This window comes from Bradyrhizobium sp. AZCC 1693 (assembly GCF_036924745.1).
Classification (GTDB): Bacteria; Pseudomonadota; Alphaproteobacteria; order Rhizobiales; family Xanthobacteraceae; genus Bradyrhizobium.
Genome location: NZ_JAZHSD010000001.1, coordinates 2605285 through 2720627 on the forward strand (window position 1 = coordinate 2605285; position 115343 = coordinate 2720627).

Annotated in this window: 98 protein-coding genes and 1 pseudogene (2 of these 99 only partly in view); 38 read left to right on the forward strand and 61 right to left on the reverse strand. The window is 63.3% G+C overall.

All coding sequences use genetic code 11. The features are described 5' to 3' along the window. From V1293_RS12560 to V1293_RS12605, 10 genes are all read left to right on the forward strand, one after another. A protein-coding gene (locus tag V1293_RS12560; protein ID WP_334509874.1) for an ABC transporter permease crosses the window boundary here: on the forward strand, positions 1-80 show its 3' portion. The gene continues 892 nt to the left of window position 1, outside the view; the window shows 80 of its 972 coding nt (coding positions 893-972); its start codon lies beyond the left edge, outside the window; it ends in the stop codon at positions 78-80. Continuing rightward, positions 77-1072, forward strand: a complete 996-nt coding sequence (locus tag V1293_RS12565; RefSeq protein WP_334509876.1) for an ABC transporter ATP-binding protein — start codon at positions 77-79, stop codon at positions 1070-1072. The genes V1293_RS12560 and V1293_RS12565 overlap by 4 nt, the downstream gene beginning before the upstream one ends. Continuing rightward, on the forward strand, positions 1069-2067 hold the full coding sequence (locus V1293_RS12570) for an ABC transporter ATP-binding protein (RefSeq protein ID WP_334509879.1): 999 nt from the start codon (positions 1069-1071) through the stop codon (positions 2065-2067). The genes V1293_RS12565 and V1293_RS12570 overlap by 4 nt, the downstream gene beginning before the upstream one ends. Positions 2068-2170: 103 nt before the next feature. Beyond that, positions 2171-3976 carry a gamma-glutamyltransferase family protein gene (locus tag V1293_RS12575; RefSeq protein WP_334509881.1) on the forward strand — a complete coding sequence of 602 codons (1806 nt, stop codon included), beginning with the start codon at positions 2171-2173 and terminating at the stop codon, positions 3974-3976. 233 nt (positions 3977-4209) lie between these two features. Then, entirely contained in the window at positions 4210-4920 is a 711-nt protein-coding gene (locus V1293_RS12580; RefSeq protein WP_334509883.1) for a DUF1028 domain-containing protein, read from the forward strand. Next, the gene (locus tag V1293_RS12585) at positions 4917-5906 is read left to right on the forward strand and encodes an ABC transporter ATP-binding protein (RefSeq protein WP_334509885.1); all 990 of its coding nucleotides are present in this window, start codon (positions 4917-4919) and stop codon (positions 5904-5906) included. The genes V1293_RS12580 and V1293_RS12585 overlap by 4 nt, the downstream gene beginning before the upstream one ends. Then, a complete protein-coding gene (locus tag V1293_RS12590; RefSeq protein ID WP_334509887.1) occupies positions 5903-7012 on the forward strand; it encodes an ABC transporter ATP-binding protein in 1110 nt (369 codons plus the stop codon). Before V1293_RS12585 ends, V1293_RS12590 begins: the two co-directional genes overlap by 4 nt. Before the next feature lie 23 nt (positions 7013-7035). After that, positions 7036-8547: an ABC transporter substrate-binding protein gene (locus V1293_RS12595; RefSeq protein WP_334509889.1), complete on the forward strand. Its 1512-nt coding sequence runs from the start codon at positions 7036-7038 to the stop codon at positions 8545-8547. Positions 8548-8706: 159 nt separating this feature from the next. Then, entirely contained in the window at positions 8707-9648 is a 942-nt protein-coding gene (locus tag V1293_RS12600) for an ABC transporter permease (RefSeq protein WP_334509892.1), read from the forward strand. A gap of 3 nt (positions 9649-9651) precedes the next feature. After that, positions 9652-10539: an ABC transporter permease gene (locus V1293_RS12605; RefSeq protein WP_334509895.1), complete on the forward strand. Its 888-nt coding sequence runs from the start codon at positions 9652-9654 to the stop codon at positions 10537-10539. A gap of 187 nt (positions 10540-10726) precedes the next feature. Here the strand turns inward: V1293_RS12605 and cnbZ are convergent, their stop codons facing one another. The 4 genes from cnbZ to V1293_RS12625 form a co-directional block, all read right to left on the reverse strand. After that, entirely contained in the window at positions 10727-11470 is a 744-nt protein-coding gene (gene cnbZ, locus V1293_RS12610; RefSeq protein ID WP_334509897.1) for a 2-amino-5-chloromuconate deaminase CnbZ, read from the reverse strand. 131 nt (positions 11471-11601) lie between these two features. Next, positions 11602-14697 (reverse strand): MexW/MexI family multidrug efflux RND transporter permease subunit, encoded by a 3096-nt coding sequence (locus V1293_RS12615; protein ID WP_334509899.1) that lies wholly within the window; start codon positions 14695-14697, stop codon positions 11602-11604. Between the two features lie 98 nt (positions 14698-14795). Further along, positions 14796-15989 carry an efflux RND transporter periplasmic adaptor subunit gene (locus V1293_RS12620; protein WP_334509901.1) on the reverse strand — a complete coding sequence of 398 codons (1194 nt, stop codon included), beginning with the start codon at positions 15987-15989 and terminating at the stop codon, positions 14796-14798. 1 nt (position 15990) lies between these two features. Beyond that, entirely contained in the window at positions 15991-16692 is a 702-nt protein-coding gene (locus tag V1293_RS12625; protein WP_334509903.1) for a TetR/AcrR family transcriptional regulator, read from the reverse strand. Between the two features lie 304 nt (positions 16693-16996). On the opposite strand from V1293_RS12625, the gene V1293_RS12630 reads away from it, so the two are divergent. From V1293_RS12630 to V1293_RS12640, 3 genes are all read left to right on the forward strand, one after another. Beyond that, the gene (locus V1293_RS12630; protein WP_334509905.1) at positions 16997-18217 is read left to right on the forward strand and encodes a cytochrome P450; all 1221 of its coding nucleotides are present in this window, start codon (positions 16997-16999) and stop codon (positions 18215-18217) included. Between the two features lie 468 nt (positions 18218-18685). After that, positions 18686-20137, forward strand: a complete 1452-nt coding sequence (locus tag V1293_RS12635; protein ID WP_334509907.1) for a Spy/CpxP family protein refolding chaperone — start codon at positions 18686-18688, stop codon at positions 20135-20137. A gap of 149 nt (positions 20138-20286) precedes the next feature. Further along, complete coding sequence (locus V1293_RS12640) at positions 20287-20646, forward strand: c-type cytochrome (protein ID WP_334509909.1); 360 nt, start codon at positions 20287-20289, stop codon at positions 20644-20646. 52 nt (positions 20647-20698) lie between these two features. Here V1293_RS12640 and V1293_RS12645 read toward each other — a convergent pair whose 3' ends face one another. From V1293_RS12645 to V1293_RS12710, 14 genes are all read right to left on the reverse strand, one after another. Further along, on the reverse strand, positions 20699-21574 hold the full coding sequence (locus V1293_RS12645) for a hypothetical protein (protein ID WP_334509911.1): 876 nt from the start codon (positions 21572-21574) through the stop codon (positions 20699-20701). Positions 21575-21587: 13 nt separating this feature from the next. Continuing rightward, entirely contained in the window at positions 21588-22952 is a 1365-nt protein-coding gene (locus tag V1293_RS12650; protein WP_334509913.1) for an MBOAT family O-acyltransferase, read from the reverse strand. A gap of 114 nt (positions 22953-23066) precedes the next feature. Next, positions 23067-23447, reverse strand: coding sequence for a hypothetical protein (locus V1293_RS12655; RefSeq protein ID WP_334509914.1), 381 nt, complete (start codon positions 23445-23447; stop codon positions 23067-23069). Between the two features lie 195 nt (positions 23448-23642). Continuing rightward, on the reverse strand, positions 23643-23933 hold the full coding sequence (locus tag V1293_RS12660) for a hypothetical protein (RefSeq protein WP_334509916.1): 291 nt from the start codon (positions 23931-23933) through the stop codon (positions 23643-23645). A gap of 234 nt (positions 23934-24167) precedes the next feature. Next, entirely contained in the window at positions 24168-25031 is an 864-nt protein-coding gene (locus V1293_RS12665) for a sugar phosphate isomerase/epimerase family protein (RefSeq protein WP_334509918.1), read from the reverse strand. After that, a complete protein-coding gene (locus V1293_RS12670) occupies positions 25031-26224 on the reverse strand; it encodes a dihydrodipicolinate synthase family protein (RefSeq protein ID WP_334509920.1) in 1194 nt (397 codons plus the stop codon). Before V1293_RS12670 ends, V1293_RS12665 begins: the two co-directional genes overlap by 1 nt. 12 nt (positions 26225-26236) lie before the next feature. Beyond that, entirely contained in the window at positions 26237-27388 is a 1152-nt protein-coding gene (locus tag V1293_RS12675; protein ID WP_334509922.1) for a Gfo/Idh/MocA family protein, read from the reverse strand. Beyond that, positions 27385-28788, reverse strand: a complete 1404-nt coding sequence (locus V1293_RS12680; protein WP_334509924.1) for a hypothetical protein — start codon at positions 28786-28788, stop codon at positions 27385-27387. Before V1293_RS12680 ends, V1293_RS12675 begins: the two co-directional genes overlap by 4 nt. Positions 28789-28798: 10 nt before the next feature. Further along, positions 28799-29644, reverse strand: a complete 846-nt coding sequence (locus V1293_RS12685; RefSeq protein ID WP_334509926.1) for an ABC transporter ATP-binding protein — start codon at positions 29642-29644, stop codon at positions 28799-28801. A 159-nt stretch (positions 29645-29803) separates the two neighbouring features. Next, positions 29804-30802: an ABC transporter substrate-binding protein gene (locus V1293_RS12690; protein ID WP_334509928.1), complete on the reverse strand. Its 999-nt coding sequence runs from the start codon at positions 30800-30802 to the stop codon at positions 29804-29806. Between the two features lie 57 nt (positions 30803-30859). Further along, positions 30860-31669: an ABC transporter permease gene (locus V1293_RS12695; RefSeq protein WP_334509930.1), complete on the reverse strand. Its 810-nt coding sequence runs from the start codon at positions 31667-31669 to the stop codon at positions 30860-30862. A gap of 244 nt (positions 31670-31913) precedes the next feature. Beyond that, the gene (locus V1293_RS12700; protein ID WP_334509932.1) at positions 31914-32621 is read right to left on the reverse strand and encodes a TetR/AcrR family transcriptional regulator; all 708 of its coding nucleotides are present in this window, start codon (positions 32619-32621) and stop codon (positions 31914-31916) included. 226 nt (positions 32622-32847) lie between these two features. Then, positions 32848-33690 (reverse strand): VOC family protein, encoded by an 843-nt coding sequence (locus tag V1293_RS12705; protein WP_334509933.1) that lies wholly within the window; start codon positions 33688-33690, stop codon positions 32848-32850. Beyond that, positions 33687-34946, reverse strand: a complete 1260-nt coding sequence (locus tag V1293_RS12710) for a Glu/Leu/Phe/Val family dehydrogenase (protein ID WP_334509934.1) — start codon at positions 34944-34946, stop codon at positions 33687-33689. Before V1293_RS12710 ends, V1293_RS12705 begins: the two co-directional genes overlap by 4 nt. Positions 34947-35172: 226 nt before the next feature. Here V1293_RS12710 and V1293_RS12715 point away from each other — a divergent pair, with 226 nt between their 5' ends. Both V1293_RS12715 and V1293_RS12720 read left to right on the forward strand, forming a co-directional pair. Next, a complete protein-coding gene (locus V1293_RS12715; protein ID WP_334509935.1) occupies positions 35173-36084 on the forward strand; it encodes a sugar kinase in 912 nt (303 codons plus the stop codon). Positions 36085-36103: 19 nt separating this feature from the next. Continuing rightward, positions 36104-37024 (forward strand): ribokinase, encoded by a 921-nt coding sequence (locus V1293_RS12720; RefSeq protein ID WP_334516711.1) that lies wholly within the window; start codon positions 36104-36106, stop codon positions 37022-37024. Positions 37025-37155: 131 nt separating this feature from the next. Here the strand turns inward: V1293_RS12720 and V1293_RS12725 are convergent, their stop codons facing one another. After that, positions 37156-38376 carry an NAD(P)/FAD-dependent oxidoreductase gene (locus V1293_RS12725; protein WP_334509936.1) on the reverse strand — a complete coding sequence of 407 codons (1221 nt, stop codon included), beginning with the start codon at positions 38374-38376 and terminating at the stop codon, positions 37156-37158. A gap of 268 nt (positions 38377-38644) precedes the next feature. Here V1293_RS12725 and V1293_RS12730 point away from each other — a divergent pair, with 268 nt between their 5' ends. Continuing rightward, positions 38645-39442: an enoyl-CoA hydratase/isomerase family protein gene (locus V1293_RS12730; RefSeq protein WP_334509937.1), complete on the forward strand. Its 798-nt coding sequence runs from the start codon at positions 38645-38647 to the stop codon at positions 39440-39442. A 5-nt stretch (positions 39443-39447) separates the two neighbouring features. After that, the gene (locus V1293_RS12735; RefSeq protein ID WP_334509938.1) at positions 39448-40206 is read left to right on the forward strand and encodes a histidine phosphatase family protein; all 759 of its coding nucleotides are present in this window, start codon (positions 39448-39450) and stop codon (positions 40204-40206) included. Here the strand turns inward: V1293_RS12735 and V1293_RS12740 are convergent. From V1293_RS12740 to V1293_RS12755, 4 genes are all read right to left on the reverse strand, one after another. Then, positions 40166-41506 carry a TRAP transporter large permease gene (locus tag V1293_RS12740; RefSeq protein WP_334509939.1) on the reverse strand — a complete coding sequence of 447 codons (1341 nt, stop codon included), beginning with the start codon at positions 41504-41506 and terminating at the stop codon, positions 40166-40168. The two genes, V1293_RS12735 and V1293_RS12740, sit on opposite strands and share 41 nt — an antisense overlap. Then, a complete protein-coding gene (locus V1293_RS12745; protein ID WP_334509940.1) occupies positions 41503-42087 on the reverse strand; it encodes a TRAP transporter small permease in 585 nt (194 codons plus the stop codon). The genes V1293_RS12740 and V1293_RS12745 overlap by 4 nt, the downstream gene beginning before the upstream one ends. Before the next feature lie 155 nt (positions 42088-42242). Next, positions 42243-43244: a TRAP transporter substrate-binding protein gene (locus tag V1293_RS12750; protein ID WP_334509942.1), complete on the reverse strand. Its 1002-nt coding sequence runs from the start codon at positions 43242-43244 to the stop codon at positions 42243-42245. A 149-nt stretch (positions 43245-43393) separates the two neighbouring features. Then, a complete protein-coding gene (locus V1293_RS12755) occupies positions 43394-45100 on the reverse strand; it encodes an IlvD/Edd family dehydratase (protein ID WP_334509944.1) in 1707 nt (568 codons plus the stop codon). A gap of 167 nt (positions 45101-45267) precedes the next feature. Here V1293_RS12755 and V1293_RS12760 point away from each other — a divergent pair, with 167 nt between their 5' ends. Both V1293_RS12760 and V1293_RS12765 read left to right on the forward strand, forming a co-directional pair. Beyond that, on the forward strand, positions 45268-46275 hold the full coding sequence (locus tag V1293_RS12760; RefSeq protein ID WP_334509946.1) for a Gfo/Idh/MocA family protein: 1008 nt from the start codon (positions 45268-45270) through the stop codon (positions 46273-46275). Beyond that, complete coding sequence (locus V1293_RS12765; protein WP_334509948.1) at positions 46272-46964, forward strand: GntR family transcriptional regulator; 693 nt, start codon at positions 46272-46274, stop codon at positions 46962-46964. Before V1293_RS12760 ends, V1293_RS12765 begins: the two co-directional genes overlap by 4 nt. A gap of 80 nt (positions 46965-47044) precedes the next feature. Here the strand turns inward: V1293_RS12765 and V1293_RS12770 are convergent, their stop codons facing one another. Next, positions 47045-47866 (reverse strand): NAD-dependent epimerase/dehydratase family protein, encoded by an 822-nt coding sequence (locus V1293_RS12770; protein WP_334509950.1) that lies wholly within the window; start codon positions 47864-47866, stop codon positions 47045-47047. A gap of 94 nt (positions 47867-47960) precedes the next feature. Between V1293_RS12770 and V1293_RS12775 the strand changes: the two genes are divergently transcribed. Next, positions 47961-48929, forward strand: coding sequence for an SMP-30/gluconolactonase/LRE family protein (locus tag V1293_RS12775; protein ID WP_334509952.1), 969 nt, complete (start codon positions 47961-47963; stop codon positions 48927-48929). A gap of 23 nt (positions 48930-48952) precedes the next feature. On the opposite strand, the gene bla is transcribed toward V1293_RS12775, so the two are convergent. The 3 genes from bla to V1293_RS12790 all read right to left on the reverse strand — a co-directional run bounded on the left by bla (position 48953) and on the right by V1293_RS12790 (position 54101). Continuing rightward, a complete protein-coding gene (gene bla / locus V1293_RS12780; protein ID WP_334509953.1) occupies positions 48953-49843 on the reverse strand; it encodes a subclass B3 metallo-beta-lactamase in 891 nt (296 codons plus the stop codon). A 152-nt stretch (positions 49844-49995) separates the two neighbouring features. Further along, on the reverse strand, positions 49996-51426 hold the full coding sequence (locus tag V1293_RS12785; protein WP_334509954.1) for an aldehyde dehydrogenase family protein: 1431 nt from the start codon (positions 51424-51426) through the stop codon (positions 49996-49998). 308 nt (positions 51427-51734) lie between these two features. After that, on the reverse strand, positions 51735-54101 hold the full coding sequence (locus tag V1293_RS12790; RefSeq protein WP_334509955.1) for a transketolase: 2367 nt from the start codon (positions 54099-54101) through the stop codon (positions 51735-51737). 137 nt (positions 54102-54238) lie between these two features. Between V1293_RS12790 and V1293_RS12795 the strand changes: the two genes are divergently transcribed. After that, a complete protein-coding gene (locus V1293_RS12795) occupies positions 54239-54700 on the forward strand; it encodes an Lrp/AsnC family transcriptional regulator (protein WP_057859368.1) in 462 nt (153 codons plus the stop codon). Positions 54701-55508: 808 nt separating this feature from the next. Continuing rightward, positions 55509-56393 (forward strand): LysR family transcriptional regulator, encoded by an 885-nt coding sequence (locus V1293_RS12800; RefSeq protein WP_334509961.1) that lies wholly within the window; start codon positions 55509-55511, stop codon positions 56391-56393. 22 nt (positions 56394-56415) lie between these two features. Here V1293_RS12800 and V1293_RS12805 read toward each other — a convergent pair whose 3' ends face one another. Then, the gene (locus V1293_RS12805) at positions 56416-57855 is read right to left on the reverse strand and encodes an FAD-binding protein (RefSeq protein ID WP_334509963.1); all 1440 of its coding nucleotides are present in this window, start codon (positions 57853-57855) and stop codon (positions 56416-56418) included. Between the two features lie 301 nt (positions 57856-58156). Between V1293_RS12805 and V1293_RS12810 the strand changes: the two genes are divergently transcribed. Then, complete coding sequence (locus V1293_RS12810) at positions 58157-59308, forward strand: DJ-1/PfpI family protein (RefSeq protein ID WP_334509965.1); 1152 nt, start codon at positions 58157-58159, stop codon at positions 59306-59308. A 145-nt stretch (positions 59309-59453) separates the two neighbouring features. Here the strand turns inward: V1293_RS12810 and V1293_RS12815 are convergent, their stop codons facing one another. From V1293_RS12815 to V1293_RS12835, 5 genes are all read right to left on the reverse strand, one after another. Then, positions 59454-60536, reverse strand: coding sequence for a zinc-binding dehydrogenase (locus V1293_RS12815; RefSeq protein ID WP_334509967.1), 1083 nt, complete (start codon positions 60534-60536; stop codon positions 59454-59456). Between the two features lie 42 nt (positions 60537-60578). Continuing rightward, positions 60579-63371 (reverse strand): autotransporter outer membrane beta-barrel domain-containing protein, encoded by a 2793-nt coding sequence (locus V1293_RS12820; RefSeq protein ID WP_334509969.1) that lies wholly within the window; start codon positions 63369-63371, stop codon positions 60579-60581. A gap of 173 nt (positions 63372-63544) precedes the next feature. Further along, positions 63545-64534, reverse strand: coding sequence for a DMT family transporter (locus V1293_RS12825; protein ID WP_334509971.1), 990 nt, complete (start codon positions 64532-64534; stop codon positions 63545-63547). A 141-nt stretch (positions 64535-64675) separates the two neighbouring features. Continuing rightward, positions 64676-65518, reverse strand: a complete 843-nt coding sequence (locus V1293_RS12830) for an aldo/keto reductase (RefSeq protein WP_334509973.1) — start codon at positions 65516-65518, stop codon at positions 64676-64678. 7 nt (positions 65519-65525) lie between these two features. Then, positions 65526-66152 carry a LysR family transcriptional regulator gene (locus V1293_RS12835; protein ID WP_334516712.1) on the reverse strand — a complete coding sequence of 209 codons (627 nt, stop codon included), beginning with the start codon at positions 66150-66152 and terminating at the stop codon, positions 65526-65528. 129 nt (positions 66153-66281) lie between these two features. Here V1293_RS12835 and V1293_RS12840 point away from each other — a divergent pair, with 129 nt between their 5' ends. Both V1293_RS12840 and V1293_RS12845 read left to right on the forward strand, forming a co-directional pair. Next, positions 66282-67169, forward strand: a complete 888-nt coding sequence (locus V1293_RS12840; RefSeq protein WP_334509975.1) for a VOC family protein — start codon at positions 66282-66284, stop codon at positions 67167-67169. A gap of 1 nt (position 67170) precedes the next feature. Beyond that, entirely contained in the window at positions 67171-67557 is a 387-nt protein-coding gene (locus V1293_RS12845) for a RidA family protein (RefSeq protein WP_334509978.1), read from the forward strand. 208 nt (positions 67558-67765) lie between these two features. Here the strand turns inward: V1293_RS12845 and V1293_RS12850 are convergent, their stop codons facing one another. From V1293_RS12850 to V1293_RS12880, 7 genes are all read right to left on the reverse strand, one after another. Further along, positions 67766-70471 carry a nitrate reductase gene (locus V1293_RS12850; protein WP_334509980.1) on the reverse strand — a complete coding sequence of 902 codons (2706 nt, stop codon included), beginning with the start codon at positions 70469-70471 and terminating at the stop codon, positions 67766-67768. Between the two features lie 13 nt (positions 70472-70484). Beyond that, positions 70485-71702, reverse strand: coding sequence for an NAD(P)/FAD-dependent oxidoreductase (locus tag V1293_RS12855; RefSeq protein WP_334509982.1), 1218 nt, complete (start codon positions 71700-71702; stop codon positions 70485-70487). Between the two features lie 9 nt (positions 71703-71711). After that, entirely contained in the window at positions 71712-72137 is a 426-nt protein-coding gene (locus tag V1293_RS12860; RefSeq protein WP_334509984.1) for a globin family protein, read from the reverse strand. A gap of 51 nt (positions 72138-72188) precedes the next feature. Further along, a complete protein-coding gene (locus V1293_RS12865; RefSeq protein ID WP_334509986.1) occupies positions 72189-72983 on the reverse strand; it encodes an ABC transporter ATP-binding protein in 795 nt (264 codons plus the stop codon). Between the two features lie 12 nt (positions 72984-72995). Continuing rightward, positions 72996-73904: a nitrate ABC transporter permease gene (gene ntrB / locus V1293_RS12870; RefSeq protein ID WP_334509988.1), complete on the reverse strand. Its 909-nt coding sequence runs from the start codon at positions 73902-73904 to the stop codon at positions 72996-72998. Positions 73905-73968: 64 nt separating this feature from the next. Further along, positions 73969-75285, reverse strand: coding sequence for a CmpA/NrtA family ABC transporter substrate-binding protein (locus V1293_RS12875; RefSeq protein WP_334509990.1), 1317 nt, complete (start codon positions 75283-75285; stop codon positions 73969-73971). A gap of 332 nt (positions 75286-75617) precedes the next feature. Further along, entirely contained in the window at positions 75618-76532 is a 915-nt protein-coding gene (locus V1293_RS12880; RefSeq protein WP_334509992.1) for an intradiol ring-cleavage dioxygenase, read from the reverse strand. Between the two features lie 133 nt (positions 76533-76665). On the opposite strand from V1293_RS12880, the gene V1293_RS12885 reads away from it, so the two are divergent. Both V1293_RS12885 and V1293_RS12890 read left to right on the forward strand, forming a co-directional pair. Next, complete coding sequence (locus tag V1293_RS12885; protein WP_334509994.1) at positions 76666-77940, forward strand: serine hydrolase domain-containing protein; 1275 nt, start codon at positions 76666-76668, stop codon at positions 77938-77940. A gap of 106 nt (positions 77941-78046) precedes the next feature. Next, positions 78047-79591, forward strand: coding sequence for a sensor histidine kinase (locus V1293_RS12890; protein ID WP_442894235.1), 1545 nt, complete (start codon positions 78047-78049; stop codon positions 79589-79591). A gap of 16 nt (positions 79592-79607) precedes the next feature. Here V1293_RS12890 and V1293_RS12895 read toward each other — a convergent pair whose 3' ends face one another. The 3 genes from V1293_RS12895 to V1293_RS12905 all read right to left on the reverse strand — a co-directional run bounded on the left by V1293_RS12895 (position 79608) and on the right by V1293_RS12905 (position 82522). Continuing rightward, positions 79608-80927, reverse strand: coding sequence for a TRAP transporter large permease (locus V1293_RS12895; RefSeq protein WP_334509998.1), 1320 nt, complete (start codon positions 80925-80927; stop codon positions 79608-79610). Beyond that, complete coding sequence (locus tag V1293_RS12900; RefSeq protein WP_334510000.1) at positions 80924-81439, reverse strand: TRAP transporter small permease; 516 nt, start codon at positions 81437-81439, stop codon at positions 80924-80926. Before V1293_RS12900 ends, V1293_RS12895 begins: the two co-directional genes overlap by 4 nt. Positions 81440-81523: 84 nt before the next feature. Next, positions 81524-82522, reverse strand: a complete 999-nt coding sequence (locus V1293_RS12905) for a TRAP transporter substrate-binding protein (RefSeq protein ID WP_334510001.1) — start codon at positions 82520-82522, stop codon at positions 81524-81526. 146 nt (positions 82523-82668) lie between these two features. Between V1293_RS12905 and V1293_RS12910 the strand changes: the two genes are divergently transcribed. From V1293_RS12910 to V1293_RS12920, 3 genes are all read left to right on the forward strand, one after another. Then, positions 82669-83094: a hypothetical protein gene (locus tag V1293_RS12910; protein ID WP_334510002.1), complete on the forward strand. Its 426-nt coding sequence runs from the start codon at positions 82669-82671 to the stop codon at positions 83092-83094. 365 nt (positions 83095-83459) lie between these two features. Next, positions 83460-83855, forward strand: coding sequence for a helix-turn-helix domain-containing protein (locus V1293_RS12915; protein ID WP_028347342.1), 396 nt, complete (start codon positions 83460-83462; stop codon positions 83853-83855). A 384-nt stretch (positions 83856-84239) separates the two neighbouring features. Continuing rightward, positions 84240-85061 carry an enoyl-CoA hydratase gene (locus V1293_RS12920; RefSeq protein ID WP_334510003.1) on the forward strand — a complete coding sequence of 274 codons (822 nt, stop codon included), beginning with the start codon at positions 84240-84242 and terminating at the stop codon, positions 85059-85061. Positions 85062-85258: 197 nt separating this feature from the next. On the opposite strand, the gene V1293_RS12925 is transcribed toward V1293_RS12920, so the two are convergent. The 5 genes from V1293_RS12925 to V1293_RS12945 form a co-directional block, all read right to left on the reverse strand. After that, complete coding sequence (locus tag V1293_RS12925) at positions 85259-85411, reverse strand: hypothetical protein (protein WP_212421236.1); 153 nt, start codon at positions 85409-85411, stop codon at positions 85259-85261. 159 nt (positions 85412-85570) lie between these two features. Continuing rightward, the gene (locus tag V1293_RS12930; RefSeq protein WP_334510006.1) at positions 85571-87037 is read right to left on the reverse strand and encodes a flavin-containing monooxygenase; all 1467 of its coding nucleotides are present in this window, start codon (positions 87035-87037) and stop codon (positions 85571-85573) included. 222 nt (positions 87038-87259) lie between these two features. After that, entirely contained in the window at positions 87260-88687 is a 1428-nt protein-coding gene (ahcY, locus tag V1293_RS12935; protein ID WP_334510008.1) for an adenosylhomocysteinase, read from the reverse strand. 126 nt (positions 88688-88813) lie between these two features. Further along, positions 88814-90007: a methionine adenosyltransferase gene (gene metK / locus V1293_RS12940; protein WP_334510010.1), complete on the reverse strand. Its 1194-nt coding sequence runs from the start codon at positions 90005-90007 to the stop codon at positions 88814-88816. Positions 90008-90065: 58 nt separating this feature from the next. Then, positions 90066-91421, reverse strand: a complete 1356-nt coding sequence (locus tag V1293_RS12945) for a hypothetical protein (RefSeq protein ID WP_334516713.1) — start codon at positions 91419-91421, stop codon at positions 90066-90068. A gap of 185 nt (positions 91422-91606) precedes the next feature. Between V1293_RS12945 and V1293_RS12950 the strand changes: the two genes are divergently transcribed. After that, positions 91607-93337 (forward strand): caspase family protein, encoded by a 1731-nt coding sequence (locus V1293_RS12950; protein ID WP_334510012.1) that lies wholly within the window; start codon positions 91607-91609, stop codon positions 93335-93337. Positions 93338-93464: 127 nt separating this feature from the next. Here V1293_RS12950 and V1293_RS12955 read toward each other — a convergent pair whose 3' ends face one another. The 6 genes from V1293_RS12955 to V1293_RS12980 are packed head-to-tail and all read right to left on the reverse strand — an operon-like array spanning position 93465 to position 99284. Then, positions 93465-94583 (reverse strand): cobalamin-independent methionine synthase II family protein, encoded by a 1119-nt coding sequence (locus V1293_RS12955; RefSeq protein ID WP_334510014.1) that lies wholly within the window; start codon positions 94581-94583, stop codon positions 93465-93467. Between the two features lie 20 nt (positions 94584-94603). Continuing rightward, complete coding sequence (locus V1293_RS12960; protein ID WP_334510016.1) at positions 94604-95320, reverse strand: ABC transporter ATP-binding protein; 717 nt, start codon at positions 95318-95320, stop codon at positions 94604-94606. Continuing rightward, complete coding sequence (locus V1293_RS12965; protein ID WP_334510019.1) at positions 95313-96065, reverse strand: ABC transporter ATP-binding protein; 753 nt, start codon at positions 96063-96065, stop codon at positions 95313-95315. Before V1293_RS12965 ends, V1293_RS12960 begins: the two co-directional genes overlap by 8 nt. Beyond that, positions 96062-97093, reverse strand: coding sequence for a branched-chain amino acid ABC transporter permease (locus tag V1293_RS12970; RefSeq protein WP_334510021.1), 1032 nt, complete (start codon positions 97091-97093; stop codon positions 96062-96064). The genes V1293_RS12965 and V1293_RS12970 overlap by 4 nt, the downstream gene beginning before the upstream one ends. Before the next feature lie 7 nt (positions 97094-97100). Next, on the reverse strand, positions 97101-97970 hold the full coding sequence (locus V1293_RS12975) for a branched-chain amino acid ABC transporter permease (protein ID WP_334510023.1): 870 nt from the start codon (positions 97968-97970) through the stop codon (positions 97101-97103). A gap of 60 nt (positions 97971-98030) precedes the next feature. Continuing rightward, positions 98031-99284: an ABC transporter substrate-binding protein gene (locus V1293_RS12980; RefSeq protein WP_442894236.1), complete on the reverse strand. Its 1254-nt coding sequence runs from the start codon at positions 99282-99284 to the stop codon at positions 98031-98033. Between the two features lie 366 nt (positions 99285-99650). Here V1293_RS12980 and V1293_RS12985 point away from each other — a divergent pair, with 366 nt between their 5' ends. Next, a complete protein-coding gene (locus tag V1293_RS12985) occupies positions 99651-99929 on the forward strand; it encodes a hypothetical protein (RefSeq protein ID WP_334510026.1) in 279 nt (92 codons plus the stop codon). 10 nt (positions 99930-99939) lie between these two features. On the opposite strand, the gene purU is transcribed toward V1293_RS12985, so the two are convergent. Beyond that, positions 99940-100803: a formyltetrahydrofolate deformylase gene (gene purU / locus V1293_RS12990; protein WP_334510028.1), complete on the reverse strand. Its 864-nt coding sequence runs from the start codon at positions 100801-100803 to the stop codon at positions 99940-99942. Positions 100804-100942: 139 nt separating this feature from the next. Here purU and V1293_RS12995 point away from each other — a divergent pair, with 139 nt between their 5' ends. After that, positions 100943-101788 (forward strand): uroporphyrinogen-III synthase, encoded by an 846-nt coding sequence (locus V1293_RS12995; protein WP_334510029.1) that lies wholly within the window; start codon positions 100943-100945, stop codon positions 101786-101788. A 39-nt stretch (positions 101789-101827) separates the two neighbouring features. On the opposite strand, the gene V1293_RS13000 is transcribed toward V1293_RS12995, so the two are convergent. The 6 genes from V1293_RS13000 to V1293_RS13025 form a co-directional block, all read right to left on the reverse strand. Then, positions 101828-103495 (reverse strand): EF-hand domain-containing protein, encoded by a 1668-nt coding sequence (locus tag V1293_RS13000; RefSeq protein ID WP_334510030.1) that lies wholly within the window; start codon positions 103493-103495, stop codon positions 101828-101830. Positions 103496-103607: 112 nt separating this feature from the next. After that, complete coding sequence (locus tag V1293_RS13005; RefSeq protein ID WP_334510032.1) at positions 103608-104585, reverse strand: Bug family tripartite tricarboxylate transporter substrate binding protein; 978 nt, start codon at positions 104583-104585, stop codon at positions 103608-103610. Between the two features lie 117 nt (positions 104586-104702). Continuing rightward, a complete protein-coding gene (gene fcl / locus V1293_RS13010) occupies positions 104703-105647 on the reverse strand; it encodes a GDP-L-fucose synthase (protein WP_334510035.1) in 945 nt (314 codons plus the stop codon). After that, positions 105628-106710 (reverse strand): GDP-mannose 4,6-dehydratase, encoded by a 1083-nt coding sequence (gene gmd, locus V1293_RS13015; protein ID WP_334510037.1) that lies wholly within the window; start codon positions 106708-106710, stop codon positions 105628-105630. The genes fcl and gmd overlap by 20 nt, the downstream gene beginning before the upstream one ends. Before the next feature lie 145 nt (positions 106711-106855). Further along, the gene (locus tag V1293_RS13020; protein ID WP_334510039.1) at positions 106856-108010 is read right to left on the reverse strand and encodes an aromatic ring-hydroxylating oxygenase subunit alpha; all 1155 of its coding nucleotides are present in this window, start codon (positions 108008-108010) and stop codon (positions 106856-106858) included. Between the two features lie 181 nt (positions 108011-108191). Continuing rightward, the gene (locus V1293_RS13025; protein WP_334510041.1) at positions 108192-108866 is read right to left on the reverse strand and encodes a Crp/Fnr family transcriptional regulator; all 675 of its coding nucleotides are present in this window, start codon (positions 108864-108866) and stop codon (positions 108192-108194) included. 305 nt (positions 108867-109171) lie between these two features. Here V1293_RS13025 and V1293_RS13030 point away from each other — a divergent pair, with 305 nt between their 5' ends. The 5 genes and pseudogenes from V1293_RS13030 to V1293_RS13050 form a co-directional block, all read left to right on the forward strand. Then, positions 109172-109993 (forward strand): ABC transporter ATP-binding protein, encoded by an 822-nt coding sequence (locus V1293_RS13030; RefSeq protein WP_334510044.1) that lies wholly within the window; start codon positions 109172-109174, stop codon positions 109991-109993. Beyond that, a pseudogene (locus tag V1293_RS13035) lies at positions 109990-111923 on the forward strand (long-chain fatty acid--CoA ligase). The gene V1293_RS13030 and the pseudogene V1293_RS13035 overlap by 4 nt, the downstream one beginning before the upstream one ends. 148 nt (positions 111924-112071) lie before the next feature. Beyond that, positions 112072-112965 carry a branched-chain amino acid ABC transporter permease gene (locus tag V1293_RS13040; protein WP_057858252.1) on the forward strand — a complete coding sequence of 298 codons (894 nt, stop codon included), beginning with the start codon at positions 112072-112074 and terminating at the stop codon, positions 112963-112965. 6 nt (positions 112966-112971) lie between these two features. After that, positions 112972-114045, forward strand: a complete 1074-nt coding sequence (locus tag V1293_RS13045) for a branched-chain amino acid ABC transporter permease (RefSeq protein WP_334510049.1) — start codon at positions 112972-112974, stop codon at positions 114043-114045. Between the two features lie 58 nt (positions 114046-114103). After that, positions 114104-115343, forward strand: the 5' portion of a protein-coding gene (locus tag V1293_RS13050; protein ID WP_334510050.1) for an ABC transporter substrate-binding protein. The gene runs 41 nt beyond the window's last position; 1240 of the gene's 1281 nt are visible here — the first part of the coding sequence; the start codon lies at positions 114104-114106; its stop codon lies beyond the right edge, outside the window.

The window sequence follows — 115343 nt, forward strand, 5'->3', positions numbered from 1 at the left end:
TTGCACTGGCGGGACTGATCCTCTCCATCAACCTGCTCGGCGACTGGCTGCGCGACGCGCTCAATCCAAAGCTCCGATGACCGTTCCTGTCCTCTCCGTGCGTAACCTCGAGGTGGAATTCCTCACCCGCCGCAGCACGCTGCGCGCGATCAACGGCGTCTCCTTCGACATCGCCAAGGGCGAAGTGCTCGGCGTGGTCGGTGAGTCCGGCGCCGGCAAATCGGTCACGGGGCTTGCCGTGATCGGGCTGATCGATCCGCCCGGCCGCATCGCAGGCGGCGAGATCTACCTGTCGGGAACGCGGATCGACCATCTGCCGCCGGAAGAAATCCGCCGCATCCGGGGCAAGCGGATCGGGATGATTTTTCAGGATCCGTTGACCAGCCTCAATCCGCTCTACCGGATCGGCGACCAGATCGTCGAGACGATCCGGACCCACCTGAATCTGTCGGAGACCGCGGCGCGCAAGCGCGCCATCGATCTGCTGGCCGAAGTCGGAATCCCCGCGCCGGAAAAACGCATCGACGCCTATCCGCACGAATTCTCCGGCGGCATGCGCCAGCGCGTCGTGATCGCGCTCGCGATCTGCGCCGAGCCGGAACTGATCATCGCCGACGAGCCGACCACCGCGCTCGACGTCTCCGTGCAGGCGCAGATCATCTCGCTGATCAAGCGCCTCGGGCGCGATCATGGCACGGCGGTGATGCTGGTGACCCACGACATGGGCGTGATTGCCGAGACCTCCGACCGGGTCGCGGTGATGTATTCGGGACGGATCGCCGAAATCGGCCCGGTGCAGGACGTGGTGCAGAACCCGCTGCACCCCTATGCCAAGGGATTGATGGGCGCGATCCCGACGCTCGCCGGCGAAGACAAGCGGCTGGTGCAAATTCCCGGCTCGATGCCGCGGCTGTCGGCGATCCCGCCGGGCTGTTCGTTCAATCCGCGCTGCGCGTTTGCGTTCGACCGTTGCCGCGTCGAACGGCCGGAACCGCTGAAACAGGGCTCGCATGCCGTGGCCTGCCATCTCTTCGATACCGCACCCCGTGAAGCGGCGAAGGAGACCGCATGAGTCCGCCCTTTGTCGACGTGAGAAATTTACGCCGCGTGTTCGACGTCTCGAAACCGTGGCTCAACCGCGTGCTGGAAGGCGGCCATCTGGAATTCCTGAAAGCGGTCGACGGCGTGACGTTCGACATCAAGAAGGGCGAAACCTTCGCGCTCGTTGGCGAGTCTGGCTCGGGAAAGACCACGGTGGCGCGGATGGTGGTGGGATTGCTGCCGCCGAGCTCGGGCGAAGTGATCATCGACGGCGTGTCGATGACGAATGCGAGGCAGGCGCAGGCGCGGCAGCGGCTGCGCCGCCGCATCCAGATGATTTTTCAGGATCCTTATGCGAGCCTCAATCCCCGCTTTCGGGTCGATGCCATCGTCTCCGAGCCGATCCGGGCCTTCGACCTGATCCAGGGCGAGCGCGATATCCGCTCGCGCGTCGGCGAATTGCTGAGCCTGGTCGGCCTGCATCCCGACGACGGACTGAAATACCCGCATGAATTTTCCGGCGGCCAGCGCCAGCGCATCGCCATCGCGAGAGCGCTGGCGTCGGAAGCCGAATTCATCGTCTGCGACGAGCCGACCTCGGCGCTGGACGTTTCCGTGCAGGCGCAGATCCTCAACCTGATGCGCGACCTGCAGGACAAGTTCGGGCTGACCTATCTCTTCATCAGCCACAATCTCGCTGTGGTCCGCCACATGGCGACCCGCATCGGCGTGATGTATCTCGGCCGCATCGTCGAGATTGCGGAAGGGCGCGAATTGTTCGCCAATCCCAAAATGCCCTACACCAAGATGCTGCTGGGTGCGGTTCCGGATCTCGCGATGTCCGGCCGCCAGCGGATTCCGGTCAAGGGCGAAATCCCCAATCCGATCGATCCGCCGCCCGGCTGCGCCTTCAACCCGCGCTGCCCGCTGGCGTTCGATCTCTGCCGCCGGGAAGCGCCCGCCCTGATCGACGGGGTCGCCTGCCATGCTGTCAACCATCCGGTTGAGGCCACGGCCTTGGTATGATCACGGAGATGGGTGCAATGCGTGGCATCCCAGCGGTTGGCATCCAGCCGCGCCTGTGGTCAAGTGCGCCCGCATCGCGATACCAGCACGGCATTGGATTCCCATGAGCAACATCAATCCCGATCCGTTCACCGCAAGGCCGGAAATCGAAGGCACCTTTGGTGTTGTGACCTCGACGCACTGGATCGCTACCGCCGTCGGCATGGGCATTCTGGAAAAAGGCGGCAACGCCTTCGACGCCGGTGTCGCCACCGCCTTTACGCTGCAGGTGGTCGAGCCGCATCTGAACGGTCCCGGCGGCGACGTGCCGATCATCGTCCATGACACCAAACGCGGCCGTACCGAGGTGATCTGCGGCCAGGGCCCCGCGCCCGCGAAAGCCACCATCGCGCATTACAAGAGCGAAGGCCTGGAGATGGTGCCCGGCACCGGCCTGCTCGCCGCCTGCGTCCCCGGCACGTTCGAATCCTGGATGCTGCTGCTGCGCGACTACGGCACGATGCGGCTGCGCGATGTGCTGGAGCCTGCGATCGCCTACGCCCGCGACGGCTATCCGCTGGTCGAGCGCGCGTCCGCAACCATCCAGGTCGTTGAGCAATTGTTCCGCAAGCACTGGACGACATCGGCTGCGGTCTATCTGCCGAACAACGAAGTGCCGAGGCCCGGCACGCTGTTCACCAACAAAAAACTCTCGGAAACCTACGCCCGCATCCTCGAGGAAGCCGAGAGCGCGGGCGGCGATCGTGTCGCGCAAATCGAGCGTGCGCGAAAATCCTGGTCGCAGGGTTTTGTGGCGGAAGCGATCGACAAATTCTGCCGCACGCAGGAGGTCATGGACGTCTCTGGTTCGCCGCATCGCGGCGTGCTTTCGGCCGACGACATGGCGCGCTGGCAGCCGACCGTCGAGGCGCCGCTGACCTATGATTATGGCCGCTACACCGTCTGCAAGCCCGGCGTCTGGAGCCAGGGTCCAGTCATGCTGCAGCAGCTCGCGTTGCTGAAAGGCTTTGAGCTCGACGGCCTCGATCCCGCCGGCCCCGAATTCATTCATCTGCAGATCGAATGCGCAAAACTCGCCTTCGCCGATCGCGAGAAGTTCTATGGCGACCCGAAATTCACGGAAATCCCGATCGCGACCTTGTTGTCGGACGCCTACAATGATGAGCGCCGCAAACTCATCTCCAGGGACAAAGCCTCGCTCGATTTTATCCCGGGCTCGGTGGAAGGTTTCGGCTCGGTTGTAAAACTGCGCCGTGCCGAAGGGCACCGCGAGGCGGTTGGCGCCATGGGCGCGGGCGAGCCGACGGTCGGCCGCTTCGGCGAAGTGCGCGGCGATACCGTGCATTTCGACATTATCGATCAGGCCGGCAACATGATTTCGGCGACGCCGTCCGGCGGCTGGCTGCAGTCCTCGCCGGTCATCCCGGAACTCGGCTTCTGCCTCGGCAGCCGCGCCCAGATGTTCTGGCTGCAGGAAGATCACCCGGCGGCGCTGGCGCCCGGCAAACGCCCGCGCACCACGCTCTCGCCCACCATGTGCTATCGCGACGGCGAGCCGTACATGGCGTGGGGCTCGCCGGGCGGCGACCAGCAGGATCAATGGACCACGCAGTTCTTCCTGCGGCATGTCCACGCCAAACTGAACCTGCAGGAGGCAATCGACGCGCCGGCGTGGCATTCCGAACATTTCCCGATCTCGTTCTGGCCGCGCACCGCGCGCCCCGGCGTGCTGGTGGTCGAGAATCGCGTGCCGAAAGCGACGATCGATACGCTGAAAGGCCGCGGCCATGTCGTCGAGATCGGTCCCGATTGGTCGGAAGGCCGCCTCACCGCGGCCTCGAAGGTTGGCCGTCGCCGTCGCGCGGCCGCCAATCCGCGGGGCATGCAGGGCTACGCGGCGGGACGGTAGAGGAAAGATGACTTCTGCAGCACGGTCATTTTGGCATCGAACCGCAGAGCGAGCCACGGACTCCACCTCGCCCCGCCTGCGGGGAGAGGTCGGAATTCAGGCGCAGCTTGAATTCCGGGTGAGGGGGAGCCTCCGCGAATTCGTCAGACACCGTCTACGCCGAAAGAGCCCCTCACCCCGACCCTCTCCCCGCAAAGAGCGGGGAGAGGGAGAAGCACGTCCGAGAAACTAGGATGACCTGGTCGATCATCGCCTGCGATCCCTCAACCGGCCAGATCGGCATTGCGGTTGCGACCAGATTTTTCGCCGTCGGGGCACGCGTGCCGCATATCGCCCCCGGCATCGGCGGCGTCGCGACGCAGGCGCTGGTCAATCCCTACTACGGCATCGACGGCGTAAAACTGCTGCGCGAAGGGCGCGAGCCGCGCGAGGTGGTGGACGCGCTGATTGCTGCCGACGACGGCCGCGAGGCCCGGCAGCTTCATGTCATGGATATCAAGGGCCGGATCGCCGCGCATACCGGCACCGAATGCGTCGACTGGTGCGGACACATTCAGGGCGACGGCTTCTCCCTTGCCGGCAACATGCTGGCAGGCGCCGCCGTGCTCGACGATACCGCCCAGGCCTATGCCGCCAATACCAGCCTGCCCTTTGCGCAGCGGCTGATCGTGGCCATGAAAGCCGGCGAAGCCGCCGGCGGCGACAAGCGCGGCAAGCAATCGGCCGCGCTGGTGATCCAGGGCGAGGAGGAATGGTCCGATCTCGACCTGCGCGTCGACGACCATACCGACCCGCTTGCCGAGCTCGAACGGCTGGAACAGGTCAGCCGCGAGCGCTGGGTGCATTTCCGCCCCTTCCTGCCGACCCGGAAGAATCCACCCGGGATCACCGACCGCGCGGTCATCGATGCAACGATTGAAGCCGCGACGGCGACCAAGGCATGACCGCGAGTCCGCTGATCGAAATCGAAGGCTTGCGCGTGGTCTTCCATGGCGATGACGGCCGCACCACGCATGCGGTCGACAGCGTCGATCTCAGCGTGGCCAATGGCGCGACGCTCGGCCTGGTCGGTGAATCCGGCTGCGGCAAGAGCGTGACCTCGCTCGCGATCATGGGGTTGTTGTCGAAGCACTCCGCCGAGGTCTCCGGTTCGATCCGCTTCGATGGCTTTGATCTGCTCGATGTCCCGGACGAGACGCTGCGCGACCTGCGCGGCAACCGGCTGGCGATGATTTTTCAGGAGCCGATGACCTCGCTCAACCCGAGCTTCACCATCGGCGACCAGATCGTCGAGACGATCCTGCGCCATCGCGGCGGCTCGCGGCGGCAGGCGCGCGAGCGGGCGATCGAGCTGTTGCGCCGTGTCCACATTCCCTCGCCCGACAAGCGGATCGACGAATATCCGCACAAGCTTTCCGGCGGCATGCGCCAGCGCGTGATGATCGCGATGGCGCTGGCCTGCGACCCGCGCCTGTTGATCGCGGACGAGCCGACCACGGCGCTCGACGTCACCCTGCAGGCGCAGATCCTCGACCTGATGCGCGAATTGAAGGCCGCGAGCGGCGCCGCGATCATCCTGATCACCCACGACCTCGGCGTGGTCGCCGAAGTCTGCGACGAGGTCGCGGTGATGTATGCCGGCGAAATCGTCGAGCGCGCACCGGTCGATGAGCTCTTCGCCAATCCGCAGCATCCCTACACCGTCGGCCTGCTCGGCTCGATCCCGCGGCTCGACCGCCGCGCCGCGCATCTGGCGACCATCGAGGGCATGGTGCCGAACATGGCGAACCCGCCCTCCGGCTGCCGCTTCGCCGCGCGCTGTCCCTTTGTCATTGAGAACTGCATCACCGCGCCGCCACCGCTGGCGATCGTCAGTCCTGGCCACGCCTCGCGCTGCATCCGCGCGCCGCTGGAGCGGCTGGTGTCATGACCGCGCTTCTCGAAGTCGAAGGCCTGGTGAAGCATTTCGTCGCCGCGCGCTCGGTGTTCGGCCGGCCCACCGCCTATGTCAAAGCGGTCGATGGCGTCAGCTTCACCGTCGAGGCCGGCAAGACGCTGGCGCTGGTCGGCGAATCCGGCTGCGGCAAATCCACCGTGAGCCGGCTGGTGCTGCGGCTGATCGAGCCGGATGCCGGAACCGTCCGCTTCGAAGGCCGCGACCTCGGCGCGCTCGACGCCAACGCGTTGCGCGCCTTCCGCCGCGATGCGCAGATCATTTTCCAGGACCCATATGCATCCTTGAACCCGCGCATGACCGTCAGCCAGATTCTGACCGAGCCGCTGGCGCTGCACGATCTGGTGCCGGCACCGCGCCGGCGCGAGCGGGTTGAAGAACTGCTGCGGCTGGTCGGGCTGGAGCCGCGCTTTGCCCGCCGCTATCCGCATGAATTTTCCGGCGGCCAGCGCCAGCGTATCGCCATTGCGCGGGCGCTCGCGGTGGAGCCGAAACTGATCATCTGCGACGAGCCGGTCTCGGCGCTCGACGTCTCGATCCGCTCGCAGATCCTCAATTTGCTGCGCGACCTGCAGGACCGGCTTGGCCTCGCCTACATCTTCGTTAGCCACGATCTCGCGGTCGTAAAACACATCGCCGACCGCGTCGCCGTGATGAATCTCGGCGGCATCGTCGAGACCGCCGCCGCCGACGCGCTGTTCGCCGCGCCCCGGCACCCTTATAGCCGCGCATTATTGTCGGCCATTCCCGTGCCCAAGCCGCAGGCCAAGCGCAGCCGCATCGTGCTGGAGGGCGAGATGCCGAGCGCGCTCAACCCGCCCTCGGGCTGCCGCTTCCATACCCGCTGCCCCTATGTCATCGCGCGCTGCCGCACCGAAATTCCGCCGCTGCTGGCCGACGGCACGGGCCACGCCACCGCCTGTCACCGCACCGCCGAATTGCCGGCGCCCGAAAATATCGTTCCCGCCGACGGCGGCTTTTCGCCGGTGCTGGAAAAACTGGTCGCCGCCTTCAGCGGTGGCACGGAAGGTGCAGGCCGCGGCGGGGTTGATATGTCAGGGACACGGCCGGCGCCGGTGTAATCGTGGATAGAGGGATGGCAGCAATGAAAATCTTTCGCTTGGCAGTCACCGCGGCAGCGCTGCTGCTGCCGCTCAGCGTAACCGTTCAGGCGCAGACCACGCTGCGGATCGGGCTTGCCGAGGATCCCGATATCCTCGATCCGACCATGGCCCGCACCTATGTCGGCCGCATCGTATTCGCCGCCTTCTGCGACAAGCTGTTCGACATCGACGAAAAGCTCAACATCGTGCCGCAGCTCGCATTGAGCCACGAGACATCGACCGACGGCAAGGAAGTCACCATCAAGCTCAGGCCCGGCGTCAAGTTTCATGACGGTGAGGCCTTCAATGCGGAGGCTGCAAAGTTTTCGCTGGAGCGACACCTGACATTCCCGGGCTCGTTCCGAAAGCCGGAACTGGCAGCCGTCGATCATATCGATGTCGTCGATCCCCTCACCATCAAGCTGGTACTGAAGGCCCCCTACTCGCCGCTGGTCGCGCAGCTCACCGACCGCGCCGGGATGATGGTGTCGCCCAAGGCCGCAAAGGAGGCCGGCGACAAGTTCGGGCTGCGCCCGGTCTGCGCCGGTCCTTATAAGTTCGTCGAACGCGTGCAGCAGGACCGCATGGTGTTCGAAAAATTCGCCGACTACTGGAACAAGGACAATGTCCACATCGACCGCATCGTCTACCTGCCGCTGGTGGATGCGACGGTGCGTCTCGCCAATTTGAAATCCGGCGGCCTTGACCTGATCGAGCGCCTGCTCGCGACGGACCTCAAGGAAGTGCAGACGGATTCGAAGCTGAAATTGTCCAGCGCAATCGAGCTCGGCTATCAGGGCGTGACGTTGAACCTCGGCAAGGACAAGGCGAAGGGACCGCTCAGTCAGTCTGCCAATGTGCGGCAGGCGCTCGATCTATCGCTCGACCGCGATGCGATCAGCCAGGTGGTATCCAACGGCGAGTTCATGCCCGGCAACCAGTGGGTCAATCCCGATCATCCCTATTATCAGAAGGCCTTTCCGATACAAAAGCGCGACGTCGCCAAGGCCAAGGCGCTGTTGAAGGAAGCGGGCGTCACGCCGCCGGTCAGCGTCGACTTCATGGTGTCGAAAGGCGCGGAGACCGAAGCGGCCGCCCAGGTGATCCAGTCGATGGCGGCGGAGGCCGGTTTCGACATGAAGCTCCGGGTCACCGAGTTCGCGACCTCGCTGAAGCAGGCCGAAGCCGGAGACTACCAGGCCTATCTCCTGGCCTGGAGCGGCCGGATCGATCCGGACGGCAACTCCTACATCTTCCAGAAGACCGACGCGCCGCAGAACTACAGCGCCTGGTCCAGCAAGGAAGCCGACAAGGCGCTCGATGATGGCCGCCTTGTCACCGACCAGGCGCAGCGCAAGGCGATCTATGAGAAGCTGGCGAAGATCGTGCTCGAAGAAAAGCCGCTGCTCTATATCTACCACCGCCGCATCCTGATCGCGCACACCACCAAACTCGAGGGCTACAAGCAGATGCCTGACGGCTTGGTGCGCGTGGTCGGGCTGAAGCTGAGGTGAGCGTGATACCTTCGCTCTCGTGTCCCGGACGCGGTGCAGCGCGGCAGCGCTGCTCCGCAGAGCCGGGACCCACAGTCCAACACCGTCCGCCTCTCGCATGGTCCCGGTTCTGCAGCGCATCGTTGCACGCTGCGCTGCGCCCGGGACACGGATAGCGCCATGCTGAACTTCCTCACGCGTCGCGTGGTCCAGCTCATTCCGACGCTGTTCTTCGTCTCGATCCTGATCTTCTCGCTACAGCAATTGCTGCCGGGCGATCCGGCGCTTGTCATGGCGGGCGAGGAGCGCGACCCTGACGTGATCGCGCAGATCCGCCAGCAGTACCGGCTCGATCAGCCGGTGCCGGTGCAATATGTCTATTGGGTCAAGGGTGTTCTATCGGGCGATTTCGGCGAGTCGCTGCGCAACAAGGTGCCGGTGCGCGAGCTGATCGCACAGAAACTGCCGGTGACGATGCAACTGGCGTCGATGGCGATCGTGATCGCCTTCCTGATCGGCATTCCCGCGGGAATCATTTCGGCGGTCAAGAAGGGCACGGCCTGGGACTACGGCGCCAATTTCTTCGCGCTATGGGGCATCTCGACACCCAACTTCTGGCTCGGCATCATGCTGATCTTCCTGTTCTCGATCAAGCTCGGCTGGCTGCCGGCGTCGGGCTACGTCCCACTCACCGAAAACTGGCGCGCCAGCATTGCCTCCACCATCATGCCCGCCTTCGTGCTGGGCAATGCGATCGCCGCGATCCTGATGCGGCATACCCGCAGCGCGATGCTGCAGGTGCTCGAAAGCGATTACGTCCGCACCGCCCGCGCCAAGGGCCTTTCCGAACGCTCCGTCATTCTCAAGCATGCCATGCGCAACGCGCTGACGCCCGTCATTACGCTTGGCGCGCTTGAACTGGGTACACTGCTGTCGGGCGCGGTGCTGACCGAACAGATCTTCTCGATTCCGGGCTTTGGCAAGCTGATCGTCGATGCGGTCTTCAATCGCGATTATGCGGTGGTGCAAGGCGTCGTGCTGACGACGGCGACGATCTACATCACGCTCAATCTGATCGCCGATATCGCCTATGTCCTCGTCAACCCGCGGCTGAGGGCTTGAGCCATGACCGACGCGGCCCTCGGCACGATCAAGCTGACAGCTTCCGACGAGCTGGAGAGCCCGGCGCGGCGCGCGCTGCGGCGTCTGTTCAAGCGCAAGGGCGCGGTGGCGGGCCTTGTCGTTATCGCAGCCTTCATCCTGCTCGCGGTGTTTGCACCGCTGATCTCGCCCTATGAACCGATCGCGACCAGCTGGTCGCTGGTGCGCAAACCGCCTTCCGCGCTGCACTGGTTCGGGACCGACGAACTCGGCCGCGACATTCTTGCCCGCGTGATCTACGGCGCGCGGGCTTCACTGCTGGCCGGCGCGATCTCGGTCGGGATCGCGCTTTCGATCGGCGTGCCGCTCGGCCTGTTGTCGGGCTACCGCGGCGGCTTCATCGACGCCCTGATCAGCCGCATGACCGACGCGATGCTGGCCTGCCCGTTCCTGATCCTCGCGATTGCGCTGGCCGCATTCCTGGGCCCCAGCCTCGGCAATGCCATGATCGCGATCGGCATATCGGCGACGCCGATCTTCGTGCGGCTGACCCGCGGCCAGGTCATGAGCGTCAAGGTAGAGGACTATGTCGAGGCGGCGCGCGCGATGGGAAACCCGCGCTGGCGCATCGCGCTGTTTCACATCCTGCCCAACATCATGCCGGCGCTATTGGTGCAGGCGACACTGTCGATCGCCGCTGCGATCATCGCGGAAGCCGCGCTGTCCTTCCTCGGCCTTGGCCAGCAGCCCCCGGCGCCATCCTGGGGCAGCATGCTCAACGCCGCGCAGCGCTTCCTGACCAACGCCCCGTGGATGGCGGTCTGGCCGGGGCTCGCGATCTTTCTCGTGGTGCTGTCGTTCAACCTGGTCGGCGACGGCCTGCGCGACGCGCTGGATCCGAGGGAAAGGTAAGCGCTTTCTTTAACCTCGCCCCGCTTGCGCGGAGGGGTCGGATTGCGAAGCAATCCGGGTGAGGGGGTACAGGTCCATCGGCTGACCGCAGCATTCGCGGATAGAGCCCCTCACCCCAGCCCTCCAAGCGCGAGCTTCGCTCGTTTCGACCCCGCAAGAGCGGGGCGAGGGAGCGCGCCACCGAATTCTAAATCACCACCTCCCGCATCACCCTCCGGCAATCCATCTCATACTCAAGATCGATCACCGGCGGTCGCGCAAAATGCCAGGTCAACCCCGAACGCGCCGCGCCACGGCGAACCAGCGCGTCGGCGAAGACGTGGTGGAAATCGTGGATGGTGTAGGTCTGCACAGCGGTAGCATCGTTCCAGCCAAACCCGAATTCGCCCATGCGCCGCTCCATCACGCTGGCGACGTAACGGACCTTCTCCGCAATGCCCTCGGGGCTGATATCGCGATAACGCACCGTACGCTCCGCATAGCTCGCGTTGCCTTCCTGCGACTCGCCACTGCCCGCAATGACGAAACTCGGCGTCGTGCTCTGGCTCGGCCGCGTGAATGAAAACGCATAGAACGAAGGCTCGCCCGGCGGATCGATCTCCGGACAGACATTGCTGCGCGCGACCGGATTGGTTTTGCCGTCATAGACGCCCCATTCCGCCAGTGTCTTGACGTAGTGCAGGTTGAAATTGCGGAATCCCTCATCGGTAAACGCCGTCGGCGATCGCAGTTCGCAGGCGCAGAACGATGTCAGCGGCCTGCCCGCCGCCTGAATGTATTTTGCGATTTGCGCAAAGCCTTCGGCCAGCGGCACCCATTTGTCGAAGCGCACCCGCTCGATCTCGTAGCCGGGATTGGCGGCCACCCCGCCGGAATACTGAAATACGGCCGGGATGAAGCGGTAGTTGCCGGCTGCAAAGTCGCTGGTCATGTTGGCTCCCCTGTTTTCTTTCTTCCTAGCATGCAGAAGAAGGCGGCGTCGCCGGTCGCATGACTGCCGGCACAAAAAAGCGGCGGCAGCGAATTCCGCTGCCGCCGCTCGATTGTTATCGGCTTAAGAGCTCAGGTCGGCTTGAGCGCCGTCCTCGCGAGATCGAAATCGGCGATCTCCTTGGTCCGCTGCGAGTCGGCCTTGGCCTGGTGGTCGGTGGCCAGCCAGACATAGACCGCGGGCAGTACGAACAGCGTGAACAGCGTGCCGATCGACATGCCGGAAACGACCACGAGGCCGATCGAGAAGCGGCTCGCCGCACCTGCGCCGGTCGCCGTCAGCAGCGGAATCAGGCCGGTGACCATCGCTGCCGTCGTCATCAGGATCGGACGCAGCCGGATGCGGGCCGCCATCTCGATCGCCGAACGCTTGTCGAGGCCTTCCTTGAGCTGCAATTCGTTGGCGAACTCGACCATCAGAATGCCGTGCTTGGTGATGAGGCCGACCAGCGTCAGCAACCCGACCTGGGTATAGATGTTGATGGTGGCCACGCCGAAGAACAGCGGAATCAGCGCGCCGACGATCGCCATGGGAACGCTGATCATGATGACCAGCGGATCCCGCAGGCTTTCAAACTGCGCCGCCAGCACCAGGAAGATGATAATCAGCGCAAAGCCGAAGGTGATCGCAAGCTGGTTCCCTTCCTGCACATACTGGCGGGAGTCGGCCAGATAGTCGTGGCCAAAGCCGGATGGCATCTTCTTCGCTTCGCCCTCCAGGAAGTCCACCGCCTGCCCGACCGTCACGCCCGGCATTGGCACCGCCGAGAAGGTCGCGGAGTTGAGCTGGTTGTAGTGCGTCAGCGAGTTCGGATCGGTGCCGGTCTCGATCGACACGATGGTCGACAGCGGCACAAGCTGCCCGGTGTTGGTCGGGACGTAGTAACCGCCGAGCGATTCCGGCGACAGGCGCTTGTCCCGCGGCACCTGCGGAATCACCTGATAGGAGCGGCCCTCGAGGTTGAAGCGGTTGACGTAGTTGCCGCCCAGCAGCGTCTGCAGCGTGGCGCCGACCTGCGCCATGTTGATGCCGAGGTCGCTCGCCTTGGAACGGTCGACGGAGACGCGCACCACCGGCTGATTGAAGTCGAGATCAGAGTCGGACACGATGAACAGGCCGCTCTTGCGCGCGGCATCCTTCAGCTTGGCCATCTGCTCGTAGACGGTCTGGAAGCCGGAGGTCGAATTGATCACCATCTGCACCGGCAAACCACCCGGCCCGCCCGGGAGCGGCGGCAGGTTGAACGCGAACGCCTGGACGCCTTCGATCTTGCTGATCTCAGCCTGCACCAGCGGCTTCAGCTTGATGGAAGAACGCTGACGCTCGTCCCACGGCTTGAGCAGCATGCCGGCAATACCGCCCTGCGGCCCGTTGATGCCGTTCAGGACGAAGCGCAGGTCGGTCTCGGGGAATTTGGCGAACGCCTTGTCGAGCTTGTCGCCGTAGAAGTCGACATAGTCGATGTTGGCGTATTTCGGCGCCTTGGTCACCGAGAACACGATGCCCTGATCCTCTTCGGGGGCGAGTTCCTTGGATGTGTTCATGTAGAGGAACCCGACCAGGCCAAGGATCGTCAGCGCGAACACGCCGGTGATCGGACGATAGTCGAGCGAGCGGTCGAGCTGCCGCCCATACCAGCGCGTCATCGCGCCGAACACCCGGTTGACCAGCCGGGCGAACCGTCCCTCGTCCGCGCTCTTGAGCAGCACCGAGCACATCATCGGCGACAGCGTCAGCGCAATCACACCCGACACGATCACCGAGCCGGCGAGCGTGAAGGCGAATTCGCGGAACAGCGAACCGGTCAGGCCGCCGAGGAAGCCGATCGGCGCATACACCGCCGCCAGCGTAATCGTCATCGAGATCACAGGGCCGACGATTTCGCGCGCGCCCTGCAGCGACGCCTGGACCGGGGTTTTTCCTTCCTCCAGATGGCGATGGATGTTTTCCACCACCACGATGGCGTCGTCGACCACGAGCCCGATCGCCAGCACCATCGCCAGCAGGGTCAGCAGGTTGAAGCTGAAGCCCATGGCCAGCATCAGGCTGCAGACGCCGATCAGCGACAGCGGGATAGTGACCACGGGAATGATGACGGAGCGGAACGAGGCGAGGAACAGGAAGATCACGACCACGACGATCAACACCGCCTCGATCAGCGTGTTCTTCACCTCGTCGATCGACGACTGAATGAACTTGGTGGAATCGTAGGCCACCTTCATCTTCATCGAAGGCGGCAGGTTGCGTTCGAGTTCCGGAAACAGCGCGCGCACGCCCTTGACCAACGTCAGCGGGTTGCCTTGCGGCGTTGCCTGCACGCCGATGAAGATCGCGCGCTCGCCGCTGAATGCGACGCTCGCGTCCGAGCTTTGGGCGGCAAGTTCGACGGTTGCAATATCCTCGATCCGCACGAAGCCGCCGTCCTTGGACTTGACGATCATCTTCTTGAACTGATCGAGGTTCCGCAGGTCGGTGTTGGTCTGAATGTTCGATACGATGAAGTAGCCCTTGGCCTGGCCGGCCGCGGCCTGGAAGTTGTTGGCGGCAATCGCCGCCGAGACGTCGTTCGGCGATACGCCGCGCCCCGCCATCCGCACCGGATCGAGCCACAGCCGCATCGCAAAGGTCTGGCCTCCGAGAATGTCGGCCGACGCCACGCCGTCGACCGTCGAGAGCACCGGCTGCACCACGCGCGTCAGATAATCCGAGATCGCCGAGCCCGAGAGCTCATCGCTGGAGAAGCCGAGATACATCACGGCCGTGGTCTGGCCGGTGGTCTTGGTCACGATCGGATCGTTCGATTCCTTCGGGATCAGGTATTTGACCGAATTCACCTTGGCGAGAACTTCGGTCAGCGCCTGGTTCGGATCGAAATTGAGCTTGACGTAGACCTGGATCGTGCTGGTGCCCTGCACCGATGACGAGGTGATGTAGTCGACACCCTCGGCGGAGGCGACCGCCTGCTCGATCGGCGTGGTGATGAAGCCCTGAATCAGGTTAGCCGATGCGCCCGGATAGACGGTGGTGACGTTGATCACCGTGTTCGACAGTTTCGGATATTGCCGGATCGGCAATACGCTGGCGGCCCTCAGACCGATCAGGAGGATCAGCAGGCTGACGACGACCGACAGGACCGGACGTTTGATGAAGATATCGGTTAAGGCCATCGCAGATTATCCCGCTGAGTTCAGCATTTCGGGCACGGTCTCATCTCCAAGACCGCCGCCCACCTTTTCGCAAGCGGCGCTCTGGCCGCGATCATGTATCAGTAGCGCGGCGGCTTCGCCGGTATCGGCGGCACCGGATCGTTCGATACCGTCACTGCCGATCCCGATTGCAGCTTGAGCTGGCCGACGGCCACGACACGGTCGCCGTCCTTCAACCCCTTCAGGATTTCAGCACGTCCCTCGACACGGTTGCCGGTCTGCACGAAGGTACGCGTCACCGTGAGACTGGTCTTGCCGTCCTCTTCCTTCTTCTCGCTGAGGAGGTAGACCGAGTCGCCATAAAGTGTGTAGTCGACCGCGGTTTCGGGCACGGTGATGACCGGCGGCTTGTTGGGCAGCACCACGGTGGTGGTGACGAACATGCCGGGCTTGAGGATCCGATCCGGATTCTGGATCGTCGCCTGCACGCGGATGTTGCGCGTTTCGGTCGCGATCTGCGGCTCGATGGTAGTGATCTTGCCCTCGAAGGTGCGGCCCGGATAGGCGTCGACCGCGATACGAACGATCTGACCGACCTTGAGCTGGCCGGAATCCTTTTCCGTCACGGTGAAGTTCGCATACAGCACCGACAGGTCGGTCAGCGAGACGATCTGCGTGCCTGCCGTGAGATATTGTCCAACCTCGACCTTGCGAACGCCAAGCTCGCCATCGAACGGCGCCCGCACCAGCTTCTGCGAGATGATGGCTTCCGTCTTGGCAATGCCGGCGCTGGCCTGATCGAACGCAGCCTGCGCCGTGTCCACCGTCGCCTGCGGGCCGACCTGCCGCTCAGCCAGTTGCTTGGCGCGATCCAGCGAGATCTGCGCCACGCGCTGCTGGGCCTTGAAGTTGGCAAGGTCGCCCTGCTCCGGACCGTCGAACAGCTGAACCAGCGGCGTGCCCGCCTTCACGCTGGCGCCCGCCGTGAACTGGATGTCGGTGATGCGGCCGTTGACGTCGGAGGTCACGTTGACCTGGTGCACGGCGGCGAGATCGCCGACCGCAGTCAGGAGGTTCGGAATGGTCTCGGACTTCGCCGTGGCGACGTTGACGCTCACCGCCGGCGGCTTGTTGTTCGCGAAGAACTGCGCGATCATCTTGCCGCGGAAATAGTTGAACCAGACGAGACCGCCGACCAGCACGGTCAGCAGCGTTCCCACGACGATGAACCAGCGCACCATCCGGACCGGCCGCTTGTGCGACTTGTCGGTTATCGGCTTGCCCGATAGTTTGGATTCAGTCACGATATTCATGTCATGCACTTTCTGCAGTTACCGATTGTCCCGAATTCGGTGACAGCTCGCCGTCCAGATGAGAAGCAATTGCGGCTTCGGTAAGTCCGATGCCGCGCAGGATGAATTGACAAAGCTGCCGCTCCAGATCGGCGGCGTCGCCGTAGGAAAGACAGGGCACGGCGGGAAGCCGCGAGAGCGCCGCCATCAGCACGGTGTGATGCGCGAACCAGAACAGGTTGAGCGGATCGCTGCCGATCCGCGCGGCGTCACCGGCCGCGACAGCGCTTTCGATCGATGCGCTGAACACCGGGCCGATCAGGCCGCCGATCTTGTCGTAGAGCAGACGCGCGAACTCGCCATCGTCGAGATGGCTCGTCGTCATCAGCCGCAGCCGCTGCGCTTCCTCCTGATCCGACCCGTCGGATACTTCCATGAAATGGCCAACCATGCCCTTGACCAGTTCAACCAGTGTGGCAGTTGAAGGCTCCTGGCCGAGCAGGTGCGCAAAGTCCGGGTCGGCCTCGCACTCCTCGGCGAGGATTTCGGCATAAAGCGCGGCCTTGGAGGGGAAGTGCTTGAACAACAGCCCTTCCGAAATGGCCGCGGCTGCCGCCACGCTCTTCGTCGTGGTGCCAGCAAAGCCGTTACGGGCAAAGCATCGCTTGGCGGCGCTCAAGATCAATTGCCGCCGCAAGTCACTGGTCATGCGCAGGGTAGACATGGGAGCGTGAGTAATCACTCACCTTGACGAAGTCAAGGATCTATTGCAGCGCACCAAGCGGATTCTCTCGCAGGGTGGCGTCAAAGACACAGCTTCATCGCTTTGTTTGAGCACGCCTTTTCCGAAATCCAGTGCTCATCTTGCCGGTTCATCCCGGATCGGCCGCAACCCGAACGCGCCGCTGATGGTGCGGAGCCGGAAGCTGCGTTCCGGCTTGACGCTCTAGCCGGGGCATTTAAGATAGTTGCAATTGCGACTAATTGGATGGTCGCTTACCTAATCTTCCCAAAGCATATGGCGGGCCATGAATTTGGATGCGCGCGAACTGGCAGCCACCTTCGACCTCGAAAAGCTGACGCCGGAGTTCTATGCCAACCCCTACCCGACCTATCGCGCGCTGCGCGAAACCGAGCCGGTCAAGCGGCTGCCGAACGGCTCGTATTTCCTGACCCGCTACGACGACCTGGTTGCGGCCTACAAGAACACCAAGGCCTTCTCATCCGACAAGAAAAAGGAGTTTTCGCCGAAATACGGCGCCTCCCTGCTCTACGAGCACCACACCACGAGCCTCGTCTTCAACGATCCACCCGCCCACACCCGCGTCCGGCGCCTGATCATGGGTGCGCTCTCGCCGCGCGCGATCGCCGGCATGGGGCCCGATCTGATCCGGCTGGTCGACCGCCTGCTCGATAGCATCGCCGCCAAGGGCAAGGTGGACCTGATCGACGATTTCGCCGCAGCAATCCCGATCGAGGTGATCGGCAATCTGCTCGACGTGCCCGAGGACGAGCGCGAGCCCCTGCGCGGCTGGTCGCTGGCCATCCTCGGCGCGCTGGAGCCGGTGGTTAGTCCGGACGCCTTCGCCCGCGGCAACAAGGCGGTGAAGGACTTCCTGTCGTACCTCGACGGGCTGGTGGCCCGGCGGCGGGCCAAGCCCGGCAATCCCGACCGCGACGTGCTGACGCGGCTCATTCAGGGCGAAGACAATGGCGAACGGCTGACCGAAAAGGAGCTTCTGCACAACTGCATCTTCCTGCTCAATGCCGGCCACGAGACCACCACCAATTTGATCGGCAACGGGCTGGTGGCGCTGTCGAACCACGCGAGCGAGAAACGGCGATTGATCGACGACCCTTCGCTGATCAAGACCGCGGTCGAGGAAATGCTGCGGTTCGAAAGCTCGAACCAGCTCGGCAACCGCATGACCGTCGAGCCGTTCGAACTCGGCGGCGTCGCGATGCCGCCGGGCACGCCGGTGACGCTGTGCATCGGCGCCGCCAACCGCGACCCCGCGCAGTTCGCCGATCCCGAACGTTTCGATATCGGCCGTACGCCGAACCGGCATCTGGCCTTCGGCACCGGCGCACATCAATGCGCCGGCATGGCGCTGGCGCGGCTCGAGGGCGCCATCGCGATCTCGCGCTTCCTCGCGCGCTTTCCGGATTATGCGCTCAACGGCGAGCCGGTTCGCGGCGGCCGGGTGAGATTCCGCGGATATTTGAGCGTGCCTTGCACGGTCAGCTAGGCCTGTGACGAATTGCACCAGCCTCGCATCGCAAAATCGCGAACGATTCCTATCCTTACGCGTTGACATCCCCGGGCGACGAAGCACGAGGGAGTTGCGATCATGCTTCCGCGCGGTGTTCGCCTTGCAGCGTTTTTTCTTGGTGTCTCCGCGATCGCGGTGAGCACCGGCTTGTCGGCGCAGGACCGGAGAGGCCCAGGTGGCTCGGCTGCGCCAGCGGCCCGGCCAGCGGGACCTCCACCGGCGATGGCGCGCCCAGCGGCGCCGCCAGCGATGGCCCGTCCCGCGGCACCGCCGGCAATGGCGCGATCCGCCGCACCGGCGTTCCGCGCGGCTCCCCCGCCGCAGCGTCCGGCCATGGTCCCGCATGCCCCGCCACGGATCGCCGCCCCGCCGCGCCCGTCCGCACCGCATATTGCAGCGCCACGACCCGAGATCCATCGCGCCGCGCCGCCGCAGCGACCAGCCATGACGAGACATCCCGAGCCGCGCATCGCCGCACCATCGGGCCCGGGTGCATCGCCCGCCGCGAGCGCGCGACCGTCGCGAAAGGAACAGATCGAGACGCGTGCGCAGCAGCGTGAGCAGCGTATCCAGCAGCGACAGCAGATCGTGCAGGAGCGGCAGCGCGACATGCTGTCGCGTCAGAGCACAGATCGGCAGACCCGCATCGATCGCCTGCAGCAGCGCGTGCAGCAATTGCAGTCGCAAAAGCCGGAAGGCCTGCGGGCGCAACGCGCGCAGGAAAGGTCGCTGCAGACCCAAAACCGCCTGCTCCAGCGCGAGCAGCGCATGCAGCAAAGCGATCAGGCGCGCCTGCAGCGGCTGAGCCCGCAGCCTTCGGCTGAACGAACGGCCGCCATGCAGGCTGCCGCACGCGGGCGATTTGCCGCGCAGTTCCGCAGCAATGATGCCCTGCAAGCCCGAACTGCGCTCACGGCCCGGGAGAACAGCTGGGCTCCCCGCGATGCCTGGCGGCGCGGTCACCGCGCAGCGTTTGTGGCCTGGCTCGGCCCGGTGTTCTGGCCCTACGCCTATTCCGACATCTTCAGTTACACCTTTTGGCCCTATGCCTATGACCCCGGCTATTGGGCCTACGCTTACGACGACTTCGTCGACACAGTGTTTTGGGGGACGGACAGCCCGTATTCCGCTTACGCCAGATATCCGGAGCCTGGTGCTGCGATCACCGATTATCGAGCGCGCGGACGCGCAAGCGTGAGCCCGCAGGCTCTCCGGCAATTGTGCGGAGGTCCGGATAAGGGCGTGACCGCCTGGCCGATCGAGGAGATCGCTCGGGCAGTACAGCCGAGGCCCGATCAGCGCGTCCTGCTTGATGAATTGAAGGCCGCCGCGGCAAAGGCGGCCGACGTGTTCAGCTGCGCCGATTCCTATGCGATGACGCCACCCGGTCGCTTGCGCGCGATGACGAACCGCGTAAGCGCAACGCTCGACGCGGTAAAGATCGTGCGGCCGGCACTTGAGCAATTTTATAATTCGCTCAACGACGAGCAAAAAGCGCGCTTCAACGCACTTGGCCCGAACGTCGGCGAGCGATCGCAACAGCAGCCGCAGCAGGAAGCGAATGCTGAAGCCGAGAAGTGCGGCGAGCCGAAGTCCAGCCTCACGCAGCTACCGATCGAGCGGATCGAGGCCGTGCTACATCCGGCCGGCAAGCAAAAGGAAGCGCTCGACCGCCTCAGCACGGCGACGAAGAGTGCGGTTGAAAGATTGCAGGCCGCCTGCCCCGATGACGTGCCGCTCACGCCGCTTGGACGGCTGGAGGCCATGGAAAGGCGGCTCGAAGCCATGCTGCAGGCAGCCGCGCTGGTGCAGCCGCCACTGGATGAGTTCTATGCCGCGCTGAGCAACGAGCAGAAGGCTCGCTTCAATACGCTGCAACAGACCGCAAGCCCCTGACCGCAGCTTTGACGCAATCCCCTTGCCGACGAGGTGATCGAATGAGGCAATGGCACTTCATTACGCTTCTCGCCCGGCCAACGTCCAGGCGGCGAGACGGACGTGTACGGCACCGCGATCGCCTGCTCTTGATAAGCGCGTTGAGCGCAATGGCATTCATGCTTCCATCGCCTTCCGCCCTGCCTCAGGCGTCGCAAGGCAATGAGGACGCCTCAGGCCAGCAGGCGTTCAACAATGCCTGTCGAACCTGTCACATGGTGAAGGAAGGCGACAATCGGCTGGGTCCCAACCTGCATAAGATTGTCGGACGTAAAGCAGGATCGCTGCCGGACTACGGATTTTCCAGCGCAATGAAGGAAGCAGGTTTCGTCTGGGATGAAGAGAAGCTCGATCGCTTCATTGCAAACCCCGATGAAGTCGTACCCGGCAACAGCATGAAGCCGTATGGCGGCCTATCATCGAGCGACGATAGGAAAAAGATCATCGCCTACCTTGCTCAACCGCGATAACGCCGCCGCCTCAGGCGTTTTCGGCGAAAACAGCGTGGCTGGGCCTCCTCCGTCACTTCAGCGTGCGCGCCGCGGCCAAGGCGCGCTCCATCGCCTGCGTTACAATTACCGCAGAGCGTTCGTCGAGATGAACGCCGTCGGCCCAGCGCAGCTCGCTTCGGTCTACTTCGACGGGCAACCATCGATTGGAATCCGGAAACGCGGCGTGAATAATCTCCCGCGTGGTCGCTGCAAATCGCGAGCCTTCGATCGGTTCGGAATACGGTAGCTCGAACAGGAACACCCGCGCGCCGCGTTGTTCCACCATCCGGATCAACGCCTCAATTCGTTTCGCGTTGATCCGCGCGGCATCCGTCGGATCCTCCGCATCGAACTGCTGCAGCGCGCGATCCGCATAGATCCGGTTGTCGAAATCGCTCGGCGGCTGCCCGACCAATCGGCGCAGGTCGAGCGCCACCTGCTCATGCGTCAGCGGTGCGTGAAGCCGCTGCTCATGGGCCGCTACCGCGGCTCTGACGGGGCGAAAGAAAAACGGCTCCGTGTCGCCGCGCGAGTAATGTTCGACCAGCGCGACATCGGTGGAACGGGCGAGCACATTCGCCTCGATCAGGATGACACCGGGAAGCCGCGGCTGGCTGGCAACGATCTCCAGCCCGGTGACCGGAGAGCCCCCCGCAAGCGCCAGGTTCCGCAAGCCGCGCGTTGCGAAATATTCCTCCTTGAGGCGGAACGTGATCGAGCTGCCCACCAGCACGACGTCAGGCACCGGCTCGCGCAGGTAACGGCTCAGGGTGATCAGCGCGCCGTCCCGCGTCGTCGTCGCCGGCATTTGCAGCCCGCTGCCGAAGCGCGCGGTGGCAAAGCCGCAGACGATCAAGACAATCGCTGCAGCAGCCCCGCATTTCATCAACCATCGAACCGCAGACACGCTTTCCTCGTCCCTAGAACTGAAAATAGATGAACGACGTTTCGGGACCCGCCTCCAGATACATCAGCGCGGCCATCGAGCCGTAGAGATATGGCTCCGCCCAGCGAAGTCTTCCCTCGAACAGCGAGCCGAAACCAAGGTGCTGAATCATGACCGGCAGCGAATAGAGCAGCGCCAGGCTGTAGAACAGCTTCGTCGGGTTGGGATTCGCGCTCGGCACAAACATGCCCGCGAGGTAGCCGACCGCATGATCGAAATTCGGCAGCTTGAAGAAAATCCAGAGCATGGTGACGCAGACAAAGACGATGGTCATCCGCACTGCTCGAAACACCGCAACGTCGATCGAAGCCAGTCGGGCCAACAAGGGGCGTTCGAGCACCAGCAGCAGGCCGTGCAGCAGCCCCCACATCAAATAGCCGAGGCCAGCGCCGTGCCAGAGACCGCCCAATCCCATCACGATCGTCAGGTTCAAATAGGTCCGCCATACGCCGTGGCGGTTGCCGCCGAGCGGAACGTAAAGATAGGTCCGCAGCCAGTTCGACAGCGAGATGTGCCAGCGCGTCCAGAACTCGGAGAACGAGGTCGAGATGTAGGGAAGATTGAAGTTGATCGGCAGGCGGTAGCCGAACAGGAGAGCAAGCCCGATCGCAATCGCGGAATAGCCGAAGAAGTCCGCATAGATCTGATAGCTGTAGAGGAAAACGAGCAACCAGCGATCCTGGGTCTGCAGCGTCTCGTAGAGCGGGAAGCTCATACAGGACGTCATTTCATTGAGGTTGTTCGCCACATACAGCTTGAAGAAAAATCCAGTCAGGATCCATTTCGCGGCCTCGACGAACGGAATGTCCGCAAAATATTTCGGCTTGATCTGCGGCATGAACATTTCCGCGCGCGTGATCGGGCCTGAAACGAGCTGTGGAAAGAAGATGATGTAGAGAAAGACGCCGGTCAGCGTCGGCGGCGCCGCCTTGTGCCGGGTCAGATCGACCAGCAGGCTGATGTTGTGGAAGACGAAAAATGAAATGCCGATCGGCAGCGGCAGCTTCAGCAGGAAATCAAGCGGCGCGAAGTCCACCAGGCTGGGGGACGCCGGATCGATGAACAGCAGCTTGTATTTGAAGAACGCGAGCAGCACGAGATTGAAGGCGATGCCGGCCGGAAGCCAGGCGCGCCGGTTTCGCAATGCCAGAACCAGGAAGAGGTAGGTTCCGAAAACCGCGACGGCCAGCAGCGCCAGCAGTTCCGGCTGGCCATACCCGTAAAAGAACAGGCTGGCGAAGACCAGCAACTGAACCTGAAACGCTCGCAGCGCCGGCAGGTAATAGGCCGCAAATACGATCGCGACAAAAACACCGAACTGCCAGGAAGTGAAAGTCATGCCGCCCCAACGGTAGTTGGGGAAGCTCTAGCATTTCGACCTGGGAGGTAATAGTCGGAACCGGACCGCGGGTTCGCAGCAGAGCGCTCGATTCTGCGCTGATATGCGGGAGATTTAATTCCCGGCGGTGTTGAAGCGGGAGAGATCGCAGTCCCGTTCGGCGTATTTCACGCGGCGCAGGCCATCGCGGTCTTCGACCACGGTCGGCCGGCAGCGTTCGTTCCAGGCGGTCTGGGCGGCTTCATCGGCCTTCAGTTCTTCCGCCATCCGGGGCAGGATCTTCACGGTGCCGCCGCTGCCGACGTAGAAATTGGTTTGCTGGCTGGGAAGCAGCGGCGCGCCGGTGGCGATGGCCGCGGCCTTGGCATCCGCGGCAGCCTTCGCCGCGCGGGCGGCCTGGGCAGCATCCGCGGCGTGGCCGTGATCCATCGCGAATTGCGCGGACGCGGACGATACCGAAGCGACGACAATCGAGATTGCGATGAAGACGCGCATGGACGCTGCCTCTTGAAATGAATGCCGAACGTCAGGAATGCCCGACAAGCATTGAGGCGGCGTAAAGCGATGTGACTAACCGCTTCGCTATTTGGTCGATAAAGATTTAGCGGTCTATCGGACGCGACAAGGCGCCGCCGTTCATCGAGCCAACGAGCCCGGAATACTCCTCGCAGATCGCGAGGAGCGAAAGCGTTATTCGCTGCGGCCGAACTCGCAGCCCCTGCGGGCGTAAACCAGGCGGACGACGCCTTCGTCATCGTAGGTGCGCCTTGGCTTGCAGAACGCTTCCCACTTCTCGATGTTGGCGCGTCTTGCCTTCTCGTCTTCCTGTTCCTGGGCCGCGTTACGTGGCGGATCGTCCAGGTAGGACGTCGTGCAGGTCTGCCCATAGAACTTGCTGTGGGTGCAGCGTTCCACGACCTGCCAGGCCTGCGCCGATGTCGACAGCAGGGTGAGGGCCGCAATTGCATAAAGGATTTTCATGGTGTCGCTCATCGCTCGCGGAGACATTCTCCGTGCGGCGTAGCTAGCGCCGGAGTTCGCGGGGGCGCAACGGTAACCCTTTGTTAATCTAAATAGCCGCGCAAAAGGTTAAATCTGGAACCGTGCGCTGTCTCTTGGCGCGACATTATCACAACCAGAAGGCGTGTCAGTTCACATACGAGACAACACCGTCCGCCATTGAAACAGCGAACAAGCGACTTCGATCGACGGCCGCTAGACCACCGTACGATGCCGCTCGATGCAGGTCCGCAAAACCTCATCCATCGGCCTTGCCCACCAGTCGTTGGAGAAGATTTCGATCTCGGAATAGCCGCCAAAGCCCTGTGCCTCGACCGCCGATCGCGCAGATTTGATGTCGATGACGCCGTCGCCCATCATGCCGCGGTCGTTGAGGATGTCTTTTGTCGGCACCAGCCAGTCGCAGACGTGAAACGCGAGCAGGCGGTCCTTTCCCGCGCGCGCGATCTGGCCAATCAGCTCCGGGTCCCACCAGACGTGATAGACGTCGAGCGCAACGCCGAGCGCGCCGGTGCGCTGTGGATCGAGCTGGTCGCAAATATCCAGCGCCTGCTTGGTCGTGTTCACGCAGGCACGGTCGGCGGCATAGGCCGGATGCAGCGGCTCGATCGCGAGCGGCATGTTGGCCTGCTTGGCGTATTCCAACATTTCGCCGATGGCGTCGTGAACCTGCGTGCGCGCGGCCGCGATATCTTTCGAAGGAGCACTGCCCGGCCGCGAATATTGCGGCAGGCCGCCGACGACCAGCACCACGCAGGGCGCGCCCAGCGCCTTGGCTTCGTCGACGGCGCGGCGATTGTCGTCGCGCGCCTCGATGCGGCGCGCCGCATCCGCCGTGAACATGCCGCCGCGGCAATAGCCCGACAGTTCGAGCCCGGCGTCGCGCACCGCCCGCACCGTGCGGTCGAGCCCGACGGAAGCGACCTGGTCGCGCCAGGGATCGATAGCGCGGATGCCATGGCGCGCGCAGGCCTCGATGATGGCGACGAGATCGCCCTGCTTGCGCACCGTCGCCGTGTTCAGCGACAGCCAGCGATGGTCGGCAGAAAAATCGCGCATCAGGGCTCGATGCCGCGCGTTGCCAGCACCGTCTTCATGCGCCGTGTCGCCATTTCAGGGTTGGAGAGCAGGCCTGCCTTGTCGGCCAAACGAAACAGTTCGGCCAGATGCAGCGTCGAGCGCGTGCTCTCCTGCCCGCCGACCATGGTGAAATGGTCCTGATGGCCGTTGAGATAGGCCATGAACACGATGCCGGTCTTGTAGAACCGCGTCGGCGCCCGGAAGATGTGGCGCGACAACGGCACCGTCGGCCCCAGCACGTCGTGGAAGCCGGCCTCGTCGCCGGCCGCAAGCCGCGACAGCGCATAGGACGCCGCCGGCGCGATGGCATCGAAGATGCCGAGCAGCGCGTGTGAAAAACCCTGGTCGTCGCCGGCGATCAATTCGGCATAGTTGAAATCGTCGCCGGTATACATCTTGACGTTCTTGTCCAGCCGCCGGCGCATGTCGATTTCGCGCTGCTTGTCGAGCAGCGAGACCTTTACGCCATCGACCTTGGCCGCGTTGGCGTTGATGATGGCAACCGCCGTGTCCATCGCCTTGTCGAGATTTGCCGTGCCCCAGTAGCCTGCCAGCGCCGGGTCGAACATGTCGCCGAGCCAATGGATGATCACGGGCTCGCGAACCTGGCCGAGCACGCGGTTGTAGACCTTTGCATAGTCGTCCGCGCTGCGGCCGAGCTTTGCCAGCGCACGCGAGGCCATCAGGATGATCCGGCCGCCGGCCTTCTCGACCGCCGCGATCTGTTCTTCGTAAGCACCAATCACGTCATCGATGGACTTTGCATCGTCAACCGCGAGGTGGTCGGTGCCGGCGCCGGAAAACACCAGCGCATTGCCGTTTGCCTTGGCGGCCTTCACCGAGCGCTGGATCAACTCCAGCGAGGTCGGCCAGTCCAGCCCCATGCCGCGCTGCGCGGTGTCCATCGCCTCTGCGACGCCGAGGCCGAGGTCCCAGACATGCTCGCGGAACGCAATGGTGCGGTCCCAGTCGATCGCGGCGTTAAGCCAGGGATCGTTGTCCGCCAGTGGATCCGCCACCACATGCGCGGCCGAGAACGCCACGCGGTTAAGCGTGCCGTCAAGCTTCGCCGGAAACGTCCGCGACGCCGCCAGGCGATAGGTTTCGATCGAACGATCCGCCTTCGGCAGTTTCAGCGACAGCGAAGACATCGGCAGGACGGGCTTGTTCATGGCTAGGCCTCCTCACACCTTGATCGGGGCGACGTCGATCCAGCGCCGCTCGCGCCAGCTCTGCAGCGCGCATTCGGCAAGCTGCACGCCCTTGGCGCCTTCCAGCAGCGTAAATTTATATGGCGCGTCCTCGCAGACATGGCGAATGAACATCTCCCACTGCTCCTTGAAGCCGTTGTCGTAGACGACGTTTTCCGGAACCTTCTGCCAGTCGCCGTAGAAATCATGGGTGCGCTTCTCGTCCGGATTCCAGACCGGGCGCGGCGTCGCCTGCCGGGCCTGGATCACGCAATCGGTCAGGCCGGCCACCGCCGAACCATGCGTGCCATCAACCTGGAACGTCACAAGATCGTCGCGATAGACCCGCGTCACCCAGCTCATGTTGATATGCGCGATCACGCCGCCCTTGAGGCGGAAGGTGGCGTAGGCGGAGTCATCGGCGGTCGCGGTGTACTTCTTGCCCTTCTCGTCGAAACGCTCGGGGATATCCGTGTTGCCGAGGCAGGAGATGCTCTCGACCTCGCCAAAGAGATTGTCGAGCACGTAGCGCCAGTGGCAGACCATGTCGAGGATGATGCCGCCGCCGTCCTCGCTGCGGTAGTTCCACGACGGCCGCTGCGCCTCCTGCCAGCCGCCCTCGAACACCCAGTAGCCGAACTCGCCGCGCACCGAGAGCATGCGGCCGAAGAAGCCGGAATCGCGCAGGAAGGCTAGCTTCTTCAGGCCCGGCAGAAACAGCTTGTCCTGCACCGTACCGTGCTTGACCCCCTTGGCATTGGCGAGCTTGAGCACTGCGACCGCCTCGTCCAGATTGGTCGCGATCGGTTTTTCGCAATAGACATGCTTGCCGGCCTCGATCGCCTTGGTCAGCAATGACGGACGCGCCTGCGTGGTGGCGGCATCGAAGAAGATCGTATCGTTCTTGTCGGCCAGCGCCTTGTCGAGATCGGTCGACCAGCGCTCGACGTTGAAACGCCTGGCAAGACGTTCCACCTTGTCCGCATCGCGGCCGATCAGGATCGGATCAGGCAGCATGCGATCGCCGTTTGCGAGGACCACGCCACCCTGGTCGCGGATCGCGATGATGGAGCGGATCAAATGCTGATTGAGCCCCATCCGGCCGGTCACACCGTTCATGATCAGGCCGAGGCGTTTGGTCGTCATACTGCTTTCTCCAAGGGAATTCCGGCTGGGGGCTGCTCGAGCGGCGACATCGCGGACCAGTCCGGATGCGTGGCCGTGGCGAAGCCCGGTGTGGTCAGCGATCCCGTCAGGAGATCGCCGTCGTGAATCGCGAGCCGAACCTTGCCGCTGTCGCGAACATAGAGATCGGGATGCGCTGTGAGAAACGCCTCCGCTTCGGCGGCGGGCGTATCGCCAAAACCGTCGACATAATGGTGGCCGTTGCGCTCGGCATGGGTGACGCCAATCAATGCGCCGAGCGCGAGATCCTGCTGCACTGCCAGTCCCGCCTGACAGGTCAAGTCCTCACCCGCGATGAAGCACTTCTCGCCGCCAGCGCTCCACTTGGCCGCGCGCGTTGCGTTGATCACCGACTTGTAGATGCCCTTGCAGGATTTTGAGGAAATGCCGCGATAGCCAAGCGCCCGTGCGATCGGAAACGCATCATAGGAGTCGTCGGCCTCGTCGACGATGAAGTCGCGCCGGGCCAGCGCGCCGAGCGGCGATTGGCGCGTGATATCGCGCGGCATCGGCTGCTCGATATAGAGCAGCTTTTGCGCGATCGGACGCAGTGCCGCCTCCCGATCGAGCCGATCGACCAGCGTGCTCAAAGCAGCAAGGTCGGCATATTGCTCATTGGCATCCAGCGTGACGCGGTAATCGTACGGCAGCGCGGCCAGTGCTCTACCGATCCTGATCAGGCGATCCGCATCGTGTGCGGGATCACCATTGAGCTTGAGCTTGAAATAGCGCGCCCCGGCGTTTTCCTTGATGTCGGCGACACAGCCCTCGCCTTCGATCTTGTCATCCATGCCGACCGTGTGCCGGATCGCGACACGCTCCAGTCGCTTGCGGCCGGCGAGGAACTGCGGCACATCGGCATCGGTCAGATCGCGCGACAGGCGCGCATCGACGCCGGCGATGTTAGCCGCCATGCCATCAAAGAAGCTGCCCCCCGTACGGCGCAGCAGCGCGTCCAGGATGGCCTTGTCGATTTCGGCCGGTCCGTAAGCCGCCGCCAGCGGCGGAATGTCCTCGGCGGCGCAGGCCTCGACCTGCGCGCCGATACAGGCGGCGTGCAGGCCGAACGCGGTCTCATGGCTGGAATGCGCCAGATAGAGTTCGCGCGCAATCAGCAGCGAACGCCGCAACTCCGTAACCGTTTCCTCCGGCGAAAGATGCGGCCGCTTGTCGAACCACTTCGGCACCAGGAACTCGGCGCTGGCCCCTGTCGCCCTGCCCTTGCCTTCGACCTCGATCTCGACGCGCACAAAAGCCTGCGGGGTCGCGTTGATGACGACCGCACCGAACCGAAACGGCCGGGCAAAACGCACCGGACGCTCAAAGAAGGCAATGTCCTTTACGGCCAAGCGGTACGGCATCAGCCAGCTTTCAATCCAGCGCGCTTTGGGTGAAAAAATGCTTGCGAATGCGCTGCACCAGTTCGGTGAAGGCGGGATCGGCCATCGCGTCCAGCGAACGCGGGCGCGGCAGCGGCACATCATAGATCGCAGCGATCGCGCCGGGACGCTCGGTCATGACCAGCACGCGATCGGCGAGAAACACGGCTTCCGGAATCGAATGCGTGATCAGCAGCACGGTCTTGCCGGTTTCGCGCTGGATGCGCATCAGTTCGACGTTCATTTTCTCGCGCGTCATGGCGTCGAGCGCGCCGAACGGCTCGTCCATCAGCATGATCTTGGGATCGTGCACCAGCGCGCGACAGATCGAGGCGCGTTGCTGCATGCCCCCTGACAATTGCCAGGGCAGCTTCTTCTCGAACCCTTCGAGGCCGACCAGCTTCAGCAGCGCCTTCGCCCGCGGCAGATATTTTTCGCGCGGCAGCTTCTTCATGTCGATCGGCAACATCACGTTGGACAGGATGTTGCGCCACGGCAGCAGCAGCGCGTTCTGGAACACGATGCCGACATTGCCGTGCGGCTTCGTCACCTGCTCGCCTTCGACCAGGATTTCACCGGTCGACGGCGCCAGCAGGCCAGAGATCATCTTCAGGAGCGTGGACTTGCCGCAGCCGGACGGGCCGACCACGACAAAGAACTCGCCCTCGTTGATGTGAAAGTCCAGTGGCCGCAGCGACGGCACGTCGCCGTCGCGCGAACGATAGGTTTTCGAGACGCCGGACAGCGTGATGCCCGGCGCAGCGCCGGCGCGATCGGACACCAGGCGCAAATGGGCGCTTGGTTGATGGATCTCGGTTGGTTTGGTCGCGGGATTCATTGGAAAGCTCCGCTCCACCCGTCGTCCCTGCGGACGCAGGGACCCATACGCCGTGCCCTTTCGTTCGGGCACGGGGGTAGAGACCTTCTGCAGAAATTAAGGCCGGTGGTTATGGGTCCCTGCGTTCGCAGGGACGACAAGAAGTCCGTCATCAATTGCTCACGAGCCGCCCTGCGGCAGGTAGTCGTTGGTATAAAACGCCTTCGGATTGTCCTTGGCCTTGGCATCCAGCCCGCCATATTCGACCATCAGATTGACCGTGTCGGTCATGTTCTGGTCGGTCACCTGGAACGGCCGCTTGTTCCTGGTTTCAGCCGTGCGGTAGAGCGGGATCGTCAGCTCAAAGCCTTGCGTGAGCGTTTCGATCTTGCCGCCCTTCGGGTTGGCGTCGAGGATCGACTGCGCCGCGCCCTTCGCATCCTTCTCGGCGGCTTCGACCGCTTTCGTCGTCGCCGACATGAAGCGCTTGACGAGATCGGCATTGGCCTTGACGAAGTCGGTGTTGGCGACGACGCCCGAGCAGACCATGTTGATGCCGTAGTCGGCGAACTTGATCGCGTTGACGTCCTTGCCGGTGGCGTCCTTGATCTTCATCGACTGGTCCATGACGTAGCCGAGCAGAAGATCGGCCTGGCCGTTGATGACGGCGTTCAGCTTGGTCTGGCCGTCGCCGGCCACCGTCTGAAAATCGCTTTCCTTCAGGCCGGTCTTCTTCAAAAACAGCGGCCAGATCTGCGTCATCGAGTCGGCCGGCGTGATCGCCACCGTCTTGCCCTTGATGTCCTCGGGCTTCCTGATGTTCTTTTCGACAAAGCCCATCGCCGACATCGGGCTGGTCTGCAGCAGCACGCCGGTAGCGACGATCGGCGCGCCCTTCACGGCCGCGCGCATCATGGTGGGCACGTCGACATAGCCGAAATTGGCGGTCTTGGCCGCAACCGCCTGTGTGGTCGCCGCCGAGCCGCGGCCTTCCTGAATTTCGAGATCGATGCCCTCGGCGGCATAGATGCCCTTGGCCTTGCCGTAATAGAACGGCGCGTGCTCGCCATAGACGTACCAGTTCAGCATCAGCACGACCTTGTCGGCGGCCGATGCGGAAACCACTGAAAGCGCGGTCCAGATCAGGGCGGCGGAGATCGCCGCTAACACTCGTATCATGGTTATCCTCCCGTTGGTGCTGGCGCGGCCCTTGGACAGGCCGCTTGTTGGTTTGGCTTACGAAGCAAAAATGACGTCGTCGCGCTGGCTGACATGCCAGGGGATCACGAGGCGCTCGATACGGTCGACGATCCAGAACAGCACGACGCCGAGCAGCGCGAGGATCACCAGCGCGGCAAACATCGTCGGCAGGTCGAAGGTGCCGATCGAGCGCTGCATCACGTAACCGATGCCGGAATTGGAGCCGACGAATTCGCCGACCACGGCGCCGACCACCGCAAGCGTCACCGACACTTTCAGGCCGGAGAAGATCGCCGGCATCGCGTGCGGCAGGTTGACGGCACAAAACACCCGGAAGCGGCTGCCCTGCATCGCGCGCGCGAGATCGACCATGTCAGGATCGACCGATTTGAAACCCTGCACGGCCGACACCACGACGGGGAAGAAGCCGAGCAGGAATGCCGAGATCACCTTCGGAATGATGCCGAAACCGAACCACACCACAAACAAGGGCGCGATGGCGATCTTCGGCACCGATTGCGAGAACACCAGCAGCGGATAGACATAGCTTTCCACCGTCTTCGATCCCGCAATCAGCATGGCGACGGGAATGCCGAACAGCGCCGACAGAAGGAAGCCGCAGATGGTGGCGTAGGTGGTCGGCCAGGCCTGCCGCAACAGTTCCGGCCAGTCCGTCCGCAGGACAGCCACGACATCGCCGGGCGCCGGGATCTGGTAGGCCGGAATCTGGAACAGACGGATGGTGAGGTCCCAAGCCACCACGATGAAAAGCAGGAACAAAAACGGCCGCACCCACGCAGCATTCAGCGCTTTCGACAAGCCGCTCTCGCGCTTCAGCTCCGCCACGTCCCGCTCCCTGTTGATCATCTTTTTCGGGGGAGAAATTAACCCGTTGGATAAATACTGGCAAGCGGGTTTTTCTGCGGTATTTTGTCGTTCGCTTATCCGAGCTACCGCTCTCACTGGTGTCGTCCCTGCGAACGCAGGGACCCATACGCCGCGGCCTCTCGACTTTGGACGGTAGTCGTTGATCCTGCTGTAACAATTAGCATCAGTGGCTATGGGTTCCTGCGTTCGCAGGAACGACAGATCAAACCGGCTGATGTGCCGGTGCGCGCACGCCCTGCCCCACGGGCTTGCCGAAATCCGCAGTCGACTTCCCTGTCAGCGCGGCCAGCACCAGCGCCACCATGTGGGCGAGGCGCTCGTCCCTCGCCTCCTTCTTCAGGAGGTCGCGGCCGAAGATCACGGAGAGCGTGGCGCTGTTGGAGAGGTAGAAAAAGCACAGCGCCGCGATCGAAATATAGAGCTGCACAGGATCGACCGCGACGCGAAAATCGCCGCTTTCGACGCCGCGCATCACCACCGTGCGAATCATCTCGACGAACGGCGAGTGCATCGATTTGACCTTGGTCGAGCGCTTCAGATGGCGGGCTTTGGCGAGATTTTCCGTATTGAGCAGCGCCAGGAATTCCGGATTGCGGAGGAAATAGTTCCAGGTGAAGTCGATCAGCCGCTCGATCGCCTCGGGCGGATCGAGATGTTCGAGATCGAGCCCGCGCTCCTCGGAACGGATTTTTTCATAGGCGCCTTCGAGCACCGCAAGGTAGAGGTTTTCCTTGTTGCCGACGTGGTAATACAGCATGCGCTTGTTGGCGCCCGCATTGGCCGCGATGCGGTCGACGCGCGCGCCGGCCAGGCCATGGGCGGCGAACTCCTGCTTGGCGGCCTCGAGAATGCGAAGCCGCATCCCCTCGGGGTCGCGCTGCCATTTCTGAACGCGTTTTGCTTTTGCCAAATCAATCGCCCGATGGTCGCACGAAGCAAGCTGTAGCACGCAGGGAAGAGTTTGAGAATGTGCCGACCCTGCTCTTCCCTTCTCCCCTTGTGGGAGAAGGTGGCGCGGACGCAATCCGCGCCGGATGAGGGGGCTCTATCCGCGGAGACAGACCCCTCATCCGGCTCGCTGCCGCTGCGCGCCAGCGATCCACCTTCTCCCACAAGGGGAGAAGGAAGAGCAAGGATCACGCCCCCGCCGACGGCTGCACCAGTAGCGTCGGGACGCCGCACGTGCCGCTGCGCACCGTCATCACCCGCGTCCCCGGCTTGCGGCCGGTGCGGACTTCCGAGACGTCGACGCCGGCCTGAGCCAGCCGCGCATGGGTGGCGTCGATGTCGGCCACACGCCAGCACAGACCGCGCAGCCGGTCCTGCGACGTATCCTCCTGCTTGCCCGGCCGGTGCGTGACCTCGACAATCAAGTCGCCGCAGCGGAAGAACATCAGCCGGCCCCAATCGGGGTGCGAGCGGTCGAGCGCCATGTCGAGGCCGAGCCGCGCGCCATAGAGGGCGGCGGCCCGCTCGGGATCCGACGTCGAGACCACGACATGGTCCATCGCGGTGATCGATCCGGTTGTGGTTCGCACCGAAAGCGGCCGCTCCTTGTCGCGCTCGAGGAAGAACAGGCGGACGCCGCGCGTGGTCTCCGTTGCCGCTCGCGTGCGCTTCCATGACAGCGCCGCACCCGAGATCGCGTCGCGGCTTTCGACCTCGGTAACGGGATCAGGCTTCAGCGTCAGCCGATCCAGCCTGCGATGCATCCTGGCGATGTCGCTGGTCCGGAAGCAGATGCTTGCAAGTCCCTCGCCCTCTGCGGCCAGCACCGCGCGAATGCGGTCCGCGTTGGCGTCATCGCCATTCGGCGCCACCAATTCCAGCGTCGTGTTATCAAGCGTGAACAGGACGCGATCGGCGCCGGCGCCGCCGTACTGCCAGGCCGGTGCGCGCGCAAACAAGGTCTGGTAAGCGGCAGAGGCCGCGTTGATGTCGCCGGTGAGAACGACGACGTGGTCGAGGCCGGTGATCACGGGAACAGACCTCGCGTGTTCTTGGCGGCGCGGACCTTCTCCACGCCGATCGCCATCGCCGCGGTCCGGTGCGGGATATTGTCCGCTCTCGCGCGCTGCACCATGTGGTCGAAGGCGCGATCGAGGATGGCGTATTCGCGCCGCGTCACTTCCTCTTCCTCCCAGAACAATTGCTGCAGATCCTGCACCCATTCGAAGTAGCTGACCACCACGCCGCCGGAATTGCAGAGAATGTCGGGAATCAAGAACACCTCGTCCTGGCGCTTTTCCAGCACCAGGTCGGCTTCCGGCGTGGTCGGCCCGTTGGCGCCTTCCGCCAACACCCGGCATTTCAGGTTTTCGGCGACCTTCGCATCGATGACGCGCTCCATCGCCGCCGGCACCAGGACGTCGCAGCGCAGCGTGAAAATTGCCTCGGGGTCGAACGTCATCTGGTTGGAGAAACCGGCGATGCTGCCATGCGTGCTGGCGTGCCGCATCAGCGCGGGAATATCCAGCCCGGCCGGATCATGCAGCGCGCCGGTGTGATCGCTGACGGCGATGATCTTGAGCCCGTAATTGTGCAACTCCAGCGCCGCGTAGGAGCCGACATTGCCAAAGCCCTGGATCACGGCGGTGGCGGTGCCGGGATTGATCGAGAGCTCCTTCAGCACCCTTCTGGCGAGATAGGCGACGCCTCGGCCGGTGGCTTCGCGTCGGCCGAGCGTGCCGCCCGACGACACCGGCTTGCCGGTGACGATCTCGGTCACGGTCTGGCCCTGGTACATCGAATAGGTGTCCATGAACCAGGCCATCACCTGCTCATTGGTGCCCATGTCGGGCGCCATGACGTCGGTATGCGGACCGACAAAGGGAATCATCTCCTGCATGTAGCGCCGCGACAGCGCTTCCAGCTCGCGCCTGGAAATGGTGGAGAGATCGACATTGACGCCGCCCTTGGCGCCGCCATAGGGCAGCCCGACGAGGGCGCATTTCCAGCTCATCCAGATCGCAAGGGCCGCGACTTCGCCGATGTCGACGGAGGGCGCGAATCGCGTGCCGCCCTTGGTCGGGCCGAGGGTGAGGTGATGCTGCACCCGGTAGCCTTCGAACACCGCGACCGTGCCGTCATCGCGGTGGATCGGACAGGAGACGGTGATGGCCCGCTTCGGCATCAGGATTCGGCCGCGCTCGTCCATCGGGATTTCGAGATGGTTGGCGATGACGCCAAATTGGTTAACCGCCATGTCGAATACCGGACCGGAATAAACGGTCATCTTCCCTCCACTTTTGTCGCGCTACGGGGAAACCCGGGCAGCCGTTAGCCGTTATACGGCCGTATACCCGAGCCTTAAAGACGGACGGACGTAGCCTCCTCTATACCCCCATCTCAAGCTGCAAAGACGGCACGGTTGCGAATAATTTCAGCGAATGCATCCGATAACCGGTGCTAATGTATCTGCGCCGGGCCGGGATCCCCCATCAGCTCATGACGGAAAACGAATGCAGGCCCTCTTCATCGGACAGACCTATATCGACGTCACCTTCATCACCGACCACATGCCGACCGGCGACGAAAAACATGTGGCCTCCGCCTATGCGGTGTCGTTTGGCGGCAACGCCGTCACCGCGGCGTTCTGCTGCGCCAAGCTCGGAACCGTGCCTGACCTGATCGCGACCATGGCCAACGACTGGCTCGGCCGCATGTTTCAGGACATGGCCGCGAAATACGGAATCTCGATCCATCCGCGCAAGGTCAACTCCTCCTCGCTGTCGTTCATCATGCCGAAAGACGGCAAACGCGCCATCGTGCGTTGCCGCGACGACGAGCATATCCATCCCTTCCCGATGCTGAACCTGAAGGGCTGCCGCGCGCTGCATGTCGACGGCCATCAGCCGGATGCTGCAATCCATTATGCCAGGCTGTGCCGCGAGGACGGCATTCTGACATCGCTCGACGGCGGCGGCCTGCGCACCAACACCCACGAGCTGCTGGAGTTCATCGACGTCGCCATCGTTGCCGAACGGCTGTGCGAGCAGATGGACAAGACGCCAGACGCCATGCTGGACTATCTCAAGAGCCGCGGTTGCCGGGTCGGCGGCATCACCATGGGAGAGCAAGGCCTGCTCTGGTATGACGAGACCGGCGCGGTCCGCAAGCTACCGGCGCTGCCAATCGCAGGCGAGCGCGTGATCGATACCAACGGCGCCGGTGACGTATTTCATGGCGCCTACGTGTTTTCGTATCTCAACAATCCCTCGAAAGGCTGGCACGACCATTTCGAGTTTGCGCGCGCGGCCTCGACCTATAAGATCCAGCGCCTCGGCAACGAGGCTGGATTGCCGACGCTTGCCGATATCGACGCTGTCAAGCAGGAGTTCCAGATCGGGCGCAAGAAGGAATTTTGGGATTAGGCAATCCGTGAGAAGCAATTTGGGGCGCGTCTTCGTCGCCGGCAGCATCAACATGGATGTGGTGGCGACGGCCAGCAGGCATCCCAGGGTCGGCGAGACCGTCGCCGGCAACGCCGTGCATTATTTTCCGGGCGGCAAGGGTGCGAACCAGGCGGTCGCCGCAGCGAAGCTCGGTGCATCGACCGCGCTGATCGGCCGGCTGGGCACAGATGCCTTCGGCCTGCAATTGCGGACGTTCCTCGCCGCGCAAGGCGTCGACCTCGCGCTCGTCAAGGACACCGCGGATATCCATACCGGGACGGCCGTGATCACCATCGCCGATGCCGACAACACCATCGTCGTCGTGCCCGGCGCCAATGCGCTGGTCAGTGCCGAGGATGTCGCCGCCCCCGTGCTCACCAAAGGCGACGTCGCCGTCAGCCAGTTCGAAATCCCGCAAGCTACGATCGCCGCGTTTTTCAAGCGCGCGCGGGCGGCCGGCGCGACCACGATCCTCAATCCGGCGCCGGCCATCGCCTGTGGCCCGGAGTTGCTCGACCTCGTTGACATCCTGATCCTCAACGAGACCGAGTTGGGGTTTTTCACCCACACCGAGCTTCACGATAGCGACGCGCCTGACCGCTTTGTCGAGGCGGCGAGGCGTCTGCAAACCGGTGCGAACGCAATCGTCTGCGTCACCTTGGGCAAGCGTGGCGTGCTTGCGCTTGTCGGCGGAGAGGCATCGATGATTGCCGGACGCGCGGTAAAGGCTGTGGATACGACCGGCGCTGGTGACTGCTTAGTCGGCGCCCTCGCCGCGCAGCTTGCCAATGGAAAGGCGGTCCGCGACGCGCTCGAATACGCCAACATCGCCGCATCGATCTGTGTGCAGCGGATGGGCGCCGCGCCGTCAATGCCGACGGCGGCGGAGGTGGAGAATATCCTGGCGAAGCACACTTGACTTCGCAGGGTGGGCAAAGGCGCGTTTGCGCCGTGCCCACATCACGCACTTCGCAACAACGGCGGGCACGCGGAGCCTGTCATCGGGCGCGCGTTCGCGCGACCCGTTGGCTTTGCCCACCCTACAAAGTATCAACCGAGCGCGCTCTTCAGGTCGAAGCCGCTGTCAGCCGCCTGCTCGGGCGTGATCGAGCCGTGCGCGGCAAGCAGGCGCCGGCCGAACATGTGGTCGCCGGCGCGGTTGACCGACTCGATGCCGACGAGTTGTCCGGCCTTGTAGCAGAACGCCGAGAACGCCCCTTGCGCACGATCACCGCGCACCACCACGCGGTCATAGCCGGTGGTCAGTCCCACCATCTGCAGCTTGTCGGGGCCCTGATCGCTCCAGAACCAGGGCAAGCCGTCATAGGGCTTGGCATCGCCGGTCAGCCGGGCCGCGACGCAGCGCGCGTGGTCGGTGGCGTTCTGCACGGATTCCAGCCGCAGCGAGCCGCCGAACCGTGGGCTCGCATACAGCGCACAATCGCCCACCGCCGAGATGTTCGGATCGGAGGTCAGCAAATGCTCGTCGACCACGATGCCGGCCGCGACCTTCAACCCCGCCTCCGCCGCCAGCTCGACATTGGGCAGCACGCCGACGCCGACCACGATCAGGTCGGCTTTGATATGCCGCCCGTCGCTGACGCTCACACCGGTGACCTTGCTGCCGTCGCTCTCGATGCTCGTGACCTGCACGCCGAGATGAATCCGGATGCCGGCCGCGGTATGCCGCGATTGAAAATGTTCCGAAATCTCCGCCGTCACCGCGCGCGCCATCACCCGCGGCGCGAGCTCGATGACGTCGACTTCGAGACCTTTGGCCCGCGCGGTCGCGGCAAATTCGAGGCCGATGAATCCGGCGCCGATCACGACGACGCGCTGGCCCGGGCCGATGTAGTCCCGCAAGGACTGGCTTTCGTCGAGCGTCCGCAGATAGCGCACGCTGTCGAGATTGGCGTTCGGGATATCGAGCAGCCGATTGCGCGCACCGGTCGCCAGCACCAGGTGGCCGTAATCGAGCGACGTGCCGGAGGCGAGCAACACCTTGCGCGCGGCGCGGTCGATCGACAGCGCGCGATCGGAGATCAGCTCGATGTTCTGGTCGGAATAGAATTTTTCCGGGCGGAACATCAGGCTGTCGGGTCCGCCGGTTCCCTTCAGATAAGCCTTGGACAGCGGCGGCCGTTGGTACGGCAGATGGCCTTCATCGTTCAACAGCGCGATGCGTTCGGAAAAGCCGTGCTGGCGCAGCGACATCGCAAGCTGAAAGCCCGCATGGCCCGCGCCAATGATGACAACCGGTCCTGCCGTCATGGGAACATCCTACGTTCGAGCACACGGGAATGACCCATGTCGTTTCCTCTCCACTGATTTTGGCTTGCCTGTCTCGTCCCTTGGGTGCGGCGCTCGTGTCCGTCCCGAACGATGACAGGCCCTATCTGACCTCATGGCGCGAAGAGACGCAAGAGCGCCGTGACCCGGGAGGCAGGTTTGCGTGGTATTTTGCGGACCTTGCCGGGGATTGTCACCTCTTGCCTTCTGCGATTTAAATGCTGTCTCCGTTCCGAGCCGAGGCCCAGCCATGCCGTCCTCCGATGATACCGCCGCCAGCGACCCTGCCCTGCTCCGGATCGAGGGTCCAATTGCCACCATCACCCTGAACCGGCCCGCGGCCTTCAATTCCATCAATCTGTCGATCGCGCAAAAGCTCGAGCAACTCGGCGGCGAGGTCGAGGGCAATGACGATATCCGTGTGCTTGTGATCGAGGGCGAAGGCCGCGCCTTCTCGGCCGGCGGCGATCTGCAGACCATTGGAGCCGCCGCCGCCAACGATACCGTCGCGCCCGTGGTCGGCGAGTTGCTGAAGCACTACCATGCCTTTATCGAGACGGTGCGCCGGATGCCGAAGATCGTACTCTCCAGCGTTCACGGCTCCGCCGCCGGAGCCGGCATGGGCCTGGCCTTCGTTGCCGATCTCTGCATTGCCGCCGATGACGCCCGCTTCACGCCGGCCTATGCCAAGATCGGCGTCTCGCCGGATGGCGGCAGCACCGTCGGCATGGTCGGCACCGTCGGCACCCGCCGCGCGCTGCAGATCTTTTTGGCCGAGGACAGTTTTACCGCGCAGCAGGCCTATGAATGGGGCCTGGTCGCCCGCGTCGTTCCGGCGGCAGAGCTGAAGGCCGAAACGCGCAAATTCGCCGAGCGGCTGGCCCAGAATCCGCCCGCGGCGATCTCAGGCACCAAATCGCTGATCTATCAGGCCGCGGTTACGCCGACCAGGCAGCAGCTCGATGCCGAGGAAGCGAAGATCATCGACGCCATGCGCACCGAAGATTTTCGCGTTGCGGTGAAGAAGTTCACCAGCAAGGGGAAGTGAGACCGGTGGCGACACCGTCACGCTCCTTTCTGTGCCTCCGCCACGGCGTCACCGACTGGAACGCTCAAGGCCTGTTTCAGGGCCGCACCGATGTTCCCTTGAACGGCGAAGGCATTGCTCAAGCGCATGCGGCGGCAGAACGGCTACGAAATATACCTTTCGACCATGTCGTGGCCAGTCCGCTGTCCCGTGCGCTGAAGACCGCCGAGATCATCGCCTCGGCAAGGCACACGCCGCTCGATGTCGATGATGGCATCATCGAATGCGACTTCGGCAGCCTCGAGGGAACGTCGATTGCGGAGACGATGAAGGCGCACGGCCTGCGGACGGTGGAAGACCTGGTTTCCATTCTGCCGCCGGATGGCGAACCATGGCCGTCAATCTCTGCGCGAGCGCTAAGCTGCGTCAGCCGATGGTTCCACCGTCATCCGCAAGCAGTAATCTTGTTCGTCTGCCACGATGCCGTGATGCAGGCGATGTCGGAAGCGCTCTGCGGCCAGTGGATCGACAACCGCCACGGCACGCTGTTCAGGTATGACAGAGCTGGCGATGTCTGGAGTGTTGCCGAGGTGGATAGCCTCGCCCCACTCTCGATGTCGTCCCTGCGAACGCAGGGACCCATAACCACCGGCTCTTGTTGTTCTGGAAGGCGTCAGCCATCTCGCTTCAACCGAGAGAACAACGCGATATGGGTCCCTGCGTTCGCAGGGACGACGGTGGAATCTAGTTCGGGCAGATGTACCCCGTCCCCGACGGCGACTTGAAGCAGCCGACCGATTCCGGGATCACCTGTTTCGGCAGCCACAGCACGACCTTCGGGAAATAGATCGTGAAGGTGATGGTCACGAGGAACACCACATAGATCGGCAACGCCGCGCGCAGCGCCTTGGAGAACGGGACGCCGACGAATTTCGAGGCCATCAACAGCACCAATCCGTATGGTGGCGTGATCAGCCCGAATGCCAATGTCGCGATCAGCACGACGCCCATGTGAACGGCGTTGATGTCGCCGGCCTGGGTCAGCGTGTTCACCAGCGGCATGAAGATGATGATGGTCGGCACCGGCTCGATGAAATCGCCGACCACGGTGAACAGCAGCACCAGCAGCAGCATGATCAGATGCGGATCGTTGCCGGCGATCGCGATGATCCAGTCGGCGATTACGGAGGCGCCGCGCAGGTAGGCCAGCATCCAGCCGAACGCGTTGGCGGCGCCGATCGTGATCAGCGGCAGCGAGAAGATCAGCCCGGCGAGACAGAAATCATAGGGGATGTTCTTGAAGTGCCCGCGGTTGAGCGCGGGGATCACCACCGCGATGATCCAGATCACGGCGACGACGCCGGCTTCCGTCGGCGTGAAGGCGCCGGTTAGGATGCCGCCGAGCAGGATGACGGGGATCATCAGCGGCAGGACAGCGTCGCCAGCCGCGAACACGATCTGCTTCAACGGCGCGCGCGGCCTCTGCATCCCGGTGGGCCCGAAGAAGAAGCAATAGATCATCAGGCCGAAGCCGATCATCAACCCGGGCACGACGCCGGCCATGAACAGGCCGGCGATCGAGACGTTGCCTACCGCGCCGTAGACCACGGCGGTGATGCTCGGCGGCACCAGCGCCGCGATGGTGGAAGCGGCGGCGATGATCGCGGCGATGAAAGCGGGGCTATATCCCTCCTTCTTCATCGGTCCGCCCAGCGCGCGGGTCATCACGGCGACGTCGGCGGTGGTCGATCCCGACATTTCCGAGAAGAACATCGAGAACACGACCACGACCTGCGAGAGCCCGCCCCTGATATGCCCGACCAGCGACAGCGACAGGTTGGCTATTCGCACCACCACGTTGGCCGAGCTCATGAGTTCGCCGACCAGGAGAAAGAACGGTATCGCCAGCAGCGCTTCCGAATCCACGCCGTCGAAAATCTTCTGCATGATGGCGGCGAGCGAGACGTCGGCCAGCAACGCGCCGACGAAAACCCCGGCCATCAGCGAGAACGGCACCGGCACGCCGAGATAGCCGAAGAACAGGAAGCAGAACGTCATCAGGCCGAGAATGACGGGCGCGCTCACGGCTGCCCCCTGTTCTGGAAGCCTGTGTCGGCGGGCGGACTGTCGCCAGCGTCGTCAAGCGGCTCGGGATGGTCGAAGCCGTTGCGGATTCCATTGACGAGCTGTTCGACGGTGAACAGCGCGATCAGCACGCCCGAGAGCGGGATCGCGGCATAGAGCGAGGCGATCGGGGTGTTCGACGGCAGCCGGAAACTGCCGAAGCCCCTGATATAGTTGACGTAGCCGTAATAGATCAGAACCCCCGCCACCGACAGCACCACGACGCGGATCAGGATCTCGACGATCAGCCGCGGCGTGCCATGCATCGCCTCGGAGACCGCGGTCAGATAGAGATGATCATTGCGGCGCGTGGCGACCGCGGCGCCGATGAAGATGGCATAGATAAACAGCGTTGAGGTGAGCTCCTGCAGCCATAGCCATGGATTGCCGAGGGTCCGCGTGACGATATCGGCCGTGACCGACAGCGAAAATCCAAAACACAGCACGCCGCAGATGATCATCAGGATCAGTTCGAGCCGGTCCAGCGACCGCCATTTCAGATGATGCTGGCGCTGCAGCACCAGTTTGTCGGCAATGGACATCTTGACTTCACACTCTCTGTCGTCGTCCCTGCGAAAGCAGGGACCCATAACCACAGGGGTTCGTTGTTTGCAGAGGCTGGCTAACCGATCGCTCAACCGGCAGGCCGCGGCGTATGGGTCCCTGCTTTCGCCGGGACGACTCGCGGAGAGAGGAACTAATTGATCGCCCGGATCAGCGTCTTGATCTTGTCGGCGTGCGGGCCGAGCTCCCTGGCAAGCTTGTCGAGATAGGGATCGGCGATCTTCTGGAAGCTCGCCTTGTCGACATCCTTGACGATCTTGACGCCCATCTTCTCGAGCTTCGTCGCGGCCGTATTCTCCAGGTCGAAAGCCCGCTTCGGTTCCTGGACGCTGACATCCCGCGCGGCGGCCAGCACCCATTTCTTCTGCTCGTCATTGAGGCTCTGCCACAGTCTGTCGCTGAGCCACAGGATGCAGTTATTTGCCTCGTGACCGGTCATCGACATGACCGGCGCGACTTCATAGTGCTTGTTGATCATGTAGACGTTGACCGCGTTCTCGCCGAAATCCACCACGCCGGTTTGCAGCGAGGTGTAGACGCTGCCGAACGGCATGTGCACCGTCTGGGCGCTGTAGGCCGGGAACATCATGTCTTCGGTCGCGGTCGCCTGGACGCGGACCTTCAGGCTCTTCATATCCTCGGGCTTGCGCACCTCCTTCTTGCCGTACATGTGCCGAAAACCCTGGGTGCCGAGGCCGATGGCGTGAATGCCCTGGGTGGTGCCGTCGATCATGTCGCGAACGGCTTCGAACACCTTCTCGTCGCCGAGCGCCTTGATGTTGTGTTCTTCCGAGCGGAACAGGAAATGCAGCGACATCACGCCGGCCTGCGGCGAGATCGTCGACGTGTTGGCGGACGACACGACCGCGAAATCGAGATCGCCGGCCTTCACGAGTTGCAGGAGCTGCGGTTCCTGCCCGAGCTGCGCGCCGGGAAACTGGTCGACCAGCATCGTGCCCTTGCTCAACTCCTTCAGCTTCGCTGAAAAAATATCGTAGGCGATGCTGTAGCCGGAATTGAGCTGCTGATCGTGCGCGAAGCGATAATGCTTCGCTTCCTGTGCGCCCGCGCCGGTAGCGAGCATGACGGTCGCAGCGGCAATCGCCGCGAAGATCGATTTCCCTGGATTCCCCATGACGCGTTTCCCCCCGTTGGTTTGATTTTTCCCAATCAAACCATCAGGGCAACGAGATTGTCAATAAAGTATCGGAATTATCTGCCAGAACGGGCCAGATCGTGGCCAGAAGGCCAATAATTGTCGATAATTCACACCCGCCCCAGGAGCTAGTCCCTGCCCTGCCCGCGCATGAAATCGAAGTCGCAACCTTCGTCGGCCTGCAGAATAGTCTCGTTGAACAGGTGCGCGTAGCCGCGCCTGGCCCATTCGGGCGTGACGGCCGGTGCAAGCGCCGTGCGGCGCTTCGCAAGCTCCGCCGCGTCGACCAGGAGATCGATGCTGCGTTTCGCGACATCGAGGCGGATCATGTCGCCGTTCCTGACGAGCGCCAGCGGGCCGCCCACGGCGGATTCCGGCGTGATGTGCAGCACGATGGTGCCGAACGCCGTCCCGCTCATGCGCGCGTCCGATATCCGCACCATGTCCTTGACGCCGCCGCGAGCGAGTTTCTTCGGGATCGGCAGATAGCCGGCCTCCGGCATGCCCGGCGCACCCTTGGGGCCGGCATTGCGCAGCACCAGCACGTCATCGGCGTTGACGTCGAGATCGGGATCGTCGACCCGCAGCGTCATGTCCTCGACGGATTCGAACACCACGGCACGGCCGGTATGCTGCAGCAGTTTCGGGCTTGCCGCCGACTGCTTGATGACGGCTCCACGCGGCGCGAGGTTGCCGTGCAGCACTGCCATCGCACCTTCGCGCTTGATCGGATTGTCGCGCGGACGGATGGCGTCCTGTCCGGGCACCTCCTCGGCGTCGGCGACGACATCGCGCAGCGTTTGCCCCGTAATGGTCTTGGCATCGAGATCGATAAGATCGCCGAGCTGCGCCATCAGTTTGGGCACGCCGCCGGCATGATGGAAATGCTCCATGTAATGCTCGCCTGACGGTTTCAGGTCGATCAGCACAGGCACTTCGCGGCCGAGCTTGTCGAACGCCTCGAGATCAATGCGGTGTTTCGTGCGGTTGGCGATCGCCGTTAGATGAATAAGCCCGTTGGTCGAGCCGCCGATCGCCTGCAGCACCACCTGCGCGTTCCGGAATGAGGCCGGGGTCAGCAATTCACTCGGCTTTGGCCCCTTCGCCTTGGCCATCACAGCCGCCACCCTGCCGCTCGCCTCCGCCGAGCGAACGCGCTCGGCATGCGGCGCCGGGATCGTCGCGCTCATCGGCAGCGAAAGCCCCAGCGCCTCGGTGATGCACGCCATGGTCGAGGCAGTGCCCATCACCATGCAGGTGCCGACGGACGGCGCCAGCCGGCCGTTGACGGCTTCGATTTCAATGTCGTCAATTTCGCCGGCGCGATATTTTCCCCACAGCCTCCGGCAATCCGTGCACGCCCCCAGCACCTCGCCCTTGTGATGCCCGACCACCATCGGCCCCACCGGAATGACGACGGTCGGCAGATCGGCGGAGACTGCCGCCATGATCTGCGCCGGCAAGGTCTTGTCGCAACCGCCGATCACGATCACGGCGTCCATCGGCTGCGCGCGGATCATCTCCTCGGTGTCCATCGCCATCAGATTGCGCAGATACATCGAGGTCGGAAACGCAAAGCTCTCGGCGATCGAGATAGTCGGGAACACCATCGGCATCGCGCCCGACAGCATCACGCCGCGCTTCACGGCTTCAATGATCTGCGGAACGTTGCCGTGACAGGGATTGTAGTCGCTATAGGTATTGGTGATGCCGACGATCGGCCTGTTCAGCGCATCATCCGAATAACCCATCGCCTTGATGAAGGCCTTGCGCAGGAACAGCGAGAAGCCAGCATCGCCATAACTCGTCAGTCCCTTGCGAAGTCCGTCGGCCATTTTTTCTTCCTGTCGTTGCGGGTGGGCACTTAAGGAGTCCACCGAATTATTGTCAATGCTTGACTATTGGCGGATATGCGGCCTCATTTTGCCCGCATCCAACGCGATATTATTGACAATAATGCGAGTGCGTGCTGACTTCCGGCCATGATCGGAACCGTCTGTCCATGAACCAACCATTGCGCATTGGCCTGATCGGCGCCGGCATGGTGAGCCGTCACCATCTCATCGCCTGGGCGAGCATATCAGATCAGGCCCGCGTCGTGGCGGTCGCCGATCCCTCCGGCGAAAATGCCGCGCGGCGCGCGAGCGAGTTCGAAATCCCGCAGACCTGGGGCAGCGCCGAGGCGATGCTGGCTGCAACCGAACTCGACGCCATCGATATCGCTGCGCCACGGGAAATGCACGCGCCGCTGGTTCGCCTCGCCGCCAAACATCGGCTGCACGTGCTTTGCCAGAAGCCGCTTGCGCCCAACCTGCAGGAGGCAACCGACCTTGCGGCCGAAGTCGAGGATCTGACGCGGCTGATGGTGCATGAGAACTGGCGCTTTCGCGGCTATTACCGTGACGCGGCCGCATGGCTGCGCGAGGGACGCATCGGCCAAGTCAAACAGGCGCAGCTGACGCTTTTGACATCGGGTGTATTGCCGGGGCCTGACGGGCTTTGCCCGGCGCTGGAGCGGCAGCCCTTCATGCGCCGGGAGCGACGCATGCTGGTCGCCGAGGTCCTGATCCATCACCTCGATACGCTGCGCATGCTGCTCGGGCCGCTGCAGGTTACCGCAGCGCAGCTCTCCCGCTCGAGCGAACAACTCGTCGGCGAAGATGGCGCGGTGATCCAGCTTCGGGCTGACAATGGCGCTGCAGTTTCGGTCTTTGCAAGCTTCGCCGCCCACGGGCATCCGGCCGTACAGGTCGACCGGCTGGAGATTCTCGGCGACAAGGGCGCGATCAGGCTCGACGGGCCATCGCTGACTTGCTCGGGGGCGTCTCCCGGCGAGCGCACATACGATCTCGCCGTCGAGTATCAGGGTTCCTACAACCGGACGATCGCGCATTTCGTGAAGTCGCTCCGCGACGTCTCGCCCTTCGAGACGGCGCCGCAAGACAATCTCGAGACCTTGCGCCTGGTCGAGGATTGCTATCGGCTGTCGGGCTGGGAGACCTTGCGATGAAGCCGCAGGAATCATTGACCGAGATTTCCGCGCCGACGCGCGAGGAGGAGCAGGCCGAAGTCATCCGCCGGCTGGAGGAGGACATCATCTTCGGCCGCTTCGCGCCGGGCTCGCGGCTGGTCGAAGACACGTTGATGACGCGCTACGGCGCCAGCCGGCATTTCGTGCGCCAGGCGCTGTTCCAGCTCGAACGCCAGGGCATCGTACTGCGCGAGAAAAACATCGGCGCCACGGTGCGGTTCTATTCGGCCGAGGAGGTGCGCCAGATCTACGAGGTGCGGGAAATGCTGACGCGGCAGGCGGCGCTGATGATTGCACTCCCCGCCCCGGCCAGCCTGATCGAGCAGCTCAGCGAATTGCAGCGGCAATATTGCGCCAGGGCCGACGCGCAGGATCTGCGCGGCATCCACGAGGCCAACGACGCCTTTCACGTCGCGCTGTTCTCGGCCTGCGGCAACCCGTATCTGGTGCGCTCGCTGCAGGACTACATGAACCTGACGCTGCCGATGCGCGCCAAGAATCTCGCCGACCGAGAGGGACTGGCGCTATCCCGCCGCCAGCACGAATTGATGATCGAGCTGTTGAAGGGCCGCGACAGCTGGGCGCTGGCGCAGCTCTGCGTCGATCACATGCAGTTCAGCAAGTCGGATTATCTCGGGCGGATTAGTCGCGACTCGGACGCAAGATAGAGACCGTCATTCCGGGGCACGCGAAGCGTGAACCCGGAATCTCGAGATTCCGGGTTCGCTACGCGCCCCGGAATGACGTGTCACTTCTTCCAATCCACGATCCCGCTCCTGTCGCCGTCGAACTCCATGCTGCAAAACGTGCCGCCCTGGTAGTAATCGCCGACCGGATCCGGCTTGAGCTTGGCCTGCTCGGCCATCGCGTGTTCGCGGAAATCTTCTCCGCGGCCGGTCGGCCGGTAGCCGAGCTCGTAGGCGCGATGGTTGTCCCACCAGGCGCGCTCGTTATGGGAGGCGCCGTAGAATATCTCGAAGTGAATGTCGGGATGATCGAGCCCGATGCGGCAGAGCTGCACCAGGTCCTCCGGCTTCAGCCAGATCGACAGGCGGCGATGATCGAGCGGCATCTCGCCGAAATTGCCGATCCGGATACAAGTGACGCCAAGCCCATGCTTGTCGGCATAGAGCGCGCCGACCGCCTCGCCGAACACCTTGCTGACGCCATAGCGGCTGTCCGGCCGCGCGGTGACGTCCGTGCCGATCCGGTGGTGGCGCGGATAGAAGCCGACCGCGTGGTTCGACGAGGCGAACACCACGCGCTTGACGCCCTTCTTCCGCGTCGCCTCGAACAGGTTGTAGCCGCCGATGATGTTGGCCTGCAGGATCTGGTCCCAGGGGCCTTCGACCGAATAGCCGCCGAAATGCAGGATGCCGTCGACGCCCTCGCAGATCGCCTCGACCTGCGACATGTCGGCGAGATCGGCCGCCTTGAACTTCTCGTCCTTGCCGAGATCGGCCGGCGCGGTCAAATCGCTCAGCAGCAGGTCGGGATAGATCGGCGGCAGCAGCTTGCGCAGGGATGTGCCGATCCCGCCGGCAGCGCCGGTCATCAATATGCGTGGCATTTGTTTCCTCTTAGTCTCGCGACCGATTTGCGGTCATTAGCCGGGAATGATAGCAAACTCAAACGCTCAGGGAATGCAACAACGAGAACAGCAAATGTCCGATGCAGCACCGCACTCAGCCGGCTGGCGTCCAGCCACCTATTATCCCGATCCGGCCATCCGTGCACTCGATCCGCGCTTTGAGAAATATTGGCTGAAGCTGTCGGCGGTGGAGCAGCTGACCACCGGCCTGCGCTGGGCCGAGGGCCCGGTGTGGTTCGGCGACGGCCGATACCTGCTCTGCAGCGACATTCCGAACCAGCGCATCCTCAAGTGGGAGGAGGAGACCGGCCACGTCAGCGTTTTCCGCAAGCCGTCGAACTTCGCCAACGGCAACACCCGCGACCGTCAGGGACGGCTGGTCACCTGCGAGCACGGCGGGCGCCGCGTCACCCGCACCGAATATGACGGGTCGATCACGGTCCTGATGGATTCCTTCGACGGCAAGCGGCTCAATTCGCCGAACGATGTGATCGTCAAATCCGACGGCTCGATCTGGTTCACCGATCCGGTGTTCGGCCTGCTCGGCAATTACGAGGGCTACAAGGCCGAGCCCGAGATCGACATGAACGTCTACCGGGTCGATGGCGCGACCGGAAAGGCCACCATCGTCGCCGAAGGCATTCTCGGGCCCAACGGGCTGTGCTTCTCGCCGGATGAGAAGATTCTCTACATCATCGAATCCCGCGGCGTGCCGAACCGCAAGATTCTTGCCTACGACGTCGCGGCCAGCGGCGACGAGCTTGCCAACAAGCGCGTCCTGGTCGACGCCGGCCCCGGCACGCCCGACGGCATGCGCTGCGACATCGACGGCAATCTGTGGTGCGGCTGGGGCATGGGCGATCCCGAACTCGACGGCGTCGTGGTGTTCGCCCCCGACGGCGTCATGATCGGGCGCATCGCGCTACCCGAGCGCTGCGCTAACCTCTGCTTCGGCGGCTTGAAGCGCAACCGCCTGTTCATGGCCGCAAGCCAGTCGATCTACGCGTTGTATGTGAACACGCAAGGCGCGCCGGGCGGATAATTCCCCTCGCGCCCCCCGTGGGTTTATCCCTTCTTCTCCTGCGCTGCCTCGGTTTGCTTGACGAGCGCGTCCTCGAACGCCTTCTCCAGCGTCGCGGCATAGTTGTTGAACTCACCGGGTTCGACGAACGGATTGGGCCCGCCATCGGCGAGCTTGGCGCGCTTCTCCGCCATCTTGTACATTTCCGGATGCGGCGCGAGCAGCACATCCACCTTCATGTCTTTCGCCCGTGCGAATGTTTTCCGGTAATCAGCGACGATCCCCGAATAGGTCGGGTTGGGGGCGAGCCGGTTCAGCGCGACGGTGCCGCTGCAGAAGATCAGGACGGAGCGCGTTGCGTCGCCATCCTTCACCGAGAATTCCCAGCTCGTGCAGCCCGGCGAATGGCCGGGCGTTTCGCGGGCGGTCAGCGTGACGTCGCCAACCGTAACCTTATCGCCCTCGCGCACCGTGCGATCCACCTTCACCGGCGGGAAATTGAGCAGCGTCTCCTCCTGCGCGCCCGGATAGTAGCCGCCTTCAAGCAGCGGCTTGTCGGCTTCGCCTGCGATCATCTGGGCGCCGCTGGCCTGCTTCAATTCTGCAAGACCGCCGGTGTGATCGATATGCGCGTGGGTATTGAGGAGGTATTTGATGTCGGTGACCTTGAAGCCGAGCTTCTCGATGTTCGCCTTGATCTGCGAGGTTGCTTCCGGCATCACCGTATCCACCAGGATATGGCCCTGCGGCGATGTGATCAGGTAGGACGCGAGGCCGTCGGTTCCGACATAATAGACGTTGCCGATCATCTTGAACGGCTCGGTCGGCGTGTTCCACTTTACCTTGAGCGTCTCAAGCAGATCCTTGACGGTCTGGGCCTGCACTGTCCCGGCAAGCGGCAGCAGCGCGACGAGCGCAACGACGATTTTCTTCATGGGCGCGTCCTCCATCTTTTCTTGTTGCATCGTCGCCGTGTCGGCTTCGGCATTGACGTGAGTCTTAGCCTGACGATGATTCTGGTCAAAAAAATGCCGGCCGCCTTTCGGCAGCCGGCATCTTTCACGATCGGCGCGAGCGCCGCATCAATTTACGCGGCGTTGTAGCCTGCGACCGCCTTCACCTCGAGATATTCCTCGAGGCCGTACTTGCCCCACTCGCGGCCGTTGCCGGACTGCTTGTAGCCGCCGAACGGCGCGGTGCGGTCGTTCGGCACGCCCTGCAGGTTGATGTTGCCGGCGCGGATCTGGCGGGCCACGCGGCGCGCGCTTTCTACCGTATCGCCCGAGACGTAACCGGCGAGACCATAGGGCGTGTCGTTGGCGATCTTCACTGCGTCGGCTTCATCCTTGGCGCCGATGATGGTGAGCACCGGTCCGAAGATTTCCTCCCGCGCAATCGTCATGTCGTTGGTGACGTCGGCGAAGATGGTCGGGCGGACATAGAAGCCCTTGTTGACGCCTTCCGGCAGACCCGGGCCACCGGCAACCAGCGTTGCGCCTTCGTCGATGCCCTTCTTGATGAGCGCCTGGATCTTGTCCCACTGGATACGCGACACCACCGGGCCGATGGTGGTGCCCTCGGCGCGGGGATCGCCCGCCTTGGTCTTGTCGGCGACACCCTTGGCGATGGCGGCGACTTCTTTCATCTTCGAGAGCGGCACGATCATCCGCGACGGTGCGTTGCACGACTGGCCGGAGTTGTTGAACATGTGCATCACGCCGCCGGTCACGGCCTTGGTGAGATCGGCGCCTTCCAAGATTACGTTCGGCGACTTGCCGCCCAGTTCCTGGCTGACGCGCTTCACGGTCGGCGCGGCGCGCTTGGCGACGTCGACGCCGGCGCGGGTCGAGCCGGTGAACGAGATCATGTCGATATCGGGATGCTCGGCCATCGCGGCACCGACTTCAGGGCCGAGGCCGTTGACGAGGTTGAACACGCCCTTCGGCACGCCGGCTTCATGGAGGATTTCCGCGAAGATCAGCGCCGACGATGGGGTGAATTCCGAGGGCTTGAGGATCATGGTGCAGCCGGCGGCGAGCGCGGGCGCGACCTTGCAGGCGATCTGGTTGAGCGGCCAGTTCCAGGGCGTGATCATGCCGATGACGCCGACCGGCTCGCGCACCACGACGGCCGACGGAAGCGTCTCCTCGAAGTGATAGTTCTTCAGCACTTCCAGCGTCGACATGATGTGGCCGAGGCCGGCGCCGGCCTGCAGCTTCTCCGCCATCGGCAGCGGCGCGCCCATTTCGTCGGACACGGCAGCGCCGATCTCTTTCATGCGGCCCTTGTAGACTGCGACGATCTTTTCCAGCAGCGCGACGCGCTCCTCGCGGCTGGTCTGCGAATAGGTCAGGAAGGCGCGCCTGGCGGCGGCGACAGCCTTGTCGACGTCGGCCTTGGAGCCGAGCGCAACGTCATACATCGCGTCTTCGGTCGCCGGGTTGACGACGGGGGTGGACTTCTTGACGACCGGATCGACCCAGGCGCCATCGATGTAGAATTGCATGCGATTGACCATCGGAAACCTCTTTATCGGAGCAATGAAGGAGGAACGGTAGCGTTCGGCAGGCATCCTTGCACGAAAGCCAGGGCAGTTGAACCCGCCATATGCGGGGTGCCGCGATGCGGCAGGCGCTGGATGTAAGGTCAGGGACGTGAGGGTGGCAAGATGGTCCTCATTGCACCGTCGTCCCTGCGAACGCAGGGACCCATACGCCGCGGCCTATCTTTGGGTGTGCTGCTGGCAGATACCGCCTTGAATAACTTCTCCCTGTGGTTATGGGTCCCTGCGTTCGCAGGGACGACAAATACCGTTACACTTCCCCCTCACACCGCCATCTTGCGGTGCCGTACCGGCGCTCCCACCGTGAGGCTTTCCGCCGCATCGATGATGGCGTTGGCGTCGATGCCGTAGTGGCGGTAGAGGTCGCCGATGGTGCCGGTCTGGCCGAACTGCTCGACGCCGAGCGCCTCCACCCGGTTTCCGCGCACGCTGCCGAGCCAGCCGAGCGCTGCCGGATGGCCGTCGATCACGGTCACGATGCCGCAGTCACGCGGCAGAGGGGCCAGCAGCTTTTCGACATGGCTGAGATACTGGATGCCACGGCGGTCCCGCCGCAAATTCCGCGCGGCAGACCATCCACCATGCAGCCGGTCGGCCGAGGTTACCGCCAGTAAACCGACATCGCGGTGGCTTTCGCCGATGAAGCCCACCGCCTCGATCGCCTCCGGCGCCACCGCGCCGGTATAGGCGATCACGATGTCGCAGTTCGGCCCCGGCTCGCGCAGCCAATAGGCGCCCTCGGTGATGTTCCTCTGCAGGTCCGGCGTCATGATCCGCTGCGGCTGATCGACGGTGCGGGTCGACAGGCGCAGATAGACCGAACCACCCTCGCCGCCTTCGCGCTGCATGTGGCGGAAGCCCCACCCCATGATCACGGCGAGTTCATCGACGAAGGCCGGCTCGAACGAGGCCAGCCCATCCTGCGCCATGCCGATCAAGGGCGTCGCGATCGACTGATGCGCGCCGCCCTCCGGCGCCAGCGTGATGCCCGACGGCGTCGCCACCACCATGAAGCGCGCATCCTGGTAGCAGGCGTAATTCAGCGCATCGAGGCCGCGCTCGATGAAGGGATCGTACAGCGTGCCGACCGGCAGCAGCCGCTCGCCATTGATCTGATGCGACAGACCGAGCGCCGAGAGCATGATGAACAGGTTCATCTCGGCGATGCCGAGTTCGAGGTGCTGGCCCTTCGGCGAGAACTCCCAGGTGAAGGCGGACGGGATCTTCTCCTGCCGGAACAGGTCGTGGTTCTCGGCCTTGGCAAACAGCCCGCGGCGGTTGACCCAGGCGCCGAGATTGGTCGACACGGTGACGTCGGGCGACGCGGTGACGATCCGCGCGGCCAGTTCAGTATCGCCGCGCGCGAGTTCGTTGAGCACCAGCCCAAATCCCTGTTGCGTCGACATCTGCGCCGCCGGCTTGAAGGTGAGCTGTTGCGGAACGTCGATCACGGGCGCGGTGAGACGGCGGCGGCCTTCCTGGTTGAAGGGCGCGGCCGCCAAAAACGCTTCGAGCTCGGCCGGCGGCAGCGACAGGCCTTCGAACTTGTCCCATTCATGGCCGGGGCGGATGTTCTGCGCGCCGCGCCACTTTTCCATCTGCGCGACCGTCATCAAGCCCGCGTGGTTGTCCTTATGGCCCTGCATCGGCAGGCCGACGCCCTTGATGGTGTAGGCGATGAAGCACACCGGGCGGTCGTGGTCGATCGCCTCGAAGGCCTCGATCATGCTGGCCATGTCGTGGCCGCCGAGGTTGGACATCAACGCCAGCAATTCGTCGTCGCTGCGCCGCTCGATCAGTTGCGACACCTGCCCTTGATCGCCGATGTCGTCCTGCAAATGCTTGCGGAACGCCGCGCCGCCCTGGAAGCACAGCGCCGCGTACATCTGGTTCGGGCAATTATCGATCCAGCGCTTCAACGCCTCACCGCCGGGCTCGGCGAACGCCGCCTGCATCAGGCGGCCGTATTTCACGATCACGACTTCCCAGCCGAAATTGCGGAACATGGATTCGAATTTCGCCCACAGCCCTTCGCGCACGACAGCATCGAGGCTCTGCCTGTTATAGTCGACCACCCACCAGGTGTTGCGCAGCCCGTGCTTCCACCCTTCCAGCAGCGCCTCGAAGATGTTGCCTTCGTCCATCTCGGCATCACCGACGAGCGCGATCATCCGCCCCTCGGGCCGGTCTTTCATCCAGCCATGCGACGTGACGTAATCCTGCACCAGCGAGGAGAACAAGGTTTGCGCGACGCCGAGACCGACCGAGCCGGTCGAGAAATCGACATCGTCGGCATCCTTGGTGCGCGAGGGATAGGATTGCGCGCCCTTGTAGCCGCGGAAATTTTCCAGCTTCTCGCGGGCCTGATGGCCGAACAGGTACTGGATGGCGTGAAACACCGGGCTCGCATGCGGCTTCACCGCGACGCGGTCCTGCGGACGCAGCACCGAGAAGTACAGCGCCGACATGATATTGGCGAGCGAGGCGGATGACGCCTGATGCCCGCCGACCTTCAGCCCGTCGGCATTGGGCCTCACATGATTGGCATGATGGATCGTCCACGACGACAGCCAGAGGACCTTAGCCGCCAGCGCAGACAACAATTCGAGGCGTGCGGGCTCGATGGGCATGGCAATGCTCCGGACAGGGTCAGTATGCGCCGATTTTAGCGGGCGGCGAGGTATCAAAATTCTCAATTTCCTGCGACAAACCGCCCAATATTGGGATAATTTCCCACAAACTTCCTCCAAACCACGAGTTCATCCCAATGCCCTCCCTCGACGCCATCGACCGCAAGATTCTCAGCCTGCTGCAATCCGACAGCCGCATGACCATGCAGGAGCTGGCCGACAAGGTCGGCTTGTCGGTGTCGCCCTGCCATCGCCGGGTCAAGCTTCTGGAAGAGCGCGGCGTCATCACGCGCTACATCGCGACCGTCGACCAGAAATCGTTGGGGCTCCATGTCAGCGTCTTCATCTCGATCAAGCTGGCGCGGCAGAAGGAGGAGGACCTTAACCGGTTTGCGAAAGCGATCTCGAAATGGGACGAGGTGCTGGAATGCTATCTGATGACGGGCAACCGCGACTATCTCCTGCGCGTCGTCGCCGCCGATCTCTCCTCCTACGAAGCGTTCCTGAAGAACAAGCTGACACGGCTCGACGGCATCGCCTCGATCGAGTCGAGCTTTGCGCTGAGCCAGGTGAAGTATTCGATTGCGCTTCCGGTGTAGCCGTCGTCCCTGCGAACGCAGGGACCCATACTCCGCGGCCGTGGTTATTGGAAAAGACGAGGCAACGAGCACTTAGCAAACCAACTACGTTCGGTGGCTATGGGTCCCTGCGTTCGCAGGGACGACGGAAGAGTTGGGTGCAATTTTCAAATAACTGACGCACGTTCGCGATCTCGCGGCACGATACGCCCGAGGTTTGCATCTTCGTTTGCCCTCCAGAACTTAGAGGGCGCAGGGAAGACCGGGTGCTTGCTGCACCCGCGGTCTCGCGTGCGATTTGCGCAAACAAAAGTGCACACGAGCATACAGGGCAGCGGGAACACTCCGGCCTTCCCTGCGCAATGGCTTTACGGCTTACTTCGTGCTCTTCCCGGAGAACGGCTCTTTTGCCTCCGTCGCCACGAGAGAAGCTTCGCCTCTCCCGGACTTAGCGCCAGCACCGCGGCGCCCGAACCACACGACTTCGCCGTACGCTTCCGGCGCGCAACGTCTATCGCGCCATCTGCGTCCATCGCATCTCACCGCGCGTTCGTGACGATGGCCAACGCCCCTCATCTGCCGCGAGACAGGCGGAGTTATGCGACTGATTTGGGTGAGAACGAAAGCAGAATATTTTTGACCGAGGGCTGGACAGGTTTTAAGTGATTTGCCCGTCGTGCCATCATGTCGCAGGCCGCTATGTGAAGTTGCGCTTGCGCGCGCAGCAAATCAGTTCGCAGCAAGGCTCGCGCGCCTTGTAATTGCGAACGTACGACACACCTTCCCGAAGGGCGGTATATCAGCAGCGCGGTATATCGAATTGGAACGGTTGGACGATCTTGAAGCCTTTCTGGCTGTCATCGAGAAAGGCAGCCAGGCGGCGGCCTCACGGCATCTTCGGCGCCCGTTGCAATCGCTGAACCGATCGCTGATGGCGCTGGAACGCGCGCTCGGCGTCGAACTCGTGAAACGCACCACGCGACGATCGGAACCGACCGAGGCCGGACGCGTGTTCTACGAGCGCATCAAGCCGGCGGTGGCGGAGATCATCGAGGCGCGGGCCGAAGCAGCCAATCTACGCGGCGAAATTTTGGGTTCGTTGAAAGTCGGTGCGCCTGTCCTGTTTGCGTCATCTTACGTCGCGCCGATCGTCAGCCGTTTTCTAAAGCTCTATCCCAACGTCGACGTCGAACTCCGCGCTTCCGACGAGCAGGTCGATCTCGTTGCGGAGGGTCTCGATATTGCCGTGCGGATCGGCGAGTCCGCCGATGAGTCCCTGATTGCCCGGCGATTGCATGCGCTGCGCGTCGTCGTCGCTGGCGCGCCGTCCTACTTCGCTGAACATGGCCGGCCGCAGCATCCGGGCGATCTCGAACAGCACGCCTGCATCCTGCGGGCCGGCACTGATGTGATCGACAAATGGCCGTTTCGCATCGACGGCCGGCTTCAGTCGGTCAAGGTGCACGGCCGCTTTCGCTCGAACAGCGCCGCGTCGATCCGCGCGGCCGCGCGCGAAGGCACCGGCCTTGCCCGGCTGCCGCTATGGCTAGTCGGCGATCTCGTCGCACAGGGCGCGCTTGCGATCGTTCTGCCGGAATTCGAAACCGAGGGAATGCCGATCCTGCTCGTCTGGCCGCCGACGCGAGCGCCGCTGGAACGCGTCCGGCGGTTGGTGGATTTTCTGGCGAGCAGCCTGAAGACCGATCTGCTCTAGCACCTCGCAAACCCTTCGCGCGTCAGAATGCATTGTAGCCGGGCGCCAGCAGATGGCCGGGATCGTGGCGCTGCTTGGCCTCGCGAAGCTGCGGCCAGCCTGAGCCGAAGTGAATCTTCCAGTCGAAAGGCGACATGGCAAAGGCGCCGACCGGATACTGGACGCCGCCGGCTTCTCGAATGCGATCGTACAGCGTGCGATTTTCCGCGGCCATCCGCTCCGCCGCTGCCGCATCGTTCGATGCCGGGATGCGAATGAGATTGAAGACAAAGGCGATGTCCTCATCCGGCAGGCGGACCAGCGGGGTATGAAACGTTTTCGTGAGCAAGGGGTAAAGGGTTATCCGCCCGAACGGACCGACAGCATCGCCCGTCAGGCCGGACAGGATGTCGCCGGCGACCCGTTCGGCGTTGCTGCCGCGCAGGAATGTCAACAGCCAGGGTTGCGGATTGGACCACTGGCCTTTCGACCGCAGCAGACTTTCGAACTTTCCAAACGCCAGGGCATCCTCGCGATAGGTCAGGTCGGCGATGACGGCGGCGCCGCGCTCATCCGACAATTCGGAAAACACGGCCTTGTCGTCGGGAGCCGAACCGTTCGCATGATATACCGCACCGTCGAGCTGATACCGCCAACCGCCGCTTCCGTCGGGAAGCACCGCCCCCTGCAACTGGTCGAAGCGCCCTTCCGACAGCACGCGCCGCTGATCCGCCGTCAGCGACGGCAAATCGCGGTAGAAAAGCTGAAAGCGCCTGATACGCTCGGGCGCGCGCACCAGGCGCAGCGTCGCCCGCGTAATGATGCCGCATTGGCCGAGGCCGGCGCGGACGGCGTCAAAGAGATCCGGATTTTCGGCCGCCGAGCAACTCATCTCATTTCCCTCGCCCGTCACCACATCAAGCGCGATGACGTTGTCGGTCTGCATGCCATGCCTGGATGATGCCGCGCCGATGCCGCCCACCGCGATCGTTCCGCCGACCGAGAGGCCGAGATAGTTGGTCAGCACCGGCGGCGTGAGCCCTAGCGCCAATGTCGCATCCAGCAGATCCCGCCACGTCGCTCCGGCGTCGACCACGACGCGATCCTGCTTGATATCGCGGATCAAATTCATCGCACTCATATCGACCACGATGCCGTCGCTGACCTGGGCGCGGCCATAGATCGAATGTCCCTGCCCGCGCGCCGCCACCTTGACGCCCTGGCCTTTGGCGCAGCGCATCAGGCTCGCAATGTCGGCGCTCGATGCGGGCTTGAGGACGCCGCGTGGTTGCCTGTGAATGAGGCTGCCAAAATCGTGAGCCGTTGCGGCGCGAACGTCCGGGTCGAGGCTAATGTTGCCAAGTAGAGACGGACTTTCGGGCGAGACGGCTTGCGCCGATGTCGTGAGCCCACTGGCGCGCGAAGCGAGCGCGGCGGTGACACCCAGGCCAGCGCCCAAAAACATGCGTCTGTCTGATGGCATGAAGCTCTCCTTATCCAGAGGCCGTGATGCTTGCCCGCAAAGCTGTGGTGTCCAAAGCTGTGGCGTCGCACGGCATCAGACAATGGCCGCCGCGCCGGACGGACATTCCCGCAAACCGGGAGGATCCCGCCTGTCCCGATCGCCGTTCATGGTGTGAGCGTGAACAAGTCTGACGTCGTGGAACCCCGCCGCAGTTCCGCGATGCATGGCCGTTTTCGTCGGATTTACGTCATTTCAGACGGATCATGGCGGCAGTAGAACGGGAGCCGATCGATATGAGTGAGATACGAGCCGGCAAGCCATGAATTCACGACGTATATTGTGGGGCGCGCTCGGCGCAGTCGTATTTGTCGCCGTGATCGGCGGAGCCTGGATTGTTTCGCTACCGACGGCGCCATCCGTCGCAGCCCCGCCGGCGATCGCGCAGGACGAGCGCGATGCGACGATCGCGGCGCTGAAGCCGCCGAAGCGGCAGCGTCCGCTGATCGCCATCATCGGCATCAACGACGCTACCGAAACCACCGATTACCTGATGCCTTACGGCATCCTCAAGCGCGCCGACGTCGCCGATGTCGTGACGCTGGCAACCCGCCCCGGCCCCATGACGCTGTTTCCGGCGCTGAAGGTCGAACCGCATGCGACCGTCGCCGCGTTCGATGCGCGGCATCCCGACGGCGCCGACTATGTCATCGTTCCCGCCATGAGCCGCGACGACGATCCCGAGGCGCTGCAATGGATCAGGAATCAGTCGGCCAAAAAGGCGATCATCATCGGCGTTTGCGCCGGCGCCAAAGTCGTCGGCGATGCCGGGCTGCTGCATGGCAAGCGGGCGACCACGCATTGGTATTCCATCAAGGAGTTGCGCGGCAAGCATCCCATGATGCGCTACGTCGAGGACCGGCGGCTGGTGGTCGATGACGGCGTGGTGACGACCACCGGCATCACGGCGTCAATGCCGATGTCGCTGACGCTGATCGAGGCCATCGCCGGCCGCGACAAGGCGCGCGCCGTCGGCCGCGATATCGGCCTGGCCGACTGGGACGCCCGCCACGAGAGCGACGAGTTCAAGTTCACACGGCCGTTCGCGATGACGGCGATCGGCAACACGGCCGCGTTCTGGGCGCACGAGCGGCTCGGCATCGAACTCAAGGAAGGCGTCGACGAAGTGTCGCTGGCGCTGGTCACCGACGCGTGGTCACGGACCTATCGGTCGCAGGCAGTGACGTTCGCGAGCACAGCCGGCGCCCTGCAAAGCCGCAACGGCATTCGTATCCTGCCCGACAAGGTGGCGACGAATTGGCCGGCGGCGCGATTGCTGCCGGCGATTGACAACGCAAAACCTGCTGATGCGCTCGACAGCACGCTTGGCGGCATTGCCGCCCGCTACGGTACACGCACCACCGACTTCGTCGCGATGCAGCTCGAGTATCCGAGGCATCGGTCGACGCAGTGACGCCCGAGGGTGGGCAAAGCGACTTGTCCGCCGTAGCTCGGAGAGCGAAGGCGGAAGCGTGCCCACCATTCAAAGCGGGAATGCCGATGGATGGTGGGCACGGCGCTCACGCGCCTTTGTCCACCCTACACTGCGCCAACGACAATCACCGCCATGGTTCCACGATGACCTTGGTGTGCGCTTCCGGATTGGCAAGATCGGCGAACGCCTTGGCGACGCCATGGATGCCGACGCTGGCGGTCACCATCGAGGCCGCATCGACCTGCCCTTCTGCGATCAGGCGCAGCGAATAGGCGAATTCCTCCGGCGTGTAGCCCAGCACGTATTGAACGTTGAGCTCCTTGAGGATGCCGAGCATCGGCTCGGCGCGGTCGGTTTCCATGCAGACGCCGACCACGACGATACGCGCGTCGCGCGGCGCGCCCTCGAACACCTGCTGGATCAGGCCGGGAATGCCGACGCATTCGAAAATCAGCGCAGGCTTCAGCGGCGGAAGCAGCACCTGCAGCGGCGGGCGCGCGGCTTTTTCCTCCGGCGACATCTGGGCATGCTCGGCCCACGTCGCATAGGGCTGCGTGCGCGCGGGGTCGACGACCACGTCGGCGCCGAGCTTTTCGGCAAGCGCACGGCGCGCCGGCGAATAGTCGGCAGCGACGATCGGGTGCAATCCCCTGATCTTCAGCGCCGCGATGACGGCAAGCCCCACCGGACCGCAGCCGATCACCAGCGGCACCTCGCCGCCCCTGATGTTGCCTTTTGCCACCGCGTGCACGCCGACAGCGAGCGGCTCGGTCAGCGCGGCGTGCTCGGCGGCGAGGCCGTTCGGGACTTCCAGCAGCAAGGCTTCGCTGAGCAGCATGCGCTCAGCGTACGCGCCGACATTGTCGTTGGAGTAGCCGATGCCCTGCGGACCTTCGGTGGTCAAAAGCGCCGGCAGCGAACAGACTTTGGCGCCGGGCTTGAGCTTCTGCGTCGTGCCCGGACCGTAGTCCAGCACCTCGCAGCAGAATTCATGGCCGAACACGACGTCGCGCGAAAGATCCATCGGCTTGCGGCCGGGGAAGTGTTTTGCGAGCTCTACCATGCGGTGCGCGTGCTTGCGCGCATGCAGATCGGAACCGCAGATGCCGCAGGCCAGCGATTTCACCAGCACCTGCCCGGCGCCGGGTTTCGGCTCGGGCATCTCGTCGACGACAATTTCCCCGTTGCGGAAAATGGCTGCGCGCACTCGATGTTCTCCCGTGGTTTTCTTTTACCTTAGCACGGAGGGTCACCACGCATAGCGCACAACGCCCTTGCCGGCGTAGGAATTGGTCACGCTGGAGAACTGGCCTTCGAAGATGGCCGCCGCCGACCAGCCGCTCAGCCATTTCATCTCGGCGGCGGCCGTGACCAACGCGGAGTCGTGCGCCTGCGCCGCGCCGTTGACGACAAAGGCCGCGCCCGGCAGCGTCTGGAACAAGGCCGTGATGTTGCGGTCGGTGTTGAAATCATGCGCCCAGGCGGCGCGGCCGCGCAGGGTCAGGATGCCGTTCGACATCGCAAACGATTTGTCGGTGCGCACGCCGAGCTCGGTGCGCGAGGCCGTGACGTCCTTGGCCGCATAGTTCAGCGCGAACGTGCCGGCGCCCGCCAGCGCCTGCTCGGCATAGGCCGGCAGGCTGTAGGTGGTGAACTGGCCGGCGGCATAGGGCGTGATCCCCATCCATGGCGTCACATAGCGGTAGCCGCCTTCGATACGGCCGGAATAAGCGTTGGCATTGAACTGGGCGCGCAGGCGCTCGAAGCCGGCCACCGTGACCGTGCGCTCGGTCGTCACGTCCTGCCAGCCATAGGCCGCCGCAGCGGTGATATAGGCGTTGCCGATGTTGTGGCGGATGAAAGCGCCGGCCTGGAACAGATCCGAGCGCCCGGAGCCCAACCCGCTGACGCTGAAATTGGTGCCGCCGCCGGCGAGCGCGAAACCGGCCAGCGTGTCGCGCGACAGGCGATAGTCGGCGCCAACAGCAAAACCGAACACGCGTGCGGTCGCGTCGTTCGATCCGAGCGCGGCATTGCCTGAGGTGCTGCTGCCGCCGCCGAAGGCTGCGCCCCAGACGCTCCAGCGCTGATCGAACAGGTCGTTGCGCGCGACATCCGCTTTGGTCGGGAATTTGGCAAAGGCATCGCGGGCCGCGCGGGGCTTCTTCGCGGCATAGCCAAGCGCGCTCTCCTCGGCGAACGGGATCGCGCCGGCATTGCCACCGAGGCCGCCATTACGGCCCGCCACCAACGGATCTGAGATCAGCGAGAGGAACAGGTTCATGGCGTCAAAAGTCGCCTGCTGCGACCCGGTCGCCAGCTCGCCCGAGACCTGCGTCAGGCCAGCCGGCGTCAGCGAGGCGAAGCCAACCGGAATGCCGCCGGTGGTGTTGAAGAAATTGGTCAGCGTATTGGCGACGTTCTGCTGGTTGACGTTGAGGCCGCCACCGTAGTTCAGCGCGAAATTCAGATAGACGTTGTTGGTGTCGTAGCTGAGGCTCGGGTTCAGGTTCGACGAAACGCCAGTAACCACCGGGTTGAACGTGTCCACCAGGCCGCCGCCGGTTGCCGTCAGAATCGTATACTGCTTCGTCACCGTCCCGCTCGGAACGACCACGACCGTGGCTCCGCCAAGGGTCACCGCGCCTGCGACCCGGGTCAGATCGCTGCTGGTGCCCGAGATCTCGACCATGTAACTCGAAGCCGCCGAGAATGTCAGGCTGCCCGCCACGTTGAGGGTGCCGATCGAATTGCCCGGCGCGAGCACGCCGCCATTGATAAATACATTGTCGATCAGGCCGGCGCCGCCGAGCGTGCCGCCCGCATTGACGGTGACGAGGCCGTTGATGGTGCCGTTGACCGAGAGCGTGCCGCCCTGAACATTCCAGTCCTGCGCACCGGTGCCAGTCACGGTCCAGTTCGAGCTGTCGACCTTGGCGAAGGTCGAGAAGCCGAGATACTGGGTGCCGATTGAGTTGAGATCGAACGTGTCCTTGCCCGCCCCGCCGAGGTGGAACGTGCCGGCGCCGCTCGCGATCACGAGGCCCTGGATCATGCTGCCCGGGCCGAGGGTCAGCATTTCGAGGCCGCAGCCGCAAAATTCGATCGCAGCAGAACCAGTCGCGGCATTGATCGTGCCTGAATTGAATACGGTACCGTCGCCGCTGACCGAGATGCCCGTCGCCCCCGTGCCGACATTGATCGTTCCGGTGTTGACGATGTCATTGCGGCCGGCGAAACCGCTGGCCTCGATGCCGGTAGCGAAGCCGTTTCCAACGGTGATCGTGCCGCTGTTGATGATGGCACTGGAATCGCCAAACAGGGTAATGCCGGCGGAATCATTGCCGCCGACAATATGACCGCTATTGGTGATGGTGGCGCGATCGCCCTGCACGAGAATCCCCGGTGCAATGTCCCCGACGTTGATCGACCCGGCGTTGCTGACCCGCGCATCGTCACCCGTCGCGGCGATCCCGGCAGCGCCGTTGCCGCCGGTGATGGTTGCGCCCGCGGCGTTGCTGATCGTATTGAAGTCGTTGATCGCAAAAATGCCGGCCGCGGGTCCAGCCGAAGGGCCGATCGTGATGCTGCCCGCGTTCGTCACCATGCTGCTGCCGGCGACGAAGATTCCGGAGCCATTATCGACGACGGTGATGATTCCCGTCGCGGCGTTGGTGATCGTGTTGTTCACGCCGGCGAAGATGCCGATGCCGAATGCCCCGGCGGCGATCATGCCGCTGTTGGTAATCGTGTTGAAATCATTGACGCCGATCGCCGCGGTACCGCCGCCATTGTTGACGGTGGCTCCAGCAAGCACGTTGACGGTGAGATTGTCGACGCCGCCGCCGGCCTGAAAGCCGGCCGGGGTGTTGCCGCTGCAGGTGACGGTCTGGCCGCTCGATGCCGGATCGGGCGCGCACGCCGCGTTCGCGGGCGCCGCCGACAGGCATAAGCTAGCGAGAAACGCCGATATCGCGACTGCCCGCGCAGCCGAATCCCGGCGGCGTCGGCCTTGCGCCGACGGTAGCAACTGAAAATGCAACGCCCGAGCCCCATTACCCCCGGCGCTCTGCGGCGCCATCGGAATTCACTAGCATGGGTTGCGCCGTAGAATTGCGGATGCGGGGGTGAATCGGTCAGATTGGCGCGACAACCAGGCGTTTTGCGGCGCCGCTGTGGCACTCGCGCCACGTTTTTGGCGGCCTGGCTGCAGGATCAGGCGTTCGGTGAAGGCTCGCCCGAGACGGCCAGAAGCTGCGAGCGCCGGACCCGCTCGCGATGGGCGGTATAGAGCCCCGAGGCGACGATGAAGGCGGCGCCGGTGATGGTGTAGGCGTCCGGGACTTCGCCGAACACCAGGAAGCCGAGCACGCTGACCCACAGCAACTGCGTGTAGGAAAACGGCGCCAGCACGGACGCATCCGCATAGCGGAACGCCAGCACCACGATCCACTGCCCCGCGGTCGAGGCGACGCCGATCAGGACGCCGAAGGCGATGTCGTGCCAGGTCGGCGTCACCCAGACGAACGGCACCAACGCCGAGAGCATGAGTAGCCCCGCGATCGACGAATAGGTCATGGTGGTGATGGCGCGCTCGGTGCCGCTCATCATCCGCGTCATGATCAGCGTGCAGGCCCAGGCCAGCGCCGAGACCAGCGGAAAGAACGCCGCGGGGTGAAACGCGCCGGTGCCCGGGCGCAGGATGATGAGCACGCCGAGCAGGCCCACTGCCGTGGCAATCCAGCGGCGCAGGCCGACCTTCTCGCCGAGAAAGATGATCGACAGCGCGGTGACGAACAGCGGCGCAACGAAGCCGGTGGCGGAAGCTTCCGCAATCGGCAGGAACCGCAGGCCGGAGATGAAGAACAACGACGAACCCAGCAGCGCGGCACCGCGCATCAGATGCAGGCCGAGCCGGTTGGTCTGCAGCGCATAGAGCGGGGAACCCGGCATCATCGCCGGCGTCATGATCATCGCGAACACCAGGAAGCGGATCCAGGCGATCTCGATCGAGGGCAGCGTCGCCGAGAGATACTTTGCCGTCACGTCGGAGGTGCCGAGAAAGATCGTCGAGGCCAGCACCAGCGCGATGCCCTTGAACGGCCGATCAGCGCGCGCGGGCGCCTTGCGAACGGCGGACTTCTTCTCGGGCAAAGGTATTGGAGCGCTGTCCAGCCTCGCGGCTGCGGCGGGGGGCGGTGTCACGGCAATCTCGAAAGGCAGTAATGATCGACTCGGGCGAGGCTTTAAAAAACACCAATTGCCGCGGTGCGACTAGGTCCGAAAACAGGATGCGGATATGCGCTGAGGGCGCGATTGCAACACTTTGTTAAGGACGGTGTTCCGTCAGAGCATCGGCAGGCCGCGCGGTTTGGGGCCGCGGGGAAAGGCCTTGTCGAGCGCAGCGATCTCGCCGTCGCTGAGCGACAACATTCCGGCGCCGGCGTTCTCCGCGGCGTGTTCCGCGCTCGATGCTTTGGGAATTGCGAGCACCGATGGCGCGCGCGTGAGGAACGCCAGCGCGATCTGGCGCGCGGTCGCCTTGTGCGCGTCGGCGATCGCCTGCAGCACCTCGCCGCCCTTGCTGCGCGGCGACGGAAAATCATCATGGCCGAACGGCGAATAGGCGACGACGGCAACGCCGTGCTGCTCGCACCACGGGATGACAGCATGCTCGATCGCGCGCTCCTGCAGATGGTAGAGCACCTGGTTGCAGGCAATCTTGCCCTCACCCGCGACATCGAGCAGTTCGTCGAGATCGTCGCTATCGAAATTGCTGACGCCCCAGGAACGGATTTTTCCGCTTCTCACCAGTTCATCGAACGCCGCCACCGTCTCCTCGAATGGATACGAACCGCGCCAGTGCAGGAGATAGCAATCGAGATGATCAGTCTGGAGCCGCTTCAGCGAACGCTCGCAGGCGGTGATGGTGCCGCGCCGCGAGGCGTTGCTCGGCAGCACTTTTGAGACCAGGAAGAGTTTTTCACGTGGCAACCCGGCGATCGCATCCGCGATCACGAGTTCGGCGTCGCCATACATCTCGGCGGTGTCGATATGCGTCATGCCGGTTTCGATGCCCCGGCGCAACGCGGCGATGGCGGCCTTGCGGTCGCCGCGGTCGAGATACCAGGTGCCCTGCCCGATCACGGATACGTCGGGATTATTGCGGCCGAATTTTTTCTGATTCAAGATTACCTCAACTTCTGACGATGCCGACCACACGACGACGATGCAGCGCGAGCGCGTTCTCGGCCGGCAGACCGCGCAGCCAATCGCGGAAGCCTGATATCTCGGGACAGTCCGCGGTGCCGGCAGGCGCGATCAGCCAATCGCCAACGCCGGATCCTTCCGTCACGCGGTCGCAACGGTAGCCCGGATGGTGGCCGAGCCCGCGGGCGATCAGCACATCGACCTTGCCCTCGGTCAACTCGTGCAAGCCGGCGGGCTGCAGCACCCGCAAGCCGATTTCCGCGTGGCTTGCGCGAAACCCATCCAGTTCCAGCCGGCGCAGATCGAAGCTGCCGTGCACGCCGAGCTGCAGCAGCACCGCGCCCGCCGGTTTCAATTGCATGGTCGCATCGGCGATGCGGCGAAAGCCGTCGGATATTTCAGGCAGATAGGCCTGGCCCGCCGCAGTCAGAATGAGTTGCTTATGCAGCCGCTCGAACAGGCGTACGCCCAGGCGCGCTTCCAGCGCCTTCACCTGCTGCCCCACGGCGGCAGGTGTCACATGCAGCTCATACGCGGCCAGCTTGAAACTGAGATGCCGCGCTGCGGCTTCGAACGCGCGCAGCGCATTGAGCGGTGGAAGGATGTAGGTCATCGCCGTCCAGTTTGTCACTGATAGGCGCCAGCCTTGCAATAGATTTTCTTGCGCTGGACCGCAGCAACAATGCTTTGCCCCGCGGCGATGTCGCCCGTTACGGTCGATCCGCAAGCCTCCGGAGACCCCATGCCCCGCAGAATCGATCATCTCGTCATTTGTGTCCACGATCTGGCGCAAGCTGCGCAGGATTGGCGAACGCTCGGTTTCAACCTCACACCGACCGGCGTGCATCCGTTCGGAACCAGCAACCGCCTGGCGATGTTCGGGAACAATTATCTGGAGGCGCTGGCCGTCACCGATGCGGCGGCGATGCCGCCGGCTGCATCAGGCCGTTTCAGCTTCGCCGCCCACAACCGGGATTTTCTTGCCACCGGTGAAGGAATGTCGATGCTGGCACTGCACAGCGCCGACGCCGATGCCGATGCGGCGCGCTTCAGGGCCAATCACATCGGCGCCTATGCTCCCTTTGGTATTGCCGCTCCCTTTGGTATTGTCCGTGATGCGGTGCTTCCGGGCGGAGGCACGGCCCGCCTTGAATTTTCACTGGCCTTCGCCGTCGATCCCGCCATGCCCGGGATCGCGTTCTTCACCTGCCAGCAGCGTCACCCGCCAAAACTGTTCTGGAAGGCGGAATATCAGAGCCATCCCAACGGCGCCCTGCGCGTGATCGAGGTCGTGATGTCGGCGCCGGAGCCGGCGGAGCATCGCAGCTTCCTCGAGCACATCACGGAAAGCGCAGCCGAGCTTGCGCCCGGGCGGCTGACGGTCGGCGCGAGCGGCGACCGGATCACCGTGCTCGGCCCGTCCGAGATGGCGCGCCGGCTGCCGGGCCTCGCCGTCGAACCTTCGCCGCGCTTTTGCGCCGCGCGTTTGGCCGTCACCGATCTGGATGCGACCAAGCGGGTATTGAAAAACAGCGGCGTCGCCTTCGAGCTTACCGACGCCGTGCTGCTCGTTCCATCAGCGGCGTCGCATGGTCTGGCGCTGGAATTCGTCGAACAGGAGACAATCTGACATGGCCCACATCACCCGCCATAATCCCGCAAGCGTCCACGCGCCCTCCAGCGGCTACAGCATGGGGCTGGAACTTGGCCAGCATCGCCGGCTGCTGTTCGTCAGCGGCCAGGTACCGGAAAAATCTGATGGCGGCGTGCCCGAAGGTTTCGAGGCGCAATGCGAGCAAGCCTGGCGCAACGTGATCGAGGTGCTCGCCGCCGCCGGCCTCGGCGTCGAGCATCTGGTCAAGGTCAATACGTTCCTGACCGACCGAAGCCAGGTCTTGGCCAACCGCGCTATTCGCCACAAGATGCTGGAGGGAAACGAACCCGCGTCCACGGTGATGATCGCTGAAACCGTCGACGGAAAATGGTTGCTGGAGATCGAGGCGATCGCTGCGGAATGAAAGGTGGGCCGGCGGCGGCGGCGATTGCGGTGAATGCGAAGAACAGGAAGCGGTGAGAGGTTGGCTACTTCCCTCTCCGTCATGGCCGGGCTTGTCCCGGCCATCCACGTCCTTTGTCGCAGCAGAGAGAAGATAAGGCGTGGATGCCCGGGTCAAGCCCGGGCATGACGAGTTCCAACTCTGCCATCCAGACAACGACGCCTGGTCCCTAATTCGCCGCCACCAGCTTGCGCTGCTCCGCATCGCTCGGCCCGGTCTGCGCGATCAACCGCTTCAATTCCGGAATGCAGGAGCCGCAATTGGTGCCCGCTTTCAGCCTGTCACCGATGTCCGCCGCCGAACGTGCGCCGCCCGCGATGGTATCGCAGATGGTGTTGCGGCCGACACCGAAGCAGGCGCAGACGATCGGGCCGGTATTGGCAAGGCCGTCGGCCGACTTGCCCGACAGCAGCATGCGCCGCTGGTCGGTGCCGAGCGTATCGGCGGCAAACAATCCCTTCACCACGTTCCAGTCGCCGGCGTCCCGCGCGGGGCCGATGAACAGGCAGGTGTCGATACGGTCGCCGCCAAAGGATGCGGCGCGATACACTCCGCCGCCGAAATCCACGTATTCGGCGACGTCGTCGCGCGCGAACGATTTCAGCCAGGACTGCCAGCTCGCGAGATCGGCATTGTCGGCGAACAGGTAACCGTGACCACCATTGACGGCGACGCGTGCAATCCACGCATGCGCGGGCAGTTCGAGCGGCTTGCGCGACAGTGCAAAGCCCCGGAATACATATTCGTAAGGCGTGATCGATGACGGCGTCGCCTTGTTCTCGGGCTGGCCGGAGAACGGGTCGATGACGGGAGCTACCAGCGAACCGACGCGCGCGCCGGTCGCGTTGGCCTCGCTCCAGTGGATCGGCGCGAACAGCATGCCACGCTGCTGGCGTTCACTGACGACGACCCGAAGCGTACATTGCCCGTAGTCGGTGGTGACCCGCGCGAAGTCGCCGTCGGCGAGCCCGTGCCTGGCGGCATCGTCAGGATGAACTTCGACGAACGGCTCCGGCAGATGCTGGCCGAGCCGCGGGCTCATGCCTGATCGCGTCATGGTGTGCCATTGGTCGCGGATGCGGCCGGTGTTCAGCCGCAATGGCCGCGCCGCCGTGGTCTCGGTGCGCAACGCGGGAATTTCCGGCGCGATGAAACGCGCCTTGAAATCGTTGGCAAAGAAGCCGCCTTCGGCGAAGAAGCGCGCTTGCGGTTCGGTGCCCTGCCGGACCGGCCACTGCACCGGCGCCATCGCGTCGAAATCGCTGTCCGACAGCGACTGCAGCGCGCCGATGTCGAAGTCGCGCGCGCCCTCGTTCTCAAAGGCCGAGAGGGAAGCGTGCTCGCGAAAAATATCCGCAGCTGAGTTGAAGTCGAAAGCAGAGCCGAAGCCGAGGCGCCTGGCAACCTCGCTCATGATCCACCAATCCGGCTTGGCTTCACCGGGCGAGGAAAGGAACGCGCGCTGCCGCGAGATGCAACGTTCCGAATTGGTCACGGTGCCGGATTTCTCGCCCCAGGCCTGCGCCGGCAGCAGCACGTGCGCGCCCGCATCCACCGTGTCGTTGGATATGACATTCTCGGAAACCACGAACAGTTCGAGCTTCTTCAGGGCGTCGCGAACGCGATCGGCATTCGGCAACGACACCGCCGGATTGGTGCCCATCACCCACAACGCCTTGATCTCGCCGCGCGCGATGGCCTCGAACATCTGGACCGCCTTCAGCCCCTCATGGGTGGCGATGTGCGGCGCCTTCCAGAACCGGCGCACGCGATCGATATCCGGCGGCGTAAATCCCATGTGGGCGGCGAGCTGGTTGGCAAGCCCGCCGACCTCGCGTCCACCCATCGCATTGGGCTGCCCGGTCAGCGAGAACGGCGACGCGCCCGGCTTGCCGATCCGCCCCGTCGCGAGATGACAGTTGACTATGGCGTTGACCTTGTCGGTGCCCTGCGCCGACTGGTTGACGCCCTGCGAATACAGCGTGACCACGCGCGGGGTATTGGCAAACATCTGGAAGAATGCCGCGACGTCCTGCTCGGAGAGGCCAGTCGCCAGCGCGGTCGCGCTAAGGCTGCCGGCCATGCTGCGCGTGCGGGCGATCGCGTCGTCGAAGCCGGTGGTGTGGAGTGCGATGTAGTCGCGGTCGAGCGCGCCGTTATCGGCAAGATGCACCAGCAACCCGCTGAACAGCGCCGTATCGGTGCCCGGCTTCAATCCCAGGAACAAATCGTCGTCGCCGACGGTATCGGTTCGGCGCGGATCGATCACGATCATCCGCGCGCCGCGCTGCTGCTTGTTGACGAGCATGCGCTGGTACAGCACCGGATGGCACCAGGCCGCGTTGGAGCCGACCAGCACCAGAAGATCGGCCTCGTCGAGATCTTCATAGCAGCCCGGCACCGTGTCGGCGCCGAAGGCGCGGCGGTGGCCGGCAACGGACGAGGCCATGCACAGCCGCGAATTGGTGTCGACATTGGCGCTGCCGATGAAACCCTTCATCAGCTTGTTGGCGACGTAGTAATCCTCGGTGAGCAACTGACCGGAGAGATAGAACGCGACCGCGCCCGGGCCGTCGCGCGCGATGATGTGCTGGAAGCGGTGCGCGACATGGTCGAGCGCGTCGCTCCAGGCCACCCGCTCCATGGTCCCCTTGCCGCAACGGATCATCGGGTAGAGCAGCCGGTTGGCGAGGCCAAGCGTTTCGCCGAGCGCCGAGCCCTTCGAGCACAGCCGGCCGAAATTGGCGGGATGCGCGGGATCGCCCGATATCGCCGCCCCGCCCCGTCCGTCCGGCGTCGCCAGAATGCCGCAGCCGACGCCGCAATAAGCGCAGGTGGTGCTGATGGCGCGCAGATCAGGATCGATGGCAGTCATGGCGGCAACCGGATCATGCAGCTTCGGAGCGGATCGCGAGCGAGCGGCCGAACATCATGTCGGCGCGAATTCTTTGCGTCGGCTGCCGCGTGCGGATCAGTTCGAGATACCAGAGCGCGTCGCCGACATCGCCGATCAGGACCGCACCGGTCAATCGCCCGTCCGCGATCACAAGTTTCTTGTAGGTGCCGTGATTGATATCGGAGAGCACGATGGTCTCGCTGCCGTCGCCGCCGATGAAGTCGCCGGCGGAGAACACGCTGACGCCGGAAACTTTCAAATTGGTCGCAACGATGCTGCCGGCATAAGAGGCGTCCCGCCCGGCGAGATGCCGCGCCAGCGCACGCGCCTGCTCATAGGCCGGCTCGACCAGCCCGTAGCAGATGCCACGATGCTCGGCGCATTCGCCGATCGCAAATACGTCGGGTGCGCCGGTCTGCAGATGGTCGTCGACCACGATGCCGCGGTTGACTGATATGCCGGCTTCCCTGGCGAGCGCAACGTTCGGCCGGATGCCCGCCGCGAAGATTACGGCGTCGGCCGGAATCAGCAGGCCGTCTACCAGTTCGACGCCTTCGACGCGCGTCTCGCCATGGATGCGCGCGGTGTTGGCGTTGAGGAGGATTTCGATGCCCTTGCGCTCGACGAGGGATTTCAGAAGTTCGGCCGCGGGCGCATCGAGCTGGCGCTCCATCAGGCGGTCCATCAGATGCACCAGCGTCACCGGCGCGCCGGCCTTCGCGAGACCATAAGCCGCTTCGAGGCCCAGCAATCCGCCGCCGACCACCACCACGCGCTTCTTCTGCGCAGCCAGCGTCAGAAGAAGATCGACGTCACGGCTGTCGCGGAACGTGTGCACGCCGGCAAGATCGGCGCCGGGCACGTTGAGCCGCAGCGGCGACGAGCCTGTGGTCAGCACCAGTTTCGAAAAGGGAACGCTCTCGTCATTCTCAATCTTGAGTTCGCGGCGGCCGACATCGATCTCGGTGGCCGTGCAGCCATATTTCAGGGTGACGCCGCGGTTGCGCCACCAGGAGGCGGGCCGAAGCTCGATGTCCTGCGAAGTGGTCTCGCCGGCCAGCACCGACGACAACAGCACGCGATTATAGGCGAGCCGTGGCTCGTCGCCGATCACGGCGATGGCGTAGCGGCCCAACGCCACCTTGGCCAATTCGTCGACCAGACGAGCAGCGGCCATGCCGTTGCCGACGATGACAAGCGGTTCGCTCATGACGCATCCTCACTCGGCGGCTTGGGCGCCACCGTAGGCTTCCGAGATCATGTAGCCGGACAGCGTACCGTAAGCCGCGGTCCAAGCCTCGGCGACATCCGAGGTCCAGGCCTCGCCGAGCCCCTTTTCGAGCGTCCACAACAGCACACCGCCGACGACGGGATAGTGCTCCGGCTTGGCGCCGTAGCGGACGTGACGTTTTGCCAATGCACTGGCGGCCGGCAACACCGAACCAAGACTGCCGAGGCCGTTGACCACGACGGCGAGCGTTCCCATCAACTTCTTGCGCTGTTCCGTCATGTCGGCGGGAAACATCGCCTTGACCGAGGGAGCGACTTCGAACAGGCGGTCGTAGAACAACACGGCGGCCTGTTCGGAAATCGGAGCGACCTTGGCGAAACTTTGCTGCACGAGATTGACTTGCTCAGGTGTCATTTTCTTCTCCTGCCTCTTCCAAGCCCCGCCCCACACGGGACCAAGCAAAACTCAGGCCGCTTCGACGAAGCGGTGCCGCTCGTAGAGGAACTCGAGCACGCGCTGCCGGCACTTGAGGTAGCCGGGGTTGGTCGCGAGCTCGAGCCGCTTGCGCGGGCGCGCCAGCGGCACTTCCAGCACTTCGCCGATCCGTGCACTCGGCCCATTGGTCATCATCACGATGCGGTCCGACAGCAGCACGGCCTCGTCGACGTCATGGGTGATCATCAAAATAGTGTTGCCGAGCTTCTGGTGCAGCGCCATTACCGAATCCTGCAGATGCGCGCGGGTCAGCGCGTCGAGCGCGCCAAAGGGCTCATCGAGCAAAAGCACCTTCGGCTCCATCGCGAGCGCGCGCGCGATGCCGACGCGTTGCTTCATGCCGCCGGACACTTCGGATGGACGCTTGTCCTTGGCATGCGCCATCTGCACCAAATTGAGATTGTGCATCACCCAGGCGTCGCGCTCGGCGCGGGTTTTGGTTGATGCGAACACCTTGTCGACGCCGAGCCGCACGTTCTCATAGACCGTCAGCCACGGCAGCAGGCTGTGGTTCTGGAACACCACGGCGCGGTCCGGCCCCGGCGAATTGACCTCGCGGTTTTCCAAGAGCACGCAGCCCTGGGTGGTATCGGTGAGGCCGGCGACAATGTTGAGCAGCGTAGACTTGCCGCAGCCGGAATGTCCGATGATCGAGACGTATTCGCCCTTCTCGATCGTCAGGTTGATGTCCTTCAGCACCTCAGTGGTGGCGGTGCCACGGGTGAAGGTCTTGTCGATGTGGTCGAGCTTCAGATAGGCCTGCATGACATGTTTCCTTCAGTTCAGTGCGGTGCCGCGGGTCACGACCTTCGCCATTCCCGCGATCAGGCGGTCGAGCACGAAGCCGATGATGCCGACATAGAATAGGGCCAAGATGATTTCGCTGATGTGCGAGGAGTTCCAGGCGTCCCAAATGAAGAAGCCGATGCCGACGCCGCCGATCAGCATCTCCGCCGCGACGATCGCAAGCCACGACAGGCCGATGCCGATGCGAAGGCCTGTGAAGATGTAGGGCGCCGCCGCCGGGATCATGATCTTGGAGAAGAACTCCAGCGGATTGAGCTGCACCACCGCTGCGACGTTGCGATAGTCCTGCGGGATGTTGCGGATGCCGACCGCGGTGTTGATGATGATCGGCCACACCGAGGTGATAAAAATAACGAAGATCGCCGAGGGCTGGCCGTCACGGAACGCGGCGAGCGACAGCGGCAACCATGCCAGAGGCGGAATGGTGCGCAGCACCTGAAACAGCGGATCGAGCCCGCGCATCGCCCACACCGACTGCCCGACCAGCGTGCCGAGCGCGATGCCGACGATGGCTGCGATCGAATAGCCGAAAGCAACACGCTGAAGCGAGGCGGACAAATGCCAGAACAGGCCCTTGTCGATGCCGCCATTATCGAAGAACGGATCGAGGATCAGTTCCTTGGTGTCCTTGAAGACTTTCGATGGCGGCGGCAGGGTCGAGCCGGTGCGGCGGCAAACCAGTTCCCAGAACAACATCAGGAGCGCGAGTACGACCAGCGGTGGCACGATGCGCACCGCGGCTTCCCTCGCCATCTTGGCGTATTTCTCGGCACGCGGCGCCTGCTTCGGCGTCATCGTCACCACTGGCGCCGCCGCAATGAGCGAACTGGTCGGAACGGCCACCGCGGTGGCTTCGGCTTTGATCGCAGGCATCGACATTGAAATTATATCTCCGCGTTTCAATGAGCGGGCCGCGCGCATCCAGCGCGCGGCCCGGTTTGGATCAGACCTCAACACGCTTGATCGAGAGCGACTTCAGATATGCAGCCGGATTTTCGGGATCGAACACCTTGCCGTCGAAGAAGGTCTCCTTGCCGCGCGAGGTCGAGGTCGGAATATCCGCAGCGGCAACGCCCATCGTCTTGGCGGCCTCTTTCCAGAGATCCTGGCGGTTGACCTTGGCGATCAGCGCCTTGGTGTCGAAGCCCGCGTCATACTTGCCCCAGCGGATGTCCTCGGTGAGGAACCAGAGATCGTGACTCTGGAACGGATAGGACGCATGATCGCGCCAGTATTTCATGATGTGCGGCGAGTTCTCGACGACCTTGCCGGGAACGCCGTAGTCGAACTTGCCCGCGGAACGGTCATAGACGTCCTCGACCGGGCAATTCATCCACTGCCGCTTGCCCATGATGGTGGCGAGTTCCTTCTTGTTCTCGGCCTTGTCGGCCCATTGCTGCGCCTCCATCACCGCCATCAAGATCGCCTGGGCCGCCTTCGGATATTTGTCGACCCAGGCCGCGCGCATGCCCAATGATTTCTCGGGATGCTTGGCCCAGATTTCACCTGTCGTGACGGCGGTGTAGCCGATCTTCTGATTGATCAACTGCAGGTTCCATGGCTCGCCCACGCAGAAGCAATCCATGGTGCCGACCTTCATGTTCGCGACCATTTGCGGCGGCGGCACCACAATGGTTTCGATATCCTTGTCGGGATCGATGCCGCCTGCAGCGAGCCAGTAGCGGATCCACAGATCGTGGGTGCCGCCCGGAAATGTCATGGCGGCCTTGATCGCTTTGCCGGATGCCTTCTTCTTTTCCAGCGCGACCTTGAACGGCGCGGTGTCGACGCCGAGCTTGAGGTCGGCATATTCGTTGGAAACGGAAATGCACTGGCTGTCGAGATTGAGCCGCGCCAGGATGTACATCGGCGTCGGAACGTTGTTCTGCGTCACCTTGCCGGCCGAGATCAGGTAGGGCATCGGCGTCAGGATATGTGCGCCATCGATGCCGTTACCTTCAGAACCCAGCACGAGGTTATCGCGCGTCGTGCCCCATGAGGCCTGCTTGGCGACCTCGACGTCGGGCATGCCATATTTGGCGAACAACCCCTTGTCCTTGGCGACGAACAGCGGGCCGGCGTCGCTCAACGCGATAAACCCAAGCGTCGCCTTGGTGACTTCCGGACCCGCCCCTTGCGCGAACGCGCCCGCGGGGAAATTCAGCCTGGCGGCGGCGAGCAAGGCGGCCGTTCCACCGGTCGCCTTCAGGATCTGACGGCGGCTGATTCCGCGTGAGGTCGGAGTGGTGGGCTTCGTCATGGGTATCGCGCTCCTTTGCGTTTGAACGGGGCCGTCCGACTGGTGTCACCACGCAGGGCGCACGAGGGCGCGTTCCAGGGAGGCCCCGGAGTGGCGGCGTCACAATTCGGATGAGTGGTCTCAAGGGACGGCATCAATGGCGTCAGCATAAGCTATTCAAGCTTCATGCCACGCCTCCCGCACCGCAAAAAGATTATAAATATCAATATATTGCCGGAACGATGCCGCAAAAAGCAGCAGCGGTCAGGAACCAGTCACCGCATCGCAAATTTGCGATTCGCTCAATTCTTGTGCGACGCACAAGAATTGAGCAGACGTGCAAAACGTCTGCCCTAAGCGTCCTCTTTGGCCTTCGCCATCATCGGTTTCGGCGCGCTTCCCTCGCCCGGCTTCAACCGGAATTCGTACGTCATCAGGTGCCACGGCGTGGCCGCCGGCTTGCCGTCCGGCATCGTCGGATCGGTCCGCTTTTCGATTTTGGCGACCAGTTCGTCCTTGACCCCGAACACCACGTCGGAATCGAGATATTTGTCGCCGTCCATGAAGACATGCGTGATCAGCGGCTGGTGGCCCGGCGCGTCGACCAGGAAATGCACGTGCGCCGGCCGCATCGCATGGCGGCGGGTCTGCACGATCATCTCGCCGACCGGGCCGTCGGTCGGGATCGGATAGCTGCACGGCAGGATGGTGCGGAAGAAGAATTTTCCATCGGCGTCGGTGATAAATCGCGCCCGCGACGACGGCCCTTCCGTCGCATAGGCCGGCTTCTGGGAATCATAGAAGCCATCGTCATCGGCGTGCCAGACGTCCACCGGCACATTCGCCAGCGGCTTGCCCGCGAGGTCGGTGACGCGGCTCTGCACGAACATCCGCTCGCCCGGCAGATTGGCCGAGATATCGGTGCCATGCGGCGTCACCTTGTGCTCGCCGACATAGAACGGGCCGAGCACCGTGGTCTCGGTGGCGCCCTCGCGCTCCCGGTGGTTGACGGCGTCGACCAGCATCGAAACGCCGAGCACGTCGGAGAGCAGGATGAACTCCTGCCGGATCGGCGTGCACTTCTGGCCCGTCCGTGTCAGAAAATCGATCGCAACTTCCCACTCCTCGAAGGTGAGATCGGTCTTGCGGACATAGTCGTGCAGTGACTTCACCAGTTCCTGCAGCAGGAATTTGGCGCGCGGATCCGGCGTATCGTCGAAACTGCGGATCACGGCGGCGGTCAGTTCGGTTTCGCTGAATTGGCGCATTTTTCTGTCCTGCGGAATAGACGAGGGCTGGCGGCAGCCTATACCAGCGCCCCGCGCCGGGTAAGCACGGCTGGTTGGAACGGAGAACACTTTTCGGCTATCAAGGCAGCATCCCAGCCGGAGATCAGTGCCGATGTTAGCCCCCACCCCCGCCTCGCCCGAGCAAGCCGGAATGTCCAAGGCGGCGCTCGATCGCCTCGAAAATCACCTGAAGCAGCGCTACGTCGACGCCGGCCGCTTCCCGGGAACGCAGCTCCTGATCTATCGCCGCGGCAAGGTCGTTCATTCGACCGTGCAGGGTTTCGCCGACCTCGAGCGCAAGGCGCCGGTCAAGGACGACACGATCTTCCGCATCTATTCGATGACCAAGCCGCTCACGAGCGTCGCCTTCATGATGCTGGTCGAGGAAGGCCGCGTCGCGCTGGACGAGCCCGTGCACAAATATATTCCGGAATGGAAGAACCTCGGCGTGTTCGTGGCCGGCACGCACCCGGCGTTCCTGACCCGCCCGCCGGTGCGGCCGATGCTGATCGTGGACCTGCTGCGCCACACGTCGGGCCTCACCTATGGCTTCCAGCAGCGCGGCAATGTCGACGCCGCCTATCGCGAGAACAAGATCGGCGAAGTAATCAAGGCCGGCACGCTGCAAGGCATGATCGACGAGCTCGCAAGGATCCCGCTGGAATTTTCACCGGGCGAGGCCTGGAACTACTCCGTCTCCACCGACGTGATCGGCTACCTGATCGGCCTGATCAGCGGCAAGCCGTTCGAGCAGTTCCTTAAAGAACGTATCCTCGATCCGCTCGGCATGATCGACACCGATTTCTTCGTGCCGAAGGACAAGGCGCATCGTTTCGCGGCGTGTTACTCGGCCGATCCGCAAGGCGGCATGACGTTCCACGCCACCGAGCGCAAGGGCACGCTGACGCTGCAGGACGATCCGGCGACGAGTTCATTCCTGGAGCCGCCCTCCTTCATCTCCGGCGGCGGCGGACTTTGTTCGACCGTGGCCGACTACCTGACCTTCTGCCGGGCGCTGCTCAATGGCGGCGAGCTCGGCGGCGTCCGGCTGCTGGGTCCGAAAACCTTGAAGCTGATGACCTCGAACCACCTGCCGGGCGGCGCCGATCTGCCGGCGATGTCGCGCTCGCTGTTCTCGGAGGCCGCCTATAACGGCATCGGCTTCGGACTCGGCTTTGCCGTCACCATGAACCCGGCGCAGACGCTGATCGCCGGCAGTCCCGGCGAGTTCAACTGGGGAGGTGCTGCGACGACCTCGTTCTTCATCGACCCGGTGGAAGAGCTGATCACGATCTTCATGACGCAGGTGCTGCCGTCGAGCGCCTATCCGTTGCGGCGCGAGCTGCGCACCATGGTGTATGCCGCCATCACCGACAGTAATCTCTGAAGCCGGGAAGTCCGGGAGCGAGGGCAAGCAATTCTGGAACCCGGTGCTTTGCCGAGGCCGGGCTTACATCCTCTAATATCCTTGGCGAAATTCGACAGCTTCTCCTATGCTTCGGCGGTTGCGCGTAGATCCGGGGCTTGTGTTGCTGAAACCTTCATTGCCAGTGCGTCTCGCCCTTCTGGTCGCGGGAACCACGCTGCCGCTGATTATTTTCGCGGCCGGCCTCGTCTACAACAATTACAAGCAGGACCGCCAGAACGCGACCCAGCGGGTGCTCGAAACCGTGCGCAGCATTCGCCTCGTGCTCGACTCGGAGATGCAGCGGATCACCGGCGCGCTCCAGGTGCTGTCCCTGACAGACGCTCTGCGCGACGGGGATTTTGAGGGATTCCGCCGCATCGCCCAGGGCTTCCTCGACCAGTATGGCGAAGGCGGCGTCGTGCTGGTGGCGGACCGCGAAGGCCGCCAGGTGTTCTCCTCGCTCAACCCGGATGCAGCAAGCCTGCCATTGCGCAACAACCTTCCCATGGTCGACAAGGTGTTCGCGGAAAAGAAGCCGGTCTATTCCAACCTGTTCTTCGGGTCGGTGAAGAAACGGCTGATCGTGACGGTCGAAGTGCCCGTCATTCGCGACAACGAGGTGCTTTACGACATCTCCTTCAGTCCGCCGATCGAAATTTTTCAGGCCATGATCGAGCAGCAGCGGCCGAGCAAGGACTGGACGATCTCGATCTTCGACAGCGAAGGCACTAATTTCGCGCGCGTGCCGAACCCGCAGGAGACGATCGGCAAGCGTGCATCGGACTCGCTCTATGCGGAGATGTTCCAAAATCCCGATGCCACCCTGCCGACGATATCGCTCGAGGGCGTGCCGCTGATGACGAGCTTTGCCCGCTCCTCGCTCACCGGCTGGACGGTCGCCGCCGGCGTCGCCGAAAGCTCGCTGGTTGCGCCGCTCTGGCGCAACCTGGCGATAACAAGCGTGATGGGCGCCGTTCTCTTGATGGTCGGCCTCGCCTTTGCGGTCCGGATGGCGACCCAGATCGCCCGCGGCGAGATGCTCCACAATCTCCTGATCGAGGAACTCAACCACCGCGTCAAGAATACGCTCGCGGTCCTGCAGTCGATCGCCACCCAGACGTTCCGCAGCGCGAGCCGGGCGGAGCGGGAGAAGTTCGAGGGGAGGCTCGGCGCGCTGGCGGAGGCGCACAATTTGCTGAGCCAGGAAAAATGGCAGGGCGCGGAGTTGCGGGAAGTGATTGCGCGGGTGCTGCAGCCCTATCTGCTCAACACTCCGGATCGGGTGCGGATGTTCGGGCCGCAGGTTCCGCTGTCGCCGCGGCTCGCGGTGGTGCTGTCGATGATCGTGCACGAGATCGCAACCAATGCCGCCAAATACGGCGCGCTGTCCAACGACACCGGGACCGTCGCGGTGGACTGGGAGATCCTCGAGGAAAGCGACGGGCGCAAGCTGCGGCTGATCTGGACCGAGGCCGGCGGCCCGCCCGTCACGGCGCCGGTGCAGCGCGGCTTCGGCTCGCGGCTGATCGAGCGCAGCGCGCGCGACCAGCTCGGCGGCGAGGCGACCGTCGACTTCCTGCCGCGCGGCGTCATCTACACGGTGAGCTGCGCGCTCGACAGGGAGGAGTAGGTCGATACGACGACCGCTATTTAAGCATCTCCGGCACGATCAGGCGTGGCAGGAACAGGGAAACGCTCGGCCAGATGATCAGCGCAGCCAGGACCAACAGCATCGGGATGAGCATGATGACGGTGTCCTTCAGCGCATAGCGCAGCCGCACCCCCGCGATCGAGCAGGCGATCATCAGGCACAGGCCATACGGCGGCGTCACCAGGCCGAACGCCAGCGACACGATCGAGATGATCGCAAACTGCACCGGATGGAGGTCGACCGATTTCGCCAGCGGCTCCAGCACGGTGCCGACGATCACGATCGCCGGAATAGCGTCGAGGAAGCAGCCCACCACCAGAAAGCAGAAGGAGATGAAGAAGCCCGCTGCGATCGGGCCCATGCCCCAGGTCGAGACGTTGGCCAGCAGTTCCTGCGGAATCCTGTAATAAGCCAAAAGCCAGCCGAAGGCGCTCGCGGTACCGATACAGAACAGCGCGACGCCGGCGAGACGTCCGGTGTCCAGCAGCGCCTTATAGAGTTCTCGCGCGCCGGTTTCACGGTAGAAGAACGTCGATAGCGCAACGGAATAGAGCACTGCGACGCATGCGGATTCGGTCGCGGTAAACCATCCCAGCAAAATACCGCCGACGATGATGAACGGCGTCGTCAGCGCCGGTATCGACCGCAAGATCGCCCACCACATGTCCCGCCAGCTATCCTTCGGATAGGTCGGATAGCCGCGGCGCACGGCATAGACATGCACCGTCGCCATCTGCGCTCCCGCGATCAGCAGGCCTGGCACGATGCCGGCGAGATACATCGCGGCGATCGAGGTCGAGATCAGCCCGCCCCACACGATCATCAGGATCGAGGGCGGGATGATGACGGCGAGCACGGCGGAAACCGCGGTGATGGCGATGGAGAACGAGAGGTCGTAACCCTCCTTGGTCTGGGCATCGATGAAGATTTTCGACTGGCTCGCCGCGTCCGCCGTGGACGAGCCGGAGATGCCGGCAAAGAACACCGACAGCACGACGTTGATCTGCGCCAGCGATCCCGGCCAATGCCCGACCATCGAGCGCGACAACGCGACCAGGCGGTCGGTGATGCCGCCGATGCTCATCAAATTGGCGGTCAGCAGGAAGAACGGCACCGCCAGCAGGATGAACGAATTGTAGGCGTTGAAGGTTTCCTGCGCGAGCGTCATGATCGACAGGCGCGGCTCGATCAAAAGGATCGGCACACAGGCAAGGCCAAGCGCAAAGGCGACGGGCACGCGAATGATGAGCAGGCCGACGAATATCCCGAACAGGACCATGGCGGCCTGCCCGGCAGAAAGAACATTGCCGCTCATTGTTTTGCCCCAAACAGAATTCGCGCTTCATCAAGGATCTGTTCGCCGGCAAATACGATCCACGTCACCCCCGCCACCGGCCAGGCGACATGGATCAGCCAGAGCGGCAGATCCGCCAGTTCCGACGTTCGGTTCCAGGCGAACCGCGTGAATTCGAGCCCGGCCCATACGAACACCAACGCCATCGCCAATACGCCCACCCGCGCGAGAATCCGCACCGCGGCCTCGCTTCGGCGTGACAGGTCGGGCCAGACATCGACCTCGAAATGCTGCGACTCTCTTATGCCGACCATGGCGCCGATCATGATCGTCCAGATAAAGAGGAATCGGGCCATCTCCTCGGTCCAGATGTAGGACGGAATGAACGGCGTGTAGCGCGAGATGATCTGCAGCGTGACCGGAATGACCAGAATGCCGACGCAGGCAGCAAGCAGGATTTCCAGCAGCTTTGCATAGGCCGCCGTCGCTCGGCGCCATAGCGACGGGTTCGGCGGCATCGATATCTCAGTCATCATGGCTCCGGGCGATAACGATCACGAAATGGGGCAAGCCATCTGGCTTGCCCCGACCTCCTGCCGCGTGGGCAGCGACAATTCTCAGGCGACGTTGATCTTCTCGAAGATGCCTTCGGCGCCGATTTCCTTGGCGTAGGTGGCCATCACGGGATCGGCGAGCTTCTTCATGGCGTCGCGCTCCTCGAACGGAACGCGCTTGAGCTTGCCGGCCTTCTCCAGCGTATCGAGCTTGACGACTTCCTCGCTCGACTCCAGTTGACGGCCGTACTCGCCGGCCTCCTTGCCGGCCTTCATGATCGCGTCCTGCAAGTCCTTCGGCAAGGTCTTCAGCGTTTTCACCGAGAAGCAGATCGGCCGGATCGATACCGCGTGCTGCGTCAGATTGAGGTGCGGCGCGACTTCGTAGAACTTCATCGCCTCGACACCGGCCGCCTCGTTTTCGCCGGCCGAGATCACGCCGTTCTGGATGGCGTTGTAGACTTCATTGTAGGCGATCACGGTCGGGCTCATGCCGACGGCGGCAAACGTCTTCGACCAGATCGGAGCGCCCTGCACGCGAACCTTGAGACCCCTGAGATCGGCGAGGTTCCTGAGCGGCTTGTTGGCGAAGATGTTGCGGATGCCGCCGCCGGCATAGCCGATCAGAACGACCTCGGCCTTGGCAGCGACTTCATCGGCGACCGGCGCCAGAATGTTGGCTTCGACGACCTTGTTCATGTGCTCGATGCCCTTGAACACAAAGGGCGCATCGATGAACGGCGCGGCCTTGGCGAAGGTCGACATGTGGGCCGGCGAGACAATGCCGTAATCGACCGCCTTGCCCTGGGACATGTACTCGAAATACTGCTTTTCGAGCCCGAGCGATGAGTTGCGGTGCAGCGTGAAGTTGATCGGCTTGCCGTAATACTTCTTCACCAGCTCTTCGAAGCGGAGCAGCGCCCGGTTGAAGGCGTGGTCGTCGTTGAACTGGACGGCGCCGTTGAGCGAGATCGGGGCCTGCGCCCGCAGGATCGATGGCATGCCCAGAACGCCGGCAGCCGCCGTCGCACCAAGGCCCGCAAGTAGGGTTCTTCGTTTCATGGCTTCCTCCCCTGTAGCGCCCGTCCCTTGTAAGCGGGACTTTGGGCCAGGCCGACGGCGCGGCCGCTAATGAAAGCGTATGCAAAACGATGCGGCTGTGGAAGCCAATTTAAGCAGTACCCAGCGCCAATAGGCCGCAGACGGCCATGCCTATGGTTGCAATCATTTTTGGCAATCCGCGCTCCGGAAAGGCTCTGGCCGAAGCGGAGTCCCCTGCCACAACCAGCCGTAAGCGCGCGTCACGGCGTCGCGGCAAGATGAAACGGTCGAGGTTACGTGTTGCGATCCATCGGGTGCCGGTGGCGGCGTACGCGATGCAGGCAACTGACACGCCACAAATGTTGCGCAACGTCGATCCGTCCGGCGCCCATCCAAGATGTGCAAGACGTTCCCGCTCGAACCGCGCCGCGGCCGGGTCCATTTGCAGGATTCCGATAGTGGGTGAGCTGGCGGATTGCTACAATTTCCCGCAATGTCAGGCCCGAAAGGCGGAGCTGAACTCTGCTGGATTTCATCAGGCATCAGGGCGAGCGGAAATCTTCAGAAACAAAACACCGATGCGCTGCGAATGATTGCACGATCAGCCGGCAACCCCGTAAAAAACCGGTGGTTGAGCGTGACACGGTAAGTATGCTCGCCAAAATCTGTGGCCTTTGAACTCGCGGTGGTTGTGGTTTGTCGAATATTTTGCCAAATGTAGGGAGCGGGGTTTTGCCAATACGCCCCCGGGTGCCGACAGCCTTAGGTGGTTAGAGGTGCCGGTATCAGGATGCTTCCAACACGCGCAGGCGTTTGGCTACCATCCTGCAATATCTCAGGATTCCCGTGGTTCCATACAACAAACTCACGGGCCGGACTGACTTTAACGCGGTACAAATGGATGAATCCCTGACCTACTTTTGCCAGGGTTTCCCGATTGAAGGACGGTAAAACCAGAATGAACAGATCAGCAGCGAAGAAGATGAAACAGCGCAGCGCCGGCAAACCCGATATCGAGTTGGGCAAGCGGATTCGCCTGCGGCGCGTGGAACAGAAAATCTCGCAAGCGGAGCTTGGCGACAAGCTCGGCGTCAGCTTCCAGCAGGTTCAGAAGTACGAGAAAGGCGTCAACCGTGTCGGCGCTGCTCGTCTTCAGCAAATCGCTACCGCGCTCGACGTGCCGGTGACGTTCTTCTACGACGGCGACGGCAAGGCGCGTGAAGTCGAGAGCCTGCTCTTCCTGGACAGCGCCTTCAGCCTCAGGCTGCTGCGCGCCTACAGCAAGATCAAGGACCAGACTGTGCAGCGTCAGTTGGTGTCCCTGATGGAATCGATCGCCGCCAACGAGGGCTAGGCACTATCGCGCCTGGATCGCAGCACCGCGGACCCGATCAATCGACGCGAGAAATCGCCGGGTAGCCTGTTGCTGCGCTAGGCCTGATCTTAAGCTGAGCGGGACGAGACCCGTGCGACGCCATCGGGATGGGGATGGCGGAGTCCGGATGCGCCACAGCGAAAAGCCGACGACGACTACCGCCGGTTCGACCGGCAACAACGACTGCATTACTGTCACGCCGATGCCCGCCACGCGCAAATGCGCGTGAGCCCGCCCCTGCCCTGACGACCTCACCATTGTGCCTAGTGCCCTGAACTGATCACGCGTGCAAATGCGGCGATTGACCGCTGCGCGAAGCTTGTCCGACAATGGACCAAGTTTCCCGATTGAAAGCCGCAACCGATGCTCGACATCCCCAAAAGCGCCGAAACATCCCATGCCGACGGCAAGATCCTGCAAAGCGTCAGCGATGGGGTCGGCGTCATCACCTTCAACAATCCCGACAAGCGCAACGCGATGTCGCTCGAGATGTGGGAGGGCCTGGGCCGCGCGCTGGCCGATCTGCGCGACAATCCCGACGTGCGCGTCGTGATCCTGATTGGCGCCGGCGACAAGGCTTTTGTCTCGGGGGCGGATATCAGCCAGTTTGAAAAGACCCGCCACAATGCGGCGGCCTCGGAAGAATATTCGAAACGGAGCGAGGCGCAGCGCGCGCTGCTCGCGAATTACCCGAAGCCGACGATCGCCTGCATCCGCGGCTTCTGCCTTGGCGGCGGCATGCAGGTCGCGATGCTGACAGATATTCGCTTTGCCTCCGACAACAGCCAGTTCGGCATTCCCGCCGCCAGGCTCGGCATTGCCTATGGCTATGACGGTCTCAAGCATCTGGTCTCGCTGGTCGGGCCATCCTGGGCGCGGCTCATCATGTACACGGGCATGCGGATCGACGCCGCCGAGGCCTTGCGGATCGGGTTGGTCGATCGCGTGCTGCCGGATGCGGAATTATGGGACGCTACCATGGAGATCGCGCGCACCATCTCCGGCAACGCGCCGCTGGCGATCAGGGCCGCCAAAATCACGATCGCCGAGGTGCTGAAAGACGAAAGCAAGCGCGACATGGACGCGATCAAGCAGATCGGCATGGCCTGCATGGATAGCGAAGATTTCCGCGAAGGCCGAACGGCTTTCATGGAAAAGCGCAAGCCGCAATTCAAGGGGCGGTAATCTGTTGCGCCGGAGGCACTTGGCCGCTCACTCTCCGCGGTCATCATCCGCCTTGTGCGCAATTGCGCACTGGGGCGGACGATCCAGTATTCCAGAGGCATCAGTGATTGAACCGAGAAACCGCGGCGTACTGGATCCCGCGTGCGCGGGGTATGACGGTCACTGCGCGGCTGATCGGACATTGCCGAGACGTAGCCTCAGCTCCGCAGCGCCTGCAGGCCCTTGAAGGTCAGCCGCTTGGGATCCCGGACGCCGGCCAGATAGAACTTGCGGATGAAAGCGGCGGCCGCCTCGCGGTCGCAATCGGTCAGCGCCACGATGGCATCGACGGCAATTCGCTGGGCGTCCATGGGCTTCCTCGAGCTGTCAGGTGCCGCAAGTCACCCAGCGTATCGGCACGCCGGTTAATCCGGCGTTAACCGTGAGGGAACCTTGAACGATTCGCGCTCACCTACGTATACGCAAAACAACGCATGGGGCGTCGGGACGCACCTCGCGCGGCGGACCGCTCACGAATACTGCATCACACCGTCGTCGACCTTGCCGTAGCGCAGGGTCACGATGTCGAGCGCATAGTTCAGATAAAGCCGCCATGGCCGCTTCGAGCCCTGCTTGGGCAGTTTGGCGATCGAGCGCTGCACGTAGCCGGAGGAGAAATCCAGCGACGGCAGCTCCGTGACATCAGGATCGACGTTGTGCGGCATGCACTGCTTGTAGCCGTTGCGGTCCATGTAATTGATCAGCCGGCAGACATATTCGCAGGTGAGATCGCATTTCAGCGTCCACGACGCGTTGGTGTAGCCGAACGCCGAGGCCATGTTCGGAATGTCCGAATACATCATACCCTTGTAGTTCAGCGTGCGCGCGAAATCGACCGTGCGGCCGTCGACGCTGACTTCGAGACCGCCGACCACCTGCAAGTTCAACCCCGTCGCGGTGACGATGATGTCGGCTTCGAGCTCGCTGCCGTCCTTCAGTTTGATGCCGCCCTCGGTGAAGGTGTCGATCTCACTGGTGACGACGGAAGCGCGCTTGTCGCGGATCGACTTGAACAGGTCGCCGTCGGGCACCAGGCACAGCCGCTGCTCCCACGGATTGTAACGCGGCGTAAAATGCTTGGCGACGTCGTATTCCGGCCCCAACGCCATCTTGACGCCACCGAGGATCAGTTGCTTGGCGCGATCGGGCTTGCGGCGGCAGAGCTGGAAGAAATACATGCCAAACAGCACGTTGCGCCAGCGGATCAGGTGATAGGCGAGCTTTGCCGAGAAATTCTGGCGCAGCTTGTTGGCAAGCGCATCCTCCGCCGGCCGCGCCACCACGTAAGTCGGCGAGCGCTGCAGCATGGTGACATGCGAGGCGGTCTTCGCCATTTCCGGCACCAGCGTCACGGCCGTGGCGCCCGAGCCGATCACGACCACGCGCTTGCCGGCGTAGTCGAGATCCTCAGGCCATTTCTGCGGATGCACGATGCGGCCGGCAAAGTCCGCCGTGCCGGAAAATTCCGGCGTGTAGCCTTCCTCATATTTGTAATAGCCCGAGCACATGAACAGAAAGCCGCAGGTGAAGCTGACGATTTCGGTCGCGCCCTCGCACACCGTGCGTTCGGCCTCAACGGTCCAGCGCGCATCCGGCGAAGACCACGACGCGCGTTTGACGCGATGGTGGAAGCGGATCTTGCTGTCGATGCCGTTGTCGACCGCGGTCTCGCGGACGTAGTTCAGAATCCGCGGCCCGTCGGCGATCGCCTTCGACTCGGTCCACGGTTTGAACGAATAGCCGAGCGTATACATGTCCGAGTCGGAGCGGATGCCGGGATAGCGAAACAGGTCCCAGGTGCCGCCGATGCAATCGCGACCCTCGAGGATCACGTAGCTCTTGCCGGGACATTTCTCCTGCAGGTGATAGCCCGCGCCGATGCCGGACAGGCCGGCGCCGACAATGAGGACGTCGAAATGTTCGGCCGTATCGGTCATGACGATCTCCCTGCCGCACGATCTAAGGGGCCGCAGGCAGAAATTGCAACTCGCATTGTCACATTGCTGTGGCGATACAGGCTGTATCGAAATTTGCCGTTGAATTTCAACTGTCACAGGTTGTGCGGCCGGCCAGCAAAAAGCCCCGGATCGCTCCGGGGCTTGGTAGTGCTCTGGCGTCTGCCGCAGGACGATACCTGCGGCGGCGCATCCTGCCTGACATCAATACCGGTAATGATCCGCCTTGTACGGGCCTTCCGGCTTGACGCCGATATAGTCGGCCTGGTCCTTGCGCAACTCGGTCAGCTTGACGCCGATCTTGGCGAGGTGTAGGCGCGCCACCTTCTCGTCCAGCGACTTCGGCAGCACGTAGACCTTCTTCTCGTACTTGCCGTCCTTGTTGTTGGCCCAGAGTTCGATCTGCGCCAGCGTCTGGTTGGTGAACGAGGCCGACATCACGAAGGACGGATGGCCCATGGCATTGCCCAAGTTCACCAGGCGGCCTTCCGAGAGCAGGATGATGCGGTGCTTATCGGGAAATTCGATCTCGTCGACCTGCGGCTTGATGTTGGTCCACTTCAGATTGCGAAGACCCGCGATCTGGATCTCGTTGTCGAAGTGGCCGATGTTGCAGACGATGGCGCGGTCCTTCATCGCGCGCATGTGGTCGATGGTGATGATGTCCTTGTTGCCGGTCGCGGTGACGAAGATGTCGGCGCGCGGGGCGGCGTCTTCCATGGTCACGACTTCATAGCCTTCCATCGCCGCCTGCAGCGCGCAGATCGGATCGACTTCGGAGACCATGACGCGGCAGCCGGCCTGGCGCAGCGAGGCCGCCGAGCCCTTGCCGACGTCGCCGAAGCCAGCGACCATCGCGGTCTTGCCTGACATCATCACATCGGTGCCGCGGCGGATGCCGTCGACCAGCGACTCACGGCAGCCATAGAGGTTGTCGAATTTCGATTTTGTCACGCTGTCGTTGACGTTGATGGCGGGAAACAGCAGCGTGCCCTTGTTCGCCATATCGTAGAGGCGATGCACACCCGTCGTGGTCTCCTCCGAGACGCCCTTGATGTTCTTGGCGATCTCCGCGAAGTAGCCCTTCGGCTTCTCCTTCAGGAGGCGCTTGACGAGCGCGTAGAAGATTTCTTCTTCCTCGGACGTCGGCTTGTCGAGGAAGGCGGTGTCGCCCTGCTCGGCGCGGTAGCCGGCATGCACCAGCATGGTGGCGTCGCCGCCGTCATCGAGGATCATGTTGGGCGTACCGCCGCCGTGCCAGTCGAACAGCTTTGCGGTGTAGTCCCAGTATTCGGCGAGCGTTTCGCCCTTCACCGCGAACACCGGAATGCCGGCGGCGGCGATCGCGGCTGCCGCATGGTCCTGCGTCGAATAGATGTTGCACGACACCCAGCGAATGTCGGCGCCGAGCGCGGCCAGCGTCTCGATCAGGACCGCGGTCTGGATCGTCATGTGCAGGGAGCCTGCGATGCGGGCGCCCTTCAGCGGCTGCTTCGGGCCGTACTCCTCGCGCGTCGCCATCAGGCCCGGCATTTCAGTCTCGGCCAGCGAGATTTCCTTGCGGCCGAATTCGGCGAGCGAGATGTCCTTGACGATGTAGTCGGTGAAGGCGGGCTTGATCGGGGCGTTCATGAGGGCTTCCTGTTGTCTAGCTCGTCATTCCGGGTCGCCCAAAAGAGGCGAACCCGGAATCTCGAAATGATGGATAAGGATTCCGGGTTCGCTCGCTGTCGCTAGCGCCCCGGAATGACGCAGGGACTAAACCGCGCGCTTGAGCGGTTCGACCAGATCGGTCTTCTCCCAGGAGAAGCCGCCTTCATTGTCCGGCGTGCGGCCGAAATGGCCGTAGGCCGAGGTGCGCGCGTAGATCGGGCGGTTGAGATCGAGGTGGGTGCGGATGCCGCGTGGCGTCAAATCCATGGCCTGGGCCACCGCCTTCTCGAGCTTGTCCTCCGGCACCTTTCCGGTGCCATGGGTGTCGATATAGATCGACAACGGCCGCGCCACGCCGATCGCGTAGGCGAGTTGCAGTGTGCAGCGATCGGCAAGACCGGCGGCAACGATATTCTTCGCGACGTAGCGCGCGGCATAGGCCGCCGAACGGTCGACCTTGGTCGGATCCTTGCCGGAGAATGCGCCGCCGCCATGCGGGGCCGCGCCGCCATAGGTATCGACGATGATCTTGCGGCCGGTGAGGCCGGAGTCACCGTCGGGTCCGCCGATGTAGAATTTTCCGGTGGGATTGATGTGCCAGATGGTCTTGCCGTTGATCCACTCCTTCGGCAGCGCCTCACGCACATAGGGCTCGACAATGTCGCGAACCTGATTGGAGGTCAGGTCCTCCACCAGATGCTGGTGCGAGACCACGATCTCGCGGACGCCGACCGGCTTGCCGTTCTCGTACTGCACGGTGACCTGGCTCTTGGAGTCCGGGCCCAGCACCTTCTCCCGGCCGGAGTGGCGGGCTTCGGAAATCAGCCGCAAAATCTTGTGGGCGTAGAAGATCGGCGCCGGCATCAGGTCCGGCGTCTCGTTGCAGGCATAGCCGAACATGATGCCCTGGTCGCCCGCGCCCTCTTCCTGGTTGCTGGGCTGCTTGGCGTCAACGCCCTGCGCGATGTCAGCGGACTGCGGATGCAGCAGGATTTCGATGTCGGCGGTCTTCCAGTGAAAACCCTCCTGCTCGTAGCCGATATCCTTGATCGCCTCGCGCACGGTGTTTTCGATCTGCTCATTGGTGACCGATGCCGGGCCGCGGGTTTCGCCGGCGATCACCACCTTGTTGGTGGTGGCGAGCGTTTCGCAAGCCGCACGGATCGCCCACGGATCGATGCCCGCCTTCGGGCCTTCGCGGTAAAACAGGTCGACGATCTCGTCGGAAATCCGGTCGCAAACCTTGTCGGGATGACCCTCGGAAACCGACTCGCTGGTGAACAGATAGGACGCGCGCATCAACAACCCCTTAGTTCCCGCCGGCTGCCGGCGGCTGTTTGTGATCTATCCTGGAATGTCAGTCGCGACGGCGCGAAATGACGTAGGATTCGTCGTAAAACCAAAGCCCGTTATGCTTGCGCAGAACCTCTCTGGTGGCATCGAGGGTCCGGCCGTTTTGAGTCATTTCCGTCAACCGGTCGTCTTCGATCTGGGCGACATACACCGCCGCATTCCACGCTGCAAAGGCCGTCGAGGTTCCGATCGAGCCGGTGACCTCGTTGGGCAGCGCTTCCATATCATAACGGAAGATGGAACGGTTATCGGCATAAGCGTTAAAATTAAGGTCGCGCCCGGCCGATCCCAGCTCGTATTTCACCGCGCGCAATAGCTCATGACGGCTCACCGCGAAAGGATTTTCTCCCGGCCAGACCGATTGAATGATTTCCAGGCCCGGATCCTGCCCGTGGGAGTGAATTCCAATCAAACGGCCCCCTGCCCGCAGGGAACGGGCCAGCGGCGCAATAATCCGCTTGGCGCGGAAATTCACAGAGGATTTAGCTCTGTAGGGCTGGGAAGCGATCACAAGGTCGAAATTGGCCTCGGTCCGGCCCGCCCGGGGGATGATCGAATCAAGCAGGAACCGGTGGTCCTCCCGGTACACCACCAGCGCCACCGGGCGTTCATAGATCGGCATGCCCGATTTGGGGCTGATGTTGGCCCGCCAGTTTTGTTCCAGAAACGGCCCCAATTCGGCGATTTGGGCCTCGAACTCCCCCGAAGAGGCTCCCCGCAGGGCGACCTCGTGCCAGATCATTCCGGCGGCGGCCGCGGGCGAGGCCGGCGTCAGCCAGGGCGCCTCGGCATAATGCATGTTGGTCAGCACGACGACGGTCGCCGGGTGCTCGAAGAGCCGGTCCGGCACCTTATCCAGCGTCAGCCGGACGTCCTCCAGGCTCAGCTCCTTGCCGGCGATATAGAACGGCATGTGAGGAAAGCGGCCGTGCATCGAACGCATCACCCGCGCCAGCACGGTTCCGTCGCCGACACCGGCATCGAATACTCGAAGCGCCGGCGGGCGGGGATGCAGGCTGGAGAGCTCCAGCGCCACGCGCTCGGCGATCACCCGCTTCTCGCTGCAGGTATGGACGAACAGCAGGTATTTCTGACGGTTCTCGAAAAAACGGAAATTGCCGCGCGGATCGCGCTTTTCGGGCGGCACCTCGAGGCCGCGCGGCGGCGGCAGCCCGCCCGGCGTGGACGCCGCGATATAGGCCTGGATGCGATCCAGCGTGTCGATGGTGATGCGCTTGCCCTCGCGCAGCCGATGCACCAGCTTGCCGTCGTTGACCGCCCGGCGGCCGAACGTCGTCTCCGCCATGTCGGCCTGGCGGCAGAACTCCGTTATCTGGCTGAGAATCTGGTCGTTCTTCATCGGCAGGATTTGGGAAGCCCCGGTGGGCAGGATGGGATGGCCCGGTTGTCCTACCACCATCTGCCCAACGAAGGAAACCCCGCCGTCTGCGGCCGGCATGGATCGGCGCCCCTGCTTGAACCGCCGCTCCTCAGGGGGCAACAAAGCGGTATCCGCTACTCGCGACCGCCATTCACGGGGACCTGATGCGCCGCGCAATCCTGATACTTGCCCTGCTCACCGCCACGCTTTGGTCGGCGCCTTCCCTCGCCCAATCGCGCGCGCAACTCGGGCCGCTCTGTACTACCGACACCACGCCGGCGGATCAGCAGATCGCAGCCTGCAACAAGATCATCGCGCTGAAGGTGTTTTCCGGCGAGAAGCTCGCGACCATCTATTTCTGGCGCGCGGTCGGCTGGAACAAGAAAGGCAACTACAACCAGGTGATCGCCGATGCCGGCGAATCCATCCGCCTGCACCCCAGCACCGCCACCTATAATCTGCGTGGCTCGGCCTATTACGACAAGGGCGAGGACGACATCGCGATATCAGATTTCAACGACGCGCTGCGGATGGGGCCGCCGAGCGGCATCATCTTTCACAACCGCGGCAACGCCTGGCGCTCCAAGGGCGAATACGCCAAGGCGATCGCCGACTACGATCAAGCGATCAAGCTCGGCCCGCCGTCGGCCTTTTCCTGGCAGAACCGCGGTACTTCGAAACGCGCGCTCGGCGATCTCGATGGCGCGCTGGCCGACATCAACGAAGCGATCCGGCTCGATCCGGAATTGCCGCAACCATTGACCAGCCGCGCGGTGATCTGGCGCGCCAAGGGCGATCTCGATCGCGCCATAGCCGATACCACCGAAGCGATCCGGCTCGCCAAGGCCAAGGCGCCGGTCAATATTATGACGCCGCCCGGCAGCGTGCTGATCTCGGCCTATACCCATCGCGCGCTCGCCTATGAGGCCAAGGGCGATTTCGACCGCGCCAAAATGGATTACGCCGCGGCTCTCGACGGCAAGGCTTCCGACGCCGGCAGCAAGGCCAATCAAGCCACCGCCAAGGTCCGCCTGTCGCTGCTGTCGGAGGTGTTACCGCCACCACCGCGAAAGCCGGCAGAATCGCCGCGCTCGCGCGCTGAGTCAGCGGCCCCGCCTCCGCCAGCCGGTGCGGCGTCCCCACCTTCCGCGCCCGCGCAAGCTGCGAATGCGACCAGCCGGCGCGTGGCGCTGGTGATCGGCAACGGCGCCTATGCGCATGTCAGGGCGCTGCCCAATCCGACCAACGATGCGCGCTCGATCGCAAAGAGCCTGCGCGACATCGGCTTCGTGGTGACCGAAGGCACCGACCTCAACCGCACGGCGATGCAGGCGACGATCCGCGACTTCCTGCGCGAAGCCGCGCGGTCGCAGGTGGCGGTGGTCTACTACGCCGGTCACGGCGTGCAGGTCGACGGCCGCAATTACCTTGCGCCGATCGATATCCAGTTTCAGGCCGGCAGCGGCATGACGGAAGCGATGATGGACATGGATACGATCATGGCCGGCCTCGACGATCAGGTCCGCACCAACATTCTGATCCTCGATGCCTGCCGCAACAACCCGATGGCGCCGAAGCTGGCTTCCGCAGGTCCGGCCCGTGACATCGAAGCCGGATCGGGACTGGCCGCGCCCGCCACGCTCGGCGCCGGCGCGACATTGGGTGCGGGCACGCTGATCGCATTTGCAACCGCGCCCGGACAGGTCGCGCTCGACGGCGAAGGCGCCAACAGCCCGTTCTCGGCGGCGCTGACGCGCCATATCGGCACACCAGGGTTAGAGGTGCAGCAGATGCTGACGCGGGTGCGTGCCGAAGTCGTCGCGGCGACCAAGGGCAAGCAAGTGCCGTGGTCGAACTCGTCGCTGCTCGGCGAGGTTTATCTGGCGGAGAAGTGACGGCGTGCTTGCACGCCGTCATCCCGGGGCGATGCGCAGCATTGAACCCGGGATCTCGAGATTCCCCGGTGCGCAATTGCGCACCTGAGGTCTGGTGCTTACGCACCTCCCGGAATGACGCTGCGCGTCACTTCCCCCACACCTCGTTCGCCACTTCCACCGCAAGGCTGAGCTTGGCCCACTGCTCTTCCTCGGACAGGATATTGCCTTCCTCGGTGGAGGCAAAACCGCATTGCGGCGAGACCGCGAGCTGGTCGAGCGGCGCGAACTTGGCGGCCTCTTCGAGGCGGCGCTTGATGTCGTCCTTCTTCTCCAGCTCGCCGAACTTCGAGGTGATGACGCCGACCACGACCACCTTGTTGCCCTTCGGCAGGTAGCGCAGCGGCTCGAAGCCGCCGGCACGGTCGGAATCATATTCGAGGAAATAGCCGTCGTAATTGGTGCCGGCCAGCATGGTCTCGGCGACCGGCTCGTAGCCGCCGGAGGAAATCCAGGTCGACCGGAAATTGCCACGGCAGACATGCGTGGTAACCACCATGTCGGCCGGACGCTCGGCCAGCGCGTAGTTGATGATGCGCGCGTAGATTTCCTGCAGGCCGTCGGGATTGTCGCCGCGCTCCCGCGCCTTCTGCAACTCTTCCTGCGAGCAGAGATAGGCCCACACGGTGTCGTCGAACTGCAGGTAACGACAGCCGGCGTCGTAGAACGCCTTCACCGCCTTGCGATAGGTCTTGCCGAGGTCGAGGAAGAACTCCTCGAGATCAGGATAGACCTCCTTCGAGATCGACTTGCGGCCGCCGCGGAAATGCAGCACCGCGGGCGACGGGATCGTCATCTTCGCCGTGACATGGGCCGTGTCGGCATGCTTCTTCAGGAAGCGGAAGTGATCCAGCATCGGATGATTATCCGGGAAGTCGAGCTTGCCGATCACGCGGACGGCGTCATGGCGGGTCTCGACGCCCGCGAACTGAATACCGGTCTCGGGGTGGAAGAGCTCGCAGCCGGTGAGCTTGGCGAGAAAATCGAAATGCCACCAGGAGCGGCGAAATTCACCGTCGGTCGCAAGCTTCAACCCGATCGAGGCCTGCTTGTGCACGACCTTTTCGATCTCGAGGTCCTCGGCCTTGCGCAGGTCTTCCGCCGTGATCTCGCCCTTCTCTAGCTTGGCGCGCGCTTCCTTGATGCGCTGCGGCCGCAACAGGCTGCCGACCTCGTCGGCGCGGAACGGGGCTTTGGTTCTCTGCATGGTTTCAACTCCCATCAAATCTAATGCGCGGCGGCGCCGGCGACGCCGAGATAGCGTTCGAGCACCGCGGGGTCGGCCTTCAACGCGTGGCTTGGCGCATCATGCACGATTGCGCCGCGTTCCAATATCACAACCCGATCGGCCAACCCCAGAATCTTTTGCGCGTTCTGCTCGACGATGACCGAGCAGATGCCGCCTGCCCGGGTGATGGTGCCCAAGGCCCGGAGCAGTTCCTCGACGATGATCGGCGCCAGCCCCTCGGTCGGCTCGTCCAGCAGCAGCACCTTCGGATTGAGGGTGAGCGCGCGGCCGATCGCCAGCATCTGCTGCTCGCCGCCGGAAAGCTGGTTGCCGAAATTGTTGCGGCGCTCCTTCAGCCGCGGAAACATTTCGTAAACCTTGTCCACCGTCCATGGGCCGGGCTGGGCCACCGCGGTCATGTTTTCCTCGACCGTCAGCGAGCGGAAGATGTTGCGCTCCTGCGGCACCCAGCCGATGCCCGCCCGCGCCCGCTGGTCCGGGCGCATCGTGGTGATGTCCAGCCCGCCAAGCGCTAGGCTGCCGCCGAAGCGGCGGGTGATGCCGACGATCGAATTGATCAGCGTGGTTTTGCCGGTGCCGTTGCGGCCCAACAGTGCCAGCACCTGGCCCTCCCCCAGCGACAGCGACATCGAGGGCAGGACAACGGCTTCGCCGTAGCCGGAGCGCAAGGCATCGATGACGAGAAGTTCAGGCATCCGCCGCCTCGCCGAGATAGACCGCCTTGACCTGGGGGTTGCGCGCCACTTCGTCGGGCGGGCCCTCCACCAGCATGGCGCCATTGACCAGCACCGAGATGCGGTCGGCAAACGAGAACACCAGGTCCATGTCGTGTTCGATCAGCAATACAGTGACGTCGCGCGGCAGCGCTGCGACCGCCGCCAGAATATCGTGGCGTTCGCTCTCGGGCACGCCGGCGGCGGGCTCGTCGAGCAGCAGCACGCGCGGCTTCGTCGCGATCGCGACCGCGATCTCGAGGAGACGTTGTTTGCCGTAAGGAAGCGTCGCGGTCAGTTCGTTCATGACGTCGAGCAAATGAAAGCGCCCGAGCGTTTCCGCTATCTCCTGATTAACGTCGGCGCGCGTGCCCATCCGCCGCCACCAGTCGCCGCCGCGGCCGAGTCGTTCGGAGACCGCGAGCCCTACGGTTTCGAGCGGTGTCAAATCAGCATAGAGCTGGTTGATCTGGAAGGTGCGCGAGAGCCCGTGCAATACCCGCGTGTGAACCGGCAAATCGGTGATGTCGTTGCCTTCGAGCAGGATCCGCCCTCCATTGGGCTTGAGCACGCCGGTCAGCAGGTTGATGACGGTGGTCTTGCCGGCGCCGTTCGGCCCGATCAGGGCGTGGCGCGCGCCCTGCTCCACCCTCAGCGACAGGTCGCGCGTGACCCTCAGGCCGCCAAATGATTTTTCCAGACCCTTTGTTTCGAGCGCGATCGTCATGGCGCATCGCTTTCGGGAACGGCCACGACAGCCTTGCGGCCGAAGACTTGGCTGATCAAGAGGTTCGGCCCCCAAAGCACCCAGCGATGGATGCGCTCGCGGCCCACCAGCACGATCACGACGAGAACGAGCCCGATCCAGAACATCCAGTATTGCGGCGTAATGGTCTGAAACAGTTCCTGCAGCATCTTGAAGACAACAGCGCCGATCAGCCCGCCATAGAGATAGCCGGTGCCGCCGATGACGAGCACCAGCATCAGATCGGCCGAACGCTCGAACGCGAACACGTCAAGGGAAGCCAGCGCCGTGGTCTGGGTGAACAGCGCGCCGGCAATGCCGGCGTAGAACGCCGCCACGGTGTAGATCGCGATCAGGCGGCGGTTGACGGGCACGCCGATCGCAGATGCCCGCAAGGGATTGTTCTTGATCGCGCGCAGCGACAGGCCGAACGGCGAATTCACGATCCGCCGCGCCAGCAGAAACAGCAGGAACAGCACGATCAGCGAGTAGAAGAAGCCAGTCTTGCCGAACATGTCGAACGCAAACAGGCCGAGGATCGGCTGCATCTCGATGCCCTGCAGGCCGTCGGTGCCGCCGGTAATGTTGGAGAAGCGCTCCGCCAGCGCCTCCAGCAGAAGCGCGATGCCGAGCGTCACCATCAGGCGCGTCAGGTCGACGCCGCGGATGACCAGGAAGCTGGTGAGAAAGCCGAGCACGGTCGCAATCAGGCCGGCCGCGACAAGTGCGACGACCGGCTCGTTGATGATGCCGTGCAGAGCCAATAGCCCTGCCGAATAGGCGCCGACACCGAAGAAGGCGGCGTGCCCCAGCGAGACGATGCCGGCGTAGCCGAGGATCAGATCGAGCGACAGCGTGAACAACGCCAGCCGAATGATGTCGGTCATGATCAGATAGCGGGAGGGAAACAGGAACGCGCAGGATGCCGCGAGAATCCAGAACGCGATTTCAGCGGGACGCCAGCGGGCGCGGGCGATGGCATGGGATGAGACGTCGGTTGCTGCGGTCATCGCGGGCTCATCGCGTGGCGGTGCGGCCGAACAGGCCGTTCGGGCGCCAGATCAGGATGACGATCATGATGGTGTAGATGACGAACGGTCCCATCTTCGGCACGTAATATTTGCCGGCGACGTCGCCGATGCCGAGCAGGAGCGAAGCGAGGAACGGCCCGGTGATGCTGGAGGAGCCGCCGACGGTGACCACGATCAGGAAGTAGATCATGAATTTTAGCGGAAAGTACGGATCGAGCCCGAGGATTTCGGCGCTCAGCGCCCCGCCGAGGCCGGCAAGGCCGCAGCCGAAAGCAAAGGTGAAGGCAAAGACCTGCGGCACGTTGATGCCGAGGCCACTGGCAGCGCGGGGATCGTCGACCGCCGCGCGCAGGCGGCTGCCGAAGCGGGTTTTCGCCAGGATCAATTGCAGCGCCACCGTCAGCAGGCCGCAGATCACGATGATCATCAGCCGGTAGCGGCCGATGCCGACGCCGAAGAAATCGAACTGGCCCTCGAGCGCCGCCGGAAGCTTGATGAAGATCCGCGACGATCCCATGATGTAGTCCACCGCCGCCACCGACATGAAGGTCAGACCGATGGTGAACAGCACCTGGTCGAGATGGCTGCGGGTATAGAGGTGGCGGTAGAGCGTGCGCTCCAGTGCCACGCCGATTACAGCGCTCGCGACAAAGGCGAGCGGCAGCGCCGTAAAGAACGGCCAGCCGGAATTGTTCACCAGCACCGCGCAGATATAGCCGCCGGTCATGGCGAAGGCGCCATGGGCAAGGTTGACGAAATTCATCAGCCCCAGCGTCACTGCCAGCCCGCAAGCGAGCACGAACAGCAGCATGCCGTAGGCGACACCGTCGAACAGGATGGTGAAGAGCGTGGTCATGGATAAGGTTGAGCCTCTACGTGGGACCCGTCATTCCGGGATGGTCCGAAGGACCAGACCTCAGGTGCGCAATTGCGCACCGGGGAATCTCGAGATCCCGGGTTCGCGCTGACGCGCGCCCCGGGATGACGGCTTCGCCGTCACTTCTTGGTCTTGCCGGAATCCTTCACCGCCTCGAAGGTCGCGAATTCGACGTTGTAGAGTTCGCCGTCGACCTTCTCGACCTTGCGGATGTAGATGTTCTGCACGATGTCGCGGGTTTCCGGATCGATCGAGATCGGGCCGCGCGGGCTTTCCCACTTCATGCCCTTTCATCGCCGCGATCAGCGCATCGCCGTCGGTCTTGCCGCCGGTTTTCTTCAGCGCCTCGTAGATCAGGCGGATGCCGTCATAGCCGCCGACCGCCATGAAGCCCGGGCGCTGGTTGAAGGCTTTCTTGTAGGCGGCGACGAATTCCTTGTTTGCCGCCGAGGGATGGGCCGCGGAATAGAGATGCGCGGTGACGGTGCCGAGCGCAGCATCCCCCATGCCGTTGAGCAGGTCGTCGTCCATCACGTCGCCGGGGCCGATCACCTTGATGCCGGACTTGTCGAGCCCGCGCTCGGCATATTGCTTCATGAAGTTGCCGCCCTGTCCTGCCGGCACGAACACGAACACAGCGTCAGGCTTCGAATCCTTCATGCGTTGCAGAAACGGAGCGAAATCAGGGTTTTGCAGCGGCACCTTCACCTCTTCCACGATCTCGCCGCCACCGGCGGTGAAGTTCTGCTTGAAGAAGTTCAGCGCGTCATTACCGGGCGCATAGTCGGAGGTCAGGGTCGCGACCTTCTTGATGCCGTTCTTGGCGGCCCAGTCACCGATAATGGTCGACGACTGCGCCAGCGTGAAGGAGGTGCGCACGATATAGGGCGAACGCTCGGTAATGATCGAGGTGCCCGCCGCCATCACGATTTCCGGAACCTTGGCCTGCGTCGCCAGCGGCGCCGCCGCAAGGGCGGCCGGCGTCACGCCGAAGCCCGCGATGAAATTGACCTTGTCGTTGACGATCAGTTCCTGCGCCAGGCGCTTGGTGTTGTCGGGAACCGCGGCATCATCCTTCAGGATGACTTCGATCTTCTTGCCGGCGACAGTGTCGCCGTTCTGCTGCATATAGAGCTTGACCGCGTTGTCGATCTGCTTGCCGGTCGATGCCTGGCCGCCGGTCATCGGCAGGATCAGGCCGATCTTGACGGTCTCCTGGGCGTGAGCCGGCGCGAACGCCAGCATGCCGGCGACGGCGCCTGCGGCCAGCAACATGTGACTGCGAATAGACATGAACATCTCTCCCCCCTGATCGGCCTTGTGTCCTCGAACCGAGTCCCCGGCCCTTGATCTCCACCATAACCCAGATTTTTCGGCCGGGTAGCGCGGCAACATGGCGTCCTTGGCCGCCCTCTTGTCAATCGGGCCATTGGCGTGCCGCGGCGAAGTTGCCAAGGCAACGGTAACTGTCGTGAAGTACCCCGACGGTATTATAATATAATTATTGCTGCCCGACGTCTCCCAAGCGCGGATCGCCTATTTGTACGATTGTACAAATGAAATGGTCCTGTCAACAAAGAAGCGCCCTTGCCGGTTCCTGAAAAGGCAGCGCCGCCCTAAATCCATCATCCTTAAGGGGTCAGGCTGTACCTTCTGCCAATGCCGACCAGCGCGCGCCATATTGTCACGATCATCACCGTTGCCCTTGCGGGCTGCGGCGTGAGCGGCTGCGGAACGATCAACGAGAAGCTGGCCGCCGGCGTCAGCGACGCCATTCCGGCGGCGATCGGCGGCATGCCCGCGGACGCGCCGCCGCGTCCCGGCACCGCGAAATACGACGAGTACATGCGAGAGCGCGAGCGGAAGCGGCTGTTGCCGGCTTCCGAACGGGGTGAGGAAGCCAAGCCAGCGCCCTCATCGCAGGGCGCGGCTCGCTAGAGCTGCTACGTCAGTCCATGAATACGACTGTCTTGCGGCCATTGAGGATCACGCGGTCCTCGAGGTGATGACGCATGGCGCGCGCCAGCACGCGGCGCTCGATGTCGCGGCCCTTGCGCGAGAGATCTTCCGGCGTGTCGCGGTGGCTGATGCGCTCGACGTCCTGGTCGATGATCGGGCCTTCGTCGAGGTCGCGGGTGACGTAATGCGCGGTGGCGCCGATCAGCTTGACGCCGCGCTCATGCGCCTGGTGGTAGGGCCGCGCGCCCTTGAAGCCCGGCAGAAACGAGTGGTGGATGTTGATGCAGCGCCCCGACAGTCTTGCCGACATCTCGTCCGACAGGATCTGCATGTAGCGCGCCAGCACCACGAGATCGGTCCTGGTGTCCTGAGCCAGTTTCCAGACCGCCTGTTCCTGCTCGCGCCTGGTTTCCTTCGTCACCGGCATGTAGTGGAACGGGATCTCGCCGAAATCGAGATTGCCGTAGGTCTCGCGCGGATGGTTGGAGACAACAGCGGTCGGGATCATCTCGAGTTCGCCGGTGCGCCAGCGATAGAGGATATCGACCAGGCAATGATCCGACTTGGATACCAGCAGCATCACCCGGCGGCGATTGGCGCGGTCGCGCATCTGCCATTCCATGGCAAAGCGATCGGCGATCGCGGCAAAGCCGGTCTGCAGCGCCTGCAATTCGACGGCGAGATCGGCGGCATTGAACACCACCCGCATGAAGAATTTTTTGGTCTCGATGTCGTCGAACTGTTGGGCGTCCAGGATGTTCTGCCCATTATGGGCGAGAAAGGTCGACACCGCGGAGACGATACCGGGGCGATCCGGGCAGGACAGGGTCAGGACGAACTGATGATCGGGCATGGCGAAGCTGGCTACAATTCAGGCAAAAGGGTGAAGCGGCGATTGCGGCCCTGCTCTATCACCGCGCCTACGCTTGCGCCAATCCCGAAACCGGGGTCAGGATGAACAAAGCGCGAAGCAAAAGCGTTGGAGCGAGATCATGGCTGACAGATTGAACGGTTACCGCATCCTGATCCTGGAAACGCGCGAGGAAGCGCAGTTTTCCCGCCTGCTCACCGAGCAGGGCGCCGATGTGCTGCAATGTCCGATGTTCACCATCCACGACGCGCCGGACCCGGCGCCGGTCGAAGCCTGGATCAGGCGATCTATTGAAAAGCCTCTCGATGACATGGTGCTGATGACCGGCGAAGGACTGCGCCGGCTGATGAAGGTGGTCCGCCGCATGGGCGCCGAAGCGGCATTCGTCGCCGCGCTCGGCAAAGCGCGCAAATTTGCGCGCGGGCCCAAACCAGGCAAGGCGCTGCGCGAGATCGGGCTGGAACCGCAGATCACGACGGAAAAGCCGACCTCCGAAGGCATTGCCGAGATGCTGTCGCGCCTCGATCTCGGCGGCCATCGCCTCGGCCTGCAGCTTTACCCGGACAAGGATCACAGTGTCCTGATCGGTGCGATCAAGGCGCAGGGCGCCGAGGTCGATACCGTGCTGCCCTATGCCTACGACGCGCAGGCCGCCGACGCCAACATCATCACCGCGATCGACGAGATGGCGGCCGGCCGCATCGACGCCATCGCACTGACCAATCTCGGCCAGATCCGCCGCCTGATCGAGGTCGCCCGCGCGCGAGGTTGCGAGGACCGGTTACGCGAGGGGTTAGAGCGCACCCCGATCGCTTCCGTCGGACCGGCGGTGTCGGAAGAACTCAAGTCTCACGGCCTGCGCACCGACATCTACCCGGCAGAGGACGCGTTCTTCATGAGGCCGCTGATCTCGGCGATGGCGGCGGCGCTCGGCAAAAATCCGCCGCGCGCGGCTGCGGGAGGCTGAGAAGCTCAACCACGACCCAGATATGGATGCAGCGCCCTCTTAACTGCACCCCGCTCGCGATCCTTTGATCGGCTTCATATCCTCCTCCGACACAACGCAGGCCGTGCTCAAGTCGCCTTCCGGCGGCGGTGTCTGGCGCGGCAACATGAAGGTCCCAGCAGCGCCAGCGGGCAATCTGAACTTTCCGTAAATTCTGAACTTGTCCGGCGACGTAAACGGTTTGAAGTCATCGCCATTGATCCTGACGCCGCGGCTCGTTCCGGTGATCGCCAGCGATCCGGTATCGACCAGTTCCGCGAGACCTGCACGTTCGGGCAGCACGGAATAACGCTTCACCGGATGATCCGATATTACCGACCCGACATCAATCTGCGCGACCCCGGCAGGGAAAACCTCTCGGACTTCACGCCACAGCAGTTCGCCGAACCCCTCCCTTGGCAGCTGGATCGAATTTCGAACCGGCCGATCCGGGAAATGCCGCACGGCCGGAACACGGAAGGTGCCTGCGCTGTACTCGCCGCCGATCTCGTCCACGGCACGTCCCAGCAGCAGGGCCGCACTTTCCTGGGCACTACCATCCTTCATGGTTGTGTCCCACGGCGGCACGAGACATCCCGGATGCGCGGTGAAGCGTATCCTTTCACGCGCAACGCCCATGACACCGACGAGAGGCTTTTTGCGGCCTTGCGTGTCGTCGACCGCAGCTTCCGCATGGGCCACGACACCGGCGATGCGCGCGGTCGCGCCGACAATATCCCAGATGATCGCGCGACCGCTCGCTAACGCCAGATACAACGGCTCGCTTCCCGGCGCGATCTCGATGGTCGTTATGTACGTTACCTGATCCTGAGTTCCGATCCACGCGTTCGACAGTGCCCTGCCTTGAATTGCACCGAGAAGCACTGTTTTCATGCCGGGCGGCGCAGCGGGCACGTCGCATCCCACCTTGGCAGCTTCCAGCCGCAGCTTCCTGGCATGCGCCTCCTGCGCGCGCTGCGTCGCCTGCCGGGCCTCATTGAGACGCTTGCCAAAATCCGCAGCTTCGGCCGCAGATATGCGACCATCCCGATCCCGGTCGACCGCATCGAATTGCTCGCGTACGGCCGCCTCGTATTCGGCGAGAGAGACGGCCCCATCTCCATTGATGTCCAACGTCATCGGCACGAATTGGGACGAGGCGCGTTGCTGCCAGCCGCTGGTGGCCTGCTCGGCCAGTCTTTTCGCTTCCTGCTCGATCTCGGCGGCGGTTATGACGCCGTCGCGGTCGGCATCCGGCTTGAGTGCGTCGGCTACAAGCTTTTCAAGCTGAAGACTAACCTGCTGCAAGCTCGGCTCGAGCTGCACGCCGTTGGTGTTTATCATTTGCCGCGCCCGGGGCTCCATCGCGGCGGTGATCTCTTCCTTCGTGACGCTTCCGTTGCCATCGAGATCGTAGATCAGGATTTGGGCGATAACCTGCGATCGCCGCTGCGCCGCCGTGATCTTGCGTAGATTGTCGATCCCTTGCATCGTAACCCCGCGATCATCGGGGTTGCTTGCATAGAACGCAGTCAGCATCTGCGATCTGACTTCCACCCAGGTGACATCCGCACGAAGCGAGCCGCCCATCCTCGCGACGATCCATTCGGAACTGGCCCGGGCCGGCGTAACCAGGCTTGCCAGGCACACCGCCGAAACCCCCAGATGGTAAACAAACGTCAACCGCATCTAAACCTCCACACAGGAAGGCATACGGTGTGGCGCAGATTGATTAAACTTGCTGTCCCGCCTTATCTAAAATTGTATCGCCGGCCTATTCCTGCTCTAGCTGTGTTACTCCCTATTCCACCTTGGCGCCGGCGAACTTGACCACCTTGCCCCATTTGTCGGTTTCGTCCGCCACCAGCTTGCCGAAGTCGGCGGGCGAGCCCGGCAGCAGGATGGCGCCGATCTCGGCAAAGCGTGCCTTTGCCTTGGGATCGGCGAGGATTTCGTTCACCGCCTTGTTCAGCTTGTCGACAATTTCTGGCGGCATGCCCTTTGGCGCTGCGAGGCCATACCAGGCGCTCGCCTCGTAGCCCGGCAGGTAATCTGCGACCAACGGCAAATCCGGCAGCACGTCCGAGCGCGTAGTGCTGGTGACCGCAAGCCCGCGCAGCTTGCCGGATTTGACGTGCTCGGCGCAGGTCGGAAGATTATCGAACATGACATGCATCTGGCCGGACAGCATGTCGGTGAGTGCCGGCGCGCCTCCCCGGTAAGGCACATGCTGCATGTTGATGCCGGTGAGCATCTTGAACAGCTCGCCCGACATATGGATCGTCGACCCGTTCCCGGAAGACGCCATGTTGAGCTTGCCGGGATTGGCCTTGGCATAGGCGATCAGTTCGGGAATCGACTTGATAGGCAGTGACGGATGCACCACCACGACATTGGGAAAGCGAATGATGCCGGCGATCGGCTCCATCTCCTTCATGAAATCGAACGGCAGCTTGTCGTAGAGCGTGGCGTTGATGGCGTTGGCCGGCGCGACCAGCAGCAGCGTGTAGCCGTCGGGCGCGGCGCGCAGCACGGACTCGGTCGCGATATTGGTGCCGCCGCCCGGCCGGTTTTCGATCACGAAGGACTGCCCGAGCTTTTCCGATAGCCACTGTCCCATCAGGCGCGCGGTGAGGTCCGCCGAACCGCCGGGCGTATAGCCGATCACAAGGCGAACCGGCCGCGACGGATAGGCCTGCGCGCTTGCGTTTCCGGATGTAAGTGGAAGCGCAGCCGCACCGGCTGCGAGTTGCAGAAATTGACGACGCTGAAATTTCATTATGCTTCCTCCGAGACACCGGCGGCTCTTGCGGCACGCCTGGATGCGGGCATCCTATCCGCGCGGCGTCGCGAAGCCGACAGATATTCTTAAGTAGGAGCCGGAAGGCTCACCGCGTCACTTCGTCTCGCTCAAGAACGCCTGATAGGCGAGCCTGATGCCGTCCTCGAGCGAGGTAGAGGCACGCCAGCCGAGCTTGGCCAGCCGGCTGACGTCGAGCAGCTTGCGCGGCGTGCCGTCCGGCCGTGACGTGTCGAAGCTGATCTCGCCGGTATAGCCGACAGTCGCCGCGACCACGCGGGCGAATTCGGCGATGGTGATGTCCTCGCCGGTCCCGATATTGACCAGCTCATCGCCGGAATGGGTTTTCATCAAATGGATACAGGCATCCGCGAGATCGTCGACATAGAGGAATTCGCGCCGCGGCGTGCCGGTGCCCCAGACCACGACCTCACTGGCGCCAGACATCTTCGCCTCGTGAAAGCGGCGGATCAGGGCGGCGACGACGTGGCTGTATTCGGGATGATAATTGTCGCCACTGCCGTATAGATTGGTCGGCATCACATTGATGAAGTCGGCGCCGTACTGGCTGCGATAGGCCTCCACCATCTTGATCCCGGCGATCTTGGCAATCGCATAGGGCTCGTTGGTCGGCTCCAGCGGCCCCGTCAGCATGCTGTCCTCGCGCAACGGCTGCGGCGCCAGCTTCGGGTAGATGCAGGACGAGCCGAGGAACATCAGCTTCTCGGCGCCGTTGACATGCGCCGCATGGATCACATTCGTCGCAATCGCCAGATTGTCGTAGAGGAATTCGGCGCGCAGCGTGTTGTTGGCGACGATGCCGCCGACCTTGGCGGCGGCGAGAAACACCACCTGCGGGCGCCTGGCGGCGAACCATTTGTTGACAGCGGCCTGATCGCACAGATCGACCTCGCTGCGGCTCGCCGTCAGCAGTTCGACATTTTCCGCCGCCAGCCGGCGCGCCAGCGCGGAGCCGACCATGCCGCGATGCCCGGCGACGTAGACCGTCTTGCCTGTCAGCTCAAACGGCAGGCTTGCCATTGGCGACCTCCCGCCGGGCGTCATCGAGATCGCTTCCGACCATTTCCTTGACCAGTTGGGTAAAGGACGTCCTGGGCTGCCAGCCGAGCTTCTCGCGCGCCTTGCTGGCATCGCCGACCAGAAGATCGACTTCGGTCGGCCGGAAGTAGACCGGATCGATCCTGACCAGGGTCTTGCCGGACTTTTTGTCGACGCCGGTCTCGTCGACGCCCTTGCCGCGCCATTCGATGCTGCGGCCGACTTCGGCGAATGCCAGTTCGACGAACTCGCGTACCGAACGGGTTTCGCCGGTCGCCAGCACGAAATCGTCGGGTGCGTCGGCCTGCAATATCCTGTGCATGCCCTCGACATAATCGCGCGCATGCCCCCAGTCGCGCTTGGCATCGAGGTTGCCGAGATAGAGCGTGTCTTCCAGGCCGGTTTCGATGCGGGCGACGCTGCGCGTGATCTTGCGCGTCACGAAGGTTTCGCCGCGGATCGGGCTTTCGTGGTTGAACAGGATGCCGTTGGAGGCAAACATGCCGTAGGCCTCGCGGTAATTGACCGTGATCCAGTAGCCGTACAGCTTTGCGACGCCGTACGGCGAACGCGGGTAGAACGGCGTGGTCTCCTTCTGCGGCACTTCCTGGACCAGACCGTAGAGTTCCGAGGTCGACGCCTGATAGAACCGCGTCTCCTTCTCCATGCCGAGAATGCGGATCGCTTCCAGGAGCCGCAACACGCCGATGCCGTCGGCATTGGCGGTATATTCCGGGCTCTCAAAACTGACGCCGACATGGCTCTGGGCGGCGAGGTTGTAGATCTCGGTCGGCCTGATCTGCTGCATCAGCCGGATCAAATTGGTCGAGTCGGTCATGTCGCCGTAATGCAGCAGGAACGGCACATTGCGGGAATGCGGATCCTGGTAGAGGTGATCGATGCGCGCGGTGTTGAACGAGGACGACCGCCGTTTGATGCCGTGGACCTCATAGCCGAGGCCGAGCAGATATTCGGCAAGATAGGCGCCGTCCTGGCCGGTGACGCCCGTGATCAGCGCAACGCGCTTTGGATTTTGAGCCGTCATAGTCTCTCCAAGAGCTTGCCAGACGGGCCCGGGCGACAATTAAACCCCAAGCGTTAAGCTCCACGTCTCGGCTGCGCCGGATCCCTGCGCGGCGCAGGCCATAGCATTCGCCCGAGACAGAGTCTAATCCGAAAGTCGGTTAATTTCAGCCTCTTAGGCCGAGCGCCGTCCGCATCGACTGATGGTAGTGGATCATGGCCGGCTCGTTGCGACCGTAGACGGTGTGCGTCTGCGCGCCCGAAGTCAGGCCGATCTGAATGCTGCGCCCGGTCGGGAAATCCTCGCCCGTTACAACATCGAGGACGAGCTGCATGTTCTTGTCCCAATGGATGCGTTCTTCCTTGGTGCTCGGCGCCTTCGGCACGTAAAGCCCAAGGTCCATGACAGAGCGATCCGTGCGTCCCTCGCCGGGAAACACCCGCGCGAGTTCGACATGGTCGCCCTGCACGAGGAGAACGGTGTTGGGAAACAGCGAATAGACCAGCGTCGTATTCCACATCAAATCCCATTTGTCCTCAGGCTCGGCCTTGAGCCGCTCGAGTTTCCTGCGCGGAAACGTCAGGCGGTGGTTGAGACCGAACGCCTCGAAATCGGTCACGTTGCCATGCAAGACGTCGCGCAGGGAATCACGGTGCAGGAAGCCGACGTGGTAGCCCTCGTTGAACGTATCCACTACGATCTTCCAGTTCATGGTCTCCGGAATCAGGCGCCGGTCGTAGAACGACCAGGACGCAAACCCAAACGAAGCGAGCTCCTCCGCGAGCCCCCCAAGCCATGGATCGATGTCGAAATTCGTCGAACCGTCCGCGGTCGGGATCACCCATACAAGACCGTGCTTTTCACACAGCGGCAGTTCGACGAGCGATGCGCGTTCGCTGCGCACGTCAGGAAAGCAGCGCTCGTCGGGAATGCCCATCAGTTGGCCTGCGAGATCGTAGGTCCAGGCATGATAGGGGCACGAGAACAGCCGCGCCTTGCCGCAGCCCTGGGCTACCTTGGCGCCTCGATGGCGACACACATTCAGGAATGCGCGCAATTTGCCGTCGCGTCCCCGCACAATCAGAATGGGCAAGCCGGCATGGTCGTCGGTGCTGAAACTCCCCGGCGCGGACCAGTCCGAAGCGAAACCCATGACCAGCGGATGCTTGCGAAACAGAACCCGCTGTTCCTCGGCCAGGCGCCCAGCGTCCGTGTAGACTGACACCTCGTTGCGCCAGGGGCTGTCCGCCATCGACGTGGTCCGGGTCTCCACGTAATGCAGCAGCCGCTTCAAAAGGTTTATCTGATCCTGCCTGCTCATCGGACATCTCCGGCTGGCTGTGGTCTCCAAACCGCTTCAGCAAATTTTGATACGGTACCGTATCATTACCACTTGCAGTTTCTATTTTCAATACGCCACCGTATCGCATGTGAACACAACATCGCGAGCGATCGGCAACATGGTGCCCTCGCTCAATTTCAAGAGGGCGTCGATGCCGGTCCTACTCGCCGTAACCGCGCAGCTTTTCGAGGTCGACGATTGTCACCCCGCCATATTCCAGCCGAAGCAGGCCCTCCTTCTCCAGCCGCTTCAGGCACTGGTTGGCATTCTGCCGGGACAGGCCTGACAAGGCGCCAATCTCTTCCTGGGTGATCTCCAGATGACGCGTCATGTCCGGATAGAGAATCGGGTTGAACAGCGAGGCGATCGAGCGCGCGACGCGACCGGTCGCATCCAGCGTGCGGCCATGTTCCAGCGCCCCGATGAACTGGCCGAGCCGCTCGTTGAGTTGCCGGACCAGAAAGCGGTTGAAGGCAACGCTGTTTTCGAACAGCCAGAAGAAGGTGTTGCGGTCCATCAGCGCCAGCCTGGTATCGCGCAACGCGACCACGTCGTAGCGGCGCGGCTCGCTCTTCAGCACCGAGCCCTCGCCAAACCAGGCGCCTGCCGTCAGGCCGGCGAAAGTCGCGGCCTTGCCGCCGCTCGAAACGGTACTCATCCGGGCAAGGCCCGTGACGATGCCGGTCCAGTAGTCGAAGGCGTCGCCGCGCAAGAAAATATGCTCATTGGCACGATAGGATTTCTCCACGATGCCGGCACGGGCGACCTCGATCTCCCGTTCGTTCAGTTCGCGCGACCACGCCGCGATGCGCTTGAGGTAATCCGCAGCAATCATGATCGCATCGACCGTCGCGTCCCCGTCGACTCTCGTGCTGCACTGCAACAGAAGCGCAGCCCGACGAAATTTCCTGACCAATTGTCAGGCAAAAGACATTTCAAACTATCGCATTGCCCTAAGGAGAGCCACCTCGATACGCGCGGCCTATGGCGCGGCGGGGGTGCGACGCTACCACGCGTGACACGGGCATCGGCCGGTACCGATAGTCGGATGGCTTGCCCGTCACCGCCGATGTAGGATCGCATGCGATTGCAAACGATAGATAAAGAGCGCCGCTCAAGCGCCGTATCTGGAGGGAATGAGTGGCTTACACGTTGGAAGTGCGCGGGGTTTCGCTGCGCTTCGGTGGCGTCCGTGCGCTGACCGAGGTCTCCTTCGGCGTGAACGAGGGCGAATTGTTCTCGATCATCGGCCCGAACGGCGCCGGCAAGACCTCAATCGTCAATTGCATTTCCGGCCGCTACAAGCCGACGGAAGGCCAGCTGTTCTACCGCGGCAAGGACATCACCGGCCTCAATCCGAACGCGCGGCCCCGGCTCGGCATCGGCCGCACTTTCCAGAACCTGGCGCTGTTCCATCATATGAGCGTGCTCGACAATATCATGGTCGGGCGGCACCACCTCCTGAAGAACAATTTCATCACCGGTTCGCTCTACTGGCTGACCGGCGCGCGGCGCGAGGAACTCGAGCACCGCCGCAAGGTGGAGGAGATCATCGACTTCCTCGACCTGCAGTCGGTGCGCAAGGCGACCGCCGGCACCCTGCCCTACGGCCTGCGCAAGCGCGTCGAGCTCGCCCGCGCCATGGCGCTGGAGCCGCAGCTGATCCTGCTCGACGAGCCGATGGCCGGCATGAACTTCGAGGAAAAGGAGGACATGGCGCGCTACATCGTCGATCTCAACGAAGAGTTCGGCATGACCGTGATGATGATCGAGCATGACATGGGCGTGGTGATGGACATCTCCCACCGCGTCATGGTGCTGGATTTCGGCCGCAAGATCGCCGAGGGCGATCCGGCGTCCGTGCTCGCCGATCCCCATGTGAAGCGCGCCTATCTCGGTGAAGAGGACGAGGTCCTCGTCGACCCCGACGACAAGCCCGCCGCTCCGGAGTGCGCGGCATGATGGATTACGCCGGACGTGTCGCCCAGGCCGACACTTTTCCGAAGCTGCTGCGCCTCAATGCGAAAGAGCACGGCGGCGAGATCGCGTTGCGCGAAAAGGATCTCGGGCTGTGGCGCGTCTTCACCTGGAACGACTATCAGACGCGCGTGCATGATTTCGCGCTCGGCCTGGTCGAACTGGGTCTTGGGCGTGGCGACGTCATCGGCATCATCGGCGATAACCGCCCGGACTGGGTGGCGGCGGAAATCGCAACGCATGCCGTCGGCGCCATGAGCATCGGCCTATACCGCGACGTGCTGGACGAGGAAGCGGCCTATCTGCTCAGCTACGGTGACGCCAAGCTGGTGTTCGCCGAAGACGAAGAGCAGGTCGACAAGCTGCTGGCGCTGGCCGACCGCGCGCCCAACCTCAAACATATCGTCTATTCCGATCCGCGCGGCATGCGGAAATATGACGACCCGCGCCTGATGGAGGCCGAAAAGCTCGCCACTATGGGCCGCGACCGCGCGTCGCGCGAGCCTGACATCTACGACCGGCTGGTCGACGCCACCCAGGGCGAAGATGTCGCGATCCTCTGCACCACCTCGGGCACCACGGCCAATCCCAAGCTGGCGATGCTGGCGGCCGGACGCGTGCTGAAACATTGCGCGACCTATCTGGCCTTCGATCCGAAGGGGCCGGATGACGAATATGTCTCGGTGCTGCCGCTGCCCTGGATCATGGAACAGGTCTACGCGCTCGGCAAAGGGCTGATCTGCCGGATGAAGGTCAACTTCGTCGAAGAGCCCGCGAGACGATGATGCACGATTTCCGCGAGATCGCGCCGACCTTCGTGCTGTTCGCGCCGCGGCTCTGGGAATCGATCGCGGCCGATGTGCGCGCTGGCGTGATGGACTCCTCGCCGCTCAAGCAAAAACTCTTCGACGTCGGCATGAAGACCGGGCTTTCGGCGCTCGCCCATGGCAAGCGTTCGATGTTTGCCGACCAGTTGTTGTTCCGCGCGCTGCGCGACCGGCTGGGCTTCACCCGGCTGCGCTCGGCCGCGACCGGCGGCGCCGCGCTCGGGCCGGATACCTTCAAGTTCTTCCGGGCCATGGGCGTGCCGCTGCGCACCCTCTATGGCCAGACCGAACTGTTAGGGGCCTACACGTTGCATCCCTTTGGCAAGGTCAATCCGGATACGACCGGCGTGCCGATGGCCGAAGATATCCAAATCCGCGTCGACAATCCCGACGTGAACGGCGTCGGCGAAATCGTCGTGCGCCACCCCAACATGTTCCTGGGATATTACAAGAATCCGGAAGCCTCGGTCGCCGACATCAAGGATGGCTGGATGCATTCCGGCGACGCTGGCTATTTCAACGACGACCAGCAACTCGTCATCATCGACCGCATCAAGGATCTCGCCGAGACCTCGCGCGGCGAGCGCTTCTCGCCGCAATATCTGGAAAACAAGCTGAAGTTCTCGCCCTACATCGCCGAAGCCGTGGTGCTCGGCGCCGGCCGCGATACGCTGGCAGCGATGATCTGCATCCGCTATTCGATCATCTCGAAATGGGCGGAGAAGAACCGCATCTCGTTCACGACCTATACCGACCTCTCCTCGCGCCCCGAGGTCTACGCGCTGTTGCGCAAGGAGGTCGAGAGCGTCAACGCCACGCTGCCGCCGGCGCAGCGCATTTCGCGCTTCCTGCTGCTCTACAAGGAACTCGACGCCGACGACGGCGAACTGACGCGCACCCGAAAGGTCCGCCGCAGCGTCATCAACGAAAAATACGCCGACATCATCGACGCGATCTACGGCGGCAAGAGCGACATTCCGGTCGACACGGTGATCCGTTTCCAGGACGGCACCACCCAGCGCATCCGCACCACGCTGAGAGTGGTCGATCTCGGCGCGCCTGCGTCCATGGCGGAGGCCGCGGAATGATGGAGTTGCCAACCAACATCGCCACAAATCCGGTCGTCATGCGCGGGCTTAACCCGCGCATCCATCCTCTTCCGAAAAAGCGCTTCTTCAGGCGATGGATCGCCGGGTCAAGCCCGGCGATGACGAATTGCAAGTTCAGTGAGACAACATGAACACCCAGCTCCTGATCCAGCTCCTGGTCAACGGCCTCGTGGTCGGTACGCTCTATGGCGTGGTCGCGATGTCGTTCGTGCTGATCTACAAGGCGACGCAGGTGGTGAACTTCGCGCAGGGCGAACTGCTGCTGGTGGGCGCCTGGGTGTGCTGGTGGCTGCTCACCAAATATCAGGTGCCGTTCTATCTGGGCATGCCGATCACGCTGGTCTTCATGTTCCTGTTCGGTATCGCGATCCAGATCGTCATCCTGCGCCCGATGATCGGCGAGCCGATCATTTCCGTGATCATGGTGACGATCGCGCTGTCGACGGTGTTTTCGGCGCTGATGAAATGGATGTTCGGCGTCAATTTGCAGCCGTTCCCGCGCATCTTCCAGACCCAGAACATCAATATCCTCGGATTGCAGGTACAGACCGTCTATCTGATGAGCCTCGCGGTCTCGGTGGCGATGATGGTGGGAATGGCGTGGTTCTTCCGCCTCTCCAAATATGGTCTGGCGATGCGCGCCACCGCGTTCAACCAGCAGGTGGCGCAGTCGCTTGGTATCTCCGTGAAAAGCGTGTTCGCGATGGCCTGGGCGATTTCGGCGACCGTCTCCGCTGTCGCGGGCGTGGTGGTCGCCGTCGTCAACGGCGTCTCGGCCGGGCTGTCCGCGTACGGCGTCAAGGTGTTTCCAGCGGCAATTCTGGGGGGCCTCGACAGCGTCGGCGGCGCGGTGCTCGGCGGCATCATCATCGGACTATTGGAAAACGTCGCGCATTTTCTCGACAGTGAGTATCTGCACTGGGGCAATCTCTACGAGATCGCGCCGTTCTATGCGCTCATCATTATCCTGATGATCAAGCCGTATGGCCTGTTCGGCACCAAAGACATCGAGCGGGTGTAAGCAATCATGGCAGGCCAGACCCTCATTCCCGCCGGCGACTTCCGCACCAGCTATGCGGCGGATACCACCGTGTTTCCGACTACGACCAGCCGCAACGCGTTGATCGCAGGCATCGTGCTGGTTTGCTTTGCCCCGCACATCGTCAACGAATACATCCTCAGCCTGCTGATCCAGATCGGCATCTTCGGCATCGCAGCCCTTGGGCTGAACATCGTCGTCGGCTTTACCGGCCAGATCTCGATCGGCCATGCCGCCTTCTTCGGCTTCGGCGCCTTCACGTCGGCTTACCTCTCGAACCGGTTCGGGATTCCCGTCTTCTTCTGCATTCCGCTCGCGGGCGTGGTGACGGCGGCCGTCGGCCTGATCTTCGGCCTGCCCGCCGCACGGCTGAAGGGACTTTATCTCGCGATCGCGACGCTGGCGGCGCAGTACATCCTGCTCGACTTCTTTGCCCGCGCCGAATGGTTCACCGGCGGCAGCGTTCCCGCCAGCGCCGAACCGTTCTCGATCTTCGGCTACATGCTGCGCGGCGATAAACAGTATTTCTACGTCGTGCTGGCATACGTCATCGTCTGCTATCTGCTGGTGACGAACCTGATCCGTTCGCGCGACGGGCGCGCCTTGGTCGCGGTACGCGACCATTATCTGTCCGCCGAGATCATGGGCATCAACCTGACCAAGTACCGGACGCTGTCGTTCGGCCTCGCCGCCTTCTTTGCCGGCGTCGGCGGCGCGCTCTATGCGCACTACAATCAGGTGGTCTCCAACGAAGGTTTCGGCATCGACCGCTCGATCATCTTCCTGGCCATGATCATCATCGGCGGACTCGGCTCGATCATGGGCACGCTGATGGGCACAGCGTTCATGGTGCTGCTGCCGGAATCGATGGAATGGCTCAGCGTCGCGCTGCGCGACAGTCCGATCGATCAATTTCTGGGACTAAAGAACAACATCGCTTTCTTGCGCGAGATGGCCATCGGCGTGATCATCATCGTCTTTCTGGTGTTCGAGCCGGACGGACTTGCGCATCGCTGGCGGCAGATCAAGGCATACTGGAAACTCTACCCGTTCTCGCATTGAGGTCGGAACGGGACGGACAACAAGAAGACCTCGAGAAATAACCGGGAGGACTATGTCCATGACGATGAAGACTCTGTTGAGCACAGCCTCGCTCGCTTTGCTGTTGGGTGGCACCGCGGCATCGGCTCAGGCGCCGATCTCGCTCGGGCATCTCGCCGACTATTCGGGTCCCACCTCGGACGTCGGAACGTCGTTCGGACAAGGTGTCGCTGACACCTATGCGTGGATCAACAAGAACGGCGGCATAAACGGCGCCAAGGTCAATGTCGACACCGTCGACTACGGCTATCAGGTGCCGCGCGCCATCGCCCAGTACAAGAAATGGTCGGGCTCCGACAAGGTCGCCGCCATCCTCGGCTGGGGCACCGCCGACACCGAAGCGCTGACGGGATTCCTGGCCCAGGACAAGATCCCCGATATCTCGGCATCCTATGCCGCGGCGCTCTCCGATCCGACCGGCGCGGGCGGCAAGGCCAAGCCTGCCCCCTACAACTTCTTCTACGGCCCGAGCTACTCGGACGCGGTTCGCGGCATGCTGACCTGGGCCGCCGAGGACTGGAAGTCCAAGGGCAAGCCCGGCAAGCCGAAGTTCGTTCACATGGGCGCCAACCACCCCTATCCGAACGCGCCGAAGGCGGCGGGTGAAGCGATTGCCGCCGAACTCGGCTTCGAACTGCTGCAGCCGATCGTGTTCGCCTTGACGCCCGGCGACTACAGCGCGCAGTGCCTGACCCTGAAGAGCTCGGGTGCGAACTACGCCTATCTCGGCAACACCGCAGGCTCGAATATCTCCGTGCTCAATGCCTGCAAGGCGGCCGGCGTCGACGTGCAGTTCCTCGGCAACGTCTGGGGCATGGATGAGAACGCCGCGAAAGCCGCCGGTGCTTCCGCCGATGGCGTGGTGTTCCCGCTGCGCACCGCGGTGGCATGGGGCGGCAACGCGCCCGGCATGAAGACCTTCATGGAAATCTCGAAGATGTCGGACGCGGCCGGTACCGCCTACCGTCCCGTGCATTACATCGCCGGCGTCTGCACCGCGCTCTACATGAAGGAAGCCGTCGAATGGGCCGCCAAGAATGGCGGCGCCACCGGCGAGAACGTCAAGAAGGGTTTTTACCAGAAGAAGGATTGGGTGCCCGCCGGCGGTGAAGGCATCTGCAATCCCTCGACCTTCACCGAGACGGATCACCGCGGCACGCTCAAGGTTGATCTCTATCGCATGAAGGTCGCCGGCGCGACCGACGCTCCCCTCAACGATCTCGTCAAGAACGGCGGTATCAAGATGGAGAAGGTGAAGA

Excerpts from the sequence above, each read along its gene's own strand:
- fcl (WP_334510035.1), bottom strand. The coding sequence starts at position 105,647 with ATGGCAAGCCTGCCGTTTGAGCTGACAGGCAAGACGGTCTACGTCGCC.
- V1293_RS12975 (WP_334510023.1), bottom strand. The coding sequence starts at position 97,970 with ATGACCACGCTCTTCACCATCCTGTTCGACGGTGTCGCCTACGGCATG.
- V1293_RS12660 (WP_334509916.1), bottom strand. The coding sequence starts at position 23,933 with ATGAAAATCCTTTATGCAATTGCGGCCCTCACCCTGCTGTCGACATCG.
- V1293_RS12875 (WP_334509990.1), bottom strand. The coding sequence starts at position 75,285 with ATGACGAAGCCCACCACTCCGACCTCACGCGGAATCAGCCGCCGTCAG.
- V1293_RS12685 (WP_334509926.1), bottom strand. The coding sequence starts at position 29,644 with ATGAATCCCGCGACCAAACCAACCGAGATCCATCAACCAAGCGCCCAT.
- V1293_RS12965 (WP_334510019.1), bottom strand. The coding sequence starts at position 96,065 with ATGACGATCGCGCTCGAAACAAAGGGTCTGGAAAAATCATTTGGCGGC.
- V1293_RS12670 (WP_334509920.1), bottom strand. The coding sequence starts at position 26,224 with ATGAACAAGCCCGTCCTGCCGATGTCTTCGCTGTCGCTGAAACTGCCG.
- V1293_RS12570 (WP_334509879.1), top strand. The coding sequence starts at position 1,069 with ATGAGTCCGCCCTTTGTCGACGTGAGAAATTTACGCCGCGTGTTCGAC.
- V1293_RS12675 (WP_334509922.1), bottom strand. The coding sequence starts at position 27,388 with ATGACGACCAAACGCCTCGGCCTGATCATGAACGGTGTGACCGGCCGG.
- V1293_RS12590 (WP_334509887.1), top strand. The coding sequence starts at position 5,903 with ATGACCGCGCTTCTCGAAGTCGAAGGCCTGGTGAAGCATTTCGTCGCC.
- V1293_RS12760 (WP_334509946.1), top strand. The coding sequence starts at position 45,268 with ATGAACCAACCATTGCGCATTGGCCTGATCGGCGCCGGCATGGTGAGC.
- V1293_RS12890 (WP_442894235.1), top strand. The coding sequence starts at position 78,047 with ATGCTTCGGCGGTTGCGCGTAGATCCGGGGCTTGTGTTGCTGAAACCT.
- V1293_RS12665 (WP_334509918.1), bottom strand. The coding sequence starts at position 25,031 with ATGCGCGATTTTTCTGCCGACCATCGCTGGCTGTCGCTGAACACGGCG.
- metK (WP_334510010.1), bottom strand. The coding sequence starts at position 90,007 with ATGCGCGCGTCCTATCTGTTCACCAGCGAGTCGGTTTCCGAGGGTCAT.
- V1293_RS12600 (WP_334509892.1), top strand. The coding sequence starts at position 8,707 with ATGCTGAACTTCCTCACGCGTCGCGTGGTCCAGCTCATTCCGACGCTG.
- V1293_RS12790 (WP_334509955.1), bottom strand. The coding sequence starts at position 54,101 with ATGCCCATCGAGCCCGCACGCCTCGAATTGTTGTCTGCGCTGGCGGCT.
- V1293_RS12595 (WP_334509889.1), top strand. The coding sequence starts at position 7,036 with ATGAAAATCTTTCGCTTGGCAGTCACCGCGGCAGCGCTGCTGCTGCCG.
- V1293_RS12885 (WP_334509994.1), top strand. The coding sequence starts at position 76,666 with ATGTTAGCCCCCACCCCCGCCTCGCCCGAGCAAGCCGGAATGTCCAAG.
- V1293_RS12920 (WP_334510003.1), top strand. The coding sequence starts at position 84,240 with ATGCTCGACATCCCCAAAAGCGCCGAAACATCCCATGCCGACGGCAAG.
- V1293_RS12755 (WP_334509944.1), bottom strand. The coding sequence starts at position 45,100 with ATGGCCGACGGACTTCGCAAGGGACTGACGAGTTATGGCGATGCTGGC.
- V1293_RS12795 (WP_057859368.1), top strand. The coding sequence starts at position 54,239 with ATGCCCTCCCTCGACGCCATCGACCGCAAGATTCTCAGCCTGCTGCAA.
- V1293_RS12690 (WP_334509928.1), bottom strand. The coding sequence starts at position 30,802 with ATGATACGAGTGTTAGCGGCGATCTCCGCCGCCCTGATCTGGACCGCG.
- V1293_RS12865 (WP_334509986.1), bottom strand. The coding sequence starts at position 72,983 with ATGCAGGCCTATCTGAAGCTCGACCACATCGACAAGACCTTCACCCGT.
- V1293_RS12960 (WP_334510016.1), bottom strand. The coding sequence starts at position 95,320 with ATGCCTGAACTTCTCGTCATCGATGCCTTGCGCTCCGGCTACGGCGAA.
- V1293_RS13005 (WP_334510032.1), bottom strand. The coding sequence starts at position 104,585 with ATGAAATTTCAGCGTCGTCAATTTCTGCAACTCGCAGCCGGTGCGGCT.
- V1293_RS13020 (WP_334510039.1), bottom strand. The coding sequence starts at position 108,010 with ATGAGCAGGCAGGATCAGATAAACCTTTTGAAGCGGCTGCTGCATTAC.
- V1293_RS12615 (WP_334509899.1), bottom strand. The coding sequence starts at position 14,697 with ATGGCCTTAACCGATATCTTCATCAAACGTCCGGTCCTGTCGGTCGTC.
- V1293_RS12980 (WP_442894236.1), bottom strand. The coding sequence starts at position 99,284 with ATGTCTATTCGCAGTCACATGTTGCTGGCCGCAGGCGCCGTCGCCGGC.
- purU (WP_334510028.1), bottom strand. The coding sequence starts at position 100,803 with ATGCCCGATCATCAGTTCGTCCTGACCCTGTCCTGCCCGGATCGCCCC.
- V1293_RS12915 (WP_028347342.1), top strand. The coding sequence starts at position 83,460 with ATGAACAGATCAGCAGCGAAGAAGATGAAACAGCGCAGCGCCGGCAAA.
- V1293_RS12810 (WP_334509965.1), top strand. The coding sequence starts at position 58,157 with ATGAATTCACGACGTATATTGTGGGGCGCGCTCGGCGCAGTCGTATTT.
- V1293_RS12575 (WP_334509881.1), top strand. The coding sequence starts at position 2,171 with ATGAGCAACATCAATCCCGATCCGTTCACCGCAAGGCCGGAAATCGAA.
- V1293_RS12900 (WP_334510000.1), bottom strand. The coding sequence starts at position 81,439 with ATGACTGAGATATCGATGCCGCCGAACCCGTCGCTATGGCGCCGAGCG.
- V1293_RS12970 (WP_334510021.1), bottom strand. The coding sequence starts at position 97,093 with ATGACCGCAGCAACCGACGTCTCATCCCATGCCATCGCCCGCGCCCGC.
- V1293_RS12805 (WP_334509963.1), bottom strand. The coding sequence starts at position 57,855 with ATGCCATCAGACAGACGCATGTTTTTGGGCGCTGGCCTGGGTGTCACC.
- V1293_RS12860 (WP_334509984.1), bottom strand. The coding sequence starts at position 72,137 with ATGACACCTGAGCAAGTCAATCTCGTGCAGCAAAGTTTCGCCAAGGTC.
- V1293_RS12845 (WP_334509978.1), top strand. The coding sequence starts at position 67,171 with ATGGCCCACATCACCCGCCATAATCCCGCAAGCGTCCACGCGCCCTCC.
- V1293_RS12625 (WP_334509903.1), bottom strand. The coding sequence starts at position 16,692 with ATGTCTACCCTGCGCATGACCAGTGACTTGCGGCGGCAATTGATCTTG.
- V1293_RS12710 (WP_334509934.1), bottom strand. The coding sequence starts at position 34,946 with ATGACCGTTTATTCCGGTCCGGTATTCGACATGGCGGTTAACCAATTT.
- V1293_RS12725 (WP_334509936.1), bottom strand. The coding sequence starts at position 38,376 with ATGACGGCAGGACCGGTTGTCATCATTGGCGCGGGCCATGCGGGCTTT.
- V1293_RS13040 (WP_057858252.1), top strand. The coding sequence starts at position 112,072 with ATGAACACCCAGCTCCTGATCCAGCTCCTGGTCAACGGCCTCGTGGTC.
- V1293_RS12955 (WP_334510014.1), bottom strand. The coding sequence starts at position 94,583 with ATGCAGAGAACCAAAGCCCCGTTCCGCGCCGACGAGGTCGGCAGCCTG.
- V1293_RS12630 (WP_334509905.1), top strand. The coding sequence starts at position 16,997 with ATGAATTTGGATGCGCGCGAACTGGCAGCCACCTTCGACCTCGAAAAG.
- V1293_RS12635 (WP_334509907.1), top strand. The coding sequence starts at position 18,686 with ATGACGAGACATCCCGAGCCGCGCATCGCCGCACCATCGGGCCCGGGT.
- V1293_RS12850 (WP_334509980.1), bottom strand. The coding sequence starts at position 70,471 with ATGACTGCCATCGATCCTGATCTGCGCGCCATCAGCACCACCTGCGCT.
- V1293_RS12895 (WP_334509998.1), bottom strand. The coding sequence starts at position 80,927 with ATGAGCGGCAATGTTCTTTCTGCCGGGCAGGCCGCCATGGTCCTGTTC.
- V1293_RS12640 (WP_334509909.1), top strand. The coding sequence starts at position 20,287 with ATGGCATTCATGCTTCCATCGCCTTCCGCCCTGCCTCAGGCGTCGCAA.
- gmd (WP_334510037.1), bottom strand. The coding sequence starts at position 106,710 with ATGACGGCTCAAAATCCAAAGCGCGTTGCGCTGATCACGGGCGTCACC.
- V1293_RS13000 (WP_334510030.1), bottom strand. The coding sequence starts at position 103,495 with ATGCGGTTGACGTTTGTTTACCATCTGGGGGTTTCGGCGGTGTGCCTG.
- bla (WP_334509953.1), bottom strand. The coding sequence starts at position 49,843 with ATGAAGAAAATCGTCGTTGCGCTCGTCGCGCTGCTGCCGCTTGCCGGG.
- V1293_RS12730 (WP_334509937.1), top strand. The coding sequence starts at position 38,645 with ATGCCGTCCTCCGATGATACCGCCGCCAGCGACCCTGCCCTGCTCCGG.
- V1293_RS12835 (WP_334516712.1), bottom strand. The coding sequence starts at position 66,152 with ATGACCTACATCCTTCCACCGCTCAATGCGCTGCGCGCGTTCGAAGCC.
- V1293_RS12585 (WP_334509885.1), top strand. The coding sequence starts at position 4,917 with ATGACCGCGAGTCCGCTGATCGAAATCGAAGGCTTGCGCGTGGTCTTC.
- V1293_RS12945 (WP_334516713.1), bottom strand. The coding sequence starts at position 91,421 with ATGAAGAACGACCAGATTCTCAGCCAGATAACGGAGTTCTGCCGCCAG.
- V1293_RS12905 (WP_334510001.1), bottom strand. The coding sequence starts at position 82,522 with ATGAAACGAAGAACCCTACTTGCGGGCCTTGGTGCGACGGCGGCTGCC.
- V1293_RS12880 (WP_334509992.1), bottom strand. The coding sequence starts at position 76,532 with ATGCGCCAATTCAGCGAAACCGAACTGACCGCCGCCGTGATCCGCAGT.
- V1293_RS12840 (WP_334509975.1), top strand. The coding sequence starts at position 66,282 with ATGCCCCGCAGAATCGATCATCTCGTCATTTGTGTCCACGATCTGGCG.
- V1293_RS12650 (WP_334509913.1), bottom strand. The coding sequence starts at position 22,952 with ATGACTTTCACTTCCTGGCAGTTCGGTGTTTTTGTCGCGATCGTATTT.
- ahcY (WP_334510008.1), bottom strand. The coding sequence starts at position 88,687 with ATGAACGCCCCGATCAAGCCCGCCTTCACCGACTACATCGTCAAGGAC.
- V1293_RS12745 (WP_334509940.1), bottom strand. The coding sequence starts at position 42,087 with ATGTCCATTGCCGACAAACTGGTGCTGCAGCGCCAGCATCATCTGAAA.
- V1293_RS12750 (WP_334509942.1), bottom strand. The coding sequence starts at position 43,244 with ATGGGGAATCCAGGGAAATCGATCTTCGCGGCGATTGCCGCTGCGACC.
- V1293_RS12765 (WP_334509948.1), top strand. The coding sequence starts at position 46,272 with ATGAAGCCGCAGGAATCATTGACCGAGATTTCCGCGCCGACGCGCGAG.
- V1293_RS12580 (WP_334509883.1), top strand. The coding sequence starts at position 4,210 with ATGACCTGGTCGATCATCGCCTGCGATCCCTCAACCGGCCAGATCGGC.
- V1293_RS12680 (WP_334509924.1), bottom strand. The coding sequence starts at position 28,788 with ATGCCGTACCGCTTGGCCGTAAAGGACATTGCCTTCTTTGAGCGTCCG.
- V1293_RS12925 (WP_212421236.1), bottom strand. The coding sequence starts at position 85,411 with ATGGACGCCCAGCGAATTGCCGTCGATGCCATCGTGGCGCTGACCGAT.
- V1293_RS12605 (WP_334509895.1), top strand. The coding sequence starts at position 9,652 with ATGACCGACGCGGCCCTCGGCACGATCAAGCTGACAGCTTCCGACGAG.
- V1293_RS12565 (WP_334509876.1), top strand. The coding sequence starts at position 77 with ATGACCGTTCCTGTCCTCTCCGTGCGTAACCTCGAGGTGGAATTCCTC.
- V1293_RS12785 (WP_334509954.1), bottom strand. The coding sequence starts at position 51,426 with ATGGTCAATCGCATGCAATTCTACATCGATGGCGCCTGGGTCGATCCG.
- V1293_RS12770 (WP_334509950.1), bottom strand. The coding sequence starts at position 47,866 with ATGCCACGCATATTGATGACCGGCGCTGCCGGCGGGATCGGCACATCC.
- V1293_RS13045 (WP_334510049.1), top strand. The coding sequence starts at position 112,972 with ATGGCAGGCCAGACCCTCATTCCCGCCGGCGACTTCCGCACCAGCTAT.
- V1293_RS12910 (WP_334510002.1), top strand. The coding sequence starts at position 82,669 with ATGCCTATGGTTGCAATCATTTTTGGCAATCCGCGCTCCGGAAAGGCT.
- V1293_RS12620 (WP_334509901.1), bottom strand. The coding sequence starts at position 15,989 with ATGAATATCGTGACTGAATCCAAACTATCGGGCAAGCCGATAACCGAC.
- V1293_RS12995 (WP_334510029.1), top strand. The coding sequence starts at position 100,943 with ATGGCTGACAGATTGAACGGTTACCGCATCCTGATCCTGGAAACGCGC.
- V1293_RS12855 (WP_334509982.1), bottom strand. The coding sequence starts at position 71,702 with ATGAGCGAACCGCTTGTCATCGTCGGCAACGGCATGGCCGCTGCTCGT.
- V1293_RS12655 (WP_334509914.1), bottom strand. The coding sequence starts at position 23,447 with ATGCGCGTCTTCATCGCAATCTCGATTGTCGTCGCTTCGGTATCGTCC.
- V1293_RS12985 (WP_334510026.1), top strand. The coding sequence starts at position 99,651 with ATGCCGACCAGCGCGCGCCATATTGTCACGATCATCACCGTTGCCCTT.
- V1293_RS12930 (WP_334510006.1), bottom strand. The coding sequence starts at position 87,037 with ATGACCGATACGGCCGAACATTTCGACGTCCTCATTGTCGGCGCCGGC.
- V1293_RS12715 (WP_334509935.1), top strand. The coding sequence starts at position 35,173 with ATGCAGGCCCTCTTCATCGGACAGACCTATATCGACGTCACCTTCATC.
- cnbZ (WP_334509897.1), bottom strand. The coding sequence starts at position 11,470 with ATGACCAGCGACTTTGCAGCCGGCAACTACCGCTTCATCCCGGCCGTA.
- V1293_RS13025 (WP_334510041.1), bottom strand. The coding sequence starts at position 108,866 with ATGATTGCTGCGGATTACCTCAAGCGCATCGCGGCGTGGTCGCGCGAA.
- ntrB (WP_334509988.1), bottom strand. The coding sequence starts at position 73,904 with ATGTCGATGCCTGCGATCAAAGCCGAAGCCACCGCGGTGGCCGTTCCG.
- V1293_RS12950 (WP_334510012.1), top strand. The coding sequence starts at position 91,607 with ATGCGCCGCGCAATCCTGATACTTGCCCTGCTCACCGCCACGCTTTGG.
- V1293_RS12775 (WP_334509952.1), top strand. The coding sequence starts at position 47,961 with ATGTCCGATGCAGCACCGCACTCAGCCGGCTGGCGTCCAGCCACCTAT.